Below are 115,091 nucleotides of genomic sequence, written 5' to 3' on the forward strand. Positions count from 1 at the left end.
ACGAACTGCACGCGCGCGTGGAGGCCGTTCTGGCGGGCGGTATCGCCCCGGACCGCATCGTCGTCGACCCGGGCCTCGGCTTCTCCAAGGAGGCCGAGCACGACCTCGCCCTCCTCGCCCGCCTCGACCGGCTGGCCTCCCTCGGGCACCCGCTGCTGGTCGCCGCCTCCCGCAAGCGGTTCCTCGGCCGGGTCCTCGCCGGGCCGCAGGGGGCGCCCCCGCCGGCCCGGGAGCGCGACGCGGCCACGGCAGCCGTCTCCGCGCTCGCCGCGCACGCCGGCGCGTGGGCGGTGCGCGTGCACGAGGTGCGCGCCACGGCGGACGCGGTCCGGGTCGCCCGGGCCGTGGAGGAGGCGCGCGGCGCGGCGAGCGCGCCCGGCACCGGCGGCGAGCACGGGGCGGAAGGAGAGCGGTGAGCGCCCCCCACACCGATGTCGAGCAGGTGGAGGCCGCCAACACCGCCTTCTACGAGGCACTCGAACGCGGCGACTTCGAGGAGGTCTCCTCCCTCTGGCTGACCCCCGCCGACCTGGGCGTGGACGAGACGTACCACGACCCCGCGGACAGCGGGGTCATCTCCTGCGTCCACCCCGGCTGGCCGGTGCTCACCGGCCGCGGCGAGGTCCTCAGGTCGTACGCGCTGATCATGGCCAACACCGACTACATCCAGTTCTTCCTCACCGATGTGCATGTCTCCGTCACCGGCGACACCGCGCTCGTGACCTGCACGGAGAACATCCTCAGCGGCGGCCCCGCCCCCGAGGAGGGCGCGGAGCTCGGCCCGCTGGTCGGCCAGCTCGTCGTCGCCACGAACGTGTTCCGGCGCACTCCCTCCGGCTGGAAGCTCTGGTCGCACCACGCCTCCCCCGTGCTGGCCGAGACCGACGAGGACGACGACAACCAGGTGAACGGCGTGAACCCGGACGACGAACCCCTGGCCTGACCCGAAGAAGTGGTTGGAATCACCTACCTCGGGGTAGGAGCGGCTACCAGCCCATGACAGGGCCGGGTTCCCATGGGGAAACGGCCGGTGAACCCTGCGGACACCGGCCCGTGCCCACGCCCCCGCGGCCCGGCTTTGTCAGTGCCCGCAGGTAGATTCGTCTGAGGCCGGTGTGCCGCCCGCACGCGGCACGGGCCGGTCGTTCCCGACGATTGCAGGAGTGATTCGCGTGGATCGTGTCGCGCTGCGCGGCCTCAAGGCCCGCGGGCACCACGGTGTGTTCCCCAAGGAGCGCGAGGAGGGCCAGACCTTCATCGTGGACCTGGTCCTCGGCCTGGACACCCGGCCGGCCGCGGCCGACGACGACCTGACGAAGACCGTGCACTACGGCATCGTGGCCGAGGAGGTCGTGGCCGTGGTCGAGGGCGAGCCGGTGAACCTCATCGAGACCCTCGCCGAGCGGATCGCCCGGACCTGCCTGAAGCACGAAGGGGTCGAGCAGGTCGAGGTCTGCGTCCACAAGCCGGACGCCCCGATCACCGTCCCCTTCGACGACGTGACCGTCACCATCACCCGGAGCCGAGTATGACCCGACCTTTCCACCAGGGTCACAGCGACCCGACCGTCCAGCCGGTGCCCGCCTCGGTCGTCGAGCAGGTCGACGCCGCCGACACGACGCTGAGCAACCCGAAGTGGGCCGTGATCTCCATCGGCTCCAACCTCGGCAACCGCCTGGAGACCCTCCAGGGCGCCGTCGACGCCCTGGAGGACACCCCGGGAGTCCGGGTGAAGGCCGTCTCCCCGGTGTACGAGACCGAGCCGTGGGGCGTGGAGCCGGGCAGCCAGCCGTCGTACTTCAACGCGGTCGTGGTCCTCAAGACGACGCTGCCCCCGTCGTCCCTGCTGGAGCGGGCGCACGCCGTGGAGGAGGCCTTCCACCGCGTCCGGGACGAGCGCTGGGGCTCGCGCACGCTGGACGTCGACATCGTCGCCTACGCCGGCGTCACCTCGGACGACCCGCGGCTCACCCTGCCCCACCCGCGCGCCCACGAGCGCGCCTTCGTGCTCGCGCCCTGGCACGACGTCGACCCGCAGGCACAGCTCCCCGGCCGCGGCACGGTGGCCGATCTGCTGTCCGCCGTCACCCGGGAGGGTGTCGCGCCCCGCGCGGACCTGGAACTCCGGCTGCCCGAGTAGTCGTTAAGGTCGAGACGGGTCAAGACCAAGACGACCACCGTCCGGGATGGTCCGGGGGAACTGAAGGGACACCGTGAGAGAGCTGCGCATCAGGGTGCTGGCGGGCGTGTTCGTCGTGGCAGGCGTCCTGTCCTGGGCGGGCGCCCGCCTCTGGAACTCGATCGGGACCCTCCCCAGCGTCCCCCTGGCCGCCCCCGTCGTCCTCGCGCTGATCGCGGTGGTCCTGCTCTCGACGGCACTGTCGCTGCGCGCCCGTCTCCGGGCCCAGCGCGAGCGCCGGCCCGGCGCCAAGGGCGTCGACCCGCTGATGGCCGCCCGGGCGGTCGTCTTCGGCCAGGCCAGCGCCCTGGTGGCCGCGCTCGTCGCCGGCATGTACGGCGGCACGGGCGTCTTCCTGCTGGAGCTGCTGGACATCCCGGCCCGCCGCGACCAGGCGATCTACGCCGGTTTCTCGGTCCTGGCCGGCATCGGTGTGATAGCCGCCGCCATCTTCCTGGAGCGGGTCTGCAAGCTCCCCGAGGACGACGACCAGAACCACCAGGGCGCGGAGCCGGTGGCCTGACCCCCGGCCCCGCGCCCCGGCACGTACAGCGGCTCGCTCAGCGCGCCATGATGAGGCTCATCGCCTCGTTCCGCGTCGCCGCGTCCCGCAGCTGACCGCGGACCGCGGACGTTATGGTCTTCGCGCCCGGCTTGCGGATGCCCCGCATGGACATGCACATGTGCTCGCACTCGATGACCACGATGACGCCCCGCGGCTCCAGGATGTTCATCAGGGAGTCCGCGATCTGTGTGGTGAGGCGCTCCTGCACCTGCGGCCGGCGGGCGTAGACGTCGACCAGGCGGGCCAGCTTGGACAGGCCGGTGATCTTGCCGGTCTCGGAGGGGATGTAGCCGACGTGGGCGACACCCCGGAACGGCACCAGATGATGCTCGCAGGTCGAGTACACCTCGATGTCCTTCACCAGGACCATCTCGTCGTGCCCCAGGTCGAACGTCGTCGTCAGGACGTCCTCCGGCTTCTGCCACAGACCGGCGAAGATCTCCTTGTAGGCACGCGCGACCCTGGCCGGCGTCTCCCGCAGGCCCTCACGGTCCGGGTCCTCGCCGACCGCGATCAGCAGTTCGCGTACGGCGTTCTCGGCGCGCTTCTCGTCGAACTCGCCGATGGGGCCCTCGCCGTCCAGCGTCACCGGGTCGGTCATCTGGTTCCTCGTTCCTGTGCCTTGCACGCGGGTGTGCCTCGCGTTCCGTCTGCGGACAACCGAAATGCCGCGCCCCCAGGCTAAAACCTGGGGGACGCGGCATTCATTCCAGCCCTCGTGGCCGTTGCGCGGTCAGCTCTCGGAGCGGTCCTCCGGGGTCTGCTCCGTCACCGGGGCGGACTCCGCGGCGGTGGACTTCGCCGTGCTGATCGCCGCCGTCGCGCCGTTCGCACCGTTGGTCAGTGCCAGCTCCTTCGGGGAGAGCACCGGCGGGCGGGTGGACGGGGTGCGGCGGGAGGAACCGGTCCAGGCGGGCCGCGGCGGGCGCTTGACGATCGGGGCGAAGATCTCGGCGATCTCCTCCTTGCCCAGGGTCTCCTTCTCCAGCAGCTGGAGCACGAGGTTGTCGAGCACGTCGCGGTTCTCGACCAGGATCTCCCAGGCCTCGTTGTGCGCGGTCTCGATCAGCTTCTTGACCTCTTCGTCCACCAGCGCGGCGACCTCTTCCGAGTAATCGCGCTGGTGCGCCATCTCACGGCCCAGGAACGGCTCGGAGTTGTCGCCTCCGAACTTGATCGCGCCGAGGCGCTCGGTCATGCCGTACTGGGTGACCATCGCGCGGGCCAGGTTGGTGGCCTTCTCGATGTCGTTCGCGGCGCCCGTGGTCGGGTCGTGGAAGACCAGTTCCTCGGCCGCCCGGCCGCCCAGCATGTAGGCGAGCTGGTCGAGCATCTCGTTGCGCGTGGTCGAGTACTTGTCCTCGTCCGGCAGGACCATCGTGTAACCGAGGGCACGGCCACGGGACAGGATCGTGATCTTGTGGACCGGGTCGGAGTTCGGCGAGGCCGCCGCGACCAGGGCGTGGCCGCCCTCGTGGTACGCGGTGATCTTCTTCTCCTTGTCCGACATGATCCGGGTCCGCTTCTGCGGGCCCGCGACCACACGGTCGATCGCCTCGTCCAGCGCCTTGTTGTCGATCAGCTTCTGGTCGCCGCGGGCGGTGAGCAGCGCGGCCTCGTTCAGCACGTTGGCGAGGTCGGCACCGGTCATGCCCGGGGTGCGGCGGGCCACGGCGGACAGGTCGACGTCGGGCGCGACCGGCTTGCCCTTCTGGTGGACCTTGAGGATCTCCAGGCGGCCCTGGAGGTCCGGCGGGTCGACCGCGATCTGCCGGTCGAAGCGGCCGGGGCGCAGCAGCGCCGGGTCGAGGATGTCCGGGCGGTTCGTGGCGGCGATCAGGATCACACCGCCCTTGACGTCGAAGCCGTCCATCTCGACGAGCAGCTGGTTCAGCGTCTGCTCGCGCTCGTCGTGACCGCCGCCGAGACCGGCGCCGCGGTGACGGCCGACCGCGTCGATCTCGTCCACGAAGACGATCGCCGGGGCGTTCGCCTTGGCCTGCTCGAACAGGTCACGGACCCGGGAGGCACCGACACCGACGAACATCTCGACGAAGTCGGAACCGGAGATCGAGTAGAAGGGGACGCCCGCCTCGCCGGCGACGGCGCGCGCGAGCAGGGTCTTGCCGGTACCCGGGCGGCCGTAGAGCAGCACGCCCTTGGGGATCTTGGCGCCGACGGCCTGGAACTTGGCCGGCTCCTGGAGGAACTCCTTGATCTCCTGGAGCTCCTCGACGGCCTCGTCGCAGCCCGCGACGTCGGAGAAGGTCGTCTTCGGGGTGTCCTTGGTGATGAGCTTCGCCTTGGACTTGCCGAAGTTCATGACCCGGGAGCCGCCGCCCTGCATCTGATTCATCAGGAACAGGAAGACGACCACGATCAGGACGAAGGGCAGCAGCGAGAGCAGGACGCCGACGAACGGGTTCTGCTTGGACGGCGAGACCGTGTAGCCGTCCGGAATCTGCTTGTCCTGGTACTTGGTCTGCAGCGTGCCGGCGACGGTCACACCCTGGTCGCCGATGTAGCTCGCCTGGATCTTCGAGCTGCCCTCGACCTTGTAGCCGTCCTTGAGCGTGACCTTGATGCTCTGCTCGTCACCGGTGGTGAGCTTGGCCGACTCGACCTTGTTGTCGTTGATCGCCGCCACGACCTGGCCGGTGTCCACCGTCTTGTAGCCGCCGGACGAGCCGACGACCTGCATCAACACGACCACGGCAAGGACGGCCAGCACGATCCACATGACCGGCCCACGGAAGTATCGCTTCACGTCCATCCATACGGAGCGGTGTCGCCCCGTCCCTCCTGCCATAGTGAGTTTGATAAGACAGTTCTTCTGACGGTACCCCAGCATTGTTGCCCGAAGCCGCACGGAGCCGTTTCGACGGCTGGGAAACCCGTCTCTGCACCGTTCAACGGCGTGGAACCCGCTGGGGTTCCCGATCGTCCTACCGGGCTTGGGCCGACTGGCTCAGCCGCCGTAGACGTGAGGCGCGAGCGTACCGACGAACGGCAGGTTGCGGTACTTCTCGGCGTAGTCGAGGCCGTAGCCCACGACGAACTCGTTCGGGATGTCGAAGCCGACCCACTCCACCTCGATGGCGACCTTGGCGGCGTCCGGCTTGCGCAGCAGCGTGCACACCTTCAGGGAGGCGGGCTCGCGGGAGCCGAGGTTGTTGATCAGCCAGGACAGGGTCAGGCCGGAGTCGATGATGTCCTCGACGATCAGGACGTGCCTGCCCTTGATGTCGGTGTCGAGGTCCTTGAGGATCCGCACGACACCGGAGGACTGGGTGCCCGCGCCGTAGGAGGACACGGCCATCCAGTCCATGGTGACGGGGGTGGACAGCGCCCGGGCGAGGTCCGCCATGACCATCACCGCGCCCTTGAGGACGCCGACGATGAGCAGGTCCTTGCCCGCGTACTCCGCGTCGATCTTCGCGGCCAGCTCGGCCAGCTTCGCGTCGATCTCTTCCTTGGTGATGAGCACCTGCTGGAGGTCGGCACCCATGTCTTTCGCGTCCACCCGCATCACTTTCGGTCGTCCCGCACTTACGGCCGCGTGCGCGGCCACCGGCTCCGGCCGCACGCACGGCCTCCGGCTGCCCGGCCCGCCGGAGGGTCGCTCCGGGAGGGTGGGGATTCAGCCTTGCCGAATCACCAGTCTGCCACCCTGCCGCTGCGCGACGACTTTGCCCGGGAGATTGATGGCTCCCTGGCCGCGCCAGCCGGTGATCAGGCGGTCGACTTCCTCGATGTGGCGGGCGAACAGCGCACCGGCCGGGGCACCGGCCTCGATGGCGGCGCGGCGCAGGATCCGGCGGCGCACGGCGGGCGGGAGGGCGTACAGCTTGGCGCACTCCAGCAGGCCGGTGGCGTCCCGTACGGAGGCCTCGGCCTGCCGCGCCCAGGCGTCCAGGGCGTCGGCGTCGTCACGGGAGAGCTGGGCGGTGCGGGCGAGCGCCTCCACGACGCCCTTGCCGAGGGCCTTCTCCAGGGCGGGCAGGCCCTCGTGCCGGAGCCGGGAGCGGGTGTAGGCGGGGTCGGCGTTGTGCGGGTCGTCCCAGACGGGCAGCGACTGGACCATGCAGGCCTTGCGGGCGGTCTGCCGGTCGAGTTGCAGGAAGGGCCGCCGGTAACGGCCGCCGGCCCCCGAGACCGCGGCCATGCCGGACAGGGAGCGGATGCCGGAGCCGCGGGCGAGGCCCAGCAGGACGGTTTCGGCCTGGTCGTCCCGGGTGTGGCCGAGCAGGACCGCGGCGGCGCCGTGGCGTTCGGCGGCGGCGTCCAGGGCGGCGTAGCGGGCGTCGCGGGCGGCGGCTTCGGGGCCGCCCGCGCGACCGACGGTCACGGCGACGGACTCGACCGGATCGAGTCCGAGTCCGCGCAGCCGCAGGACGACCTCGTCGGCGCGGAGGTCGGAGCCGGGCTGGAGGCCGTGGTCGACGGTGACCCCGCCGGCCCGGACGCCGAGCTTGGGTGCCTCGAAGGCGAGGGCGGAGGCGAGGGCCATGGAGTCGGCGCCGCCGGAGCACGCGACGAGGACGAGCGGGGAGGGGGGCCGCTCGGCCGTCCGGTCCGGGCGCGCGCCGTCCGGCTGCGCGGGAAGGCCCTGGTGGTCGTTCAGGATGTCGTGGAGGACGCGGCGAACCGCCAGGCGTATCGCCGCGACCGCAGGATGGGGACCCATGTCCGGTTCCCTTCATGAAGTTTTCGGGGGGTGAACCCGGGACGGTCACTCAGAGTGTGTAGATGGTGACAGAAGCGGGCCGTTCCCCGAGCATTGCACGCCTACGCATGGCTCACGGTCCCTCGGACGGGTGATTGGAGGGGCGTTCGCCTGCCGTCAGCCGGATTCCTTTCACGACGTCCCCATGCCGTTCACGACTCGGCCTTGCGGTGCACCCGCGCGACCCAGTCCGCCGGTTTGGCGATCTCCGCCTTGGTGGGAAGGGTGTTGGGCGAGGTCCAGACGCGGTTGAAACCGTCGACGCCGACCTGTTCGACCACGGCGCGTACGAACCGTTCGCCGTCCCGGTACTGCCTCAGCTTGGCGTCCAGACCGAGCAGCTTGCGCAGGGCCATGTCCAGGCGGGAGGCACCCTTCGCGCGGCGCTGCTGGAACTTCTCGCGGATCTCCGCGACGGTCGGTACGACGCTCGGGCCGACGCCGTCCATGACGTAGTCGGCGTGCCCCTCCAGCAGCGACATCACGGCGGTGAGCCGGCCGAGGATCTCCCGCTGGGCGGGGGTCTGCACCAGTTCCACGAAGGAGCGTCCGCCGTCCTCCTCCTCGCCCTCGGGCCGGCCGCCGGCCAGGGACTGCGCGGCGTCCCGGATGCGCTCCAGGAAGGTCATCGGGTCGACGTCGGTCTCGGCCAAGAACGACTGGATCTCGCCCTCCAGGTGGTCCCGCAGCCAGGGCACGGCGGTGAACTGCGTGCGGTGGGTCTCCTCGTGCAGGCACACCCACAGGCGGAAGTCGTGCGGCTCGACGTCGAGTTCGCGTTCGACGTGGACGATGTTGGGCGCGACGAGCAGCAGCCGGCCGCCGCCGTTCTCGCCGGCCGGGAGGTCGCGGGTGGCGGGGGCGAAGGTCTCGTACTGGCCGAGGACGCGGGAGGACAGGAACGACAGGAGCATGCCGAGTTCGACGCCGGTGACCTTGCCGCCGACGGCGCCGAGGACCGCGCTGCCCGGGTTGCTGCCGCGCCGTTCCTGCATCTTCTCCAGGAGCGGGCGGAGGATCTCGCGGAAGCCGGCGACGTTGGCGCGGACCCAGCCGGGGCGGTCGACGACGAGGACGGGGGTGTCGTGGGTCTCCTCGGTGCCCATACGGGTGAAGCCCCGGACGTGTCCCTCCGAGGCCTTCGCATGCCGGCGCAGCTCCGCGACGACGGCCCTGGCCTCGTCCCGGCTGACATCGGGGCCGGGACGTACGAGGCGGGTCGCGGTCGCCACCGCGAGGTTCCAGTCGACCATCCCGGGAGATGCGGTGCCACCGAAGCCAGTCATGTTGTCAACCGTACGTGAGCGGCCCCATTTCGGGCAGGCCGTGGGGATACCGACAGGCCCGACCGTGCTTTCCGGTCACCCGGCGCGGGCGGCCGTGCCGGGGGCCGACCGTGCTTTCCGCCCCACCTGTGTGAGCCCGGCCCGCACGGTCGGGCCCGCGGCGGCGGGTGGCTCTCGGCGGTCAGCGCGTCAGGGCTGTCGCCGCCGTGTCCAGGGCCGACTGGGCCTCCATGGGATTGGTCGTGCCCGAGGCCAGGAAGGCGAAGGCCAGGAGGTGGCCGGTCTTGTCGACGACCGTGCCCGCGAGGGTGTTCACGCCGGTCAGCGTGCCCGTCTTGGCGCGTACGAGGCCGGCCGCGCCGTCGGTGTAGCGCGTGCTCAGGGTGCCGGTGAAGCCGGCCACGGGGAGGCCGGTGAGGACCGGGCGCAGGCCGGGGCGGCCGGGGTCGCCCGCCTTGACCAGGAGGGCGGTGAGGAGGTCGGCCGTGAGCCGGTCGTCGCGGTTCAGGCCGCTGCCGTCGTGGAAGGCGGCGCCGGCCATCGGCAGGCCGAGCTTGCGCAGCTGGGTGGCGATGGCCTTCGCGCCGCCGTCGAAGCCGGCGGGCTGCCCGCTCGCCAGGGCGGTGTGCCGCGCCAGGGCCTCCGCGATGTCGTTGTCGCTGTTGGTGAGCATCCGTTCGACCAGCTCCGACAGCGGCGGCGAGGAGACGCGGGCGAGGGTCTCCGCGCGCGTGCTGGCCTTGGAGGGGCCGGGGGCCGTGGTGGTGATGCCGGCGTCCTTCAGGAAGGCCGCGAACCGGGTGGCCGCGTCCGCCGCCGGATCGGCCACGCGGGGCGCCGGGCCGTCGGTGGAGGCGTCGGTGCGGCCCTCGTCGACGGTGAGGGCGCTGATCGGGGCGAGGTTGTCGTTGACGCCGATGGGGTGCAGGGCGGGGCCGGTGAAGAGGGTGGTGTCGTACGAGAGGGTGATCTTGTGGATGCCGCGCTTGTCGAGTGATTTCGCGGTGTCCGACGCCAGGGCCCGCAGGCCGGCCCAGCCGCCGGCCTTGGCGTGCGCGGTGAGGGTGGGGTCGCCGCCGCCGACCAGGACGAGTTCCCGGGTGTCGGGTTCCAGGGCGGTGCGGGTGGTGAGGCGGTGGTCGGGGCCGAGGGCGGACAGCGCGGCGACGGCGGTGGCGATCTTGGTGGTGGAGGCCGGCGTGAGGGCCTTGCCGGCGTCGGCGTCGTAGAGGCGTTCACCGGTCGTGACGTCGACGACGGCCGCCGCGTGGCTGCTGCCGAGCGCGGGCCCCTCCAGGAGGGGGTCCAGGACGCCCGAGAGCGCGTTCGCGTCCGGAGGGGTCTTCTTGGTGCCGACGGCGGCGCCCGTGGCGCCGCCGAGGCCCGTCAGCACGGGCGCGGCGCTCGGCGCGGGCCGCGGCGCCCCGGCGGCCTTGCCGGAGCCGCCGTGATCTGCGCCACCTGACCGCTCCAGTGCGGCGGCGCGGTCCCGCTCGGCCGTACGCTGACCGTTGGCGTCCCAGGGACCGGCCACGGTCACCACGCCGGCGGCCAGCGCCAGGCCGGCGGTGGCGGCGCCCGCGGTGTAGTGCCAGGTCCTGACGGTCCGCGGACGGGGGAGGTGCACAGGCCTGACACGGACGGCTTCCGTCAGCCGCGCGATCCGCGGCCGGGCGGCCGTCACGGCGCGCGCCAGACCCGGTCGTACGGCGGTCACGATCCGCGCCACGCGCGGTCTCGCGGCTCGCCAAGGCCTCAGCTCAGGCACGACCACCAGCCCCTTTCGCGATCACACACCTGCGTGAGGGACACTTAACCACCAGAACTATGTGCTGATCATGGAGGAGCCACCGGTGGAGTTCGACGTCACGATCGAGATCCCGAAGGGTTCGCGGAACAAGTACGAGGTGGACCACGAGACCGGTCGGATCCGCCTGGACCGTCGTCTCTTCACCTCGACCGCCTACCCGACCGACTACGGCTTCGTCGAGAACACCCTCGGCGAGGACGGCGACCCGCTCGACGCGCTGGTCATCCTGGACGAGCCGACCTTCCCGGGCTGCCTCATCCGCTGCCGCGCGATCGGCATGTTCCGCATGACGGACGAGGCCGGCGGCGACGACAAGCTGCTGTGCGTCCCGGCCACCGACCCGCGCGTGGAGCACCTGCGCGACATCCACCACGTGTCGGAGTTCGACCGCCTGGAGATCCAGCACTTCTTCGAGGTCTACAAGGACCTGGAGCCCGGCAAGTCGGTCGAGGGCGCCAACTGGGTCGGCCGGTCGGACGCCGAGGCGGAGATCGAGCGGTCCTACAAGCGCTTCAAGGAGCAGGGCGGCCACTGAGCGCCCGCTCGCGCGAACGGGCCGCACGCGTGCGCGTGCGGCCCGTTTCGCATGTCCGCACACTTACGGCCCGTGCGGGTACGTGTGCGCATACTGATGCTTACGGCAAGTGCGGTACAGGGAGCGGTGCGAGGTGACGGAGGCGGAAGAGCGCAAGCCCCGGTCGGACGAGGCGCGGTACGACCCGGAGATCACGTCCGAGTTCGCCATTCCCGAGGGTCTCGACGTCCCGAGGGGCGGTGAGTCGGAGACGACCTCCGAGTTTGCGGTGCCGGAGGGGCTGGAGACGCCACAGCCGCCGAGTGCCGAGCCGGAGGGTTCGGCGTTCGGCACGCCGAGCACCTACAGCGCGCAGACCGCGCCGGCCGCGTTCACCCCGGCCACCGGCGTGCCGCTGGTCAGCCTGATCAAGGACGCGCCCTGGCAGGACCGGATGCGCACGATGCTGCGCATGCCGGTGGCGGACCGGCCGGCGCCGGAGCCGGTGCAGCGCGTGGAGGAGGGCGGTCCGGCCGTCCCGCGCGTGCTGGACCTGACCCTGCGTATCGGGGAGCTGCTGCTGGCCGGCGGTGAGGGCGCGGAGGACGTGGAGGCCGCGATGTTCGCGGTGTGCCGGTCCTACGGCCTGGACCGGTGCGAACCGACCGTCACCTTCACGCTGCTGTCCATCTCGCACCAGCCGTCCCTGGTGGAGGACCCGGTGACGGCGTCCCGGACGGTCCGGCGGCGGGGCACCGACTACACGCGGCTGGCGGCCGTCTTCCGGCTGGTGGACGACCTGACCGACCCGGAGACCCATGTCTCCCTGGAGGAGGCCTACCGGCGGCTGGCGGAGATCCGCCGCAACCGGCACCCGTACCCCGGCTGGGCGCTGACCCTGGCGAGCGGGCTGCTGGCCGGTGCGGCCTCCGTGCTGGTCGGCGGTGACCCGGTCGTGTTCCTGGCGGCGGCCGTCGGCGCGATGCTCGGCGACCGGCTGGCGTGGCTGTGCGCGGGGCGCGGACTGCCGGAGTTCTACCAGTTCACGGTGGCCGCGATGCCGCCCGCGGCGATCGGGGTGGCGCTGACGCTGGCGCGCGTGGACGTGAAGGCGTCCGCGGTGATCACCGGTGGGCTGTTCGCGCTGCTGCCCGGGCGGGCGCTCGTGGCGGGGGTGCAGGACGGGCTGACGGGCTTCTACATCACCGCCTCGGCCCGGCTGCTGGAGGTCATGTACTTCTTCGTCGGCATCGTCACCGGGGTGCTGACCGTCCTGTACTTCGGTGTGAAGATCGGCGGCAAGCTCAATCCGGACGCGCAGTTGGGCATCTCCGACCGGCCGCTGATCCAGATCGCGGCCTCGATGCTGCTGTCGCTGACCTTCGCGGTGCTGCTCCAGCAGGAACGGTCCACCGTGCTCTGGGTGACCCTCAACGGCGGGGTGGCCTGGTCGGTGTACGGCGCGATGCGCTACGCGGGCGACATCTCGCCGGTGGCGTCCACGGCCGTGGCGGCGGGGCTCGTGGGGCTGTTCGGGCAGTTGCTGTCCCGGTACCGGTTCGCCTCTGCGCTGCCGTACACGACGGCGGCGATCGGGCCGCTGCTGCCCGGTTCGGCGACGTACTTCGGGCTGCTGTCCATGGCGCAGAACGACGTGGACAAGGGGCTGGTGTCGCTGGCCAAGGCCGCGTCGCTGGCGATGGCCATCGCCATCGGGGTCAACCTGGGGTCGGAGATCTCCCGGCTGTTCCTGCGGGTCGGCTCCGCCGGTAAGCGCCGGGCCGCCAAGCGGACGCGCGGGTTCTGAGCCTCCCCGTCCCCCGCGCCCCCGGTCAGTGGCCGCGGTTGTCGTACGGCGGGTACTGGTTGGGGTCGTACTGCTGTTGCGGGTACTGCTGCTGCGGGTACTGCTGCCGGCCGTAGGACTGGCTGGTGTCGTACCCCTGGTCGTCGTACCCCTGGTTGTCGTAGCCCTGGTGGCCGTGGCCGTAGCCCTGGTTGTCGTAGCCCTGGTTGTCGTAGCCCTGGTTGTCGTAGCCCTGGTTCCAGTCCTGCTGCTGGGGCTGCTGGTACGGCTGCTCGTACTGCGGGGTGTACGGCTGCTCGGGCTCGACGCGCCGCAGGCGGGTCGTGGCGTCGTCCATGACCGGGGGGTGCTGGTACTGCGGCTGCTGGTAGGCGGGCTGCTGCGGGGGCTCCGGGGCGGTCTGCCCGGCCTTCTTGCTCTTGCCGCGCGCCCGCAGGTACTCGATCGCGATCGGGATCACCGAGACGAGGACGATCAGGATCAGGATCGCCTCGATGTTCTTCTTGACGAAGCCGATGTTGCCGAGCCAGGAGCCGAGCAGGGTGACGCCCGCGCCCCACAGGACGCCACCGATGACGTTGAAGGTCAGGAACGAGCGGTACTTCATGCCGCTGACGCCCGCGATGATCGGCGTGAACGTGCGCACGACCGGCACGAAGCGGGCCAGGACCAGGGACTTCGGGCCGTACTTCTCGAAGAACTCGTGCGCCTTGGTGACGTTCTCCTGCTTGAACAGGCGGGAGTCCGGGCGGTTGAACAGGGAGGGGCCGACCTTCCTGCCGAACATGTAGCCCGCCTGGTCGCCGAGGACCGCGGCGAGGCAGATCAGCGCGATGGCGGCCCACAGCGGGAAGTCGAGGTCCCCGGAGGTGATCAGCAGGCCGCAGGTGAACAGCAGCGAGTCACCCGGCAGGAAGAAGCCGATGAGCAGGCCGGACTCGGCGAAGACGATGAGCAGCAGACCCCAGATGCTGTACGTGTCGAGCAGATAGTTGGGATCCAGCCAGCTCGGGCCGAGGGCGAATGTCATCACGGGTCCGGGCTCCCTGGGGGGTGAAGGCGGCTACGGCGACTGAGACGTCGATGGGGCGCCGTACAAAAGTATCAACGTAAGGGGACCACCCCGGGTTCCACCGCGTGCCGGGTGAGGCCCGGGCCGGGGACCGGCCCGGGCCCGGACGTCAGGGGGTGGTGTGCCGGTCCGCGTTGGCGAGGATCGCGTCGCGCAGGTGTTCGGCGAGGCCGGGGCGCATGGAGTCGTAGAACGCCTTGAAGCGCTCGTCGGAGACGTACATCTCCGCGAAGCACCGGTGCATCTCGTACGGGACCTCGAAGTAGTACCGGCCGATGTGCCGCCGGTGTTCCTCGGCCAGGTCCATGGCCGCCTCGCCGGCCGGCTGCTCGCCGGCGGCGACCAGGGCGGCGTAGCGCTCGCCCCAGTCGTCGACCTCGGCCTGGATGCGCTTCCAGTCCTCCTTGGTGTAGGTCGCGGCGCGGCGCTGCGACTCGGCGTACGCCTCGGTGCCGCCCCAGCGCTGCTCCGCCTCCTCGGCGTACTGCTCGGGGTCCTTGTCCCCGAAGACCTCGAACCGCTCCTCCGGCGTCAGGTTGATGCCCATCGTGCGTGCCTCCAAGGCGTGCTCCACGGCCGCGGCCATCTTCTGCAGCTTCTCGATCCGGGCGGTCAGCAGGTCGTGCTGGCGGCGCAGGTGTGTGCGCGGGTCCGCGTCCGGGTCGTCGAGCAGGGCCGCGACCTCGTCGAGCGGGAAGCCGAGCTCCCGGTAGAACAGGATCTGCTGGAGCCGGTCGAGGTCGGTGTCGCTGTAGCGCCGGTGGCCGGCGTACGTCCGCTCGCTGGGCACGAGCAGGCCGATCTCGTCGTAGTGGTGCAGGGTGCGCACCGTGACGCCGGCGAACCCCGCGACCTGTCCCACGGAGTAGCTCACTTTCCGCTCCTTGTCGTCGGTACGCCTCCACGCTGCGGCCTCACGTCACGTGAGGTGCAAGCCGGCGGCACGCTCCGGATGCTGTGGTACGAGATGCTGCCGTTCCGGATGTTGCGCATGTTTCGTCCGCTTATGGTGAGCCCGTGGCCCAGGAGACGACGCAGCAGGCGCCCCCGAGCGCCCCGGCACGGGCTCTGCTGCCGTTCATCCTGCCCGCCGTTCTCGTGGGCGTGGCCGCGAGTCTCCTCTTCGTCGGGGTGAGCACGGCGGGGGAGGAACTCCAGCGCCTGCTGTGGGGGACGCTGCCGGACGCCCTCGGTGTGGGCCGCTTCAGCGTGCTGTGGATGTTCGTCGTGCTCGTGGCGACCGGGATCGCCGTCGGGCTGGTGGTGTGGAAGGTTCCCGGGCACGCCGGTCCCGACCCGGCCACCGTCGGGCTGGACGCGCCGGTGCTGCCGCCGGCCGTCCTGCCGGGCCTGGTGCTGGCCACCACGCTCATGCTGGCCGGCGGTCCGAGCCTCGGCCCGGAGAACCCGCTCATCGCGGTGAACGTGGGCCTCGCGGCCTGGCTCGGCGCGCGCTTCCTGCCCCGGACGCCGGGCACGCTGTGGCCGGTGCTGGCGGAGGCGGCGACGATCGGCGCGCTGTTCGGCACGCCGGTGGCGGCGGCGCTGGTGATCTCCGAGGCGCTGGCGGGACGGCCGATGCCGGGCCGGCTGTGGGACAACGTGTTCGCGCCGCTGACCGCGGGCACGTGCGGGGCGCTCACGACGGCCCTGGTGGCCCGTCCGACCTTCGACCTGGGCCTGCCGCCCATGGGCCACCCGCACGCGAGGGACCTGCCGGCGGCCCTGGTGGTCGCCTCGGTCGCCGCGCTGCTCGGCATGTGCGCCGTCCACGCCTTCCCGTACGCCCACGCGGCCTTCCGGCGGCTGCGGCACCCGATGCTCATGCTTCCGGCCGGCGGGGTCGTACTGGGGGCGCTCGCGGCCCTGGGCGGCCGGCTCACGCTGTTCAAGGGCGTGACGGAGATCGGGCGGCTGGCCCACGACCCGGAGGGCTGGTCGGCGGGGCAGTTCGCCACGATGGCGGTCGTGAAGCTGGCCGCGCTGCTCGTCGCGGCCACCTGCGGCTTCCGGGGCGGCCGGATCTTCCCCGCCGTCTTCGTCGGCACCGCCCTGGGCCTGTGCGCCCACGCGCTGGTGCCGGCCGTGCATCTCTCGCTGGGCGTGGCCAGCGGCGTCCTGGGCATGCTCCTGGCGATCACCCGGCAGGCCTGGATGAGCCTGTTCACCGCCGCCGTCCTGGTCGGCTCGCCCGGCACCCTCACCCTGCTGTGCGTCGCCTCGCTGCCGGCCTGGCTGCTGGTGACGGGCCGCCCGCAGATGCAGTTGCGCGAGGACGGCACCCCGGTCCGATGACCTTCCCAACCGACTCCCCCCACTCACTCCCGACCCCCGTTTCATTGGAGGCACAGCCCGATGGCCCTGCACAAAGGTCCCGAGAAGCACGAGGAGCGGACGCTGTCGGTCAACCCGTTCTTCGGGGAGGCCAACCCCGTCGGCGGCATGACCGAGGCCCCGCCCACGCACCGGCTCCCGGACGCCGCGCTGCCGCCGTCCACGGCGTACCAGCTGGTGCACGACGAGCTGATGCTGGACGGCAACTCCCGGCTGAACCTGGCCACCTTCGTCACCACCTGGATGGAACCGCAGGCCGGGGTGCTCATGGGCGAGTGCCGGGACAAGAACATGATCGACAAGGACGAGTACCCGCGCACGGCCGAGCTGGAGCGGCGCTGTGTGGCGATGCTCGCGGACCTGTGGAACGCGCCGGACCCGTCGGCGGTCGTCGGCTGTTCGACGACCGGGTCGAGCGAGGCCTGCATGCTCGCCGGGATGGCGCTGAAGCGGCGCTGGGCGAAGCGGAACGCCGACCGCTATCCGGGCGCGCGGCCCAATCTGGTCATGGGCGTCAACGTCCAGGTGTGCTGGGAGAAGTTCTGCACCTTCTGGGAGGTGGAGGCCCGGACGGTCCCGATGGAGGGCGACCGCTTCCATCTGGACCCGCAGGCCGCCGCCGAACTGTGCGACGAGAACACCATCGGGGTCGTCGGCATCCTCGGCTCGACCTTCGACGGCTCCTACGAGCCGGTCGCCGACCTGTGCGCCGCCCTGGACGCCCTCCAGGAGCGGACCGGGCTCGACATCCCGGTGCACGTGGACGGCGCGTCCGGCGGGATGGTGGCGCCCTTCCTGGACGAGGACCTGGAGTGGGACTTCCGCCTGCCGCGCGTGGCGTCGATCAACACCTCCGGGCACAAGTACGGGCTGGTGTACCCCGGTGTCGGCTGGGCGCTGTGGCGGGACAGGGAGGCGCTGCCCGAGGAACTCGTCTTCCGGGTCAACTACCTGGGCGGCGACATGCCGACCTTCGCGCTGAACTTCTCCCGGCCCGGTGCCCAGGTGGTGGCGCAGTACTACACGTTCCTGCGGCTGGGCCGTGAGGGTTACCGGGCGGTGCAGCAGTCGACGCGGGACGTGGCGACCTCGCTCGCCTCCCGGATCGAGGCGCTCGGCGACTTCCGGCTGCTCACGCGCGGGGACCAGCTCCCCGTGTTCGCGCTGACCACCGCCGACCACGTCACCTCGTACGACGTCTTCGACGTCTCGCGGCGGCTGCGCGAGAGCGGCTGGCTCGTGCCCGCCTACACCTTCCCCGCCAACCGTGAGGACCTGTCCGTGCTGCGGATCGTGTGCCGCAACGGCTTCTCGCACGACCTGGCCGACCTGTTCCTGGACGACCTGGCCCGCCTGCTGCCGGAGCTGCGCCGCCAGCCACACCCCCTGACCCACGACAAGGAGGCGGCCACCGGCTTCCACCACTAGGTCCTGTCCGCGGGGGCGGGAGGAGCGCCGCCGGAGCCGGCCGGAGCCGCCCCGGTGCGCCGCCGGGCCTCAGCGGTCGTCCTCCGGATGCCGCTCCCCTGTCGCGTACGGGTTCTCCTGCCCCTCCGTGAGCACGCCCACGAACGGCTCGCCCTCCCCCGCGAAGGTGTACGCGCCCGCCTCCAGACGGTCGATGAGCCCCTGGGTCCAGGCCGCGTCGGAGTCGGCCGTGTGGACCCAGAGGTTCATGATCTCCCCGATGTGGCCGAGCCGCTCCGGGCCGTCCTCGGGGACGTAGTGCTCGGTGACGGCGGTCCGCCACTGCCCGATCCGGTGGATCCGCTCCCGCAGCAGCTCCAGGGCCTCGGCGCGGGGCAGTTCGACCAGGAAGCCGATGGCCGCGGACTGGAGGTCCATCTTCTGGTCGTAGGCGACCAGGGACTCGCGCAGCAGCCGGAAGAACTCGTCCTCGCCCCGGTCCGTGATCTCGTACTCCACCCGCGGCGGCCCGCCGGCCGTGGACGGCGCGATCTCGTGCGCGTGCAGCAGCCCTTGCTTGGCCATCTGCTTCAGGGCGTGGTAGATCGACCCCGGCTTGGCGTTGGACCACTCGTGCGCGCCCCAGTACTCCAGGTCGTTGCGGACCTGGTAACCGTGGGCCCGCCCGTGCTGGCGGACCGCGCCCAGCACGAGGAGACGGATCGCTGACATGGGGTCCAGGTTAGGACCCCGCGATCACCCCCAGGAGCCACCCTGCTCCAGCGCCACCAGCTCGAACGCGGTCTTCCCGTCCAGGGACTCGCGGATGATGTCGGCGTGGCCGGCGTGCCGGGCCGTCTCGCGGATCAGGTGCAGACACAGCCAGCGCAGCGACACACGGCCCTCCGGCGGGAACCAGGGGTCGGGCGGCAGCGGGAAGGTGTCGTCCAGACTGGGCGCGGAGCGGATGAACTTCTCCGTCCCGGCGGCCACCTGCTCCCAGTACGCCAGCTGCGAGGCGACCGTCTCGTCGCCGACTAGCTGGAAGGTCTCGTGCCAGTTCGACTCGTCGCGCCGCACCGCCGGCGGCTCCTGCTTCGCCCGGGCGATCCAGCTCTGCTCCACCTCGGCGACGTGCTTGAGCAGACCGCCCAGGGACAGCTCGCTGACGCTGGGGCGGGTACGGGCCTGCTCCTCGGTCAGCCCGAGCAGTGCCCGGCGGATGCCTCCGCGCTGTTCCTCGATGAACGCGAGCAGTGCCCCGCGCTCGTCGCCGTTCGCCTCCGCCGCAACGTGCGTGACCATGGCGTACCGCCTTTCGTCGGACCGGTGCGCCGGGGACCGTTCTCCCCGGCACCGACGACGCTAGGGGCCATTGCGGTCAGATGCTGTCCGCAATGGCCCGCGCACCGAAAGGGCGCCGAAAAAGTCGGCTGCGGGACGACGGGGGCACGACGGCAGGGGGAGGCGACGACGCAAGGTCCCGACTAGAACGGGAACGCGCTGCGCCCGTGCTGCACCGAGATCCACTTGACCGTGGTGAACGCCTCCAGCGTGGTCTCGCCGTTGAGACGGCCGAGGCCGGAGTGCTTCTCGCCGCCGAAGGGCACGATCGGCTCGTCGTGGACCGTGCCGTCGTTCACATGGAACATGCCGGTTTCGGTCCGCTTGGCGAAGGCCACGCCCCGCTCGATGTCGGCCGTGTGGACGGCGCCGCTGAGGCCGTACGGGGTGTCGTTGACGAGCCGGAGCGCCTCCTCCTCGCCGTCGAAGGTGAGGAGGAAGACAACGGGGCCGAAGACCTCCTGCTGGAGCAGCGGGGAACCGGCCGGGACGCCGGTCAGCACGGTCGGCTCGACCAGGTTGTTGGTCGTGGTGCCGCGCACCAGGGCGGTGGCGCCCTCGGCGAGCGCCTGCTCCACGGTGCCGGAGACGGCGCCCGCCTGCGCGGAGTTGATCACCGGGCCGATCACGGTCTGCGGGTCGCGCGGGTCGCCGACCTTGAGACCGCGGACCTTGGCGACGAACTTCTCGGTGAACTCGTCGGCCACCGACGCGTCCACGAGGACCCGGTTGGCGGCCATGCAGACCTGGCCCTGGTGCACGAACCGGCTGAAGACCGCCGCGTCCACCGCGTAGTCGATGTCGGCGTCGTCCAGCACCACCAGGGCGCTGTTGCCGCCCAGTTCGAGGACGGCGCGCTTGAAGTTCCTGGCGCAGACGGTGGCGACGTGCCGGCCGACCTTGTCCGAACCGGTGAAGGAGATGACCTTCGGGACGGGGTGCTCAAGGAACGCGTCACCGATCTCGGCGATGTCGGTGACGACGACGTTGAGCAGGCCGCCGGGCAGCCCGGCGTCCTCGAAGATCTTCGCGAGCAGGGTGCCGCCGGCGATCGGGGTGTTCTGGTGCGGCTTGAGCACCACGGCGTTGCCGAGCGCGAGGGCCGGCGCGACCGACTTCAGCGACAGCAGGAACGGGAAGTTGAAGGGGCTGATGACTCCCACGACACCGACCGGCACGCGGTAGACGCGGTTCTCCTTGCCCTCGCCCGGGGAGGGCAGGATCCGGCCCTCGGGGCGCAGTGCGAGGTGGACCGACTCGCGCAGGAACTCCTTGGCGAGGTGCAGCTCGAAAGCGGCCTTGACGCGTGTGCCGCCCAGCTCCGCGATGATCAGGTCGGCTATCTCCTGCTCGCGGTCCTCTATCAGCCTGAGGGCCCGCTCGAAGACCGCGCGCCGGGTGTAGGGGCTGGTCTCGGCCCACTTCTTCTGGGCGCGGGCGGCGGCCTGGTAGGCCTCGTCCACCTCGTCGACCGTGGCCACCGTGATCGAGGCCAGCTTCTCGTCGTCGTAGGGGTTGAAGTCGATGACGTCCCAGGAGCCGGTGCCCGGCCGCCACTCGCCGTCGATGTACTGCTGGGCCAGGTCGGTGAAGTAGGACGACATGTGATCCCTCAATCGCTAGCGGCCACAGATCCACGCCAGGTCTGATCGCACGTCATCCTACTTGCGAGTCAAGGAAGTTGGGGCCGGTCAGGACAGTTGCAGCAGACCGCGCAGGAGGTCGCGGCTCTCGTCCGGACCGGGGCTGTCCTGCTGGAGTTCCTTCAGGGCCTGCTCGTACTGGGCGACGTCCTCGCGCTTGTCCAGGTAGAGGGCGCTGGTCAGCTGCTCCAGGTAGACCACGTCGGACAGGTCCGACTCGGGGAAGCTGAGGATGGTGAAGGCGCCGCTCTCGCCGGAGTGCCCACCGAGGCTGAAGGGCATGACCTGGAGCCGTACGTTGGGCCGCTCGGAGATGTCGATCAGGTGCTGGAGCTGGCCGCGCATCACCTCGCGGTCCCCGTAGGGGCGGCGCAGGGCGGCCTCGTCCAGGACGATGTGGAACTCGGGGGCGTTCTCGGCGAGCAGGTACTTCTGCCGCTCCAGGCGCAGCGCGACCCGGCGTTCGACGTCGGCGACGCTCGCGCCCTTCATGCCGCGCCGGACCACCGCGCGGGCGTACTCCTCGGTCTGCAACAGGCCGTGCACGAACTGCACCTCGTAGGCGCGGATCAGCGAGGCGGCGCCCTCCAGGCCCACATAGGTGGGGAACCAGCTGGGCAGGACGTCGGTGTAGCTGTGCCACCAGCCCGCCACGTTGGCCTCCCGAGCGAGGGAGAGCAGCGACTCGCGCTCCGCCTCGTCCGTGATGCCGTACAGCGTCAACAGGTCCTCGACGTCCCTCGTCTTGAAGCTCACCCGGCCCAGCTCCATCCGGCTGATCTTCGACTCCGAGGCACGGATCGAGTACCCCGCCGCCTCACGCGTGATCCCCCGCGCTTCCCGCAGTCGCCTGAGTTGCGAGCCGAGCAGCATCCGCCGCACCACCGATCCGGGCTCTCCCGCGCTCACTTTCGCCAGCCTCCCCAACCGTCTTCAGGGGCCGAAGTCTGCCACTAAATCACTTCGAGCAGTACTCGTCCGGTTACGGAAACGGAAAGAGCGCGCCCGTTTCCACCGGGTGCGGGCCGGGAAAAGGTCCGGACCTCTGGCGGGAACATCGTGAAGATGGCAGAAAAAATGACCAAGAAGCGGTACGGGGGGTGCCATTTCGGTCGCGTGCACGTGCATCTGCCCTTGCATCTGCTGTGCGCATCCGAAACCATGGTGCCGCGCCACCGCTGCATCGCAACGACCGCGAATTCCCGGGAGTGCCTCGCATGGGAACGAATGGATCGACCATGCTCAAGCCGCTACGGCAGGGCCTTCCGCCGCTCGATCCCGCGGCCGTGTCCGAGGCTGCCTGCTGCGCCCTGCCCGCCCGGTTCGAGGCGGTGCGCGAGGCCCGGCGCTTCACCCGGCGCACCCTGGAGCAGTGGGACGTCGGTGACCGCTTCGACGACATCTGTCTCGTCGTCTCCGAACTCGTCACCAACGCGCTGCGCCACGCGGTGCCGGCCGCGCCGCGCGGGGGCGAGGAGCACCCGTCCGTGCGGCTGCACCTGATGCGCTGGACCGAGCGGCTGGTGTGCGCGGTGCGCGACCCGAGCCACGAGAGCCCGGTCCCACGGGACTCGGACGACTTCTCGGCCGAGTCGGGCCGGGGGCTGTTCCTCGTCGATTCATTCGCCGACAGCTGGGGCTGGCACCCGCTCGTGGGCGCGCTCGACGGCAAGGTGGTCTGGGCGCTGTTCCGGCTGCACACGGCCGGCTGATCCGGTACGGCACCGGCGGACACGCGGGCTCAGCCGGTTCTACGCGCGTCCACCGCTCCGCGTCGGTCCGCACGGCCGACATCGTTGCCAGCGGCGCGGCACGAGCGGAGGGCCGGCGTCAGCCGGCTATCAGATGATCGAACTCGCCGTCCTTGACGCCCAGGAGCATCGCCTCGATCTCCGCGCGCGTGTAGACGAGCGCCGGCCCGTCCGGGAACCGCGAGTTCCGTACGGCGACCTCACCCCCCGGCAGCCGCGCGAACTCCACGCAGGAGCCCTGCGAGTTGCTGTGCCTGCTCTTCTGCCAGGCCACTCCGTCCAGCTGCGTGGCAGCCATGCCGTTGTACACGTCGTACCCCCCGTACACGCCGTCAACGTCGCGGTCCACAGGTCGCTCCCCGAGTGGTGCACTGGCTGGTGAGGCCATAGATGCTGTAGTCAACTGACTCGGATCATAGCTCTGTTCACGTGCAGGTGCATGAGCAAATGCACGTGCACGGGGAGTGGTGCCGCGGTTACAGTCTTGACGTCCGCTTTACCGAAGCCGTTCCAGCGTCTGCCCCAGAGCAGGCAGGACATGCCCCCTCCAGCCCCCGCCCATGATCTTCCGAGCCATCAGCTGGGCGGGGTCGTCCGGATCGAACCCCTCGTGCACTAGGAAGAGACGCGTACCGCGCCCCTCATGTTCCAGGGTCCAGGTGATCGTCCAGTCGACCGGGTTGGCCGGATCGGCATCCGCCCAGCGGAGGGACAGCATCCGCTCGGTGTCGTAGGCCAGCACCTCCACCTCTACGACACCCGAGAAGCGGGCGTTGGGACGGGGGACGGAGGTCATCCGGTACCGGTGTCCGACCCGGAGCCGGAAGTCCTCGGCACCGGGCATCTGCCAGCGGGCCAGCAGGTCGGGGTCGGTCAGGGCGCGCCAGACCTTGGCGGGCTCGTGCGGGAAGAACTGATCGACGCGGATCGTGGTCAGGTCGTCCGCGTCAGGTCCGGGTGCTGCGTTCATGACCGTTCATCGTCGGGCATGCGGTCGAGGAGATCGCCGAGGCCCTTCAGCCGCTCGCGCCAGAACCGCTCGTACGGATGGAGCCAGTCCTGCACATCGGCGAGCGGAGCCGCCTCCAGGCGGTAGACGCGCTGCCGTCCGGAACGCCGCTCGGAGACGAGGCCGGCCTTGCGGAGCACCTTGAGGTGCTCCGAGAGGCTCGGGCGGCGCATGTCGAAGTGGTCGGCCAGGGCCTGCACGGGCTGCGGTCCGCGCTCGCGCAGCAGCCGCAGCACCTCGCGGCGGGTGGCGTTGGCGAGCGCGGCGAAGACGCGGTCCTCGGCGGCGGTACCCGTCCCGTTCATCGAGCGGTCAGAAGCCTTCCTTCTCCGTCAGCAGCATCAGACCGTTGCCGTCGGCGTCGGCGAAGGAGGCCATCCGCCCCCAGGGGACGTCGTCCGGCCCCTGCACCTGGACGCCGGCCGCGGCCAGCCGGGCGCAGTCGGCGTCGACATCGGTCGTGACCAACATGATCCCCCGCGCGGAACCGGGCTCGAAACCGCCCATGCCGGGCCCCGAGAGCGTGAAGACGGTCTGGGCGCCCTCGGGGGCCACCTGGAGCCAGCGGCCCTGGGGCGTCTCCCGGTCGACGGCGACCTCGAAACCGAGCACGTCGCGGTAGAAACGCAGGGCGCGGTCCTGGTCGGCGACGGGGAGGGTGACGAAGGAGGCGTGCGTGATGGTCATGCCGGCAACGATAGGTAGGGGTTTCCCTACCAGTCAAGCGTAGGGAGTTTCCTACGGACGGGGGGAACTGGACGGGCAGCCGTGGGACGTTTCCCGTTCCCGCCGCCCACGTTCGCGTTCGCGACCGCGACCGGGCTGACGGCCGCCCACCGGGGGTTCCCGCCCGGCCTGCGGAAGTCCTCCTGGTCACTGCTGGTAGCTTGCGCTGCGGGCCGGCCGGCGAGGGCGGCCGGCCGCTATCGCTGAGGGAGCTTCCGGTGACTGGTGCGACTGCGAGAGTGCGGGCTACCGCGCGGGGGCGGGGCGTGGCCCTGGCCGCGGGGCTGGCGGGCGCGCTGGCGCTCACGGCGTGCAGCGGCGGCGGTTCCGGGGGCGGGGACGGCACCTCGGCGTCACCCTCGACGAGCGCGACCGCGGCCCCGTCGCCGGGCGCGGACTCCCCCGCCGGTGCCTCCACCCGGCTCCAGGGCAGCTGGATCACCACCGCCGGCGGCAAGATCGTGGCCCTGGTGGTCACCGGGAAGAAGGCCGGGATCTTCGCGACCGGCGGGACCGTGTGCAGCGGGACGGCGGGCGCCGAGGACGGCATGCAGATGATCCACCTGACCTGCGCCGGCGGGGACAAGGACCGCACCACCGGCATGGTCGACTCGGTGGACGGTACGACGCTGAAGGTGACGTGGTCGGGCAAGGCCGGGCAGGAGACGTACACCAAGGCGGAGGGCGGGAAGCTGCCGTCGGGGCTGCCGACGGTGCCGGTGCGGCGGTGACGCTTTCGCGGCCTCCGCGCCGTTGAGCACCATCTGAAGTGGTGAATCGGGCCGGGGTGCGTGATCGCGTCCCGACCGCAGGGGCCATGATGCGGGGGAGACCGTCACCACCTCGATGGGAACCTGCTCATGCGCGCCATTCCGCTCACCGTCACCGCTCTCGCCGCCGCTCTGCTGCTGACCGCCTGCAACGACAGCGGCGGGAACAAGAGCGGCAAGAGCGGCTCCGCCTGCGAGATCGGCGGGGTCTCGCTGGAGATCGGGGCGGCCAGCGTGGCCCCCGCCGCCGGGGACACCGGCGAGATCCCGGTCAGCATCACCAACCAGAGCGCCCCCTGCACCCTGGACGACTTCCCGGACATCGAGCTGAACGGGGGCGGCTCCAAGGCCCGGGTACCCGTGCTCAAGGGCGCGAAGGCCCAGAAGCTGAAGCTCGCCAAGGGCGACTCCGCGTCCTTCTCGATCAGCTATGTACGGGGTGCGGAGGGCGCCAAGAACGCCGTCGCGGCGCAGACCGTGAAGATCACCCTGCCCGGCTCGGACACCAGCCGGACCTTCCCGTGGAAGTACGGCCCGGTCGCGGGCAAGGCCGACGGAAGCGGCCCGGACGCGTCCGTGAGCGCCTTCCAGCAGGTGGGCGACTGAGCGGGGCGAGGCGGGAGCGGAGCGGGGCGAGGCGGAGCGGGGCTGGCGACTGAGCGCGGCGGCGAGCGGGCGGGTCGGCACGGGAGCGGTCGGCGGCTGGGCCGGCCGGCACGGGAGCGGTCGGCGACCGGGCGCGGCGAGCGAGTGGGTCGGTGGCTGGGCGGGGCGGGGCGGCGCGGGGGCGGGACTGGCGACTGGGCAGAGCGGCGAGCAAGCGGGTTGCCGACCGGGCCGGTCGGCACGCGAGCAAGGTCGGCGAGCGGGCCGGTCGGCAGCCGGGCCGGTCGGTGACTGGCCGTCAGCCCAGGCGCGGGCGGGCTCTGACCTGTGCCTGGTCCGCCGCGCGTGCGCCCTCCGTCCAGCCCGCCGCGTCGCTGACCCCCCGCAGCCGGGTCGTCGTGGTCTCCGGGAACATGTGCTCCAGCCGGCCGGTGACGGCCGTCTCGCGTGTGGCCAGCACCGGCAGCAGGTCCTGGGTCACCTGGGTCTCGGCGGCTGCCGCGAGCCGGTCGCCGACGCGGTGCGCGTAGGCCGCGAGGAACGACTGCCGGAAGGTCTTGGTCCGCTTGCGCCCGCCGGCTCTCTGGGCGGCCTCCGCCTTCGTCATCGCGTGCGTGGCCTGCACCAGCAACGAGGTGTAGAGCAGCTCGACCGCCTCCAGGTCCGCCTCGAACCCGACGACCGTGGAGAAGCCCAGCGGTTCGTTCCACACCGCGCGGCAGTGGTTCGCCGTGGCCACCGCGTCCAGCAGGACCGCCTTGGCCTGTTCGTACGGCGGCTCGACCCCGATGCGGCAGGCGCCGGGCGCGTCCGGCGCGGGCGCTTCGGCGGCGAGCAGCGCCTCGTCGACGCTGTGCCGGGCCATCAGCTCCTGTGCCTTGGCGCTGAGCGCCTCGGCCTCCTCCGGGTAGCCGGTGGCCTCGGCCTTGGCGAGCAGCGCGCGGATGCGGGTGAGCATGCGGGAGGCGGCCGGACCGGGGGCACGCCGGGGCTCCTCGTCCAGCGGCTCCAGCGAGGGCAGGCGAAGCAGCAGGCGGTACAGCTCCAGGACCGCCGTGGCGTGCGAGAAGCGGTCGGCGGTGCGGTCGGGGCCGGCGGGCAGCGCCGCGAGCTGGTCGGTCCAGCGGCGCCCGCGCGGGCGGTCCCGCCCGGCCTGCGCCCGGATCAAGGCGGCGGCCAGGCGGACGTGCGCGTCGTCCAGCTCGCGCCGCACCAGCCGTACGACGTCGGCGGGCTGCCAGCCGCGCCTCCAGGCCCCGGCCACGAAGTCCTCGCCCCTCCGCGTGAGTTCGGCGTCGGCGCCCGGGTCGGCGGCGAGCAGGGAGGCGCCCGTGTCGAGGCCGGTGTCGGTGTCGTCGTAGAGGGCGGCCCGGAAGGCCCGTTCGACGGTGCTGGCAGTGCTGGTCACGTTGTCGATCGTGCCACGCCCCACCGACAGCACCCGATCGTTGTCCACAGGCTGTGGAAAACGCGCCGAAGCCGGGAGGGAGAGACTCCCGGAGGGGTGACCGAGAAGTGTCAACCATCAGTTGACAGCCGGGAGAGCGCAACCTACGGTTGACACTATGGCGACCAACGCGAACATCACGGCATCCGTGCGCCTCGACGACCTCATCGAGGCGATCAAGAAGGTGCACAGCGAACCCCTGGAGCAGCTCCAAGACGCGGTGATCGCCGCCGATCACCTCGGTGACGTGGCCGACCACCTGATCGGGCACTTCGTCGACCAGGCCCGCCGCTCGGGCGCCTCCTGGACCGACATCGGACGCAGCATGGGCGTGACCCGGCAGGCGGCCCAGAAACGGTTCGTGCCCAAGGAGTCCACCGACCTCGACCTCAGCCAGGGCTTCAGCCGCTACACCCCCCGCGCGCGGAACGTGGTCATGGCCGCGCACAACGAGGCGGTGGCCGCCCGCAACGCCGAGGGCCGCCCCGAGCACCTGCTCCTCGGGCTGCTGGCCGAGCCCGAGGGCCTGGCCGCGAAGGCGATCACCGCGCAGGGCGTCCCGCTGGACGCCGTACGCCAGGCCGCCACCGCCGCGCTCGCACCCGCCTCGGACGACGTCCCCGACCTCGTCCCCTACGGACCCGAGGCGAAGAAGGTCCTGGAACTCACCTTCCGCGAGGCCCTCCGGCTCGGCCACAACTACATCGGCACCGAGCACCTCCTGCTCGCCCTGCTGGAGCACGAGAACGGCCAGGGCGTCCTCACCGGCCTCGGCATCACCAAGGCGGGCACCGAGGAGTACGTCGGCAAGGTGCTGTCACTGCTGCTGGAACAGAAGAAGGAGGCCGCCGCGGCAGCCGAGTCGGCGACCGGAGCCACGGAGCCCGGCCAGGACTGACGAGGGCCGAACCCGCAGGCCGGGGCCGTTGTCAGACCCCCCTGCCACACTCGCAGTCATGACCGACCGGTGGGCGCTCGCACCGGCCGAGGACGAAGGCGTGGACGTCGCCCCCCTCGGCCCGGACGGGCTGCCCGCCGGACCGGTGCGGCGGGAAAGCGATCTCGCCGCGGCGGTGCGGAGCCGCCCGGAGGTGACGCGCTGGGTGTGGCGGTCGACCCCCGAGGTCTACCCGCGCCTGCTCGCCACGGGGGTGCGAGTGGAGCGGTGCTACGACATCGAGGACGCCGAGACCCTCCTGCTCGGCCACGAGGGGCGGTACGGCGACCCGCGCTCGGCCGCCGCCGCCCTGGCCCGCCTCCGCGGCGGCCCCGTCCCGCCCGACCCGCCGCAGCGGGCGGCCGATCCGAGCGCCCAGTCCCCGCTCTTCGAGCCCGTCGGCAACCGCCTGCCCCTGCCGGACCTGCTCGCGGTCTACGCCGACCAGGTGCGGCGGCACGAGAAGACAGCCCACCCCGACCGCATGCGGCTGCTGACCGCCGCCGAGTCGGCCGGGATGCTGGTCGCCGCCGAGATGAACCACGCGGGTCTGCCCTGGAGCGCCGAGGTCCACCGCGAAGTGCTGCACGACCTGCTCGGCGAGCGGTACGCGGGCGGCGGCGAGCCGCGCCGCCTCGCCGAGCTGGCCGACGAGGTGTCCGCCGCCTTCGGCCGCCGGGTGCGGCCCGATCTGCCCGCCGATGTGATCAAGTCCTTCGCGCAGGCCGGGATCAAGGTGAAGTCCACCCGCCGCTGGGAGATCCAGTCCGTCGACCACCCGGCCGTCGAGCCCCTGCTGGAGTACAAGAAGCTGTACCGCATCTGGGTGGCCCACGGCTGGTCCTGGCTCCAGGACTGGGTGCGCGACGGCCGCTTCCGCCCCGAGTTCCTCGCCGGCGGCACGGTCACCGGGCGCTGGGTGACCAACGGCGGGGGCGCGCTGCAGATCCCCAAGGTGATCCGCCGGGCCGTCGTCGCCGACCCCGGCTGGCGGCTGGTGGTGGCCGACGCCGACCAGATGGAGCCGCGCGTGCTGGCCGCGATCTCCCGCGACCCGGGCCTGATGGAGGTGGCCGGCCGCGAGAGCGACCTCTACCAGTCCGTCTCCGACCGCGCCTTCTCCGGCGACCGGAACCAGGCCAAACTCGCCGTGCTCGGCGCGATCTACGGCCAGACCTCCGGGGACGGCCTGAAGAACCTCGCCGCGCTCCGCCGCCGCTTCCCCAAGGCCGTCGCCTACGTCGACGAGGCGGCCCGCGCGGGCGAGGAGGGCCGGCTGGTGCGCACCTGGCTGGGCCGCACCTGCCCCCCGGTCGCCCGGGCGGGCGAGGACGCGGCGGAGGAGGCCGGCATCCCGATCGGCGAGGAAGGACCGGAAGGCCAGACCGGCTGGGGCCCCGGATACGCGTCGACCGACTCCCGCGCGCGGGGCCGCTTCGCACGGAACTTCGTCGTGCAGGGCAGCGCCGCCGACTGGGCCCTGCTGCTGCTCGCCGCGCTGCGCCGGGCCTGCGCGGAGCTGAAGGCCGAGCTGGTCTTCTTCCAGCACGACGAGGTGATCGTGCACTGCCCCGCCGAGGAGGCCGACGCCGTCGTCCAGGCCATCCGCGAGTCCGCCGCCCTCGCCGGCCGGCTGACCTTCGGCGACACACCGGTGCGGTTCCCGTTCACGACGGCGGTGGTGCGGTGCTATGCCGACGCCAAGTAGCGCCTGTCACCCTCTGGGTGCACAGCGGATCACCACGCGGCCGGGCCGCCGCTCAACAGCTCCCGCAGCTCCGCCAGGATCGCCTGCTCGTCGGTGCCGTCCAGCGCCTCGCGGGCCGCGCGCCAGGCGTCGTACGCCTCCGCCCGCCGCCCCCGCTCGCGCAGCAGGAACCCGTGCTGGTGCAGGGCCAGTCCGCCCATGTACCGGTCGGCGCGGGCGTCGGCCCGGCGCAGCAGCTCGGCGCACTCGTCCGCCGCCCGCTCGGTGTGCCCCAGCCGCCGCAGCGCGCGGACCAGGCCGAGCCGGGTCTGGGACTCCCCGTGCCAGTCGCCGTGACCGCCGAGGATGCGCAGGCTCTCCTCGAAGTGCCGGGCGGCGGCGGCCGGTTCGCCGAGGGTCAGATGGGCGTAGCCGATGTTGCAGTGCGCCGAGTGCTGCACGATGACGGCGCCGATCTCGTCCCCGATGGCCAGCGAGCGCCGGTGCTGCTCGATGGCGGCGCGCGGGTCGGTGTGCTCGTAGAGGTTGCCCAGGTGGCTGCGGGTGACGGCCTCGCCGTAGGGGTCGTTCAGCAGCCGCGAGTAGGTGAGGCTCTGCCGCAGCGCCTCCCCCGACTCGGCGAAGCGCCCCAGTCCCTCCAGCAGCAGCCCTCGGTTGTTCAGGCAGCGCCGGATCCGGGAGGCCGTGCCCAGTCGCCCCCAGACCTCCAGGGCCTGGTCGGTGAGGGCGAGGGCGTCGTTCTGCCGGCCGGTCAGGAAGTGCAGGCCCGCGAGGTCGCCCAGCGCGTACGCCTCGGCCTCCGGGTCCCCGAGCCGCCGCGCGGCACCGAGCGCGGCCCGCCCCAGCACCTCCATCTCGGCGACCCGGCCGCTGCGCTGCACGTAGGGGAACAGCAGCCGTACGAGCGCCGAGAGGAGGGCGGCCGTGCGCGGATCGTCGGTGCCGGCGTTGCGTGCCACCAGCGTGACGACGTTCTCCAGCTCCAGCTCACCCCAGGCGAACGCCTCCTCGGCCGACTCGAAGGGCGCCAGGGCCGCCACGTCCGCCGCGTGCTCCGCCGGCTGCGCGGAGGTCGGCCGCCGCCGGTCGTCCTGATCGAGCCCGGGCTCCACGACCGCCGTCAGTACCCGCTCGGCCATGGCGGCGTACCACCGGAGGGCGGCCAGGTCGGGGACGGCGGGGGCGCCTTCGGGATGGGGGGTGCGGTCGGGGACGGCGGGGACGCCTTCTGGACGGGGGGTGCGGTCGGGGACGGCGGGGACGCCTTCTGAACGGGAGGTGCGGTCGGGGACGGCGGGTGCGGGTCCGGGGACGGGACCGGGTGTGCGGTCGGGGATGGGAGAGGCGGGTCCGGGACCGGGTGTGCCGTCGGGGATGGCAGAGGCCGGTTCGGGACCGGGTGCGTCGTCGGAGACGGCAGAGGCCGGTTCGGGACCGGGTGCGTCGTCGGAGACGGCAGAGGCCGGTTCGGGACCGGGTGCGTCGTCGGAGACGGCGAGGTCGGTGGTTCCGGCGCTGCCATCGGCGTCGGTGGTGCCGGCGCTGCCATCGGCGTCGGTGGTGCCGGCGCTGCCATCGGCGTCGGTGGTGCCGGACGCGCCGTTGCCAGCCGTGCCGGGGGTCTCCGCGGAGGACTCGTTGCCGGCCGACGCGGGAGCCCCGCCGAAGGCATCCGTACCTGCCGCGTCGGCGGCCGGGCGCGCGGTGGGCCTCGGGGCGGCGTCGGCCAGTTCGCGGGCGAAGTCGCGGACCAGGTCGTGGGGCGCGTAGCGGCCGTACGCCGTCTCCTCCAGGAGGGCGACGTCCACCAGGCGGTCCAGGGCGGCCTCGGCGCGGCGCTCGTCCGTGCCGGTGAGGCGCGCGATCAGCGGGGCGCCGTAGGTGGGCAGGTCGAGCGCGCCGATGTGGCGCAGGGCGAGGGCCGCGTCCCGGTCGGCCTCGCGCTCGGCGGCGGCGAGCGCGTCGTGGGCGACGGCCAGGGAACGGCGGACGCTCAGGTCGTCGTACTCCAGGTGGCGCAAGCGCCCGCCGGTCTCAGCGAGTTGGCCGGCCAGGACGTCCGGGGTCAGGGCGCGGCGGGCCGCGAGCCGGGCGGCGACCACGCGCAGCGCCAGCGGGAGCCGGCCGGTCAGCTCGACCAGCGCGTGGCCGGCGTCCAGTCCCGCGCGCCCGCTCACCGTGCGCAGCAGGGCCGCGCTGTCCTCACCGGTCAGCGGGGAGAGCGGGAAGCGACGGGCGCCGTCGAGCGCGGTGAGCGGTGAGCGGCTGGTGACGATCACCGCGCAGCCGGGCCCGGCCGGCAGCAGGGGCCGTACCTGTGCCGCGTTCGCCGCGTCGTCCAGCACCAGCAGGATGCGCGCGGGCGCGAGCAGCGAGCGGAGCAACGCGGAGGCCGCATCCGGGTGTTCCGGGATGTTCCGGGGCGTCGCACCGAGGTCGCGCAGCAGCGCGGCGAGCGCCTGCGTGGCGGTGAGCGGGGTCATGCCGGGGGTGGCGCCGTGCAGGTTGACGTAGAGCTGACCGTCGGTGAAACGTTCCCTCAACTCATGGGCCACGTGCAGGGCCAGCGCGCTCTTGCCGACGCCGGCCATTCCGCTGACCACCGCGACGGCGGGGGCCGGAGCGGACGGCTCGGCCAGCGTGCGGCGCAGCTCGCGGCGCACGTCGGCACGGCCGGTGAAGTGGGCCGGCGGGGCGGGCAACTGGGCCGGACGGGGGGTCTGCCGTACGACGGGTCCGTCACCTTCGCGTGAGGACGCGGAGGGCGCGGGGGGCACGGAGGGCGCGGAGGGTGACGCGGGGGGTGCTTGCGGCGCCGGGGACGCGGCATCACCCACGGTGCGGCTGGGGGTGCCGGTACCAGTACGGTCGTCGTTGCCGTTGCCGGCGCCGGCGGCCGAGTCGTCCTCCCGGCGCGGCTGTCCGCCCTGCCCGGCCGGCCGCGCGGAGCCGCCGTACTCCACGTCCCGCCGCCGCTGCTCACCGCTCCCCCGCAGCACCTCGACATGCGCCTCGCGGACGGTCGGGCCGGGTTCGATGCCGAGCTCCTCGACCAGGCGGGCACGCAGATCACGGTGGACGGCGAGGGCCTCGGCCTGGCGGCCGGTGCGGTGCAGGGCGAGCATCAGCTGACGGTGGTACGCCTCACGCAGCGGATGTTCGGCGACCAGGGCCGCGAGCTCGGGGACGAGCGCGGCCAGGCGGGCGCCGCCGAGGGCCAGCTCGGCGTCGTAGCGCAGCTCCAGCAGGAGCAGCCGCGCCTCAGTCAGGCGCTGCACGAGGGCGTAGCCGCCGATGTCGGCGGGGAGTCCGCTGAGCGGCGTGCCACGCCACAGCGCGAGCGCGGAGGCGCAGGCGCGTACGACGCCCGGCCAGTCGCGCCGGGCGTGCGCGGCGCGCGCCTCGGCGACCCGGGCGTCGAAGACGTGCACGTCCAGTTCGCCGTGGTCGACCCGCAGCACATAGCCGGGCGGTACGGCCCTGAGCCGTTCGGGGTCGTCCAGGAGCCGGCGCAGCCGGGTGACGTGGTTGTGCAGGGAAGCCTGCGCGGAGACGGGAGGGGCGCCGCCCCACAGCGCGTCCTTCAGCGCCTCGACCGACACGACCCGGCCGGGTTCCAGCAGCAGCGCGGCGAGCAGGGCGCGGACCTTGGGGCTGCCGATGGCTCGGATGCCGTGGTCGGGGGCGTCGTGGCCGGCCTTCTCGGCGGGACGACGGGCGGTGGGGGGACCGGAGGATCGGGGTGCGGCACCGGCGGCTCGGGGAGCGGTGCCGGAGGTTTCCGGAGAGGTGGCGCAAGAGCTGTCGTACGAGATTCCGTAGGGCGGTCGGTCGTAGAGGACCGGCGGTCCCAGCAGTCCGAAGTGCAGCTCGCACCGCCGCATCACGCCGCTCCACTGCCTTCCCGCGCGGTCGGATCCGACCGCGCTCCGCGGCGGGTGTGTACCCGCCGTCACCTGGCGGAATTCCGCCCTGTCCACAGCGGTTTCCCGCCACCTTCATCCTGTCGGCCAACCGTCGGCCGACCCACCGGCCCTCCGCCATCCGGCAGTTGAATCCGCCCACCCGAAGGCGAAGTTCCCGCTGCCACCGGAGGACTTCCGGCCAACCGCTCCTCGGTCCACTGACGAACCGTTGGCCACATGTTAGCGATCCGTTGGCGCATCCTGATGTGATCATTCCATCGGATTCGGCCCGACGGCGCGCGCGTAGCACGCGTAACTCGGGGGAGTGTCGCCGCAGGCTGGATCCGGGGACGACAAGGGCCCCGGCCGGCGGAGGTGAACGACCGGGGCCCCGTCCCGTTCCCCTCCCCAGGCCTCTTCGGCTCCCTTGCTCAGATCACCGGCGGCCGTCCCAGCCGGGTGAGCCTCCACACCGTCCGCCAGCGCATCGGCCGCCGTTCACCGGCCTGCTCCCGCAGCCCCTCCGCGAACCCGCCGAACCAGGCATTGAGCCCCGCCGTGGAACGGGTGCGGGCGAGGGTGAGGAGCGTCCACACCCCGAGGTGCACCGGGACGAGCGGCAGTGGCAGCCGGCGCCGGACGAGCCAGACGCGGTTGCGGGCGTTGACCCGGTAGTAGATGGCGTGCCGGGCCGGTGAGGTTTTGGGGTGCTGGAGGAGCAGTTCCGGGGCGTACAGGATCTTCCAGCCGGCGTCGGCGGCCCGCCAGGCCAGGTCGGTCTCCTCGTGCGCGAAGAAGAACTCGGCGGGCCAGTCCCCGGTCTCGGCCAGCATGTCCATGCGCAGGGCGTGTCCGCCGCCGAGGAAGCCGGTGACGTAGCCGCCGCGCAGCGGGTCGGACTTGCCGATCCTCGGCACATGCCGCTGCTGGGTCTCGCCCCGCTCGTCGGCGATGCGGAAGCCGACGATGCCGAGGCGCGGATCGGCGGCGTACAGGTCACGCACCCGGCGCAGCACGTCGGGGTCGACGAGCAGCCCGTCGTCGTCCAGTTCCACGACGACGTCGACGTCCCCGAACTCCCGCAGCCGGGCGAGGGCGACGTTCCGGCCGCCCGGGCAGCCGAGGTTCTCCTCGACGTCGATGGTCGTGACCTCGCCGGGCAGGGAGAGCCGGTGGGCGAACTCGGGTAGCCGGCAGCCGTTGCCGACGATCACGATGCGGGCGGGGGCGAGGTCCTGCTTGGCCACGGACTCCAGCAGGGCGTCGACCTCGGCGGGCCGGTTGCCCATGGTCACCACGGCGACGGCGATCCTCGGCTCCACCACGTCCCTCACCCCATCCGGCCGACAGCGGCACCGCGTCCCGAACGCGCGCTGCCCGCCCTTCACCAAGATGTTGCCTCAGGTCCGCGGGTTCACCGGACGCCGGTTCACTTTGCCGCGTCTTTGTTCCGGTTTTGTCACTTGAGGGCACCTCCGCCCCCGTCGCCATCCTGGACCGCCATGAGGACGCGAACAGGAAGACCAGGCGGAAGCAGAAGAAGCCGCACCGCAACCGCTTCCGCGGCTAGTCGCGGTTCCGGCGGCGGTACATGCGGTAGAGACGCACAGCCATCAGCGGGGCGCCGACGACGACGATGACGATCGTGGCCCAGGTGGGCAGTACGGGACCGGGAACGTCAGCAGCGGACAGAGGGATCACGGGACACCGAACCTCGCAGCCGTCGAGTCGGGCAGGCCACCGCCTGGGAGCGGCTCGCCGTCGACGAGACGGAGGCGAGCCGAGCGGGCGCGGCGCCGCCGTCACGTCCACGGAACGAGAAACCCCGGCCAGGAGCGTCCTGGCCGGGGTTTCCAGTGGAGCCGCTTTCGGGATTCGAACCCGAGACCTACGCATTACGAGTGCGTTGCTCTGGCCATCTGAGCTAAAGCGGCGTGCTGCCCGCACCAGGGTGCGATCGGCAACGTCGGTAAGTCTACACAGTTTCCCGGGGTGGTTCGTACCCACCCCGGAGTGGGTGGTTCCGGGGTGGGCGGCAGGGGCTATGAGCAGCGCTTCCCGGCGGCCGGCGGGGTGCCGCGGAGGAGGTAGGTGTCGATCGCCGTGTCGATGCAGGCGCTGCCCCGGCCGTACGCCGTGTGGCCGTCGCCGTCGTAGGTCAGCAGGCGGGACGAGGAGAGCTGGCGGGCCAGGGACCGGGCCCAGCGGTACGGGGTGGCCGGGTCGCGGACCGTGCCGACCACCACGATCGGCGCCGCCCCCTTCGCCTCGATGCGGTGCGGCTCACCCGTCGCCCGCACCGGCCAGTACGCGCAGTTCAGCGAGGCCCACGCCAGGCCCGGGCCGAAGACGGGGGACGCCTTCTCGAACTCGGGCAGCGCCTTCTCGACGTCCTCGGGACCGGAGAAGGCCGGCGGCAGGTCCAGGCAGTTCACGGCGGCGTTGGCCATCATCAGATTGCTGTAGTGGCCTTTCGCGTCCCGCTCGTAGTAGCTGTCGGCGAGGGCCAGCAGGCCGGCGCCGTCGTTCTCCCTCATCGCCGAGGTCAGCGCCTCGCGCAGTTGCTCCCAGGACGCCTCGTCGTACATCGACGCGATCACCCCGGTCGTGGCCAGCGGCTCCCCCAGCTTGCGGCCGTCCGCGTCGCCCGCCGGGATGGGGTGGGTGTCCAGCTTGCGGAAGAACGCCTTCATGTTGGCGCCGACCCGCGCCGGCGTCGTGCCCCTCCCGCCGAGCGGGCAGTCGGACTGCCGTACGCAGTCCTTCGCGAACGCCTGGAACGCCGTCTCGAAGCCCGCCGTCTGGTCCAGGTTCAGCCTGCGGGCGTCCAGGGTCGGGTCCATCGCGCCGTCCAGGACCATCCGGCCGACCTGCCGGGGGAACAGTCCGGCGTACGTCGCCCCGAGGAACGTGCCGTACGACGCCCCGACGTAGTTGAGTTTCCGGTCGCCGAGCGCCGCCCGCAGGATGTCCATGTCCCGTGCCGCCTCGACGGTGGAGACATGCCGCAGCAGCCGTGCCGAGCGGGCCCCGCAGCTCTCCGCGAACTTCCGGTCCGCCGCGACCAGCGCGTCCCGTTCCCGCTGGTCGTCGGGGGTGGTGTCCGTCTGCGTGTACGCGTCCATCTGTCGCCCGTCGAGGCATTGGACGGGCTCGCTGCGGGCGACTCCCCGTGGGTCCACCGCGACCATGTCGTAGCGGGCCCGGACCTGAGCCGGGTAGCCGATGCCCGCGTACTGCTGGAGGTATCCGACCGCCGAACCCCCCGGTCCACCCGGGTTGACCAGCAGGGAGCCGAGCGGCTTGCCCTTGCCGGTGGCCTTCTTGCGGGCCACGGCGAGCCGTACGGTGCCCGCGTCGGGCCTTGCGTAGTCCAGCGGCGCCTTCATCGTCGCGCACTGGAATCCGGGCACACCGCAGTCGCGCCAGCTCAGCCGCTGGCCGTAGTACGGCGTCAGCGCCGACGGCGTCGCATGCGGCAGCGCGGCCAGCGCCGCCTGCACCGTCCCGCCCGCGGATGATGTGGTCGAGCTCCCGGAGGAGCAGGCGGACACGAGCAGTGCGGCGGCCGTGAGGAGCGTCGCCGTGCGGCGGGCCGTCGTCCGGGCGCGGGTGCCCCGGGTCCGGCGGGTGCGGGGAGATGGCCTGGTGTACATCCGGCGAGCCTAACCGTGTGCGACGGCGCGTGTGCGGTGCGTGGGCATTGTGGCTCGTACGAGGGACACGGTGACCTCCTCCCCCCTCAGCCGGCCGCCCTGACGGGCAGAACCCCGCCCGGCCGGTCGCCCTCACGGGCTGGGCGCCTCACCCCGCGCGCAGCGCCATCGTCATCGCCTCCACCGCCAGCAGCGGAGCCACATTGCGGTCCAGGGCCTCGCGGCACGCGGAGATCGCCTCGATACGGCGGAGGGTGGACTCCGGGGTGCCGACCCGGGCCAGCCGCTCCAGGGCGTCCTCCGCGTCGGCGTTGGCGAGCGCCACGCGCGTGCCGAGTTGCAGGGCGAGGACGTCGCGGTAGAAGGCGGTGAGGTCGCCGAGGGCGACGTCCAGGCTGTCGCGCTGCGTGCGGGTTCTGCGGCGCTTCTGCATGTCCTCCAGCTCCTTCATCACCCCCGCCGTGCCGCGCGGCATGCGGCCGCCCTGGGCCGCGCCGAGCGCCGCCTTCAGCTCCTCGGTCTCCTTGCCGTCCATCTCCTCGGCGAGCTGCTTGGCGTCCTCGGCAGCCGCGTCGACCAGTTCCTGGGCCGCCCTCAGGCAGGCGCCGACCTCGTCCAGCCGCAGCGGGAGCTTCAGCACGGCGGCCCGGCGCTCGCGGGCCGCCGGGTCGGTGGCCAGGCGGCGGGCCCGGTCGACGTGCCCCTGGGTGGCGCGGGCGGCGGACGCGGCGACCTCCGGCTCGATGCCGTCGCGCCGCATGAGCATGTCGGCGACCGCCTCGACGGACGGCGTGCGCAGGTTCAGGTGGCGGCAGCGGGAGCGGATGGTCGGCAGGACGTCCTCGATGGAGGGGGCGCACAGCAGCCAGACCGTGCGCGGGGCGGGCTCCTCCACCGCCTTGAGGACCGCGTTGGCCGACTTCTCGTTCAGCCGCTCGGCGTCCTCGACCAGGATGATCTGCCAGCGGCCGTTCGCCGGGGAGGTGAACGACTTGCGGACCGTGTCCCGCATGTCCTTGACCAGGATCTCGGAGCCGACCGCGGCGACCGACGTGACGTCCGCGTGGGTGCCGAGCAGGGCGGTGTGGCAGCCGTCGCAGAAGCCGCAGCCGGGGGAGCCGCCGAGCGCGCGGTCGGGGCTCACGCACTGCAAGGCGGCGGCGAAGGCCCTGGCCGCCTGGTTCCGGCCCGCGCCGGGCGGGCCGGTGAAGAGCCAGGCGTGGGTCATCTTCGACGTCTCGGGCAGCGGCTGGTCCGCCGCGGCGGCCGTGACGAGGGCGTCGGCGTCCCGCGCGGCGGCGTCCAGCACCGCGCTCACCTTCTCCTGCCCGACGAGGTCGTCCCACACGGTCATGGGTCACGCCGCCCTTCCGTCACACTCCGCGTTCCGCCCTCCATTGTGCGGGTGGGCACTGACAACCGGGGCGGACGGAGGTCGCGGAGGCGGTGGCACCGGTGGACTGCGTGTCTGCCCTGAGGCGGGGACTACGCCTGCCCGGAGGCACCCGCCGGTGGCTTACGCCCGTCCGCAGGCGGTGGCTACGCCTGTCCAACCAGGGCTACGCCTGCCCAGCGGGGGCTGCGCCTGCCCAGTAGGGGCCATGCCTGTCCAGAGGGCTACGCCTGTCCGGTGGCGGAGGCCACGGCCGGCGCCGACGCCCGCACCTGACCGGCAACGACGGCAACCGCACACGCCGACACCCAGGTCCGCACCCGAGCACCGGCCGACACCCGCGCCCCGCCGACGGCGAGAGACCGCGGCACCGACACACCTTGCCGTCGGCCACGGGCTGCCGCCGTCCCCCACGCCTTGCCAACGGCCAAGGGCGGCGGCCATCGCCGACACCGTGCCTCCACCCGGAGCCGCAGCCGGCACCGACACCCGGAAGCACCGCCCGCCGATGTCCCAGGCGCCGGCCCTCACCAGCGCCCGGACACCCGGCCCTCACCAGCGTGCGGCTCAGCCGCGGCGGCCCCGGCCGCGCCCCTTGCGGCCCTGTTCCCCGCCGTCGCCCTGGTCGCCGTACTGCCCCTCGTCGTACGAACCCAGCAGCTCGTCGGCCAGCGTGGGCAGGTCGTCCAGCGGGGTCTCCTCGGCCCAGTCGGGGCGCGGGCGGCGGCGGGGCGTGCCGTCGGCGTCGATCTGGGGCATCTCGCGCGTGCGCGGCTCGGAGCCGTCGGGGCCCGCGGCGGGCCGCTCCTCCCGGAAGAAGCCGGGCGGCACCCGGTCGGCCGGGTCGCCGTCCCGTACGGGCGGCAGCACCGCGGTCTCGTCCGCCGCACCCGGAGCCACCCTGGGCAGCTCGGCCGTCTCGTCGGCGGACACCGGCGGCAGCACGGCCGTCTCGTCCGCCGCGCCCGCCGGCACCTGCGGCAGCACCGCGGTCTCGTCGGCCGGCCCGGCGACGGCCGGCGGCTGCGGCAGCTCGGCGGTCACTTCGGAGTCGGGGTGGACACCCCGGGTGTCGCGGGCGGCGCGCTCCTCGCGCACCGGACGCAGCACGGTCGTCTCGTCGTCGGTGCCCCGCGTGTCCGTCCCGCGCGCGGCCTCTTCCGGCGACACCACGGGCGTCGGGACCGTGGCCGCGTCAGAAACCACCCGCGGTGCCGTCGGCAGAGGCGTGCTGGGCCTGCGGGCCGCGGCGTCGGCCGCCGACGCGGCCTCGGCAGCCTGCCGGCGGGCCTCCTCCGCCCGCAGCAGCGCCTCCTCGGCCTTGCGCTGGGCCTCCAGGCGCCGGGCCTCCTCCTCGGCGCGCAGCCGGGCCTCCTCCTCGGCCTGCTTGCGGCGTCGCTCCTCCTCGGCCCTGCGGCGGGCCTCCTCCTCCGCGCGTGCCTTCTCCTCGGCGAGCAGCCGCTGCCGCTCCTCCTCCGCGCGCCGACGGGCCTCCTCGGCCCGCTGCCGGGCCTCCTCCGCCTGCCGTTCGGCCTCGCGCCGCTGCGCCTCCTCCAGCTCGCGCCGCTTGCGCTCCTCCTCCTCGGCACGCAGCTTGGCCAGCTGCTCCTGGCGCTCGCGCTCCAGGCGCTCCTCCTCGGCCTTGCGGGCGGCCTCTTCCTCGGCCTTGCGGCGGGCCTCCTCCTCGGCCTTCCTGCGGGCCTCCTCCTGGGCCTTGATCTCGGCCTCGGACAGCGGCAGCACGACATCCAGCCGGTGCCGGATCACGGTGGTGACGGCCTCGGGCTCCTGCCCGGCGTCCACGACCAGGTAGCGCCCGGGGTCGGAGGCGGCCAGCGTGAGGAAACCGGCCCGCACGCGCGCGTGGAACTCCGCGGGCTCCGACTCCAGCCGGTCCGGTGCCTCGGTGAACCGCTCGCGGGCGGTCTCCGGGGCGACGTCCAGCAGGACGGTCAGGTGCGGGACGAGACCGTTGGTGGCCCAGCGGTTGATGCGGGCGATCTCGGTCGGGGACAGGTCGCGGCCGGCGCCCTGGTAGGCGACGGAGGAGTCGATGTAGCGGTCGGTGATCACCACCGCGCCGCGTTCCAGGGCGGGTCGTACGACGGTGTCGACGTGCTCGGCGCGGTCGGCGGCGTACAGCAGCGCCTCCGCGCGGTGGGACAGGCCCGCCGACGAGACGTCCAGCAGGATCGAGCGCAGCCGCTTGCCCACGGGGGTGGCGCCGGGCTCGCGGGTGAGCACGACCTCGTGGCCCTTGGCGCGGATCCACTCGGCGAGCGCCTCGGCCTGGGTGGACTTGCCGGCGCCGTCGCCGCCCTCCAGGGCGATGAAGAAGCCGTTGGCCGCCGGAGCGGTGACCGGGTCGTCGCCGCCCAGCAGGGCGTCCTTGAGGTCCTGCCGCAGCGGCACGCCGGAGCGGTCGTCGACCTTGGCGAGCACCAGTGCGGCCACCGGCAGCAGCAGCGCGCCGACCAGCATGAAGGTGAAGGCGGCGCCGCCGTGCGCGAAGACGAACTTGCCGTTCTCCAGCCGGTGCGGGCCGATCAGGGCCGCGACCAGGGGCGCGATCAGTGCGCCGAGCGCTATGAAGACGCGGCTCATGGCGTGCAGGTGTTCGGTGGTGCGCGCCCGGCGGGAGTCCTCGGTCTCCTGGTCGAGCAGGGTGTGCCCGGTGTTGGCGGCCACGCCCGCGCCGACGCCTGCCAGCGTGACGATCAGCAGGACCGTGGTGACGTCCGGGACCAGCCCGGCGGCCAGCAGGGCGATGCCGGTGACGGCGATGGCCAGGGCCAGCAGACGGCGGCGGGAGAGTGAGGGCAGCAGCGCGGGGGCGGTGCGGATGCCGACGGCGACACCGCCGGTCAGGCCCAGCACCAGCAGGCCGTACAGCACGGGGCCGCCGCCCAGGTCCTTGGCGTGCAGCACGCTCACCGAGACGGCCGCCGCGATGGCGCCGGCGACTCCGGCGCAGGCCGGGACGAGCAGCGGAATGGCGCCCGTACGGCCCTTGTCGACGCCGGTGCCGGTGCGCGGGCGGCGCAGGCCCTCCAGCGGTGACCGCGCGCGCGGGGTGCGCGTGGCGGGCAGCTCCAGATAGGTCAGCACGGACAGCGAGGCGGCGAACAGGCCCGCCGCCACATACGACCCGAGGGCCGCCTGGTGCTGGTCGAACCAGGCCACGCCGGTCCCCAGCAGGTTGTTCAACAGGGCGGCGACGACCAGGGCGGCGGCGGCCAGCGGCACCGCCAGGAAGGTCGTCCGCAGCGACAGGCGGCGCAGGGCGTCCAGGTGGTCCGGCAGCGGTCGTACCGTCGCGCCCTCCGGCGGCGGGGCCGGCAGCAGGGCCGGAGCGGCGCTCTCCCGGCAGACGGTCCACAGCCGTTCGGCGACACCGGTGACGAAGGCGGTGACCAGCAGGACGGCCAGCGCGTTGTCCGGCGTCCAGTCGATCCACAGCGGCGCGACGATCATCAGCGCCGCGCGCAGGCCGTCGGCGCCGACCATGGTCCAGCGGCGGTCGAGCGGGCCCTCCTGGGCGGTGAGCGAGGTCAGCGGGCCGAGGAGGACGGCGCCGAAGAGCAGCGCGGCGAGGACCCGCGCGGCGAAGACCGTCGCCACTGCGAACGCCACGCCCCGGTAGCCGCCGCCGAAGGCCCCCTCGGCGATCGCCGATTGGAGGACCAGGAGGACGAGGACGAGGAGGGACAGGGTGTCGCCGACACCGCTCACCAACTGCGCGCTCCACAGGCGCTTCAGTTGCGGTCGGCGCAGCAGGGAACGGACGGCGCGCTCGCGGGAGTCCGCGACCAGGGCGTCGTCCGGTGCTGTGGTGTGGGCCGTCGGCTGCTCGGCTCGCGTCATGCGTTCAGCCTATCCGCAGCCGCTGACACCACACCTCACGTGTCCGGGCATGCGCGCGCCCCGGCACCGAGGGGGTGCCGGGGCGTTCGTCGTGCGCACCGGAAGAGGAGACCGCCGGTCCCGCGGAGTGTCAGTCCTCCGCGCCGGAAGCCGTCGCCCTGGAAGCCGTCGCCTTCTTGGCGGTCGTCTTCTTCGCCGCGGCCGTCGTCTTCTTCGCGGCCGTCTTCTTGGCGGCGGTCTTCTTCGCCGGGGCGGTCTTCTTCGCCGCCGCCTTCTTCGCGGTCTTCTTGGCGGGCGCCTTCGCGCGCTTCTCGGCGAGCAGCTCGAAACCACGCTCAGGAGTGATCGTTTCGACGCTGTCGCCGGAGCGCAGGGTCGCGTTGGTCTCGCCGTCGGTGACGTACGGACCGAAGCGGCCGTCCTTGACCACGACCGGCTTGCCGGAGACCGGGTCCTCGCCCAGCTCCTTCAGCGGCGGCTTGGCCGCCGCTCGGCCGCGCTGCTTCGGCTGGGCGTAGATCGCCTGCGCCTCCTCCAGCGTGATCGTGAAGAGCTGGTCCTCGGACTGGAGCGAGCGCGAGTCCGTGCCCTTCTTCAGGTACGGGCCGTAGCGGCCGTTCTGCGCGGTGATCTCCTGGCCGTCCGCGTCGGTGCCGACGACACGCGGCAGCGACATCAGCTTCAGCGCGTCGTCCAGCGTCACCGTGTCGAGCGACATGGACTTGAAGAGCGAGGCCGTGCGCGGCTTGACCGCGTTCTTGCCGGTCTTCGGGGTGCCCTCGGGGAGGACTTCCGTGACGTACGGGCCGTAGCGGCCGGCCTTGGCGACGATCGCGTGGCCGGTGGCCGGGTCGGTGCCCAGCTCGAAGTCGCCGCTGGGCTTGGCCAGCAGTTCCTCGGCCAGCTCGACGGTCAGCTCGTCCGGTGCCAGGTCGTCCGGGATGTCGGCGCGCTGGTGCTGTTCGGTGTCCTTCTCGCCGCGCTCGATGTACGGGCCGTAGCGGCCGACGCGGAGCACGATGTCGTTGCCGACCGGGAACGACGACACCTCGCGCGCGTCGATCGCGCCCAGGTCGGTCACCAGCTCCTTGAGGCCGCCGAGGTGGTCGCCGTCGCCGTTGCCGGCGTCGGCCGCGCCGCCCGTGGCCGTCCCCTCGCCGAAGTAGAAACGCTTCAGCCACGGCACGGCCTTGGCCTCACCCGCCGCGATGCGGTCGAGGTCGTCCTCCATCTTGGCCGTGAAGTCGTAGTCGACGAGCCGCCCGAAGTGCTTCTCCAGGAGGTTCACCACGGCGAACGACAGGAACGACGGCACCAGGGCCGTGCCCTTCTTGAAGACGTAGCCGCGGTCCAGGATCGTGCCGATGATCGACGCGTACGTCGACGGGCGGCCGATCTCGCGCTCTTCCAGCTCCTTGACCAGGGAGGCCTCGGTGTAGCGGGCCGGGGGCTTGGTGGCGTGGCCGTCGACCGTGATCTCCTCGGCGGACAGCGCGTCGCCCTCGGCGACCTGCGGCAGCCGGCGCTCGCGGTCGTCCAGCTCGGCGTTCGGGTCGTCGGCACCCTCGACGTAGGCCTTCAGGAAGCCGTGGAAGGTGATCGTCTTGCCGGAGGCGCTGAACTCGACGTCCCGGCCGTCGGCGGCGGTGCCGCCGATCTTCACCGTGACGCTGTTGCCGGTCGCGTCCTTCATCTGGGAGGCGACGGTCCGCTTCCAGATGAGCTCGTACAGCTTGAACTGGTCACCGGTCAGGCCGGTCTCCGCGGGCGTGCGGAAACGATCACCCGACGGGCGGATCGCCTCGTGCGCCTCCTGGGCGTTCTTGACCTTGGCGGCGTAGGTGCGCGGCTGCGGCGGCAGGTAGCCGGCGCCGTACAGCTGCGTGACCTGGGCGCGGGCAGCGGAGATCGCCGTGTCGCTCAGCGTCGTGGAGTCCGTACGCATGTACGTGATGTAGCCGTTCTCGTACAGCTTCTGGGCGACCTGCATGGTCGCCTTCGCGCCGAAGCCGAGCTTGCGGCTGGCCTCCTGCTGGAGCGTCGTCGTACGGAACGGGGCGTACGGCGAGCGGCGGTACGGCTTGGACTCGACGGACCGCACGGAGAAGCGGGTGTCCTCCAGGGCGGCGGCGAGGGCGCGGGCGGTCGCCTGGTCGAGGTGGAGCGTGTTCTCGCTCTTGAGCTGTCCCAGGGAGTCGAAGTCGCGGCCCTGCGCGACCCGCCGGCCGTCGACGGTCTGGAGGCGGGCGACCAGCGACGACGGGTCCGATGGGTCCCCCGCGCGGCCGGTCGCGAAGGTGCCCGTCAGGTCCCAGTACTCAGCGGAACGGAAAGCGATGCGCTCGCGTTCCCGCTCCACGACGAGCCGTGTGGCGACGGACTGCACGCGGCCGGCCGACAGCCGGGGCATGACCTTCTTCCAGAGCACCGGGGAGACCTCGTAGCCGTAGAGGCGGTCGAGGATGCGGCGGGTCTCCTGGGCGTCGACCAGCTTCTGGTTGAGCTGGCGCGGGTTGGCGACGGCCTCGCGGATCGCGTCCTTGGTGATCTCGTGGAACACCATGCGCTTGACCGGGATCTTCGGCTTCAGGACCTCCTGGAGGTGCCAGGCGATCGCCTCGCCCTCCCGGTCCTCGTCAGTGGCGAGGAACAGCTCGTCGGAGTCCTTCAGGAGGTCCTTGAGCTTCTTGACCTGGGCCTTCTTGTCCGCGTTGATCACATAGATCGGCTGGAAGTCATGGTCGACGTCCACACCGAGGCGACGGACCTCGCCGGTGTACTTCTCGGGCACCTCCGCGGCGCCGTTGGGAAGGTCGCGGATGTGCCCGACGCTCGCTTCGACGACGTATCCGGGGCCGAGGTAGCCCTTGATCGTCTTCGCCTTGGCAGGCGACTCGACGATGACGAGTCGGCGGCCGCCCTGTGCGGTCTCGCTGGTCGGGGACAACTTCGCTCTTCTCTCCGGTCGACGCTGGGGCCTCCCCAGGCCTTGGTCCCGGGGTCGCGGCGTACTGCTGGCACGTGTGACGCTGCGGAGTGTGACGCTACATCCCGCCCCCGTGTCAAACGGGAAAAGCCCACAACGGCCACTCGAACGGTAACCCGACTACCGCCATTCCTGCCGCCCGGACTGACCGGTCACCCCCGCGATCCTGTCCGGAGCGTGATGTTCCCCTTACCCGCCGGACACGGCGGGTACCCGTCTCAGAGCCGGGTCAGGCAGTACACGGCGAGGCCCAGCGCGATCGTCCCGGCCAGGCTCGCGACGGCGGCGGATGCGACCCGACTCACACCGGCGGCCACCGGTTCCCGGCGCCGCAGACGGGTGCCGGTCCACGCCAGCAGACCGGCCCCGAACAGGGCGAACACCACTCCCGCGAAGATCGCCGGCCCGCTCTCCATCGCCCGAGCACCCCTTCCCTGCCGTCGGCTCTGCCCAGCGCCGGGAGGGTGGCACGCGCGGGAGGCGGGAGGGCGACATCGGGGTGAACGGAAGACCCCTCAGTGCTCGAACATACACTCGAACCAAACGGGCTCACACCTGCTGCCGATATTTTTTTCCGGCCGTTTTCGCGAAACGGTCCGGCGCCGCCCCCGCTCGGCAATCCCACCGGGCCCGTGCCCCCGGCATACGACGACGCGCGCGACGCGATCGGAAGAGGATCCGACCGCGCCTACGACGGCACGGGCACCCGGCGTACGGCACCTGCCCGGCACCGCTCCTCCCGGGGCCTCTCACCCGGCGCCGCGACACCGCTCAGAGCGGCGCTTCCCGCCCCGCGCGCCCGCTCAGCCCGCCGGCTCCAGGAAGCCCTGCTCCACCAGCAGCCGGATCTGCGCGGGCGTGCGGTCGCGGAGCACCACCGGGTCCTCGCCGACGAGCTGCGCGATGGCGTCCAGGATGCGGCCCGCGCTCAGCGTGCCGTCGCACACCCCCGCGAACCCGGCACCCACCGTGTCCACCTTCGTCGCCCGGCGCATCCCGCGGTGCTGGCGCAGCACCACATGCTCCGGGTCCTCGGCGCCGGGCAGCCCGACCTGCTCCTGGACCACCTCGGGGACGAGCTTGAAGCGGCTGTCCAGCAGCGCCGCGTCGTCGTGCTCCCGGAGATAGTCGAGCCGCTCGAAGTGCGCCCGGATCGTCTCCCCGAGCGGCTGTTCGACCGGGTGCGGCCACTCCTCCACGGTGACGACGGGCTCGGCGGACCCGGTCCTGCGCAGGGTGATCCAGCCGAAGCCGACCGCCCTGACCTTGCGCGCCTCGAACTCGTCGAGCCAGGCGTCGTACCGCGCCTGGTACTCCGCCGGGTCCCCACGGTGGTCACCGGCGTCCCTCAGCCACAGCTCGGCGTACTGCGTGACGTCCTGCACCTCGCGCTGCACGATCCAGGCATCGCACCCGCGCGGCACCCACGACCTGAGTCTGTCCTGCCAGTCCTCCCCCGCCACGTGCTGCCAGTTCGCGAGGAACTGCGCGAACCCGCCCTCGTTCAGCCGTTCCCCCGCTTCCTGAACGAGCGAGCGGCACAGATCGTCCCCGCCCATGCCACCGTCCCGGTACGTCAGCCGGGCGCGCGGGGAGATCACGAACGGCGGGTTGGAGACGATCAGGTCGAACGTCTCGTCGTCCCGGACCGGTTCGAACAGCGAGCCCTCGCGCAGGTCGGCGGCGGGCGCCCCGGAGAGCGCCAGCGTGAGCGCCGTGATGTGCAGCGCGCGCGGGTTGAGGTCGGTCGCCGTGACGCGTGTGGCGTGCTGCGCGGCGTGCAGCGCCTGGATGCCGGACCCGGTGCCCAGGTCCAGGGCGGCGGCGACGGGGGTGCGGACGGTGATACCGGCGAGGGTCGTCGAGGCGCCGCCGACGCCCAGGACGACACCCTCGTCGCGCTGTCCGATGCCGCCGGCTCCGCCGACCGCGCAGCCGAGGTCGGAGACGATGAACCAGTCCTCGCCGCCGGGGCCGCCGTACGGCCGCACGTCCACGGTCGCGGCCACCTCGTCACCGCCCACGCGCCTGAGCCAGCCGGCCTCCACCGCCTCCTCGACCGGCAGAACGGCCGCCACGCGCGCGTGGGGCACCGGTTGCTGGAGCAGGAACAGCCGTACGAGCGTCTCCAGTGGCGAGTCGCCACGGGTCGCCCGGAGAGCGGGCACGGTCTCGCTGCGGGCCAGCGCCGCGTACGCGGGCGCGCCGAGCAGGTCGAGCAGCCCGTCGGCGGTGAAGGAGGCGGCCAGCAGCGCGTCCCTCAGGCGCGCGGCGATGTCGGGCCGGTCGGAAGCGGGCAGGGGAGCGGGTCCGGAGTCAGTCACGCCCCCATTGTGGCCCGCGACAGCCGCCCGGGGCCGACTCGCGGCGGCTGCCCCGCGCCGACTTCGCGCGGGCCGTCAGCCGACGTCGGCCGGGTGTCGCGGTCGTCAGCGAGCCGTCGCCGACGTCAGCGGATCACCCACGGACGCCAGCCGGCCACTCGCCGACCTCAGTCGCGTACCCGCAGACGTGAGCCGGCCACCCGGCGACGTGAGCCGACCACCCCGCGACCCCAGCCGCCCGGACGTCAGCCCCGGACGTCAGCCGGCTGTCGTCGACGCCGTCGGCTGCGCGGAGCCGGACGGTGTGACCTTGCAGCTGGGCTGCTCGGCCATCGCCTCCTTGACGTCGCCCTGCTCCAGCCGCTTCAGCGCCTCCGTGCCGTTGTCGCTCTGCTTGCCGACCTCCTTGGTCTGCAGGGCGACCTCCTTCAGGCCCTTGGCGAACTTGCCCTGGTCCTTGGTGTTGAGCCCGTCGACCTTCTTCTTCAGGTCGGCGTACGACGTGGAGAGGCCGGCGAGGTTCTTGGCCGCGTCCTGCTGGAGTCTTGCGCCGCCGTCGATCCCGGGAGGCGCACCGGCGCTGTCGAGGGCATCGGCGAGCGCCTTGTAGCCCTCGGCCATGTCCCGGAACGCCTCCGCGTACGTCTTCTGGGCGTCCTTGGGCGGGAGGTTGGTGTCCGTGGCGATGGCCGCGATCGAAGCGTTGGCCGACCTGATCTTCGCGTCCTGCGCGGGCACCGCGTCGCACACCGTCTTGGCCCAGGACACCAGCTTGGGGTCGGGCCCCTTGTCACCGCCGTCGCTGCACCCGGACACCGCCACCACCAGTACCGCACCGCCGGACAGTGCGGCCGCGAGCTTCTTGTTCACCGGATTGGTCCCTTCCATGGCTCTCGGCCCCCGGAATCTACACGGCGAACGCACTCCCTCCCCTTGCCGGGGGAGGCATAAGTCAGGTTTTGTGATCTTTCACGCCCTGGGAGAGAAGGCTCACGACGTGGGCGAGCCCACAGACGACAAGCGGGTGGGCGGGCGGCGTCAGCACACGCCGCCCGCCCACCTGTGAGCAGGGATTTCTTGCCGCGATCTACGAAACCACCGCGGCGTCCGGCGGGTTGGCGACCCGCCCGGCGCTGTCGTCGTCGCCGACGGCGATCCCCCGCCGCTTGGAGATGTACACGGCAACGACGATCACCAGCAGCGCGAGGATGGCGACACCGATCCGCACCCCGAGGTTCTTGTCGTCGCCGTAGGAAAACTTGATCACTGCCGGTGCGATGAGCAGCGAGACCAGGTTCATGACCTTCAGCAGCGGGTTGATCGCGGGTCCGGCGGTGTCCTTGAACGGGTCGCCGACCGTGTCCCCGATCACCGTGGCCGCGTGGGCCTCGCTGCCCTTGCCGCCGTGGTGGCCGTCCTCCACCAGCTTCTTGGCGTTGTCCCAGGCGCCGCCGGAGTTGGCGAGGAACACCGCCATCAGCGTGCCCGCGCCGATCGCGCCGGCGAGGTAGGAGCCGAGCGCGCCGACACCGAGCGTGAACCCGATGAAGATCGGCGCCATGACGGCGAGCAGACCGGGCGTGGCCAGCTCCCGCAGGGCGTCCTTGGTGCAGATGTCGACGACCTTGCCGTACTCGGGCTTCTCGCTGAAGTCCATGATCCCGGGCTTCTCACGGAACTGCCGCCGCACCTCGAACACCACCGAACCCGCCGACCGCGACACCGCGTTGATGGCCAGTCCGGAGAAGAGGAAGACGACCGCGGCGCCGGCGATGAGGCCGACGAGGTTGTTGGGCTGCGAGATGTCCAGGGACAGGCTGAGCGGCGCCCCCGGCCCGGTGAGCTTCGCGCCGACGTCCTGCACGTTGGTGGTGATCGCGTCGCGGTACGACCCGAACAGCGCCGACGCGGCGAGGACGGCGGTGGCGATGGCGATGCCCTTGGTGATGGCCTTGGTGGTGTTGCCGACCGCGTCCAGGTTGGTGAGCACCTGCGCGCCCGCGCCCTCCACGTCGCCGGACATCTCGGCGATGCCCTGCGCGTTGTCGGAGACCGGCCCGAAGGTGTCCATGGCGACGATCACGCCGACCGTGGTGAGCAGCCCGGTGCCGGCCAGCGCGACCGCGAACAACGCCAGCATGATCGACGTGCCGCCGAGCAGGAACGCGCCGTACACCCCGAGCCCGATGAGCAGCGCGGTGTAGACGGCGGACTCCAGGCCCACCGAGATGCCGGAGAGGACGACGGTGGCCGGGCCGGTGAGGGAGGTCTTGCCGATGTCCCGCACCGGACGGCGGTTGGTCTCGGTGAAGTAGCCGGTCAGCTGCTGGATGACGGCGGCGAGCAGGATGCCGATGGCCACCGCGACCAGCGCGAGGACGCGCGGATCGCCGTCCTTGCCCTTGATCGCCGCGTCGGTGACGCCGTCGAGGGCGGAGTACTTCGACGGCAGGTAGACGAAGACCGCGATCGCGACCAGCGCCAGTGAGATCACCGCGGAGATGAAGAAACCGCGGTTGATCGCCGACATGCCACTGCGGTCGGCCCGGCGCGGGGCGACCGCGAAGATGCCGATCATCGCCGTGATCACACCGATGGCGGGCACCAGCAGCGGGAACGCCAGCCCGGAGTCGCCGAAGGCCGCCTTGCCGAGGATCAGCGCGGCCACCAGGGTCACGGCGTACGACTCGAACAGGTCGGCCGCCATGCCCGCGCAGTCCCCGACGTTGTCGCCCACGTTGTCGGCGATGGTCGCGGCGTTGCGCGGGTCGTCCTCCGGAATGCCCTGTTCGACCTTGCCGACCAGGTCGGCGCCGACGTCGGCGGCCTTGGTGAAGATGCCGCCGCCCACCCGCATGAACATCGCGATCAGGGCGGCGCCGAGGCCGAAGCCCTCCAGCACCTTCGGCGCGTCGGCCGCGTACACCAGCACCACACAGGAGGCGCCCAGCAGGCCGAGCCCCACCGTGAACATGCCGACGACGCCGCCCGTGCGAAATGCGATCTTCATCGCCGTGTGCGAGACGGTGGTGAGATCCTTTTCCGGCTCGCCTTCCGCCGGAGTCGCTTCCCGGGCCGCCGCGGCGACCCGCACATTGCTGCGCACGGCGAGCCACATGCCGATATAGCCGGTGGCCGCCGAGAACGCCGCTCCGATCAGGAAGAACACCGAGCGGCCGGCCCGCTGATTCCAGTCGTCCGCGGGCAGCAGCATGAGCAGGAAGAAGACGACTACGGCGAATACGCCGAGCGTGCGCAACTGCCGGGCGAGATACGCCTTGGCACCTTCCTGGACCGCCTCGGCGATCTTCTTCATGCTGTCGGTGCCCTCGCCGGCCGCCAGCACCTGGCGGACCAGGATTCCCGCGACCACCAGCGCGGCCAGGGCGACCGCCGCGATGACGGCCACGATGATCCTGTTGTCGTCGGTCAGGACCGCGGCTGCGAGGGGTGTGAGGTGATCCGACTGAGGAGTGGAAAGCCCCGCCATTCGTCCTCCTTGACGCTTGGGCTGAGCTCAAGATGTGGACGGATTGTAGGTACCGCCGAGTGAGTCTAAACAGGGGACGGTAAACGGAATTGGCCTGCGTGTACATACAGCAAACTCAATCAACGTAATGCCCTAAAGCCATTGTCGGCCACCCGGGCGCTTGATCAAATTATCACGGTTTTGATCGTGAATTCGTTCACGAATTCCCCGTGGTGGCCGCACAAACACGACAGGGGCCCTGCTCGGCAGGGCCCCTGTGCGCTTGTCGGGTGGTTTTCGGCGGCTACGGCCAGTCGAGTGAGACCGGTCGGCCGGACCAGGTGAGCGAGACCAGACGGGCGAGATCAGACGGGCTGGAACAGGCGGGCGGGATCAGACGGGCGAGATCAGGCGAGCGCCGCGGCCGACGGCGCGGTCGGCCAGGTCATGCGGATCAGGCCACCGTTCTGCCCGGTGGTGACCTCCACGTCGTCGACGAGACCGCTGATGACCGCGAGGCCCATCTCGTCCTCCTCGGCCTCCGCCTCGGCTTCCTGCCCGGCGCCCGGCGTGTCGCCGCCCGGGGCGGCATGCGGAGCCTCGTCGCCGACCTCGATGGAGAACTGTTTCTCCTCTTCGATCAGCGCCACCTTCACCGGTGCCGTGACGCCACTGCTCTGGTGGAGTCCGACTGCGCGGGAGCATGCCTCTCCCACGGCCAGCCGCACCTCGTCCAGGACGGCCTCGTCCACTCCGGCCCGGCGCGCCACCGCTGCCGCCACCAACCGGGCGGTCCTGACGTGCTCGGGCAGCGCGCTGAAGCGGAGTTCGACGGTGGCCATGCATCCCCCTCGCGACTACGGGCGTGCGGTCGGGGGCGGGGCCGCCGAGCGCCCACACCCCCCGGTGTACATCTGTATTCCGGGCCGCCACATCAGGATCGGCCCAGGACGGGACCGGCCGACGACCGGGCCCCGGCAGGAGCCCGACGCCGGCGACCGGTCCGGGATCGGTCGGCGACCGATCAGTCGGTGGCCGCCACCGCTTCCTCGACCGTGGTGTGGATCGGGAACACCTTGGTGAGGCCGGTGATGCGGAAGATCTTCAGAATGCGCTCCTGGTTGCAGACCAGACGCAGCGAGCCCTCGTGGGCACGAACCCTCTTCAGGCCGCCGACCAGCACGCCGAGCCCGGTGGAGTCGAGGAAGTCCACGCCTTCCATGTCGACGACGAGGTGGAAATTCCCGTCGTTCACCAGCTCGACCAGCTGCTCACGCAGCTTGGGCGCGGTATATACGTCGATTTCGCCACCGACCTCGACGACCGTACGATCGCCGACGGTACGGGTCGACAGGGACAGGTCCACGGATCCTCCAGCACCTTGCTATCGAGCGGTCGCCCCTCGGGCACCTCGCTTGCGGCCCCCGGGACGTTTCGCCAGCCGCGATGGCATTCAATCACTTACCGGCAGGCGTGCACGACGCCTTGGCTCCATTGTCCGTCACGCCAGTGACACACTCGGTGCCGATGGCCAAGAATCACCGATCCGATCGACCCCAGGCCCGCCCGGCCTCCCGCCCGTCTCCGGGCACGGTTCTGGACCGGCTCACCGCCGGGCCGAGCCGGGCTGCGCGCATCACTCATACGGAGCACTTGCCCCCGCGCGCGGGCCGCCATGCCGTCTGGCCTGACCGGATTCGGCCCGAAGTGATCGCCGCCGTCCAGGCGTGCGGCATCGAGCACCCCTGGGCGCACCAGGCGCTGGCCGCCGAGCACGCCCTGGACGGCGACTCGGTGGTGGTCGCCACCGGTACAGCCTCCGGCAAGTCCCTCGCCTACCTCGTGCCCGTCCTGTCCACCCTCCTGGACGGCGCGGAAGCCCCGAACGGCCGTGGTGCCACCGCCCTTTACCTGTCCCCCACCAAGGCGCTCGCGGCGGACCAGTGCCGGTCGGTGAAGGAACTTTCACAACCCCTCGGCACATCGGTACGACCGGCCGTGTACGACGGCGACACCCCGTTCGAGGAACGGGAGTGGATCCGCCAGTACGCCAACTACGTCCTCACCAACCCGGACATGCTGCACCGCGGGATACTCCCCTCCCACCCCCGCTGGTCCTCCTTCCTGAGATCGCTCAAGTACGTCGTCATCGACGAGTGCCACACCTACCGGGGCGTCTTCGGCTCGCACGTCGCCCAGGTGCTGCGCCGGCTGCGCCGCCTGTGCGCCCGCTACGGCTCCTCCCCCGTGTTCCTGCTGGCCTCGGCGACCGCCGCCGAGCCCGCGGTCGCTGCCCGCCGGCTGACCGGCCTGCCGGTCGTCGAGGTCGCCGACGACGCCTCCCCGCGCGGAGAGCTGGTGTTCGCCCTCTGGGAGCCCCCGCTCACCGAACTGCACGGCGAGAGGGGCGCACCCGTACGGCGTACCGCCACCGCCGAGACCGCCGACCTGCTGACCGACCTCACCGTGCAGGGTGTGCGCTCGGTCGCCTTCGTACGCTCCCGGCGCGGCGCCGAGTTGATCGCGGTCATCGCCCAGGAGAGACTCGCCGAGGTCGACCGCTCCCTGGCCCGGCGTGTCGCGGCGTACCGCGGCGGCTACCTCCCCGAGGAGCGCCGCGCCCTGGAACGCGCACTGCACTCCGGCGAACTCCTCGGCCTCGCCGCCACGACCGCCCTGGAACTGGGCGTGGACGTCTCCGGCCTGGACGCGGTGGTGATCTCCGGCTACCCGGGCACCCGCGCCTCCCTGTGGCAGCAGGCGGGCCGCGCGGGCCGCTCCGGCCAGGGCGCCCTCGCGGTTCTCGTCGCCCGCGACGACCCGCTGGACACCTTCCTCGTCCATCACCCCGAGGCCCTGTTCGACCAGCCGGTGGAATCCACGGTCCTCGACCCCGACAACCCCTACGTCCTCGCCCCGCACCTGTGCGCCGCCGCCGCGGAGCTGCCGCTGACCGAGGAGGACCTGGACCTCTTCGGCCCCGCCTGCGCGGACGTCCTGCCGCAGCTGGAGGCCGCGAAGCTGCTCCGCCGGCGCACCAGGGCCTGGCACTGGACCCGCCGGGAGCGGGCCGCCGACCTCACCGACATCCGCGGCGCCGGCGGCCGTCCGGTGCAGGTCGTCGAGGCCGGCACGGGCCGCCTGCTCGGCACGGTCGACGCGGGCGCCGCGCACTCCGCCGTCCACGAAGGCGCCGTCCACCTGCACCAGGGCCGCACCTATCTGGTGCGCTCCCTGGACCTGGAGGACTCCGTCGCCCTGGTCGAGCAGGCGGACCCGCCGTACTCGACGGTCGCCCGCGACACCACGTCCATCGCCGTCCTGGAGACGGACACCGAGATCCCGTGGGGCGCCGGCCGCCTGTGCTACGGCTCGGTGGAGGTCACCAACCAGGTGGTCTCCTACCTCCGCCGCCGCCTCATCACCGGCGAAGTGCTGGGCGAGACGAAGCTCGACCTCCCTCCTCGTACGCTGCGCACACGCGCGGTGTGGTGGACGGTCACCGAGGACCAGTTGGACGAGGCCCGGATCACCCCGGAGATCCTCGGCGGCTCCCTGCACGCCGCCGAACACGCCTCCATCGGCATGCTGCCCCTCTTCGCGACCTGCGACCGCTGGGACATCGGCGGCGTGTCCGTGCCCCTGCACCTCGACACCCTCCTCCCCACGGTCTTCGTCTACGACGGCCACCCCGGCGGCGCCGGATTCGCCGAGCGCGCCTTCCACACCGCCCGCGCCTGGCTCACCGCCACCCGCGAGGCCATCGCCTCCTGCGAGTGCGAGGCCGGCTGCCCGTCCTGCATCCAGTCCCCCAAGTGCGGCAACGGCAACGACCCACTGCACAAGAGAGGCGCGGTACGACTGCTCACGGTGCTGCTGCGAGGGGCGCCGGAGGGGACGGGCGCGGGGGAATCGGGGGGAGAGCAGGCGCGGGGCTAGCGACACGGCTCGGGAGCGCGGGCACGCCGGGCCACCGGGCCAACAGGCGGTGGTTGCCGGGCCAACAGGCGGTGGTTGCCGGGCCAACAGGCGGTGGGCCACCGAAACGCCAGGCGGTGGAGCCGCCTGGGTACCGCTCAGGGCAGACGGCATGACCTGGAAGCCGTCCGGGACATCGGGCGGTGTGGCCCGGCAGGGCCTGGGAGCCGCGGTCAGGCGGCAGGGTTCAGGGCCTGTCCGGCACGGCACCGGAATCGCCCCGGACACCTGGCGGCACAGCCCGCAAGCCGTCCGGGACGCCGGGCGGCCCACCCAGAGAGCCACCCGTGGCGCCAGGCGGCCCAACCGCTGAGCCACCCGTGGCGCCGGAAATCGCGGCCCCGTCAGACACGCCGGGCGGTACGGGAGCTGCCGGTCCCGCTCTCGCTCTGACCTCCGCCGTGAACGGCCCCCTTCCTGCGGCCGCCGTCACCTCGGACGTGTCGCCCACGATCGCGCACCGCACCAGCCGTACTCCCTGGGCCGCCGCCAGCCGTTCGGCCCGGGCGCAGGCCGCCGTGCCGCCCTCGGCCCAGTGGTCCGCCGCCGCGAGCGCGGCCAGGTCGGCGCCGCCGGCCGCCCGGTGCCGTACGACAACGGCCTGCCCGAGAGCGAGCACGGCGCCGAACACCACACACAGCACGGCGATCGCCCCCAGGCTCCAGACGGTGGCGGACCCCCGGTCGGAGCCCGACGGCCGGTCCGGCTGCGTGTTCCCACCGCGCCACGACCCCTCGCGCTCCTCGCCCCCGGTCCCCCATCGACCGCCGGCCCGCACCCGTTCGCCGGTCAGCCCGCACCGGCGTCTCATGGCCCCTCCTCCCTCGGTCCCACCGTGTCCTCGGCGAGGGCCACGGCCTCCTCCCGGACCTCGAACGGCAACCCGCTCAGCACCGGCGGCTTGGCCGCCACCGTCACCCGGACCCGGTCGCCCTCGCGTGCGACGGTCACCCGCGCTCCCCTCGGCGCCGCTTCCCGGGTCACCGTCACCACCGCCTCGGCCGGGTCCTGCCGGGCGGCGGCCCGGGCACCCGCACGGGCCGCGTCCACGCACTCGATCCGCGCCGCCACCACAAGCAGCCCCCAGACCAGCGCCATCGTGAACGCCACCAGCACGGACAGCACCACGGCCGCCTCCGCGGTCACGAACCCACCGTCCCCACCTCGCTCACATCCGCGCACTGAGGGCCCTCTTCACGATGGCTTGCAACTCCGCCTGGACCTGGCCGCTGGTGACGACCTTGTAGAGCAGCAAGGCGAACCCGACGGCCGCGATGATCCCCATGGCGTACTCGGACGTCACCATTCCGCCGTCCTGACGGCAGGCCCCACGCACCCGGACCGCCACTTTCCTGATCTTCTCGAACATTTCAACCCCCGTGAGGCTTCTGGTCTTTGTCGCTAGTTGTCGTTGGTTCTCGTTCGTCGTCGCCAGTTGCCGCTCGTCGTCATTCGTCGCGCTTACCTGACGTCCGCGTACCGGCCCGCTCTCATCGCCCTCACCTCCCTCCCATCACCCCACCCGCCAGCCCGATCACGACCGGCAGCACGCCGACCGCGATGAACGCGGGCAAGAAGCACAGGCCGACCGGCGCCGAGATCAGTACGCCCGCCCTGCGCGCCCGGACCGTCGCCGCACGGGCCCACTCCGCACGCGCGTCCGACGCGAGCCGGGCGACCGGGCCGGCCGTGGGCAACCCGGACTCGTCGGCCCGCTCCAGCAGCCGCGCCAGCGCACCGGCACCGGGCAGCGCCGCCAAGCTCCGCCAGGCGTCCGCCGGTACGCCGCCGAGCCGGACCTCCGCCGCGCCCCGCGCCAGTGCCTGCCCGACGGGTCCGCCAAGGGCCTCCCCCACCGCCTGGGCGGCGATCACCGGACCGGCACCGGCCGCGATGCAGGCGGCCAGCAGATCGGCGGCCAGCGGAAGTTGGCGCGCGGCCCCGGCCGCATCGACCACCTCTTGCCGTCCGGCTGCCGCCTGACGGCCCCGCCACCGCCAGAGCACCGCGCCCACGCCCAGCCCCAGCACCACACCGACGACCCCGCCGACCAGCACCCAGACACCACACACCGCACCGGCCGTCGGCACCCATCGCCGCCGAACGATGTCCGGAATCGCCAACCGGGCCGTGCGAGCAGGCACTTCGAAGCCCAGCAGCTCGGCCACCCGGCGCCGCGCCCGATGCCGCCGTCGCGCCAGCTCCAGCCGCCGGACACCCCAGCCGAGGATCAGTACCACGACCACCGCCGTCCCCAGCCTGTGGATGACTTCCCCGCTCATGCCGCACACCCCTTCCCCACCACTCGGCCGTTCGGCCACTCGGCCATTCGGTCTTCGGTCTTCGGTCTTCGGCCATTCGGTCTTCGGTCGGTCATTCGGTCACTCGGGCTGTTCGCCACATACACATGGCGCGCCTCACCCGGGCTCCGCCCCCCGCACGATCCGCATCGCCCACCACATCCCGGCCGTCTCGAACACCGCACCGGCCGTCAGGCAGCCGAGACCCGCACCGCTGTGCAGCAGCACACGCAGCGGGTCCGCCCCCATGGCCGTGCCGAGGAGCAGCCCGAGGGCGGGCAGTGCGGCGAGCAGCACCGCGGTGGCCCGGGCGCCCGACAACTGAGCGCGTACGTCGGATCGCTGATCCCGTTCGGCGCGCAGGGCCCCGTCCAGCCGGTCCAGGCCGGTGGCGAGTCCGGCGCCCTGGTCCACGGCCACCCGCCAGCACGCGGCGAGTCCGAGCAGGCCCTCCGCCCCCGGCTGCCGAGCGGCCACGGCGAGCGCGCCGGGCACGTCTCCGCCGAACCGGGCCGCGGCCACCACGGCGGCCTGTGCGTCGCCGAGTCCGCCGGAGTCCCGCGCGGCCCGCAACAGCGCCTCCCCCGGCTGCCGTCCCGCCCGCACCTCCCCGGCGAGCCCACCGCACAGGGCGATCACCGCGTCGGCCCGCCGCTCCCGGGTCAGCCGGGCCTGCCGGACCAGCCGCATCCGGCGCAGGACGGGCACCCCGGCGGCCCCCGCGACCACCGGAATCACCGAGGCACCCAGCAGGGCGATCCCCAGACCGGCGACGAGCGCCCACCACTCGGCTCCCCATCGGCCGTGCTGCCGACGCAGTTCCGCGCGGAACCGCTCCCAGACAGGCGGTCCCGTCGTCACCACCCCGCCCCCGGCCAGCAGCAGCCGTGCCCGCCGCATCCCGTAGTGCCGCCCGCCCAGCAGCCACACCAGCGCGCCGAGACAGACCAGCGCGGCCCCCATGGACGTCTCACCGATCACTTCCGTCACTCCTCTCATCACTGCCGACCTCGACCGATCCGCCGAAGCTCACTGACCCGCCCCTCGTCCGCCGAACGAACTGACCTGCCGAACGCCCCCGACCGCACCGTCCCCGCCCGCAGACACCGCCCTCGCCCGAACACACTCGACCCACCGATCCCCCCTAGCCGGACCAAACGGGCCCCCACCCCCCATACGCCGCCCGCCCGCCGTGCCGCCCCTCAGTCGTCCCCGAGCTCCCCCGCGTCCCCCAGCAGGTGCCGCAACCGCTCCCACCCCCGCTCCCGCACGAACGCCCGCTCGCCCCAGCGCAGGGCCGGTACCGTCCGCACCAGCCCGGTGGTGTCCCGTTCCAGCACGTGCACCTCGGCGATCCGGCGGCGCCCGGACCGGTCCCGTACGAGATGCACCACCACGGACAGGGCCGCCGCCAACTGGCTGTGGAGCGCGGCCCGGTCCAGCCCGGCGGCCGTGGCCAGCGCCTCCAGCCGGGCCGGCACATCCGCCGCCGCGTTGGCATGGACCGTGCAGCAGCCGCCTTCATGACCGGTGTTGAGGGCCGCGAGCAGATGCACGACCTCGGGGCCGCGCACCTCGCCGACGACCAGCCGGTCCGGCCGCATCCGCAGCGCCTGCCGCACCAGGTCCTGCAGAGTGACCAGACCGGCGCCCTCCTGGTTGGCGGGCCGGGTCTCCAGCCGGACGACGTGCGGGTGGTCCGGCCTCAGCTCGGCCGAGTCCTCGGCGAGCACGAGCCGCTCGCCGGGTCCGACGAGCCCGAGCAGTGCGCTGAGCAGGGTCGTCTTGCCGCAGCCGGTGCCGCCGCTGACGAGGAAGGACAGCCGGGCGTCGAGCAGCGCCCTCAGGATCCGGTCGCCGCCGGGTGGCACCGTGCCGGCCGCGACGAGTTCTTCCAGGGTGAAGGCCCGGGGCCGTACCACCCGCAGGGCGAGGCAGGTGCAGCCGACGGCGACCGGGGGCAGCACCGCGTGCAGCCGGGTGCCGTCGGGCAGCCGGGCGTCCGCCCAGGGCCGGGCGTCGTCCAGTCTGCGTCCGGCCACGGCGGCCAGCCGCTGCGCGAGGCGTCGTACGGCAGCCGCGTCGGGGAAGGTCACCGGGGTCAGCTCCAGGCCGCCGCCGCGGTCCACCCAGACCCGGTCCGGGGCGGAGACCAGGACGTCGGTGACGTCGGGGTCGGCGAGGAGGGGTTCCAGGGGGCCGGTGCCGACGAGTTCGGACCGCAGGTGCGCGGCGGCGCCGAGGACTTCCGCGTCACCGAGCACCCGGCCCTGTTCGCGCAGGGCCTGGGCCACGCGCGCGGGCGTGGGTTCGGCGCCGCTCTCGGCGAGTCGGCGGCGGACGCCGTCGAGCAGGGCCGCGCCGTCGGCCCGGTCGAGTCCGGGCAGCGTCACCGGATGCCTCCCGTCTCGACCAGTGCCCGCTCCCAGAAGTGCGTGCAGAAACGGGCGAGCGGTCCGCGTCCGGTCGCGCCCGGCGGTTTCGCGCCACCCCGTGGGCGCAGCAGCGCCGGTTCGACGGGCACCTCGCCGGCCAGCGGCAGGCCGAGCAGCCGGGCCACCTCGTGGTCGTCCAGGCCGGGTGCGTACGGCCCGCGGACCGCGACCCGCAGGTCCCGCACGACCATTCCGACGGCGGAGGCGACACGGCCGGCGGCTGCGACGGCCCGCAGTTCGGCCGGGACGACGAGCAGGGCCATGTCGAGCTGGGCGAGGGCCTCGGCGACCCCGTCGTCGAGGCGTCGGGGCAGGTCGACGACGACCGTGCCGCCGCGCCGCCGGGCGGCTGCCAGCACCGCACGGACCGCGGGCGGCGGAACGGCGACGCAGTCGCCGCGGTCCCAGCTGAGCACGCGGAGGGAGTGCAGCTCGGGCAGTGACTCCTCCAGGGCGCCGCCGCCGACCCGGCCCCGGGAGGCGGCGAAAGCGGGCCAGCGCAGCCCTTCGGCGCTCTCGCCGCCGAGGAGTACGTCGAGCCCGCCGCCCAGCGGATCGGCGTCCACCAGGAGGGTGCGCAGTCCCTCGCGCGCGGAGGTGACGGCGAGCGCGCAGGCGAGCGTGGACGCGCCGGCCCCGCCCCGGCCGCCGATCACCCCGACGGTGAGGGCCGGGCGGCCGATTCCCTCGGCGACGTCGGCGATGCGGTCGACCAGCCAGGGTTCGCCGTCGGGGAGGATCAGGACGTGGTCGGCGCCGATCCGGACGGCTCGTTTCCACACCCCCGGGTCGTCCTGGTCGCGGCCCACCAGCACCACTCCCGGCCGGCGCGCGGCGCCGCACATCCGGTGGGCGGCGTCGTCGCCGACGAGTACGAGCGGGGCGACCGCCCAGCCGTCGCCGGACTCCGGTACGCCGTGGTGGACCTCGGGTGTGGCGCCCGCCGCCGCGCACAGGCGCAGCAGATCATCCAGGAGGACGGCGTCCTCGGTGACGATGAGCGGCTGTCCGGGCCGGTCTGCGGGGCCGGGCGGCGGGTCGTGGGTGACGGTTCCGGTCACGGGTGTTCCCCTTCGCTGCGTGGGCCGCGCAGCCCCTGCGACCACGCGATTCCCAAAGGTGTGAAGAACCGGCAAGCGGCCTCCATATGAACGGCCGATAGGAACCGGCCATACGCACTCCGGCAATCGGACCCGGCGATGAACTCGCCCGGGCCGGAGTGCGCTGGAATCACGGTGCAGTGATCCGCGAAATAATGTGGATCTTGGTCGATAACTGTGGACAACCCGGACCCTGTGAATATCTCCGTCACCCATACCGGTGACCCCCGCGCCGGCGCGTGTGCGATATCCACAGAGCAGCCTGGCGATTACCCTCCGTCACCGATCATGGGCATGCCAAGAGCGCAGCCCACGGCGGAGCGATACCTGCCGTACGGCCGCGTCGAGGAAGGGGAGGAGGGAGAAAACCCATCCGGACATGCGACGACCCCCGCCGGGGGGGAGAGCGGGGGTCGTCCCCACGGCCGACTCGGGGGGGGAGGAGTCGGACCGGGTTAGCACGGTCGCGAACGATCCGTGACTTCCATGGTGTACCCGAGAGCCCTCTCAGGCAAACCCACACGCCCCACCTTACGCCGAATGGTGGGCGCCTATGCTCAGGGGCGTGGAAAACCACTCCTCGCCCCGCGCAGCGGCCTTCTTTGACCTGGACAAGACGGTCATTGCGAAGTCCAGCACCCTCACCTTCAGCAAGTCCTTCTACCAAGGCGGGCTGATCAACCGCAGGGCCGCGTTGCGTACCGCATATGCCCAGTTCGTCTTCCTGGCCGGCGGTCTGGACCACGACCAGATGGAGCGCATGCGCGAGTATCTCTCCGCACTGTGCCGCGGCTGGAACGTCCAGCAGGTGCGGGAGATCGTCGCCGAGACCCTGCACGAGCTGATCGACCCGATCATCTACGACGAGGCCGCCTCCCTCATCGAGGAGCATCACGCGGCCGGCCGGGACGTGGTGATCGTGTCCACCTCGGGCGCCGAGGTGGTCGAGCCGATCGGGGAACTGCTGGGCGCGGACCGAGTGGTCGCCACCCGCATGATCGTCGGTGACGACGGCTGTTTCACCGGAGAGGTGGAGTACTACGCCTACGGCCCGACGAAGGCCGAGGCCATCAGGGAGCTGGCCGCGTCCGAGGGCTACGACCTCGACCGCTGCTACGCCTACAGCGATTCGGCGACCGACCTGCCGATGCTCCAGGCCGTCGGGCACCCGCACGCCGTGAACCCGGACCGCGCGCTGCGCCGCGAGGCCTTCGCGCGCGGGTGGCCGATTCTGGAGTTCCGCCACCCGGTCCGCCTCAAGAAGCGGCTGCCCGCGTTCTCCGTCCCGTCCCGCCCGGCACTGGTCGCCGCGGCGGCCATAGGGGCGGCAGCGGCCACCGCCGGCCTCGTCTGGTACACGAACCGGCGCCGCGGCACGGCCTGAACCAGCGCCCGTTTCACCCTGTTTGAACCTGAAAGTAAAGAAGTGCAGGCAGGGGTTCCGCTTCCTCCCGGCTCGCGGTACAAAGAACCTAGGCCCGCGAGACCAAAGGACATCCGAGAGGATCCCCTACCACTACGCATTGGCCCCACGGACCCAGCATGAAACCGGGCACCCACGCGACGTCGACCCGTCGATTACGGGCCAGCCGCACCAGGTGACGGGCAAAGATCCCGACCTGATGGGCGACACATCGAGGACGCTTGGTAACCCGGTGAACATGCCGGCGGCGGTACGAGCACCTCGTACCGCCGCAACCCTTGTCGGGACGCCCCGCCGCGCCGTCCCGGGCCTGCGCTGTCCGCGCCCCCGCCCTCCGGGGTTTCCCTACGGCGGCTACTCCGAGAAGCCGCCGCCATGTCGTACGCGAACGAGTTCAGCCGCGGCCGGTCGTGACGATCGCTGGCCGAGAAGATCGTCGTCGACGACCTGCGCTGTCCGCGCCCCCGCCCTCCGGGGTTTCCCCGCCCTCCAGGGTTTCCGCGGCCCGGAGCTTGCTCGCCGAGGCGGTCAGGCCGCGCCGCGCTGGAGTGCCTCGCACACCGCCGTCGACTCGCGTACGCCCAGTTCGACCGCCCGGCCACAGTGGGCGATCCAGCCGGCCATGCCCTCGGGGGTGCCGGAGACGTACCCGTCCAGGGCGGCCAGGTAGGAGGCCCGGCCCAGTTCGGCGTGGCCCATCTCGGCCGGGCACACCGCCTTCGGGTCCAGCCCGCTGCCGATCAGCACGATCCGCTCGGCCGCGCGCGCGACCAGGCCGTTGTGAGAGGTGAAGGGGCGCAGCGCGAGCAGTTCGCCGTGCACCACGGCGGCCGTGACGAGCGCGGGCGCGGAGGTACCGGCGATGATCAGGTCAGCCAGCCCCTCCAGCCGGCCCGAGACCTCCTCGGCGTCCGGCAGCGGCAGCTCGACCAGCGGCTCGTCGACCGGCTCGCCGGCCAGACGCGGCCTGCCGACCTGGTCCTCGCCGCTCGCCGCGGCCACCAGGTGCAGCCGGGCCAGCACCCGCAGGGGCGACTGGCGCCAGATGGACAGCAGCTGCCCCGCCTCCGCGGTGAGCCGCAGGGCCGCGCCCATGACGCGGGCCTCGGCGTCGACACCGAAGTCGGTGCGGCGGCGCACCTCCTCCAGGGCCCAGTCCGCGCCGGACAGCGCCGCCGAGCCGCGGGCGCCGCGCAGGGCCGCCTCGGAGGTGATCTCGTTGCTGCGACGTCGCATGATCCGGTGCCCGTAGACCCGGTCCACGGCCTTGCGCACGGACTCAACGGACTCGGCCACACCGGGCAGCGAGCCCAGGGCCGCGAGCGGATCGGCGGTCGCGCCTGTCGTACTCATGAGTACGACACTACGCACCCCATCGACCCACCCCACGAAGGAGTGGTCTTCTTCACTGCCACGTGACACATACAGCTATCGCACGACTACTCTTGGTGAACATGAAAATTGCTTTCGTCGGGAAGGGCGGCAGCGGCAAGACCACGCTCTCTTCCCTCTTCATCCGCCATCTCGTCGCCTCCGGCGCCCCGGTGGTCGCCATCGACGCGGACATCAACCAGCACCTCGGCCCCGCGCTCGGCCTCGGCGAGGAGGAGGCGGCGGCACTGCCCGCCATGGGCGAACAGCTCTCGCTGATCAAGGACTACCTGCGCGGCACCAACCCGCGCATCGCCTCGGCAGCGACGATGATCAAGACGACCCCGCCCGGCGAGGGCTCGCGGCTGGTCGGGGTGCGCGAGCCCAACCCGGTCTACGACGCCTGCGCGCGCCCGGTGGAACTCGACGGCGGCGCCGCCCGTTTGATGGTCACGGGCCCCTTCACGGACGCCGACCTGGGGGTCGCCTGCTACCACTCCAAGACGGGAGCGGTGGAGCTGTTCCTGAACCACCTCGTCGACGGCCCCGACGAGTACGTCGTGGTCGACATGACGGCCGGTTCGGACTCCTTCGCCTCCGGCATGTTCACCCGCTTCGACATGACGTTCCTCGTCGCGGAGCCGACCCGGAAGGGGGTCTCCGTCTACCGCCAGTACAAGGAGTACGCCCGTGACTTCGGCGTCGCTCTCAAGGTCGTCGGCAACAAGACCCAGGACCCGGACGACCTCGACTTCCTGCGCGAAGAGGTCGGGGACGACCTCCTCGTGACGGTCGGGCGCTCGGACTGGGTGCGCGCCATGGAGAAGGGCCGCCCGCCCCGGTTCACCCTCCTGGAGGAGGCCAACGCCCGCGCCCTGGACCTGCTCAAGGCCACCGTCGACGCCACCTACGAGCAGCGCGACTGGGAGCGCTACACCCGCCAGATGGTGCACTTCCACCTGAAGAACGCCGAGTCCTGGGGCAACGAACGCACCGGGGCCGACCTGGCGGCGCAGGTCGACCCCCACTTCGTGCTCGGCGAGAGTGTGGCGACTGCGGCCTGACGTCTACGACTCGTCCGCCGGCGCCCCAGGCACGCCCTTGGGCGCCGGAGCCGGGTGGCCGGACAGGAAGGACGCCCAGCCCTGCCGTGGGGCCTCGCCCACCTTCAGGGTGCGCAGTTTGGCCAGGGTCCCCGGGTCCTGGGCGTCGAGCCAGTCGGCCAGCTGATGGAAGGAGACACAGCGCACCTCGGGCTTGGTGCACACCGCCTTGACCACGTCTTCGACGGCGCGCATGTAGGTGCCGCCGTTCCAGGACTCGAAGTGATTGCCGATGATCAGGGGCGCGCGGTTGCCGTCGTAGGCGCGGTAGAAGCCCTTGACGAGTCCGTCCCGCATCTGGGCACCCCAGTAGTCGAACTTGCCGGGGTCGCCCTGGGTCTTGGTGCCGGACTGGTTGACCATGAAGTTGTAGTCCATGGTCAGCTGCTCATAGGTGTGGCCCGGGAAGGGCACCAGCTGCATCGACAGGTCCCACAAGCCCTCCTTCTTCTTCTTGGGCCAGACCTGGTCGTTGACTCCGCTGGAGTCGTAGCGGAAGCCCAGCTGGCGGGCGGCCTTGACGAAGTTCTTCCGGCCTTCCAGGCAGGGGGTGCGGGCGCCGATCAGCTCCTTGTCGTAGTCGAAGGGCAGCGGAGCCGCCCGCTTCATGCCGGTGTTGGTCCGCCAGGACTTCACGAAGTTCTTGGCCTGGGCGATCTCACTCTTCCACTCCTCCACCGACCAGGTGCCGACCCCGCCCTCAGGCCCGCAGAAGTGACCGTTGAAGTGGGTGCCGATCTCGTTGCCCTCCAGCCAGGCCAGCCGCACCTGCTTGAGGGTGTCGGTGATGCCCTGCTCGTCGTTGAAGCCGATGTCGGAGCGGCCCGGCGAGTGCTGCGGGGGCTTGTACAGGTCACGCTTCTCCTCCGGCAGCAAGTACACGCCGCTGAGGAAGTACGTCATGGTCGCGTTGTTCTCCTTGGCGACCTCGCGGAAGTGCGAGAACAGCTTCTGGCTGTCCTCGCCCGCGCCGTCCCAGGAGAACACCACGAATTGGGGGGGCTTCTGACCGGGGCTCAGCCGCTCGGGCCGGGGCAGATACGGCTGGGATCCGGTGTAGGCGGTGGAACCGTCGCCGATCAGCCTGAGCACACTGCCCGGCGCCGGCGCCCCCTGCCCCGGGCCGGGCGCCCCTTCCTTGGTGCCGCTGGAGTCGGTCGCGCAACCGGCGAACGACGCCGCACAGGCCGCGGCGACCATGGCGCCGACGGCGATCCTCTGGGTGGCGGCCATGTTCCGCCCACCTTCTTCCTTCTCTCAGGCACCCCCTGACGAGGGCCGTTTTCGAGTGATGTGCCGTTCGCACCGGCAGCGCCGCCAAGGTCGCACGGGACCGAGAAGGAGTTAGTACGACAAGCCGATCAAATGCTCACTTCACTCAAGTGGGCGATCTTCCACCCCTTTCGCCCCAAAAAACTATGCTTTGGCTTTACTCGGCATTACGGTTCTTTTACCGAGCGTTGATTCATCCCGCCGCTGCACGCCGTGACCCACGGCCGCGACCGAGCCCGCCCATCGCCGCGGCTCCCACCCAGTCCGCGACCGCGCCGCCCCGGAGGAGACGGGAACATGTCCGCCTGCGCACCCCCTCACACCCCGCACCCCCACCCGCCGCACAACCCCGCACCGACCCGCCGCCGCTTCCCTGTCGCGGGCGCCGATCTGTCCGCGGCCGTCGCGGTCTTCCTGATCGCCCTGCCGCTCTCCCTCGGCATCGCCCTGGCCACCGGCGCCCCGCTCCAGGCCGGACTCGTCGCCGCCGCGGTCGGCGGAATCGTCGTCGGGCGGCTGGGCGGCTGCCCCCTCCAGGTCAGTGGTCCCGCCGCCGGACTCACCGTGGTCACCGCCGACCTGATCCACCGTTACGGCTGGCGGGTCACCTGCGGCATCACCGTCCTCGCCGGTCTCGCCCAGCTCGGTCTCGGCTGCCTGCGGGTGGCGCGCGGGGCGCTCGCGGTCAGCCCGGCCGTGGTGCACGGCATGCTGGCCGGCATCGGCATCACCATCGCCGTCGCCCAGCTGCACATCGTCCTCGGCGGCAACCCGGACAGCTCCGTCCTCGCCAACCTGGGCGCCCTGCCCGCCCAGTTGGCCGACCTGCACCCGGCCGCCGTGTCGATGAGCGTGCTGACCCTGGCCCTGCTGCTGGCCTGGCCCCGCCTGCCCGGCCGCGCCGGACGACTGCTGCGCAGGGTGCCGGCCGCCCTCGTCGCCGTCACCGGAGCCGCCGCGACCGCCGCCCTCACCGGCCTGAGCCTCCCCCGGGTCGAGCTGCCGTCCTGGCACAGCCACGCCTTGGCCGGACTGCCCGAGGGCCCGGCGCTCGGCCTGGTGGCCGCCGTGCTCACCACCACCCTGGTGTGCAGCGTGCAATCGCTGCTCGGCGCGGTGGCCGTCGACAAGCTGGTCACCGCCCGCACCGGCCCGCAGTCCCGCATCGGCCGCTCGGACCTGGACCGGGAGCTGCTCGGCCAGGGCGCCGCCAACATCATCTCCGGAGCTCTCGGCGGGCTGCCGATCGCGGGCGTGGCGGTGCGCAGTACCGCGAATGTCAATTCAGGTGCCGTCAGCCGGAACTCCACGATGGTGCACGGCGTTCTCGTAGTAGTCGCCGCGCTGCTGATGGTCCCGGTCCTGGAGGAGATCCCGCTCGCCTCCCTCGCCGCCCTGGTGATGGCCGTCGGCATCCAGATGGTGTCCCTGCACCACATCCGCACGGTGACGCGCCACCGCGAAGTGCCGGTCTACGCCGCGACCACACTCGGCGTGGTGGCCCTCGGCGTCCTCCAGGGCGTGTTCCTCGGGGTCGCCGTGGCGGTCGCCGTCGCCCTCCATCGCCTCGCCCGCACCCGCATCACCCACCACGAGAAGGAAGGAGTCCATCACGTACGCGTCCGAGGTCAGCTGACCTTCCTCGCGGTGCCCCGGCTCAGCCGGACCCTGCATCTCGTACCCCAAGGCGCCCACGCCGTCGTGGAGTTGGACGGTTCGTTCATGGACCACGCGGCGTACGAGTCGTTGCAGGACTGGCGCAGCTCCCACACCGCGCGGGGAGGCACGGCCGAGCTCGCCGGCCGGCGCGACGGAATCCGGACCGCCGAGCAGGCCCCGGCCACCGAGTGCCGGTGCCGCCCCTGGACCCCCTGGCGCAACCACCAGGCCTGTTTCGCCGCAGCCCCGGCCGTCCGGGAAGGGCAGGGGGCCGGCCGGGAACTGGCCCGTGGCATCAGCTCGTTCCAGCGGAACACCGCCCCGCTGGTGCGGGACGAGTTGGCGCGGCTCGCCCGGGAGGGCCAGCGGCCCTCCCAGCTCTTCCTGACCTGCGCCGACTCCCGGCTCGTCACGTCGATGATCACCGCCAGTGGTCCCGGCGACCTGTTCGTCGTCCGCAACGTCGGCAACCTGGTGCCGCCGCCGGGCGAGGAGCACGGCGACGACTCGGTGGCCGCCGCCATCGAGTACGCGGTGGACGTGCTCGGGGTGCGCTCGATCACGGTGTGCGGGCACTCCGGGTGCGGGGCGATGCAGGCGCTGCTGACCACGGGGGCCGGCCGGGGGGACGGCACCCCGCTCCAGCGGTGGCTGCGGCACGGGCTGCCGAGCCTGGCGCGGACGGCCGGCGATCCTCCCGGGCGGCCCCGGCTGGCCGGGCGAGAGCCCGCGGACACGGTGGAGCTGCTGTGCCTGACCAACGTGGTCCAGCAGCTGGCGCACCTGAGGGAGCACGCACCGGTGGCCCGGGCGCTGGCCGAAGGGGCGCTGGAACTGCACGGCATGTACTTCCACGTGGGCGAGGCGCAGGCCTACCTGCTCGCGGGGACGGAGGAGGGAGTGGTGTTCGAGGACGTCGCGGGAGGCATCGGCGGAGGTGAGGAGGCACGCGAAGGGGTGTGGGTCACGAGTCCCGGACAGGTCTAAACCAATTTTCCGTCGACCCTTGTCATCGGACCCCCGTGTCTGATGAGCTGTGGCCTGGGACACAACGGACACCCTTCGAGAGGGAGATGTCGTGAGCAACGAGAGCCTGGCCAACCTGCTCAAGGAAGAACGCAGGTTCGCGCCCCCGGCCGACCTGGCAGCACACGCCAACGTCACCGCGGAGGCGTATGAACAGGCCAAGGCTGACAGGCTCGGCTTCTGGGCCGAGCAGGCCCGTCGGCTGACCTGGGCCAAGGAACCGACCGAGACGCTGGACTGGTCGAACCCGCCGTTCGCGAAGTGGTTCAAGGACGGCGAGCTGAACGTCGCCTACAACTGCGTGGACCGGCATGTGGAGGCCGGGCACGGGGACCGCGTCGCCATCCACTTCGAGGGCGAGCCCGGTGACAGCCGGGCGATCACCTACGCGGAGCTGAAGGACGAGGTCTCCCGGGCCGCCAACGCCCTGCTGGAGCTGGGCGTGCGCAAGGGCGACCGCGTCGCCATCTACATGCCGATGATCCCGGAGACCGCGATCGCGATGCTGGCCTCCGCCCGGATCGGCGCCGCGCACTCGGTCGTCTTCGGCGGCTTCTCGGCGGACGCGCTCGCGACCCGGATCCAGGACGCGGACGCCAAGGTGATCATCACCGCCGACGGCGGCTACCGGCGCGGCAAGCCGACCGCGCTCAAGCCCGCGGTGGACGAGGCGATCGGCAAGGTGGACAACGTCGAGCACGTGCTCGTGGTCCGCCGCACCGGCCAGGAGGTGGCCTGGACCGAGGGCCGGGACGTGTGGTGGGACGACATCGTCGCCCGTCAGTCGGCCGAGCACACCCCCGAGGCGTTCGAGGCCGAGCACCCGCTGTTCATCCTCTACACCTCCGGCACCACGGGGAAGCCGAAGGGCATCCTGCACACCTCCGGTGGCTACCTCACCCAGACGGCCTACACCCACTGGGCGGTCTTCGACCTCAAGCCGGAGACGGACGTGTACTGGTGCACGGCCGACGTCGGCTGGGTGACCGGGCACTCGTACATTGTGTACGGCCCGCTGGCCAACGGTGCGACGCAGGTGATGTACGAGGGCACGCCGGACACCCCGCACCAGGGCCGGTTCTGGGAGATCGTGCAGAAGTACAAGGTCACGATCCTCTACACGGCGCCGACCGCGATCCGGACGTTCATGAAGTGGGGCGACGACATCCCCGCCAAGTTCGACCTGTCCTCCCTCCGCGTCCTCGGCTCGGTGGGCGAGCCCATCAATCCCGAGGCGTGGATCTGGTACCGCAAGCACATCGGTGCCGACAGGACGCCGGTCGTGGACACCTGGTGGCAGACCGAGACCGGCGCCATGATGATCTCGCCGCTGCCCGGCGTCACCGAGGCCAAGCCCGGCTCCGCGCAGCGTCCGCTGCCCGGCATCAGCGCGACCGTCGTCGACGACGAGGCGAACGAGGTGCCCGACGGCGGCGGCGGCTACCTGGTGCTGACCGAACCGTGGCCGTCGATGCTGCGCACCATCTGGGGCGACGACCAGCGGTTCATCGACACCTACTGGTCCCGCTTCGAGGGCAGGTACTTCGCCGGTGACGGCGCGAAGAAGGACGAGGACGGGGACATCTGGCTGCTGGGCCGGGTGGACGACGTGATGCTCGTATCCGGGCACAACATCTCCACCACCGAGGTGGAGTCGGCGCTCGTCTCGCACCCGTCGGTCGCCGAGGCCGCCGTCGTGGGCGCCGCGGACGAGACCACCGGCCAGGCCATCGTGGCGTTCGTCATCCTGCGCGGCACGGCCTCGGAGAACGAGGCGCTCGTCGGGGAGCTGCGCGACCACGTCGGCGCCACGCTCGGCCCGATCGCCAAGCCCAAGCGGATCCTGCCGGTGGCGGAGCTGCCGAAGACCCGCTCCGGCAAGATCATGCGCCGTCTGCTGCGGGACGTCGCCGAGAACCGCCAGCTCGGTGACGTGACCACGCTGACGGACTCCACCGTCATGGACCTCATCCAGGCCAAGCTGCCCGCATCGCCCAGCGAGGACTGAACGGAACGGGAGGACTGAGCGGCACCCCGAGGGGCACCCGGCCGGCGAACGTGCCGGGTGCCCCTCGGGCGTCCACGGTGGAGATCGCCGGACCCGGGCGTACGGCACGTTAGGTAAAGTAAACAAAGTGCCGTACGGAGCGGCACGCCAGGTGCGCCGGGAAGTCTGGTCGGCATGTGAGTCCCGCCTGCCCCGGAGGTCTCCCGTGACCGCGCACCGCCCCCGCACCCGCACCGTCCCCCGCAAGGTCCTCGGCCGCCTGTCGCTGCCCGAGCGCTCCTTCGTCGCGGACGCGCTGCGCACCGAGACCGTCGGCGGTGTGCTGCTGCTGCTCGCCGCCGTGGCCGCGCTGGTCTGGGCGAACGTCCCCGGCATCCGCCACGGCTACCAGACGGTCAGCGACTTCCACGCCGGCCCCGGAGCCCTCGGCCTGCACCTCTCCCTCGCCCACTGGGCCGCCGACGGCCTGCTCGCCGTGTTCTTCTTCGTCGCCGGCATCGAGCTCAAGCGCGAGCTGGTCGCCGGTGACCTGCGCGACCCCAAAGCGGCCGTGCTGCCCGTGGTGGCGGCGCTGTGCGGGATGGCCGCACCGGCGCTCGTGTACACCCTCACCAACGTCGCCGGGCACGGCTCCACGCAGGGCTGGGCGGTGCCCACCGCCACCGACATCGCCTTCGCGCTCGCCGTCCTCGCGGTCATCGGCACCTCACTGCCCAGCGCCCTGCGCGCCTTCCTGCTCACGCTCGCGGTCGTCGACGACCTCTTCGCCATCCTGATCATCGCGGTCTTCTTCACCGACCGGCTGAACTTCGCCGCCCTCGGCGGGGCCGCCGCCGGACTCGCGGCCTTCTGGCTGCTGCTGCGCAAGGGGGTACACGGCTGGTACGTGTACGTGCCGCTCGGCGTCGTCGTCTGGGCACTGATGTACAACAGCGGCGTGCACGCCACCATCGCCGGCGTGGCGATGGGCCTGATGCTGCGCTGCACCACCCGGGAGGGTGAGGAGCGCTCGCCTGCCGAGCGTATCGAGCATCTGGTGCGGCCCCTGTCCGCTGGGCTCGCCGTACCGCTGTTCGCGCTGTTCAGCGCCGGTGTGTCGATATCCGGCGGAGCACTCGGGGACGTGTTCACGAGACCCGAGACGCTCGGCGTGGTGCTCGGCCTGGTCGTGGGCAAGGCGGTCGGCATCTTCGGCGGCACCTGGCTGACGGTCCGCTTCACCCGCGCGCAGCTCAGCGAGGACCTGGCGTGGGCCGACGTCTTCGCGGTGGCGACGCTCGCCGGGATCGGGTTCACGGTCTCGCTGCTCATCGGCGAGCTGGCCTTCGAGGGCGACGCGGTCCTGACCGACGAGGTGAAGGCGGCCGTCCTCACCGGGTCGCTGATCGCGACGGCGTGCGCGACGGTGCTGCTGAAGCTGCGCAACGCCAAGTACCGCAGGCTGTGCGAGGAGGAGGAGCGCGACGAGGACCTCGACGGCATCCCGGACGTCTACGAGCAGGACGACCCGGCGTACCACCTCCGGATGGCCGAGATCCACGAGCGCAAGGCCGCCGAACACCGCCGGCTGGCCGCCGAAGCGCGCCACGGGCTTCGGGAAGTGCCGGGCGGGGCAGGCGAGGAGGACGGCCGTCCGGCATGATCTGACGAGACGGTACAAATCAAGACGGTACGCAAGACGGCATTGCAAGACCCAACGGTACGTAAGACCCACGAGAGACCTCTGAGGGAGAACGCGATGAGCGCACCCGACGGCAGCCCGGTCGGCGCCGAACGCAGCATCGGCCAGCTGTTCGCCTCGGCGACGACCGAATTGTCGGCGCTGGTGCACGACGAGATCGCGCTGGCCAAGGCTCAGCTCAAGCAGGACGTGAAGCGCGGCGCGGTCAGCGGCGGCGCCTTCTCGATGGCGGGCGCGGTACTGGTGTTCTCCCTGCCGATGCTCAACTTCGCCCTGGCCTACGGCATTCGCACCTGGAGCCACTGGAACCTGGCGATCTGCTTCGTGCTGTCCTTCGCGGCCAACGTGCTGGTGGCCGGCCTCCTCGCGCTCATCGGCACGGTGTTCGCGAAGAAGGCCAAGAAGAGCCAGGGCCCGCAGAAGGTGGCGGCCTCGATGAAGCAGTCGGCGGGCGTCCTGCAGAACGCCAAGCCGCACCCGCGCCCGGAGCTGCCCGAGGACCGGGCTCCCGCGGCCATCGAGGCTGTGGCACGCTCGTCGTCATGACGGACCCCGCCGCTCCCTCGGCCGTACGGATCGAAGGTCCCTGGAGTCACAGGGACGTCGCCGCGAACGGCGCGCGCTTCCACATCGCCGAGCTCGGCGACGGCCCGCTGGTCCTGCTGCTGCACGGCTTCCCGCAGTTCTGGTGGACGTGGCGGCACCAGCTGACCGCGCTCGCGGACGCGGGCTACCGGGCGGTCGCGATGGACCTGCGGGGCGTCGGCGGCAGCGACCGCACGCCCCGCGGGTACGACCCCGCCAACCTCGCGCTGGACGTCACCGGGGTAATCCGGTCCCTCGGCGAGCCGGACGCCGCGCTGGTCGGCCACGACCTCGGCGGCTACCTGGCGTGGACGGCTGCGGCCATGCGGCCCAAGCTCGTGCGGCGCCTGGCGGTGGCGTCCATGCCGCATCCGCGGCGCTGGCGCGCGGCGATGCTGCGGGACGCCCGGCAGACGGCCGCCAACTCCTACATCTGGGGGTTCCAGCGGCCCTGGATCCCCGAGCGCCAACTGACCGCCGACGGGGGCGCGCTGGCGGGCCGGCTGATCCGGGACTGGTCCGGGCCGCGGCTGCCGCAGGACACGGCCCTGGAGACGTACCAGCGGGCCATGTGCATCCCGTCCACCGCGCACTGCGCGATCGAGCCGTACCGCTGGCTGGTGCGTTCGCTGGCCCGGCCGGACGGCGTGCAGTTCTACCGCCGGATGAAGCGGCCCGTACGGGTGCCGACGCTGCATCTGCACGGCTCGCTGGACCCGGTGACCCGGACGCGCAGCGCGGCAGGTTCGGGCGAGTACGTCGAAGCGCCGTACCGCTGGCGGCTGTTCGACGGGCTCGGCCACTTCCCGCACGAGGAGGACCCGGCGGCGTTCTCCACCGAACTGATCAACTGGCTCAAGGACCCCGAGCCCGACCGATGAGGCGTCAGGCGCCCGTTCGGTGACCGTGCGGTGAAGGTTCGATGCGTGGAGTATCCGATTTCCTGAACAGTTGTCCCCCGAACGGCCACATGCCTGCCGCATAGGCCAATTGGGGGGCGCACAAGCGGTTATCGACCTTGGGGCGGGGGCACACGTCGGGGTATGGGCTGGACGCACGACTACAGTGACGCACCCCGCAACCGCCGCTCGGCCACGGGCCTGAGCACGCCTCAGCGAGGCACCCCGCAACTCGCGGAAGCGGACCTCCGGGTGGGGATCCCGCGCATCCTGCGCCGCCGGGCCCGCTGGGTCTCGGTGCGCCTGCGTCACCCGCGGGGCTGAACGCGCCGCGTCGCCCTACAGGGCGCAGCTGTCCGTACCCACCTGCTCGTTCGCCGTACGCCCCCGCTCGATGTCGGCCTGGATCTCGTCCGCCGTCAGGGCGTAGCCGGTGTCCGCGTCGTCGAGGGACTTGGCGAACACCACGCCGTACACCTTGCCGTCCGGGGTGAGCAGCGGGCCGCCGGAGTTGCCCTGGCGGACGGTGGCGTAGAGGGAGTAGACGTCGCGGCGGACCGTGCCGCGGTGGTAGATGTCGGGGCCGTTGGCCGTGATGCGCCCGCGCACGCGCGCGGCGCGCACGTCGTACGAGCCGTTCTCCGGGAAGCCCGCGACGATCGCGCCGTCGCTCCAGGCCGCGTCCTGCGAGGTGAACCGCAGGGCGGTCGCCTTCAGGTCCGGTACGTCGAGTACGGCGATGTCGCGCTTCCAGTCGTACAGGACGACCTTCGCGTCGTACCTGCGGCCCTCTCCGCCTATCTGCACGCGCGGCGCGTCGACCCCGCCGACGACGTGCGCGTTGGTCATCACGCGGCGGTCGGCGAAGACGAACCCGCTGCCCTCCAGGACCTTGCCGCAGCTCTGGGCGGTGCCGGTGACCTTGACGATGGAGCGCTGGGCGTGGAAGGCGACCGGGCTGCTCTCCAGGGCCGGGTCGGGCGGCTGTACGTCCTTGATCGGCTCGTTGGCGAACGGGCTGAAGACCTGCGGGAAGCCGTTCTGCGCGAGCACGGAGGAGAAGTCCGCGAACCAGGTGTCGGCCTGCGCGGGCAGCGCCCGGGAGACCCCGAGGAGCACCTTGGAGCCGCGTACCTCCCTGCCGAGCGTCGGCAGGGTCGTACCGGCCAGGGCGGAACCGATCAGCCAGGCGACCAGGAGCATCGCGACGACGTTGACGAGGGCGCCGCCGGTGGCGTCCAGGGCGCGCGCGGGGGACCAGACGATGTGCCGGCGCAGCTTGTTGCCGAGGTGGGTGGTCAGGGCCTGGCCCACGGAGGCGCAGACGATCACGACGACCACGGCGACGACGGCGGCGGTGGCGCCGACCTTCGCCTTGCCGGTCACGGCGTCCCAGAGGACGGGCAGCGTGTACACGGCGACCAGGCCGCCGCCCAGGAACCCGATCACCGACAGGATGCCGACGACGAAGCCCTGGCGGTAGCCCACCACCGCGAACCACACGGCCGCGACCAGCAGCAGGATGTCCAGCACGTTCACGGGATCACCCTGTCATGCGTGCCAGTCGAGCGGGACCTGCTTGCCGCGGTCCCAGGGGCGCTCCCAGCCCGCGAAGTGCAGCAGGCGGTCGATCACTCCGGCCGTGAAACCCCACACCAGGGCCGATTCGACCAGGAATGCCGGGCCGCTGTGGCCACGGGGATGGACGGCCGTGGCGCGGTGGGCGGGGTCCGTGAGATCCGCCACGGGGACGGTGAAGACCCGCGCGGTCTCGTTCGGGTCGACGACGCCGACCGGGCTGGGCTTGCGCCACCAGCCCAGCACGGGGGTGACGACGAAGCCGCTGACCGGGATGTACAGCCTCGGCAGCACGCCGAAGAGCTGCACGCCGGACGGGTCCAGCCCGGTCTCCTCCTCGGCCTCGCGCAGCGCGGCCCGCAGGGGGCCCTCCTCCTGCGGATCGCCGTCCTCCGGATCCAGCGCGCCGCCCGGGAACGACGGCTGTCCGGCGTGGGAGCGCAGCGAGCCCGCGCGCTCCATGAGCAGCAGCTCCGGGCCGCGCTCCCCCTCGCCGAACAGGATCAGCACGGCCGACTGCCGCCCCGAGCCGTTCTCCGGCGGCAGGAACCGGCTCAGCTGGAGCGGCTGGATCGTCTCGGCGGCGCGCACGACGGGCTCCAGCCAGTCCGGCAGCCCTTCCTTGCTGAGCGTCACCGGACCGCCTTGTGTGTCACTTGCCCTCGTCATCGCCACCCCCGTCGCTCTGCACTCTCCAACGCCCGAGGGCCCCGAGATCGTTCCGTCACGCGGCCCCCAGCGGCGGCGCCGGCCTGCCGCCCGCGTCGAGGTAGGCCTGCGGGGGCTTGAGCCGCTGTCCCGGGAAGCCGCCCTTCTCGTACTTCAGCAGCTTCTTCGCCTTCTCCGGGTCGGTCTCGCCCTCGCCGTAGGCCGGGCAGAGCGGGGCGATGGGACAGGCGCCGCAGGCGGGTTTGCGGGCGTGGCAGATACGGCGGCCGTGCCAGATCACGTGGTGGGACAGGTCGGTCCAGTCGCTCTTGGGGAAGAGCGCGCCGACGGCGGCCTCGATCTTGTCGGGGTCGGTCTCGTCGGTCCACTGCCAGCGCCGGACCAGCCGCTGGAAGTGGGTGTCCACGGTGATCCCGGGCCGGCCGAAGGCGTTGCCGAGGACGACGAAGGCGGTCTTGCGGCCCACGCCTGGCAGCGTGACCAGCTCCTCCAGCGTGCCGGGCACCTCGCCGCCGAAGTTCTCGACGAGCGCCTTGGAGAGCCCTATGACCGACTTGGTCTTGGCGCGGAAGAAGCCGCAGGGGCGCAGGATCTCCTCGACCTCCTCCGGGTTGGCGACGGCGAGGTCCTCGGGGGTGGGGTGCTTGGCGAAGAGCGCCGGGGTGGTCTGGTTGACGCGCAGGTCGGTGGTCTGGGCCGACAGCACGGTGGCGACCAGCAGCTGGAAGGGATTCTCGAAGTCCAGTTCCGGGTGGGCGTACGGGTACACCTCGGCCAGCTCGCGGTTGATCCGGCGGGCGCGGCGGACCAGGGCGGTGGGGGACTCGCCGGACGGGGGCGTGACGGCGATCTTCTTGACGGGGGCGGCCTTCCTGGCGGGCTTCTCGACGGACGCGGCCTTCTTCACGACGGCGGTCTTCTTCACGACGGCGTTCTTTTTCATGATCTTCGCGGCGGGGGTCTTCTCGGCCGCAGGCGCCTTCTTCGCGGCGGGGGTCTTCTTCACGGCAGCGGCAGCCTTTTTGACCGATTTGCCTGTTTTATTACTTCCACCGGGATCCTGTTCGCCCACAGCGGAATCATGACGCGCAACCACCCGCCCAGCCCCCTTGCCCTGTGCTCTCACCGGCGATTTGGACACCCGGCCAGCCTAAAGCCCGGCACCGACATCCGCGCCGGAGCCCGCTGAGCGGCCCCCGATCGGACCCCTGACACTTACCCCGGGACACCTGTGCGGCATCCTTGTGACAGATCACACTGTTTGGACCGTCCGGCAAAATGGGGAACACGGACCCCTGGCACACAGGGGAGCAAGATCCCCTGAGCAGGTCGACAAGGAGAGAACTCGTGGACGACGTTCTGCGGCGCAACCCGCTCTTCGCGGCTCTCGACGACGAGCAGGCCGCGGAGCTTCGCGCCTCCATGAGTGAGGTGACCCTCGCACGCGGCGACTCCCTGTTCCACGAGGGCGACCCCGGGGACCGGCTGTACGTCGTCACCGAGGGCAAGGTCAAGCTGCACCGCACCTCCCCGGACGGCCGCGAGAACATGCTCGCCGTCGTCGGCCCCGGCGAGCTGATCGGCGAGCTGTCGCTGTTCGACCCGGGCCCCCGCACGGCCACCGCGACCGCGCTGACCGAGGTCAAGCTCCTCGGTCTCGGCCACGGTGACCTCCAGCCCTGGCTGAACGCCCGGCCCGAGGTCGCCGGCGCCCTGCTGCGCGCCGTCGCCCGCCGCCTGCGCAAGACCAACGACGCGATGTCCGACCTGGTCTTCTCGGACGTCCCCGGCCGCGTGGCGCGCGCCCTGCTGGACCTCTCCCGCCGCTTCGGCGTGCAGTCCGAGGAGGGCATCCACGTCGTCCACGACCTCACCCAGGAGGAGCTGGCCCAGCTGGTCGGCGCCTCCCGCGAGACCGTGAACAAGGCGCTGGCGGACTTCGCCCAGCGCGGCTGGCTCCGCCTGGAGGCGCGGGCCGTGATCCTGCTGGACGTGGAGAGGCTGGCGAAGCGGTCGCGCTGACGCGGGGCCCGGCCGCCGGAAAACCCGGCTGCCCGGGGCGTGGGCGGACGGCACAGTAGGTCCATGACCGTGCTCCCCGCCCCCGGTGGCGTCGACGCCCAGGGCCGCTTCGTCCGCGAAGGTTCCCTCGCGCGCGTGCGGCCCGCCTTCCGCCCGGTCGTGGCCGCCGCCCGGGACCGGCTGCCGGCCGTCTTCGGCACCCGCCTGCACAGCGCCTACCTCTACGGGTCGGTCCCGCGCGGCACCGCACGCGTGGGGCGCAGCGACCTGGACCTCCTGGTCGCCCTGCGCGAGGAGCCGACCGACGCCGACCGGGACGCCGTACGCGTCCTCGGGGAGGCGATCGACCGGGAGTTCCCGCAGATCGACGGCGTCGGCACGCTGCTCTACGGCCGGGAGCGGCTGCTGAGCGACCTGGAGCGCCATGACATGGGCTGGTTCGTCGCCTGCCTGTGCACCCCGCTGCTCGGCGACGACCTCGCCGCGCACCTGCCCCGCTACCGCCCCGACTCCCTGCTGGCCCGCGAGACCAACGGCGACCTCGCCCGTTGGCTGCCGCGCTGGCGGGAACGGATCGCGGGGGCGGAGGACACCGAGGAGGCCCGCCGGCCGCTCGTGCGCTTCATGTCCCGGCATCTCGTCCGCACCGCCTTCACGCTCGTCATGCCCCGCTGGCAGGGCTGGACCAGCGATCTGTGCGAGATGGCCGAGGTGTCCGGCGCGTACTACCCGCGGCGGGCCGCACAGCTGCGTACGGCGGCCGAGTACGGCTGTGAACCGGTCGGCGACCCGGACGTCCTGCGGGCGTACGTCGACGACCTGGGCCCCTGGCTCGCGACGGAGTACACGCGCGTGCACGGCGTGAAGGCCCCGCGGCCGGACTACTAGCCCCTGCCGTTCCCGGCGTCGCCCTAGATCAGCCCGTGCTCGCTGAGGTAGTCCAGCTGGGCCCGGACCGAGAGTTCCGCCGCCGGCCACAGCGAGCGGTCGACGTCGGCGTACACATGGGCGACGACCTGGGCCGGGGTCCGGTAGCCGTTCTCGACCGCGGTCTCCACCTGGGCGAGCCGGTGGGCGCGGTGGGCGAGGTAGAACTCGACGGCGCCCTGGGCGTCGTCGAGGACCGGTCCGTGGCCCGGCAGGACGGTGTGCACGCCGTCGTCCACCGTCAGGGACCGCAGGCGGCGCAGGGAGTCCAGGTAATCGCCGAGCCGGCCGTCGGGGTGCGCCACGACCGTCGTGCCGCGCCCGAGGACGGTGTCGCCGGTCAGCACCGCCCGGTCGGCCGGGAGGTGGAAGGACAGCGAGTCCGCGGTGTGCCCGGGGGTCGGTACGACCCTCAGCTCCAGGCCGCCGACGGTGATGACGTCTCCGGCGGCCAGCCCCTCGTCGCCCAGCCGCAGGCCCGGATCGAGGGCACGCACGCGCGTGGCGGTCAGTTCGGCGAAGCGGACGGCGCCCTCGGCGTGGTCGGGGTGGCCGTGGGTGAGCAGGGTCAGGGCTATGCGCTTGCCGGCCTTCTCGGCCGTGTCCACGACGTTGCGCAGGTGACCGTCGTCCAGCGGCCCGGGGTCGATCACCACGGCCAGGTCGGAGTCGGGCTCGGCGACGATCCAGGTGTTGGTGCCGTCCAGGGTCATCGCGGAGGCGTTGGGCGCCAGCACGTTGACGGCCCGTTCGGTGGCCGGGCCCGAGAGCACTCCGCCCCGGGGCTGGCCCGGCAGGGCTGCTGCGTCGGTCATGCGGGGCCTCCACCGGTCGTCTCAGCGGTCGTCTCAGCGGGCGTATCAGCGGGCGTCGGAGCGGTCGGGACGTGCTTGGTGAACTCGTCGTGCCCGGGCCAGGAGAGGACGATCTCGCCGTCCTGGAGGCGGGCCCGGGCCAGCACCGGGGTCATGTCGCGCCCGGGAGCGGCGGCCAGCGCCTCGGCGGCGCTGCCGTACGGGAGCAGCTGGCGCAGGGTGGCGACGGTGGGCGGCATCATCAACAGCTCGCCCTTGTCGTACCCGGCGGCGGCCTCCTCGGGGCGGATCCACACCGTGCGGTCGGCCTCCGTGGAGGCGTTCCGGGTGCGCTGCCCCTCGGGGAGGGCGGCCACGAAGAACCAGGTGTCGTAGCGGCGGGCCTCGAACTCCGGGGTGATCCACCGGGTCCAGGCGCCCAGCAGGTCCGAGCGCAGCACCAGGCCGCGCCGGTCGAGGAACTCGGCGAAGGACAGCTCGCGCGCGACCAGGGCGGCGCGGTCGGCCTCCCAGTCGTCGCCGGTGGTGTCGCCGACGACCGAGTCCGGGTCGGGTCCGGCCAGGAGGACGCCGGCCTCCTCGTAGGTCTCCCGCACGGCCGCGCAGACGATCGCCTGGGCGCCCGCCGCGTCGACGCCGAGCCGTTCGGCCCACCACGCGCGCGTGGGGCCCGCCCAGCGGATCTGACGGTCGTCGTCCCGCGGGTCGACGCCACCCCCGGGATACGCGTACGCGCCTCCGGCGAAGGCCATGGAGGCGCGTCTGCGCAGCATGTGGACGACCGGCCCGTCCGGGGTGTCCTTCAGGAGCAGCACCGTGGCCGCGCGCCTCGGGGTCACCGGGGTGAGGGTGCCGTCCGCGAGCGCGCGGATGCGGTCGGGCCACTCCGGGGGGTACCACTGACCGTTCGCCATGGCCGGAGGCTATCCCGTGTAGGGCGAATGTTCGAGAGGTAGCCGAGGTCAGCGGGCCTGCCGGGGGTCTACCGGTCCAGCTCGACCTGGATCTCCACCTCGACGGGCGCGTCCAGCGGGAGCACCGCGACGCCGACCGCGCTGCGGGCGTGCACGCCCTTGTCGCCGAGCACCTCACCGAGCAGTTCGCTGGCGCCGTTGACGACACCGGGCTGCCCGGTGAAGTCGGCCGCCGAGGCGACGAAGCCGACGACCTTCACCACGCGCGCGATGCGGTCCAGGTCGCCGACGACGGACTTCACGGCGGCGAGGGCGTTCAGCGCGCAGGTGCGGGCCAGCTCCTTGGCCTCCTCCGCGGTGACCTCGGCGCCCACCTTGCCGGTGACCGGCAGCTTGCCCTCGACCATCGGCAGCTGGCCGGCGGTGTAGACGTACACCCCCGACCGCACGGCCGGCTGGTACGCGGCCAGCGGCGGTACGACCTCCGGCAGGGTCAGACCCAGTTCGGCCAGCTTGGCCTCGACCGCGCTCACGCGTCCGCCTCCGGCTTCTCCCGCTTCAGGTACGCCACGAGCGACTCCGGGTTGGGACCGGGCACGACCTGGACGAGTTCGTAGCCCTGGTCGCCCCAGCTGTCCAGGATCTGCTTCGTGGCGTGGATCAGCAGCGGCACGGTCTGGTATTCCCACTTCTTGGTCATGGGGGCGACTGTAGCCGCTGTGACCGGAGGGTCCGGCGGCCCACCACGGCCCCCGTTATCCACAGCCTCCCGCGTGAGTGTCGCCCGGACTGGTTAGTCTCGAAGATGTGAGCAGGCTCCAGGTCGTCAGCGGCAAGGGCGGGACCGGAAAGACGACGGTCGCCGCCGCACTCGCGCTGGCCCTCGCGACCGAGGGGAAGCGGACGCTTCTCGTGGAGGTCGAGGGCCGGCAGGGCATCGCGCAGCTCTTCGAGACGGAGGCACTTCCGTACGAGGAGCGGAAGATCGCGGTCGCCCCGGGTGGCGGCGAGGTGTACGCCCTCGCCATCGATCCGGAACTGGCCCTTCTGGACTATCTCCAGATGTTCTACAAGCTCGGCGGCGCGGGCCGGGCGCTGAAGAAGCTGGGCGCGATCGACTTCGCCACCACCATCGCGCCCGGCCTCAGGGACGTCCTGCTGACCGGCAAGGCGTGCGAGGCGGTGCGCCGCAAGGACAGGTCGGGGAGGTTCGCCTACGACTACGTCGTCATGGACGCCCCGCCGACCGGCCGCATCACCCGCTTCCTGAACGTCAACGACGAGGTGGCGGGCCTCGCGAAGATCGGCCCTATACACAATCAGGCGCAGGCGGTCATGCGGGTGCTGAAGTCGCCGGAGACGGCCGTGCACCTGGTGACCCTGCTGGAGGAGATGCCGGTCCAGGAGACCGCCGACGGCATCGCGGAGCTGCGCGCGGCGCGGCTGCCGGTGGGCCGGGTCATCGTGAACATGGTCCGGCCGGAGGTGTTGGACGCCGCCGATCTGGAACTCGTACGGACCGTGGAGCGTTCATCGGTCGCACAGGCGCTCTCGGCGGCCGGTCTGGGCGGGGCCCGGCGCGGCGGGAACGCCGAGAAGCTGGTGGACCCGCTGCTGGATCAGGCCGCGGAGTACGCCGAGCGGTACGCGCTGGAGCAGGAGCAGCGCACGGTCCTCGGCGAGCTGGACCTGCCGCTGCACGAACTGCCGCTGCTCGCCGAGGGCATGGACCTCGCGGGCCTGTACGAACTCGCCACCGAGCTGCGGAAGCAGGGGTTGTCATGAGTGCGGACCCGGCCGAGGCGCAGAACGCCGCCCCCCACCAGGACGCGGCACGCCCGCGGCTCTCCCCCGCGCGCGTGCTGGACGTCGATCCGCTGCTCGACGACCCGAAGACGCGGATCGTGGTGTGCTGCGGCGCGGGCGGGGTCGGCAAGACGACGACCGCGGCCGCCCTCGGGCTCCGGGCGGCCGAACGGGGCCGCAAGGTGGTCGTGCTGACCATCGACCCGGCCAAGCGGCTGGCCCAGTCGATGGGCATCGACTCCCTCGACAACGTGCCGCGCAGGGTGAAGGGCACGGAGGGCGACGGCGAGCTGCACGCCATGATGCTCGACATGAAGCGCACCTTCGACGAGGTCGTGGAGGCGCACGCGGACCGGGAGCGGGCCGCCGCGATCCTGGCGAACCCCTTCTACCAGTCGCTCTCGGCGGGCTTCGCGGGCACGCAGGAGTACATGGCGATGGAGAAGCTCGGCCAGCTGCGGGCGAAGGACGAGTGGGACCTGATCGTGGTCGACACCCCGCCCTCCCGCTCGGCGCTGGACTTCCTGGACGCGCCCAAGCGGCTCGGCTCCTTCCTGGACGGCCGGCTCATCCGGCTGCTGACCGCCCCCGCCAAGCTGGGCGGTCGCGCGGGGATGGCCTTCCTCAACGTCGGCATGTCGATGATGACCGGCACGCTGGGCAAGCTGCTGGGCGGTCAGCTGCTGAAGGACGTGCAGACGTTCGTGGCCGCGATGGACACCACCTTCGGCGGCTTCCGCACGCGCGCGGACGCCACCTACAAGCTGCTCCAGGCGCCCGGCACGGCGTTCCTGGTGGTGGCGGCGCCGGAGCGGGACGCCCTGCGCGAAGCCGCGTACTTCGTGGAGCGGCTGGCCGCGGAAGACATGCCGCTGATGGGCCTGGTGCTCAACCGGGTCCATGGCAGCGGCGCCGGACGGCTGTCGGCCGAGCGGGCGCTCGCCGCCGCGGAAAATCTTGAGGACCCCCGCATTGTGGATCAGGGGGACGGGAAAGCTGGACTTCGTAACTCTCCCGACACGTACGGCAGTTCAGGAACACACGCGGCTGAGGAACCGGCACGACCCGCGACCGAGACCGCGGCACAACCCACAGCCGAGACCACAGCCGAGGCCGAGGCACCATCCGCAGCCGAGACCGCAGCCACCGCTTCCGCAGAAGGCTCCCCCGCCGACACGGAGCGCTCCGTCGACCGGCTCACCGCGGGACTGCTGAGGCTGCACGCCGACCGCATGCAACTGCTCTCGCGCGAGCAGCGCACGCGTGGCCGTTTCACCGCCCGCCACCCCGAGGTGGCGGTGGTCGAGGTACCCGCGCTGCCCGGCGACGTCCATGACCTCGTGGGCCTGCGCGACATCGGTGACCGCCTGGCGGCCGGGCGGCCGGAACACACGTAGGCCGAACGCACAGAGGCCGAGCACACGTAGACCAGGGGGCAGGTGGGCGGGACCACAGGTACACGGCGGACCAGAGGACGCGGCAGACCACAGCAACGGCGGTCGCGCGCCGTCACACGCGCCAGGCTCCGCACACACGCGCACGGAAGAGGCACGCGGGGCCACGCGAGCGGCTGCTGAAGCGGTCCTCCCGAACCATGCGCCCGTGGGGCATATACCCATGGGGCATGCACCCGCCGCCGGACCATGCGCCCGCGATGTGCTCCAGGAGCGTGCCCTGGGAGTTTGCCCGAACGGGATGCCCGAGCGGGATGCCCGAGGGGGATGGCCCCAGGTGGATGGCCCCAGGCGATGCCCTCAGCTCACCGCCGCGTAGTTCTCGTACACCTCGTCGTTGTCGAGGGGGACGATTCCCGCGCCCCGCTCGTACTCCGAGCGTGCGGTTTCCAGCAGCCTCCGCCAGGAGGTCACGGTGGGCCGCCGGCGCAGCAGTGCGCGGCGCTCACGCTCCGTCATGCCTCCCCACACGCCGAACTCGACGCGGTTGTCCAGCGCGTCTGCCAGGCACTCCGTGCGTACCGGACATCCGGTGCACACCGCCTTGGCCCTGTTCTGCGCTGCTCCCTGAACGAACAGTTCATCCGGATCGGTAGTGCGGCAGGCAGCCTGCGCACTCCAGTCGGTTACCCAGCCCATACCGGCGCCGTCCTCTCCCGAATCGAGGCTCCCCCACGGCGGCAGCGGCATATTCACCGCCGCCAGTTGAGGACGTTACGGAAGGTGGGGACAGCGCAACACCCCCTGCGGGCCCAATCTTGAATGGCCCGAACGGACTATGGGTAAGCGGCAGATCACCCGCGGGAGTGAGCTGGCGACATGCGTGACCATCCCGGCAAACCGGGACAGCGCGGTACGTCACACCGGACGTCAGATGACACACGAGGCGGAATCGGGCTCGGCCCTCTCAGGAAACGGGCCCGTCCCTGGGAAGTTCGGGCTACGTCCGGAACGATTCGGGTCGGCCGGACGTATAGCTAGGTGACCGCTCAGCTGTGACAGTTGAGAGCAGCTTAGGCCAAGGCCTGCGCGCGTGTCCGGCGAATGGGAACGCAGACCCCCCGCTTTGCCGTGGCGTGATGCGGTCGCTCCTTAGGAACGCTCAACAGTACGGATTAGGCTGCCCCCATGCCAAAGAAGCGCCCGGGCGGCGGTCTGTCGCCCATGCAGCAGGCCGCCAAGTTCCTCGGTGTCAGTGTGCTCGCCGGAGCCGTGATGGCGGGCATCGCGCTGCCCGCTGCCGGCGCGCTCGGTCTCGCGGCCAAGGGCTCGGTCCAGGGCTTCGACGAGATCCCGGCCAATCTGAAGAGCCCCCAGCTGAGCCAGCGCACGACGATCCTGGACAACCAGGGCAAACAGATCGCGACCGTCTACTCCCGCGACCGTACGGTGGTCGACCTCAAGGACATCTCGCCGTACATGCAGAAGGCGATCGTCGCGATCGAGGACTCGCGCTTCTACAAGCACGGCGCCGTCGACCTCAAGGGCGTACTGCGCGCCCTGAACAAGAACGCGCAGGAGGGCGGGGTCGCCCAGGGCGCCTCCACGCTCACCCAGCAGCTGGTGAAGAACTACTTCATCGAGGAGGCCGGCGACGACCCGACGAAGGTCGCCGAGGCCACCCAGCAGACCCTGGGCCGCAAGATCCGCGAGCTGAAGTACGCGATCCAGATCGAGGACAAGCTCGGCAAGAAGAAGATCCTTGAGAACTACCTGAACATCACCTTCTTCGGCGAGCAGGCCTACGGCGTCGAGGCCGCCTCCCAGCGCTACTTCTCCAAGCACGCCAAGGACCTGAACCTCCAGGAGTCGGCCCTGCTGGCCGGCATCGTGCAGTCCCCGAGCCGCTACGACCCGGTGAACGACGAGGCGGAGGCCACCAAGCGGCGCAACACCGTCCTGCAACGCATGGCGGAGGTCGGCGACATCTCCCAGAAGGAGGCCGACCAGGCCAAGGGGAAGCCGCTCGGCCTGCACACCAGCCGCCCCAAGAACGGCTGCATCACCGCGGTGAAGGAAGCCGGCTTCTTCTGTGACTACGTCCGCCAGGTCGTCCTCACCGACCCGGTCTTCGGCAAGACCAAGGAGGCCCGGGCCAAGCTCTGGAACCGGGGCGGCCTGACGATCCGTACGACGCTCGACCCGCAGGCCCAGCAGTCCGCGCAGGCGTCCATCAAGGACCACGTCTACAAGAGCGACGCGGTGGCGACCGCCGCGACCATCGTCGAGCCCGGCACCGGCAAGATCCTCGCCATGGGCCAGTCCCGCCCGTACGGCGTCAACGTCAAGAACGACGAGACGACGATCAACCTGTCGGTCAACGGGGACATGGGCGGCGGCGCCGGCTACCAGCCCGGTTCCACGTTCAAGCCGATCGTCGCCGCGGCGGCCATCGAGGGGGGCAAGCCCCCGACGCAGGAGTACTCGTCGCCGTACGAGATGACGTATCCGAGCCCGGTCTCGGCGTGCGACGGCAAGACCTGGCGCGACGACCCGAACAGGCCCACCAAGCTGACCAACGAGAACGAGTCCGAGCGCGGTCCGTACGCCATGAAGGAGGCGACCGCCAAGTCGGTCAACACCTACTACGTGCAGCTGATCAGCGACATCGGCATCTGCCCGGTCATCGACATGGCCAAGCAGATGGGCGTGCAGCGCGCGGACGGCCGCAAGATCACGCAGGCCCCGTCCATCGCGCTCGGCACCCAGGAGATGTCCCCGCTGACGATGGCGAACGCGTACGCCACCTTCGCGTCGCGCGGGATGTACTGCACGCCGATCGCCATCGAGTCGGTCACCAAGAAGGTCGGCAGCGAGCGGAAGTCCCTGCCGGTGCCGAAGTCGACCTGCTCGCGGGCGATGTCGGAGAAGACCGCCGACACGGTCAGCACGCTCCTGAAGGGCGTGGTCGAGGACGGCACGGGTCAGGAGGCCGGTCTCGGCAGCCGCCCGAGCGCGGGCAAGACGGGTACCACGGACGAGCGCTTCGCCGCCTGGTTCGTCGGCTACACCCCGAACATGGCGGGCGCGGTCTGGGTCGGCGACCCGCAGCACAAGCGGAAGATGACCAACATCACCATCGGCGGCGTCCCGCACGACAAGGTCTACGGCGGTGAGGTCCCGGGCCCGATCTGGCGCGACATGATGAGCGGCGCGCTGGAGAACAAGCCCGTCGAAGACTTCCACCTGGTCGACATCCCCGACGGCACCCACGAGGGTGATGATCCGGGAAAAGGCGACGGGGGGACGGAGGACGGCAACAACGGGGACACGACGGGACGGCTGACCGGCGGACTGATCGGCGGCCCGACGGACGGGGGAGCGACGGACGGCAGCACCGGTGACGCGACCGGCGGCACCCTCGGCGGCACGTTCCCGACGCCGACCATCTCCATCCCCGGGAACTTCATCCAGGGCCAGGTGAACGGCGGGAACCACGGGGGTGGGAACGGGGGCGGGCGAAGGTAGCCACCGTCACCGGTCTGCCGTACGACGTACGACAGCGGGGCCGCACCTGTGTGTCGGGTGCGGCCCCGCTGACGTGAAGCGGCCTCTCAGCGCCGAAGCGGCCTCTCAGCGCTGAACCAGTCGCCCAGCGCTGAACCAGTCGCCCAGCCCCGAACCAGTCGCCCAGCCCCGAACCAGTTGCTCGGCGCTGAACCAGTCGCCCAACCCCGAACCAGTTGCTCGGCGCTGAACCAGTCGCTCAGCCCTGAAGGAGCTTCTTCACCGCGGCGGCGACCCGGCCGCCCTCGGCCTGGCCGGCCACCTTCGGGTTCACGATCTTCATGACGGCGCCCATGGCCCGCGGCCCCTCGGCACCGGCCGCCTTCGCCTCCTCCACGGCCTGGGCGACGATCGCGTTCAGCTCCTCGTCGGACAGCTGCTTGGGCAGGTACCCGGCGAGCACCTCGCCCTCCGCCTTCTCCCGCTCGGCCTGCTCGGCACGGCCGCCCTGCGCGAAGGCGTCGGCGGCCTCACGGCGCTTCTTGGCCTCGCGGGTGATCACCTTCAGCACCTCGTCGTCGGAGAGCTCACGCTTCTCCTTGCCCGCGACCTCCTCCTTGGTGATCGCGGCGAGCGTCAGCCGGAGGGTCGAGGAGCGGAGCTCGTCGCGCGCCTTGATCGCGGCGTTGAGGTCGTCGTGCAGCTTCGACTTGAGCGTGGTGGTCATGGCCCGATTGTCGCAGGTGTACCGCCCGGCACGCCCGCCGATTTACCGGGCGGCCGGTCTCACCACGGTCAACGCGTCTGACACGATGGGCACATGCGCGCGCGATACGGAATCCCCCTGGGAATCGTGGCGGCCGGCGCCGCCGGCCTGGTCTATGCGGCGGGCTTCGAGGCCCGTTCCTTCCGCCTCCGACGGGTCACCGTCCCCGTCCTCCCCCCGGGCATGCGCCCGCTGCGCGTGCTTCAGGTCTCCGACATCCACATGGTGAGCGGGCAGCGCAAGAAACAGCGCTGGCTGCGGTCGCTGGCCGGGCTGCGCCCCGACTTCGTGATCAACACGGGCGACAACCTGTCGGACCCCGAGGGCGTCCCCGAGGTCATGGACGCCCTGGGCCCGCTGATGGAGTTCCCGGGCGCGTACGTCTTCGGCTCCAACGACTACTACGGCCCCAGGCCCCGCAACCCCGCCCGCTACCTGCTGGAGAAGACGAACGGCCGGCACGGCCTGAACGGCAACCCGCCGGTGGTCGGCGCGATCCACAACCCGTGGCAGGACCTGCGGGACGGCTTCGACGAGGCGGGCTGGCTGAACCTGACGAACACGCGGGGCGTCCTGAAGGTCGAGGGCGTCTCGATCGAGCTGACGGGCCTGGACGACCCGCACATCAAGCGCGACCGCTACGCCCAGGTGGCCGGCGGCCCCTCCGGGTCGTACGACTTCTCACTCGGCGTGGTCCACGCGCCGTACCTGCGGGTCCTGGACGCGTTCACGGCGGACGCCTACCCCCTGATCCTGGCCGGCCACACCCACGGCGGCCAGCTGTGCATCCCCTTCTACGGCGCCCTGGTCACCAACTGCGACCTGGACACGGACCGCGTGAAGGGCCTCTCCACGCACACGGCGGAGGGCCACACCTCCTACCTCCACGTCTCGGCGGGCTGCGGCACAAGCCGCTACACCCCGGTCCGCTTCGCCTGCCCACCGGAGGCGACGCTGCTGACGTTGGTGGGGAGGGAGTAAGGGAGCAACGGGGCAAGGGGGCAAGGGGGCAAGGAACGAGGAGCAAGGGGAGAGGCAGGGGCAAGGGGCAAGGTGCACCGCACGACACCCCGAGACACTCGCCCCCTGCACACCCCCTCCCCGCCCTCCCCCATACGGACGCGTCCACATGGCCGCCCCCCTCCCCCACTCCTAGCGTGAGGGCATGACCGCCCCGATACCCAGGGAGATCCCGGACCTGCCCGCGGTCCCGGCTCCACCCTTGCTGCTGCCCGCCCCGGTGCCGGCCACGGCGGTGGTGGCCCCGGTCCGCCGCCCCCGGGCCGCGGTGTTCCGCCTGGTGACCGCTGTGGCGGCGGCCGGCGGCGTCGCGCTGGAACTCCTGCTGGGCCCCCCGGCCGACATCCTGAGCTACTTCAGCGTCCAGGCCGGCATCCTGCTGACCGTGGTGACGCTCCTGTCCGCGTCGAGGGCCTGGAGGGCCCGCCGCCCGCTCCCGTCGGCCGTGACAGGCGCCACACTCCTCTACGTCCTGACCTCGGCCCTGGCCTACCACCTGCTCCTGGCCCACACGACGCCCCCGTTCTCCATGACCGGAGCGACGGCACCCCCGGAGCGCTGGCACGCCCAGTGGGCAGCCCTCCAGGTCCTCCACCTCCTGGTCCCGGTGGCGGCCCTGCTGGACTGGCTCCTCCTGACCCCCGCGGCCCGCCTGCACCTCCGCCAGACCGCGGCCTGGCTCCTCTACCCCCTGGCCTACCTGGTCTTCTCCCTCACGAGGCCCGCGTTCCTGCCGCCGACCAGCCCGTCCCGGTACCTCTATCCCTTCCTGGACGTGGCGACCCACGGCTACCGCGACACCCTGGCCAACGCCCTCCTCATCGGCCTCGCGATCTACGCCCTGGCCGTCCTCCTGGTGGCCCTCGACCACACCCGCCCGACCCCGGTCCGCCACCCCGCCTAAACCGGATTTCGTCTACAGCCACCGGTGGGCTAAAGTAAACGTCGTCGCCGCGAGAGCAGCGACACCGGGGTGTAGCGCAGCTTGGCAGCGCGCTTCGTTCGGGACGAAGAGGTCGTGGGTTCAAATCCCGCCACCCCGACAGCCAAGTAGCAGGTCAGAGGGCCCTTACCGATTCGGTGAGGGCCCTCTGACTTTGCTGCGTGTCTATCTGCGTGACTATCGATTCCCGAGTGTCTACGAGCGTCGCGGGTCGGCGCCGAAGATCCCGTCCATGACCACGGCACCGGTCTGGATCACGGGCCGGATCTGCTTCCGGTAGACCTCCTCCGTCACGGCGGTCCCGGAGTGGCCGACGAGCCGGGAGATCTCTTCCAGCGGGACTCCCCGGTCGGAGAGCAGGGATACGAAGCTGTGCCGTAGCTCCCTCGGAGTCCACTCGTCGGCGTTGATCCCGTCGATGCCCCTGAGCGCCTGGCGGAAGGCACGGCGGACATTGGCAGCGTCGAGAGGCTTGCCCACGGCCGACGAGAAGACAAGACCGTGTTCCTCCCACTTGTCCTCAGCTGCGAGCCGATCCCAGCCCTGATCTTCGAACTGCTGCCAAAGGGCCTCGACGCAGCGCGCCGGCAGAGCGAGCGTGCGCCGGGACTTCTTGGTCTTGGTGTCTCCGCTCCGCCGTACCGAGCGCCAGACGGCGATGTGCGGAGGCTGCGGCGGGTCGAGATCCGGGCGGCCCTTCAGGAAGACGTGGTCCCAGGTGAGGGCCCGGAGTTCTTCCGTACGGGCACCGGTCAGAAGCGCGACGACGATGTACGCGTACATCGAAGTCCCCTCGGCACCCTTGAGCACGGCCTCAGCCTGGGCGAAAGTGAGCGCCTTGGACGGGCGCCCGGCCTGCCCCTGCGGCACTGAGCACAACTCGACGACATTCCGCTTCACCTTGTCCCGCGCCATGGCCCGCTTGACCGCGCGGTTGAGGCAGGAGTGGATTCCCTGGAGCGTGCGCGTGCTGAGCGTCTTCGCTTTGGTGGCCAGCCAGCGATCTACGTCCTCCGCGCTCAGATCGCGAAGCTTTCGCGCGCCGAGCGACGGAATCACGTGCTTCTGACTCAGAAGCGTGACGGTCTCAACGGTGCGGGGGTCGAGGCCCGCCAACCCGTACTCCAGCCAGTCCGTCACGGCGTCCTTGACCGTGTAGTTGGTGGGCGCGATGGCGAGGCCGTCTTCGTGGTCCCGCAGCACTTCCTTGAGCTTGTTCTTGGCTTCCGTCTTGGTCTTGCCACTCCCCCGCTTCACGATCCGCTTGCCGCTCGGATCAAAGCCCAGGTTCGCCGTAGCGATCCACCGTTGCCGCTTCTCGTCCCAGTGCAGGCCGCCGTCACCGCGGCTCCGACGCTTGGTCATCAGGCCGCACGCTCCATCTGTCCGGCGATGAAGGCGCCCAGGGCGGATGCCGGGATGCGCCGGCATCGGCCGATGGTGACCGAGGGCAGGCGCCGCGTGCGGATCAGGTCGTACACCTTGGAACGGCCGAGCCGTAGACGGGCCATCACCTCGGCAACGGTCAGGAGTTCGTCATCGTGCACGGTCGGGTCTCCTTGTGCGTCAAGAACGGTTGATCGAGAGGGCGAGAAGACGGCTTCCGCGTCTGTCAGTCCGGTTCCGGCGAAGCGCCAGTGGGAGAGGACAAGGACGGTGTCCGGGTCGGGCAGCGGGTGGCCCGCCTCGGCGGCGCGTGCGCGGGCCAAGGCTTCGTTGTGGTCAGCGCGTTCCTGGCGGAGGGCGCCGAGGGTCACGGAGTAGGCCCGGGACTTGGTGGAGAAGTGGCCGCGGAAGCCGAGCATGTGGGCCCACTTGCGCAGACGCAGGGCTTCGAGTTCGGGGAGCCCACCGAGGTGCCAGCAGGTGAGGATCATCCGCCGGGCGTGGTCGGTGACGCCGGAGCCGATCAGGTCCGTGATCGGGTTGCGGACGGGACGGTCCAGGGTGCCGGCGGTCTCGGCGCCCTTGGTGGCGTACTTGGCGATGTAGGCAGCCACGGCCCGACTGGAGAGCTCCGAGCCGCCTGCAAAGTCGGCGGAGCGGATGGGGCGGATGTCGAGCTGAGCACCGAAGCGGAAGGCGTACGTGCGACCGTCGAGGACGGGGCCGGGTGCCTCGGCGAGGCGGACCGCCGAGCGGATCGCGTCGTTGAGAAGTTCGGTCGTGGCCCAGGTCGGTGGGGTGGACTCGGCACCGTCCGGGCCGTCGAGGCGGATGACGGCGTGGAAGTGGACGGCGCCGCGCCGCTGGTACTCGGCGACCTTGGCGTACGACACCTTGAGGCAGTCACGCAGTGCGGTCCGGGTGACGCCCGCGCGGGAGGCGAGCTGCTGGCGCAGGTAGGTGGTGAAGCGGGCCCACAGGGCACCGGCGTGGGCGTTCCAGAGGACGGCTGCCCGGTAGTCGTACCGCTCCGCGTTCAGCGGTGTGCCCAGGGCGGGGTCGTCCTCCGGGTGGGGGCGTCCGCAGCGGCAGCGGCCACCGGTGTGGCGGTTGTGGACGGGGCCGAAGGAGGGGGCGGTGAAGGTGGCGAAGACGCGCGGGTGTTGGGCGACGGCCGGACCGATGCCCTTGCCGCCGCTCAGTCCGGCCGTGACCAGGTGGAAGGTGTCCTTGCGGTACGTCTCGGCGCAGGTGGCGCACCGGGTCGCGCGACGGTTGTTGCAGCGGATGAGGAGCTGTCCGGCAGGCAGGTCGCGGTCGATGACTTCTCGGACGATTTCGCCCGTGGCGGCGTGGACGTCCAGCCGGTGGCCCTCCATTCGTACGGGCCGCTCGCAGCCGCCGAGGCGCTGGATCTGCCGGGCGTAAGCACTCACGTCGCCATGCCGGGCGAGGGCGGCCAGGTGACGGATGGCTTTCATGGGAGCCGGCGGGCGCATGTGCGGGTTCCTCCTTGAGGGGGCACGTGTTGGGGTGACCGCCCGGCCCGCCTGTCCAGGGGGCTAGACAGCAAGGGCAAGCCGGGCGGGAAGGGGCCTTGAATCAGCGGCGGGTGAGCAGGGAGCGGGTGACGACGGCGCAGACGGCGACCGAGGTGGCGGTCAGGGCGACGGCGAGGAGCATGGAGACGAGGACGGCACCGACGACCAGGACCACGGCGGTGCCGCCGCCGACGAGGGCGAGAACGGTTCCGGGGGTGAGCTGGACGACCGGGCGGGATGCGGCAGGAGCCGGGGAGGCCGGCGGCGGGACCGAGGGTGCCGGGGTGACCGTGGTCGGCTCGATGAGGGTGGGAGGGGTGACCAGGCTGGTCGGCTGCGGCATGGTCGGGATCTTCGGCCGGAACATGAAAGGTCGCCTTTCGCGGGTTACTTGACGAGGGAGTTGATGACAGGAGCCAGCAAGCTGTCGGCGAGGAGGTAGCCGCCCAGGAGAATTACGGCGATGAGCCACCAGGGCGGGCGGATGAGCTTGACGCCGAGGACGCCGACGACGAGCAGGGCGAGCCAGAGCGGAACGTCCATGGGGTGGTCTCCTGTCAGGCCGAGCAGCGGTGGGTGCGGGCGGCGAGTTCGGCAGCGGCGCGGGAGTCGTACTCGGCCGAGAAGTCGCAGCGCGGCGCGGTGCAGGCGGCCAGGTGGCGGTTCCTGCCCCGGTCGACGTAGGAGGCGACGTTCACGGGGCCGATGCGGCGGACGTTGCGGAAACGGCGGTGCATGGCGGTGCTCCTCTCAGAGGTGGGCGGCGACGGACGCGGTCATGGACGGGGGCAGGCCGAGCCGGGCGCGTACGGCGTCGGGGTCGGCGGGGCGGCCGGTGGCCGAGCGGTGTTCGTCGGCCAGGGCCCGGACACGGTTGATGAGGACGGGAGGCAGCGCGACGGCGGGGCCGGGTGGCGGAGCGGGGACGGTTTCCGGCTCGGCGGTGGTGAGCTCGGGAACCGGTGCCGGTAGCGCGTCCGGGGCGGGAGCGTCGACGGCGGCCGGTGTGGTGGTCTCTTCCTCAGGCGGGTCGGCGGCCGGCGGTTCCGGGGCCGCCGGCATGTCGGGGCCGTGCGGTGTGTGGGCCAGGAGAGTGCCGCCGAAGAAGGCGACGGCGGGCCAGCCCGCGACGATGACGCGGAGCGAGGCGGGGACGTGGTCCAGGTCGAGGAGTCCGGCGGTGGCGACGTTGGCGCCGAGGGATGCGGCCAGGGCCACCAGGAACCACAGCCGCGGGCTCCCGGCCGCCTGCCCTGCTCGCTGCTGCTGCCTCATCCGGCGCCAGGCGGCGACGAGCAGCAGGTCGACGCTCACGGGGTAGGCCCACGCCTTCCAGCCGCCCTGTCCGGCTGCCGAGGCGAGGTCGTGCAGGTGGGAGAAGGACAGGGCACCCGCGATGACGGCTTGGACGATCACGGCGTCCACGCGGACCAGGTGGGCACGCATCAGCTCGGGTTACCTTCCATGCGGTCAGCCGGCGGACTTGAGCGCATCGGCGCGCTCACGGGCGAGGCGGGCCACCTCGGCGGCCTCGGCGTCGCCGGGCGTGTGAGCCGCGATGCGCTCCAGCAGGTCCGCCTTCCGCTCCATCAGCGCGGCGTATTCGGCGGAGGTGCGGTTCTGGCGGAGCGCGGACAGGTTGGCGATGAGCGCGCTCACCTCGGCGATGGAGGGGCGTGACATGGGGTTTCCTTCCGGTTTCTGGCATGGGCGGGGTAGGGATGTGGCGCGAGGCGGTCACGCCGGCCGTGGAGAGAAGGGGTGCGGCTACTCGGCCACCGGGCGAGCGGTGGGTACACCAGCGGTGGACGAGGCCGGCCCGGCCGATTCGACGGCGACGACGGGCCGGAAGGAGTCGAGCCGGGGCAGTTCCGGCACCAGGGCGGCAGTGTCTCGGCAAACGGCAGCCGCCTCTTCGAGGGTGAGACGGGGCGAGCGGACGCGGGACCAGCCGCCGGAGGAGTCGCCGACGACCGCGACACCAGGCCGTTCGGCGGGGATGGAGGTGGCGGCCAGCGCGGCCTCAGGTGAGATGTCGGCCAGCGCCATGTTCGCCGACGCTTCGTCGTTGACGCGGTGGCAGACTCGGCCTGTCAGCTGAGCGCGCAGCATGGTCGCGCCCTTGCCGAGTTCGGCACCGAAGCGCTGCCCGCAGATTTCAAGGTAGATGCCGGCCGCGCGGCCGAGCTGGGCGAGGCGGATGAGCTTGGTGACCATGGCGTCCCGCCGCTTCTCGTCGTCCTTGTTCGCGGCGAGGAAGAGTTCCGCCACCTCGTCCACGACGACCACGACCGGCACCGGCCGCACCGTTTCCGGCAGCCCCCACACGTCCGAGGTGAGGGTGGCATCCGGACCGGTCCCGCCACTGAGACCGATGAGCCGGAACCGCGCCTCCATCTCTTCCACCAACACGTCCAGGAGTTCGTTCGCACGGTCCGGGTCGTCGGCGAGCGCCGACAGCCGGGGTGCGAACGGGGCCAGTTCGACGCCCCACTTGCAGTCGATCCCGACGAGCACGACCCGTTGCCGGGCCAGGCCACACAGGAGGTTGCGCAGGTAGACGGACTTGCCGGACTGTGTGGCGCCCAGGATCAGTTCGTGCGGCACGGTGCGGAAGTCCCGTACGTGCCAACGGCCGTCCTCTCGTAGGGCCAAGGGCAGACAGAGGGGGCCGGTCGAAACCCGACGACGGGCGGGGCGTACTTCGGCGAGCACGTCCCAGCCGACCAGCCGCAGTTCGAGCCACCCCGGTTTCGTGGGGCGCACGTACACGGCGTGGGCTCCCCAGGCGTGCCGCAGTCGGTCGGCCGAGGCGGTGAAATCCTCGGGTGCCTGTCCGGTCGCCATACGCAGCCGCATCACGAGGCCGGATCCGGTCGGCAGCGGGAAAGTCCGCCGGGGCGGTACGGGCGCCGCCTGCCGCCCCATCATCCGGGCAGTGGCCCGGCGGACGGCCGAAGCCGGAACCGTCAGGCCACACGCGTCCATCGTCGCCCGGTACGAGATGAGCAAGCGGAGCGCGACCACGGGATACCCGACCAGCCACCAGAGCACCACCGGCGTGCGGCGACGCACCACCAGGAGCACGACCAGGACCAGCAGGACCGGTAACAGCACTCGCACTGTATCGACCACGGCGATCAGCCCTGCGCCGCGACCGGAGCGTCGACCATGACGGCATCGGCCCGGTAGGCGATGCCGTGACGGGCCCGCCCGCCGAACTCGCTTTCCCAGGGGCGGGCCACCAGTCCCGACAGGATGACCGGTGCTCCCATGGCGAGACCGTCTCCGATGCCCTGCTCCGGAACAGTGACCTTGATCATGTCCGAACCGCCGGCCGCGATGAACACCACCTCCAGGGTCATGAGCCGCTGGTTGGTCACGGGGTCCACGGCGACCTCACCGGTCTGCCGGTCCCTGACCTTCACCTCGGGCAGCTTGGTGACGAGCAGCGTTGCGGCCGAGGTGTCCACGGGGATGACTCGCATCAGTACCTCACTGAGTTGTCGGCGCCTTCGGTGATCGGCGCCACTCGAACTGGATACCCCCCTAGACAGCACAGGGAGGCGACCACCTAACTGTCTAGGGGGGTCGACAGCAAACGTAACCGACGCCCCGTCAACTGTCTAGGGGGGTATACGAGTGTGGGTGAGTCGCCCGCCTCAACCTCTGGCGAACCCGCTACGCCAGGGACCAGTGAAGGACGGTCGCATCGTCGTGTGCCTTGCCACGGGGCCAACGTCGACCGTCAGGGTCGCCGGCCTCAGCCTCACGTACGCGGCGGATCAGCTCATCAGGTCCCGACGAGTTGAGGAGCGCCAGGGTCTCTTTCCAGTCGGCCAGCTCGAAGCTGTCGACGAGTCGTGTCGCACCATCACTCAGCAGTGTCACGGAGGCGAGCGAGTCCACAGGCACCGTCCCGGCCAAGGCGTGATCGGCCGCCTCTGGCGTGGGTCCGGCGATCCAGAACCCGCCCGGCCGGTTGCGGAGCCCGGTCAGAGCGTCCCGGTATTCCGCGAGCGCGGCGGAGTGTTCTGATGAACCGGTGGGCAGTGTGTCGACCGGTCCGCGCAGCCGCTTGCCGACTTCGTCCAGGCGCTGGTCGGTGATGGCGGTGGCGCTCCCGTCGGTCCCGGCGAGGAGCAGTGTGGAGTCTCCCAGGACGAGATAGTCCAGAACTCCCGCGTGGGCCCGGACAGCGACGACCGTGCTGGTGGGACTGGCCCGGTAGGTCAGGTCGCACGTGTCTTCGTGCAAGGAGCGCACGGCCCGGATCGAGTCGGCGAGACAGTCGGTGAGCGGCCGGGCGGGGACCGCCGCGATGGTGCTCAGCAGCAGTCCGCCCAGCGTCGAGGAGAACCATGCGATGCCGTGGACACATCCGGTCTCCGCACCGGCCACGCCGGCGCCGTCGAGGAGAACGGCCGCACCGAGACCGGCAGCGGCGAAGTCCTCGTTCGCCCGCGCCGGTTCGGCCGGTTGCGACCCCAGGGCGACAATCACGCCGTTGCCTCCTCTTCGTGCAGGTAGAGGGGGCAGAGCAGTTCGACGGATTGCGGTTCGTCGGTCTCGGGGTCGTATTCGACACTCACCAGCGTGGAGAAGTGACGTTCCCCCACCTGCCCCCAGAGTGTGTTCAGGTCCGAGGTCAGCAGGTGGACCACACCAAGGGAGCCTGCGGTGTGGATTCCGGCGATGGCGAGTACCGAGCCGTTACCGTCCGGCCGTGGCAGTCGGCCGAGGTATCCGACGTCATGCGGACGACGAGGCTCGATGTCGGCTCCCGCGTTGTACCTCGCGCCGGTCCGCCGGTCCACCAGAGCCCATGGTTCACCTTCCGGGTGTTCCCAGCCGAGTACCGGGTCCTGGGCGTACAGGTCTTTCATCGCCTCGGACATACCGGGCCCGCAGACGACGATCAGACCGTCACGATTGAGATCGACCTCGCCACTCACGAGAACGTGACCGGAGCTGACTGCGAGCCCGTAGGACTTGGCCAACTCCTCCAGCCGCTTGCCCGAGTTCATGTCGGCCATGGCGACGACCGGCCGCTTCTTCTCGGCGTCCCATCGCAGCGGAGTCACAACAGTGACGGCGCCCATACCGAGGAAGGCCCCCTCTGGCGCCGGCCCGGTGTGCCGGATCTGATGAATCCTTCCCCGGCTCAGGCCAGCCTTCTCTGCGATCTGCGCATAGGACAGCCCTTGCGCGTGGAGGTCCTGTACCACACGGCGACGGAGCCGGGCGAGTTCGGTCACCTCTTGCTGCGCGTCAGCCAGCCTCTTCGTGACCTCACGCAGAAGCAGATACGGATCATCGATCGCGGTGATCCGTTGCAACTCGTCCGACATGGTTGCACCTCCTGGAAGTACCCAGGAGTCTAGGGCCCTAGACGGAATGGGCGGGAGGCGCCGCCCTGTATGAACGCCGATCACGAAGAACCGGGACCTCCGGCGAGGGACACCCCGCGGGCTCACTCATCACCGCCAGCGACGGGGGCCCGAAGAGACATCGCACTCGACGCGCTCACGCACTCGCTCGCGCCAGTTCAGCCCACACCGAGCGCCCGTCGCGCCAGACCGTGTAGCCCCAGTTCTTCGCGAAGGCTGCGATCAGCCGGAGTCCACGGCCACCCTCTTCCCGGTCGGTGGCATGGCAAAGGTGCGGCACCAGCTCACCGCCTTGGTCGACCACCTCGATCCGCACGACATCGTCGCCGAGGCCGACGATCACGAAGAAGCGGCCACCGTCCGAGCCGCTCAGCGTGTGCCGCAAGGCGTTGGTCGCAAGCTCACTCACGACCAGGACGGCATCATCCACCGGCCCGCGATCGGCCAGCAGGGATGCGACGAAGTGACGAGCATGGGGCACCTCTTCTGGCAGGCCTTGGAAAGCACGGCACCACTTGGTGAGCACGGGGACTCCTCCGTACGTCTAGGGGGCTAGACAGCGCAGCGGCAGAGTATTCCCATGGGCACACGGTACGCCAGGCATTCAGAGGAATTATTCCTCTAAGGGGTGAGGGAGTCTCCGAGGTCGCGGAACTCCTTCATCACGAGCAACAGCAGTTCTCGCACCTCAGAACCGAAGACCGCAGCACGCTCGAAGTGAGCAAAAGTCTCCTGGTAGGCAGCCAACTCCTCAGTGTCAGTGGACACCCGCTCGCTGTCGAACGTCTCCACCACGACCGCCCGCTGGTCGCACAAGGTGAAGCCATGACGCGGCAGCACCGGCACCGGCCGGCGCCAGGGGATTACCCCGAGCTGTACCGTGCTCAGGCTCTCGACGGCCAGGAGCCGGTCAAGCTGAGCAAGCATCAGCGCGGGAGTTCCCGGCCAGGTCCGCAACACGGCCTCCGTGAGAACGAACACCGACTCACGCCCCGGCTCGTACAACACGCTCTGCCGGTCCACACGGGCAGCAACAGCCCGACCGACAGCCTCGGGCGTCGACCGGGGCGCACTCTCGAAGACGTGCCGGGCGTACTCCGCACTCTGCAACATGGCCGGCAGAACGACGCACTGGAAGGAGCGCACCAACCGCGCGGACCGGACCGCTTCATCTACCGCCGCGCCGGCCCCCGTTGAGTCGTCCGCGGCCGAGCCAGAGTCGGTGGCGGCCATCACGGCGGCCAGGAGGTCGCGTAGCTCGCGGCTGGTCGACTCGTCCAGGTCGAGGGCCCGCGAGAGCCTGTCGAGCACGTCCGGGCTGGGGACCATACGGCCGGTCTCGACCTTGGACACGGTCGGTTGTCCCACGCCAGCACGCTGCGCCAGCACAGCACCGGTCAGGCCAGCCTGTGTACGAAGCACTCGAAGACGCGCTCCCAGCGCCTTCATCAGCTCCCGCCGCTCAGTCCCCATGCCCAGGGTTCTACACCACGAGACAGCAGGCGCCGGTACTGCCAACCACAACGATCAGCAGCCCGAGCATGATTCAAACTTTCTCTACTGGTTCAAGGCGGCTCGCTCCGCTCCCCGCGCGCGGCCCGGCCCCCGGCCGGGCCTGCGCTCCTGTCTCCGCCCCGCTCCAGCCCGGCCGGCCCCCGTACCGCGCGGACAGCAATCAGCCGCTTGCCGTAAAAAGTCATTTCACTGGTCGGTCTACAGCCCCGGACGCTACGATCTGCGCATGACTGGACAGGTTCCGAGTAAGTCGTCCTCCATCGCGGCATACGCCAGCCGTGATGACCTTCAGCAGTACGGCGACAATGGTCTGATTCTTTTCGCTCTTCAGCTTAGCCTCGGAATCGAGGACATCCAGTCCGTTGCCGCCACCGCTCTCACGGACGGCAGCAATGACAAGAAGTGCGATCTGGTTTTTGTGGACACTGACCGTGAGCGCGTAGTAGTTGGGCAAGCGTACTATTCCGGCAAGGAGAAGCAGGAAGCACCGGCCAATAAGGCAAGCGACCTCAATACGGCGGTCACCTGGCTTCTCAAAGGGCCCTTGGACGGCTTGCCCGAGAATCTCCGGTACGCGGCAGAGGAGGTAAGGGAAGCCTTTCAATCCGATAAGGTTCGTGAATTCGATATCTGGTATTGTCACAACCTTCCGGAATCCCTCAACGTCCGCTCGGAGCTTGACCAGGTGGCTCATACCGCCAAGGCATTGATTTCTTCCGAGTTCCCTAAGGCGCGAACCACTTCTATCGCCTCTTCAGAGATCGGCCTCAATCGCCTAGAGGAGTTCTACACCAGGACGAAGAATCCGATTTCGGTAACGGACTCCTTCACTATCCCGATCCAAGGTGGCTTTGAAGCCAACGGGGCCAAATGGCGCTCTTTCTGCACATCAGTTCGCGCCTCTTGGCTGCGGGATCTATGGAAGATTCATGAATCCGATCTGATGTCTCCGAATGTTCGGGATTATCTAGGGATCGTCCGCTCTGAACGTAACATCAATTACGGGATAAAAAATACCGCTCGCGACACTCCCGATAACTTCTGGGTCTACAACAATGGGCTAACCATCCTAGTTAATTCCTTCTCTCACACGCCTGCGACAACTGGAAGTGAGGCAACCCTAGAGATCTCAGGGCTTGGGATCATCAACGGCGCACAGACCACCGGGTCGATTGGCACACTAACAGATAGCGAAGCCAGCAACCTTGATGAGACCTGGGTTATGGCCCGGTTAAATGCGACGATCCAGAGGTACTAGGCGAGATCGTCAGGTATAACAACACCCAAAATAAGGTAGAGGCGTCAGACTTCCGCAGCAAGGACGCCGTCCAAGAGCGATTGCGCCAGGAATTCTCCACCATCCCCGACGCTGACTACAAGGGGGGCCGCCGGGGAGGTACTCGGGATGCTATCGAGCGATCAAGGAATCTGTTGCCAGATTCGACAGTCGCACAGGCTCTTGCAGACTTCCACGGAAAGCCGAACATCGCCTACAACGACACCCGCCGCATCTGGGATGAAGATGGCGTTTACGCCCAGTTTTACAACGACAAAACCTCCGCGCGCCACGTATTGTTTGCCTACTCGCTTCTGCGAGCCATCGAGGCGGCAAAGCTAGAAATCACACAAATCTCTGAAAATGGCAGGACTGCGGCTCAAAATCGCCACATGACGTTCTTCAGGCAGCGCGGCGCTATTCATCTGATGGTGTCCGCTATCGCGGAATGTCTTGAGACCGTATTGGGATCCGCAATCCCTGATCGCTTTTCGCTCCGCTTCAAGGACTCAATCAGTCCGAAAGTCGCCGAGGAGAAATGGCGTCCCATCGTGGCCGCCTGTTTGCCGTTCGCCCATCAACTGAATGAAGCCGTTTCTGGCGGGTTGAAGAACGCGGACCGCGTAGCACTAGCAATCACCAATTTCCAAGCCATGGTGGAAGCTACAGCGTCTTCGAACGAAGATAACTTCAGAAGTTTCTCAAGCGCGGTGGAATTCTCTTAATCGAGCGCCGTTGGAGGTTGCAATGGCAGGCAGACCGCCGCGAAACTCTTAGAATTCCCAGGAGGCGAGAACACCCCAGGTCAGTGGTCGGACCGCCCTGATAGTCACAGCGGGCTGCGGGCTCGGGCACCGTCGTCACGGAGCGGCCGTCGCGACTCACTCTGGTCGACGACAGCAGCAACGTGGCGAAGGTCGGTGGGGGTACTGAAACACACGCGCGCCTGGTCGGTCGGCGCGCCCGCCATCGTGGCTGACTGTCGTCGGCTGAGGTTCGTGCCACAACCGTGCCAGATGCAGGGGACAGCCACGGGCAACGCCGGTGCCTCACGGTCAAGTACCCGCCCCCTTCCTCGGCCGGCGAAGCCGCAGCTCAGCCCGCAGATCACCCCTCCTCTCCCCTAAAGCGGTGGTCGGAACCGTGTTAGCCGGTTTCAGCGGTTGCTCAGATCGGAGTTGGAGCTAAAGCCCGTGTCGCCTGACGCCCGCGGCAGTAGGGTGAAGCATGCTTGAGACGCTAACAGAAGACGCACTGCCTGCGCTCTTGCCTTCCCAGGAAGAGTATTTGCAACGTCTGTCTCTAATCTTCCCTGCCACTTCTGCCGGCGCACCGCATGGCGCGAGTCCGGGAGCCGCAGCTGTGGTCTTCGTAGCCCTCTATGTGGGTTCGATCGACGGCGTGCGGCCAATCAACATCGTGACCGTCACCGCGATGAGCGACTCAATCGCTGCTCGACGCAGTGACATGGACCGCCGAGCCTACTACGAGGCGGTAACGGGGCCAGGACGCGCGAGCGAGGTCCAACGGCTGTGTGAGCAAGCTGGCTATCCCCGCGGCACTCCCTGGTATAGGGACAACGCGCGCGAGTACCTGCGTACAGGTCCGGTTGCGGCGCTACGAACGACAGGTGCCTTGCTAAGCGCAAGCTTGCCCACAACCTCCGCGCGCCCCAGATATTCCCTCGACTCTTCCTTTGCGGCTCTCTTCGCACCAGAATTGTCAGGCGACTCCCTGACCCTGGCTATTAAAAAGTGGCAGACCAGCGTCCACCAAGTTACGCCTCCACCCGTAACAGAGAGTCGTTTTACACTACCCCAAGCCTACTCGGCAATTGTTTCTGGTAACCCAGGAGCATTGCTGGGGCGTAAAGAGTGCAGTTGGCTTGACGTTAAGAGTCAACCTTACAAGCTGGGGAATCCAGCAGCTGAGGAAGAATTCTGCAAAGATGTGGCCGCGTTCGCCAATTTACACGGAGGACTGCTAGTCATTGGATTTTCAACAGCGGCGAAACAGGATGGCGAAATCATTGAAGCCATCACCCCAATTCGAACTGCAGAGATCAATAGAGAACAATATCGAAAGATCCTGCGCAGTCGAGTCAAGCCATACATTCGCGGCCTTGAAGTTGAATGGCATCCTATTGATTCCGAGGCTGGCATTCTGGTGATCTATATCCCGCAGCAACCCGACGCTCACAAACCGTTCATTCTGTCCAGTAAGCGAGATCCAGCAGCCGTTAAGTGCCCGATCAGGGACGCTGATGGAACGCACTGGCTGAGTGCCGAAGAGCTGGCAAGATACCTATCCCTCGGCTGGAATACAACACGGTAGCAGGAGCGTTACACCCGCATGCCGACCACGCCAAATGATCGAAACCCCAGTCTCCGATAGAGGGTGCGGGGCGAGCAGGACGTGCCATAACCGTGCCAGATCAAGCGGGGAACCACGGGGAACGGCGGGGAACTCAGCCGACAGCCAAATGGGCCACGCCGCCGCTCTGTCGCAGGTCAGCTGAGCAATCGCCCGTGGAGAACCCAAGCTTCCCAGGGCGAGAGCCTTGATCCGTCGAGGCCCACGGCAGTGTGGTTCCCGACCATGGCGCGAGGGTAGTGACGTCGACGTGAGCGATGACCACAGGGAAGACCTACGCAGTCTCGTCAGCCACTTGGGCGGCGATATCCGTGACGCGCACTACCGCCCCGCGTACGACGCAGCCGCGAACGTCTGCTCGGGCATCTTCGACGCGATCCCCGTAGACCTTCATGACGTCGTACATGAGGCAATCATGGCCGGATATGCAGCCGCACTGAGCGATCTGGAAGAAGGCAAGTTGGACGATCAAGTTCGAGAGCGGTCCGAGATCATCGAGTGAGGCTCTTTCCTCGACGTACTCACCCGCGTACGCCCGGTTCACTCGATGCCGACGGCTATGCGCCCTGCCCTGTGTAGGCAAGGTGACTCAGGCTGGATGCACGGATCCCAGGCGGACCAACGGGAGGGGGAAGGACCGTGGCTGAGTGGAAGCAGGGGAAGTGCGGTTGGCCGACGGACCGAGGTAGCTGCCGCAACAAGACGATGAAAGGCACGTCGCGTTGCTACCGCCACCAAGGTGACTGGACGAAGCGCGGCCAGGCTGAGCTGAAAAAGAAGGCGAGCAAGCGCCGCAAGAAGTAGGCCGGACTCGCGGGGCGAGTGTCTAACTGCGTGACAACGCCGTCGAACATCGGCGGACGAGCGCGGACGGTGGCGGACCATCAGCGCAGGTGAGCCGCGGGTCAGCCCAAGGCCAAGGCTGCTTCCAATTTGCTTCGGGACGAAGAGGTCGTGGGTTCAAATCCCGCCACCCCGACAGCCGTAGCAGCAGGTGATCACCTACGAACGTTCGTAGGTGATCATCTGTTTCTGTGTGCGTGGCTATCCGTGCAATCACCACGGCACCGACATGGGTCACGGGCCGTGCCTGGTCAAAGGCCTCGGTGATATCTTCCGGCATGGCGGGGTAGGGCTTGGCTGGCCGTGGTCGCAGCCGGCGTTTCCGGTGAACGACATCACGTGGTCTCGCTGCCCCGCTGCCACGGTCGCGTGTATGACGCTCTCGGTCTCCGCGAGTCAGGCAGTCGACCTGTTGACGAGGTTCTGGGCCGCGTCGCGCGGTATCTGCGGGTGCTCTTCCTCCCGGATACGGCGGTACGCAAGCGCCAGTCCGTGGGAGCCCGGACAGACCGCGAGACCTGGGTCCGCATCGAGCGACGCCTGCTCGGAGAGATCACCGATCAAGGATGGAACGGCGCGGAGTGCGCCGCCCGCTTGGATGGGGTCGCCCAGCCGGCATGGCGGGGTGCCTCGTCTGGCGCGACGCGAACGAACCGGTGATGTGGCGGGCCGACGAAACTGACCTCCTGCCCGCCGCGCCGGCCGGAAACGCCATCCTGAGTGAGGCCCCGGAACTCTCGGACGAGTGGTGGGATGGGTTGAACGCCTCTCTGGAGGCGCTGGCAGCGCATCGGGCGAGGCGGGTCGCCACCCCTGACTTCGAGATCACCACCCAGGCGTCGGTCACCGAGTCCATTCGCGCTGTTTTTCCGTCGACTTCGATACGACCGTCCAGCGTTGGGTGCCGGCCCACGCCGACCTGACATGGGCCAATGTGACGGCCCCGGAGTTCGGTCTCTTCAACTGGAAGGACTGGGGGAACGCCCCACAAGGACTGGACTCCGCTTCCCTGTGGGGGAGCTCGCTCGCCGTCCCGTCTCTGGCCGATCGTGTACGGCAAGAGCGTCGGCGGGACTTCGAGAGCCGGGACGGCAAGCTGATGACGCTGTTCGTCTGCTCGAAGATCCTCGAACCGTACGCACATCCGGAGGATCCTCGGTTGGAGCCCGCGCGGCGCATGGCCGAGCAGGTCATTGAGAAGCTTCAGGCGGACTGATCACGGGGGCGGTTGCGGAGTAGCCTGCCGTACTCCTGGACGGTCCGCTCCTCAACCTGGCCTGCCAGGGCCCGGCCACGTCACGGGGTCACGGGAGCGCACGCGCGAGTGAGGTGCGGCACGGCCGGCCAAGGACCTCTGAGCGGGCGACGATCCCGGTCACCCCTCAACTCGCGTCCCCCACACGGCGTGCAGGTCCTCGCAGCGCACGGTGATCGACGCTTCGGTGAGCGCGATCTCGTGCACGCAGCCGCCGTCCTCGTCGGGGACGATCTCGTCGAGGAGCACGGTGTCGACGAGCATCCAGTCGACGGCATGCGCATAATTGATGGAGAAGTGTGTCACGCCTGAGTAGCTGATGCGCAGGCCGGAACCGTGCTTGAACTCGTAGGGCGCGAAGTCCAGGATCAGCCGTCCGCTCTTGTCGGTCGCCGGACGGATCGCGGCCAGTTCCAGGTCCTTGACGCACCGGTCGGCGCGGGGCATGTCGTAGTGCCCTGGGTCGGAGGCGAAGGCCCAGGCGCCCGGCGGGAGTACGCCACGCAGGCGCGGAAGCTCGGCCAGGTAGGCGGACGGGTCCAGGAAGAAGCCGGAGCCGTGCCAGTGGGTCTCAACGAACCTCAAGCCGGGGTCCTCTCCGGCTCACCGCACCGTCACGGTGACGAGGCCGGGATCCGGGAGTTCCGTCGGAGCGGTGTCGCCGTACCACGAGAACTCCAGGGCCGAGAGCCTGCCGTCGCTCACCCAGACCAGCAGTTCGCCGAACAATTCGCCGGAGTCGTCCGTGACCGTACCGGTGGCCGGAATGATGCCGTCCTCGATTCCCGCTTCCGAGACACCGGGGGGCACGTCCAGATCGACGCTCGGGGACTCGCTCCCCCAGGGACGGGTGACACGGGTGTGCGCCAGCTGGCTCCTCAGCTCCCGCGCGCCCGGGAACTCTGCCGAGAGGAGCTTGACGAGGACGCGCTGTTCGAGGGGGGAGAGCGGTCTGGTGGCAGGGCGGTCCGTCATGGTGTCTTTCCTGGGAACTTGTCTTGGATGAACGCGGTTCCGACGCGGGGTATCCCGTTGACCATGGCGCCGCGAATGGTGACCGTTTCTCCGTCGATTGTACGGTCGACGACGAAACCACCGGATTCCGGTAGGTCGTCGCTCTCCCCGAGGCTGTTGACGATGCGCCGGAACGCTTCGGAACGTCCTCCCGAATTCTTCACGATCTCCTCGAAGCCGTGCTTCGGGGGATCGATGACGTGTTCGAGCTTCCGCGGCGTATTGTCCATCTCGAAGGCCTTGTCGAGTGCCTCCTGAGCGCACTTCACCAATCCCGTCGGGTCGATCCACCGGAAGGGGTTCAGCAGGTACGCGTGATGGTTCGGCGCGGGATCAAGACCGAGTGGGTCGGGCGAAAGATAGCGTGCGGTTTCCGGATCGTAGAAGCGGAAGTAGTTGTAGTGCAGCCCGGTTTCGACATCGTGGTACTGGCCGGGGAAGCGCAGGGGGCAGTCCACGGAGCCGGTCTCCACCCCGGTGCCGATCGGCGTCCCCCACAGCGAGGTACGCCGCCGCCACGCCACGGCACCGTCCGCCGTGACCAGCTCGGTCGGTGTGCCTGCCGCGTCGGTGACGACGGCGTGGAAGCGAGGCGCGTGACCGGCGGCGGTCTCCTCCGCCAGCCGGGCCAGGAAGGAGGTCTCCGCGGCGCCTCCGGAGGGCCGGTGGTCGGTCTGGGCCAGCGGGCGGTGTGTGCCGGGGGCGTATTCCCAGGTGGTCGTCGTGCCGTCGGGTGCGGTCTGCTCGGCCAGGCAGGTGTCGTCCCAGGTGAACTCCGTGCGCTCGACGGGGGAACCGTTCTCCGCCAACCGGTACTTGGCAATGCGCCGGCCCAAGGGATCGTAGGAGTAGCGCCAGCGGCTGCCGTCCGGCGTGACGACCTCCGTCAGGCGGTCCTCGGCGTTCCAGGCGTACGTCCAGGTCCGTCGCTCCCCGTTCAGGAGCCGGCGGGTCTTGGCGACGAGCCGCCCCTGGCCGTCGTGGTCGTACGTCGTGCCGCCCGAGCGGCGGATGACCGTGCCGGTGAACTCCCTGTCACCCGGACTCTCGTGCGCGGGCGCGGCGGCGTGCGACACGTTCCCCACCGTGTCGTAGGCGTAGGTCTCGGTCCAGCCCAGCGCCCGTACGCCGGTGACGCGGCCCGTGGCGTCGAGGTCGAAGCTCCGTGTCCCGGCCGTGAGTTCCCGGATCTCGGTGAGGTAGCCGTCGGCCCGGTAGGCGTACTCCCGATACTCCAGGAGGCGGCGGGCCTCGCCCGCGACCGGTGCCGACGTCAGCGACTGGACGGCGAGACGACCGGCCGCGTCCCAGCTCTGGGCGAGGGTCACGTCGGCACCGAGACGGCGCTCCGTCTCACGGCCGGCGGCATCGTAGGCGAAGGACAGGCTCCCCGCGAAGGAGTCCAGCGCGGTCGGACGCCCCGCCGCGTCGTACGTCCAGCGAGAGGTCAGGCCGGAAGGGGTGGTGCGGCGAATCCGCCGTCCCAGGGCATCGTAGGCGTGTGTCGTCGTCCGGCCGTTCATGGTCTCCGACAGCACCCTGCCGAGCGCGTCCCGCCCGTACACCAGCTCCGCCTCCGGGCCGGCGGCGCGCGTGAGATGACCGGTGGGGGCGTACGCGTACGTCGTGACGTCCGCTGTGCCGCTCCGCTGTTCCAGGATCCTGCCGAGGGCGTCGCGGGTGAAGGCCGTGGTCTCTCCCGCACCGTTGGTCCGTGACAGCAGGCCGCCCACGGCGTTGTGCGTATACGTGACGGTGCGGCCGTTGAAGTCCGTCTCGGCCACGAGGCGACCGGCCTCGTCGTAGGTGTACGACCAGGTGTGACCCAGCGGGTTGCGGACGGCCGTCAGGCGGAGTTCCGTGTCATAGGTGAACTCGTAGTGCGCCCCGTTCGGGTCGGTCCTGGTGGCGGGCACGTCGAAGTGGTGCGGGGTGTGCCGGGTGGTGTTGCCGGCGGCGTCCGTGTGGGAGAGCAGGTTGCCCTCCCCGTCCCAGGACCAGGTCTCCCGGGCCCTGTCGGGATGTTCGCGCCAGGCGGGTTTGCCCTCCGTCGTCCAGCCCAGGCGGGTCTGGCTCCCGAGCGGGTCCGTCACCTCGACCACCCGGCCGAAGGAATCCCGGCGGACGGTCGTCGTGTGGCCGAGTTCGTCCGTGAGGGAGATGGACAGACCTGCCGCGTCGTAGGCGACCGTGCGGGTGTGGCCGAGGGCATTGGTGATCTGCGTCGGCCGGCCCGTCGTGTCGTACGTGTAACGGGTCTCCGCGCCGAGCGGGTCGATGGTCGTCAGCAGGTTGCCCCGCTCGTCGTACGTGTGCCGCCAGACCGCGCCGCCCGGCTCGATCACCTCGGTCGGCAGCCCGAGCAGGTTGTACGTGGCCCGTGCGACCGATCCGTCCGCCAGGGAGAGTTGGACCAGGTGCCCGGCGTCGTCGTAGGTGTACCGGGTCGTGTGGCCCAGCGGATCGGTCACCGCGACCGGATGGGCGCCGTACTCGTCCCACTCCGTGCGGGTGACATGCCCAAGTGGGTCGGTCTCCTCCACCACCAGGCCCTCGGCGTTGTACCGGTGGACCGAGGTGTGGCCCTGGGAGTCGGTGTACGTCGTGGTGCGTTCTTCGTCGTCGTACGTCAGTGTCCCGGAGAGGATGCCGTCGACGCCCTCGGTGCGGACCACCCGGCCCCGCTCGTCGTAGACGTACGAGAACCAGGTGCCGTTGCGGTCGGTCCAGCGGGTGACGCGGCCCTCGGTGTCGTAGGTGAAGCGCAGGGGCTCGTCGCTGGAGTTGATGATCTCGGTGAGGTTGCCGGCGGTGTCGTAGGCGTAGCGCATGACGACCGTGCCCTCGTCGGGCGCGGCGGACGGGCGGTAACGGGAGGGCGGCTCGTCCAGCAGGCGCAGGGCCGTGATGCGCGGGCCCTGGGTGTCGACGGCGACGTAGTAGCCGCCGGAGTGGCGGATTCCGAACGGGATGCCGTCGTCGTCGCGTTCGACGTCGATGCGGTTGCCGTTGCGGTCGCTCCAGGAGTCCAGCGCCAGGTGGAAGACGCCGAAGGACGGGGAGGGGACGGGGGCGGCGAAGGTGCGGGTCACGCCCGTCGAGGGGTCGGTGACCGTCATCGCGCCGTCCGGTTTGCCGTCCCATTCCAGGGGCCAGCGCGGGCCCTTGGCCGGCATCGTGGGCACGCCGGGCTGCGGCACCGGGTAGACCAGGCGCATGCCGTCGGCCGCGGCGAAGACAACACCCTCGCCGTCGATCTGGAGGCACTCGTCCAGGGTGGAGATCCAGGTCGGGCCGAAGCAGACGCCACCTCGGTAGGAGGAGAGGTGGGTGCGGGTGAACTCCAGCGGCAGACTGCCCGGCAGGGTGAGATCGGTCTGCGTCATCAGCATGGCGCCGGTCGCCACGTCGATCGGCTCGCCCACACACGGGGTGCGCTCGGCGTTGCGGGCGGCCGGGCCCAGCTCCACCAGGTCGGGGCGGAGGGACGGCGGGCGCAGCAGCAGGGGCGTGGTGTCGGCCAGCCCGCCCTCCATGCTCGCCTTCAACAGGCCGCCGCCCGCGCCCAGCGCGCCGCCGAAGATCATGCCGTCCTTGGCGGCCTGGTTGACCTCGTCCAGGCTGAAGCCGTGCTGCAGACCGGTCGCCATCTTCAGCGGCTGGGCCACGGCGAGGTCGACGGCGACCGATTCGACCCCGCCGAACGCGGCGGCGACCAGGGTGCCGGCGGCGATCTCGGCCACCGTCGTGGTGACCGCGATGCCCATGGTGGCGCCGAACTCGATGACCGCGTCCGCCGCCGCGACCGCGGCCCCGGAGGCCAGGCCCGCGGTGAAGAAGGCCAGCGTCACCCCGCCCGCGATCACGGCGGCGTCGATGCCGATCTGCGTCCAGAGCTTGTTGATCGCGTCGTCGATGGCGTCGGCGAACTTCTCCAGCGCCTTGGCCATCTCCCGCGACGACTTCGCGAGGTCGCTCAGCCAGCCGCCGTCCTGGTCCTTGGCGTAGCGGCCCCAGAACTTCTCGAACGCCTCGATCGACTCACCGGTGTTGTTGTGGATGATCGAGGACGCGCTGCGGTGCACGGGAGCGCGCACGTCGTCCACCGAATCGGCGAAGGTACGCCAGGCCTTCGCGGCGTCCCTCAGCTTGCCGGAGTCGGCCTCGGGCCACCACAGACCCAGCTTCAGAAGGATGTGGCGGGCCTTGTCCTCAACGCTCACCGGCACCGTCGCTCTGCTTGCCGGTCTTCACTTGCGTGAACATGCCGGCGATCAGCTGGTCGTTGTCCACGTGCCCGTCCGACAGGTCCACCATGGCCTCGTGGATGCTCGTCAGGCCGAGCACCAGGATGCCCGCCGCGCTCTCGATCTTCTTCTGCTGTGGCTTGTAGGCGTTGCCGAACTTGTCGCCCTGCTCGTCGTGGCCCCAGGGCTCCCCCAGGCCGTCCAGCGTCTGGATCAGCGTGGTCAGCGCCTTGCTCAGATCGATGGCCCCTTGCTGGAAGGCCGGTGCCGCCGCCTTGATGTCGGCGGTCTTGATGTCCAGCACCTTGCCGGGCACCTTGCCGTCCCCCGTCACTGTCGCCTCCCCCGGTTCGCAGCTGCGGCTTCCGACCATAGGGCAGACGGGTAAAGGAAGTGTCAGGTCGACAGCCTGCGCGCGTAATGGTGCGCGATGGTGCGCGTCGAGTATTCGTCGTCTCCGACTCCTCCTAAAGCAACCGCCGACCGACGTCTGAATCCGCGACCGTAACCAACCTCCGGTGGCCACTCAGCCGAGGAGTAAAGACGTTCGGCTTCCGGGTGAATCAAGCCGTTCGGTGAGTGGCGACCCGCGTGGCAGCGGGTAGGCCATGGTGCTGTCGGACAAGCAGCGGACGGGAGCAGCCCTATGCCGAAGTTCCTCATCCAGGCCACCTACACGCCAGAGGGCACGAAGGGGCTGCTCAAGGAAGGCGCCAGCGGCCGGCGCGACGCCGTCGACCGAGTCGTCGCCGACCTCGGCGGGACGGTCGAGGCCATGTACTTCGCCTTCGGGGAGGACGACCTCGTGTGCATCATCGACCTGCCCGACCCGGTGTCGATGGCCGCCGTCAGCCTCACCGTCAAGGCCAGCGGCGCCCTGTGCACCCGGGCCACTCCCCTCCTCACACTCGAAGAGATCGACCAGGCCGCCCGCCGAGAGGTCGCCTTCCGCGCTCCGGGCGCGTAGGCCGGAAACGGCCTGGCGGGGGGCGTGCCAGACCGTGCGAGTAATCATGGGGGACATCGGGGGACCATCAGGCTCGCGCCCAGAGCAGCCGGGGTCCCGGCACTTCGGGCGCCTCAGCCTGGCACTCACCCCAGCCTTCCAGTCGGAGGCGGACCGGGTCTTCCGGGGGAGGGCGGGACCCAGGTCCTCTGCCGTGTGCAGCACGGCGGAGGCGAGCCGCGGCGCCGTCGTCCGTGCGACGGTGCCGTTCCTGTCGGCGACCGTCAGGCAGTCTTCGGTCCGTCGCACGGCAAGGCCGAAGGAGGTGCCGGCACTGGTGAAGCTCAGCACGCGGGTCTCGCCCCGGAGGAACGCACGACCGCTACGGCTCCGGCCGTGAAGTCGAGTGATTGTGGGCCCTACGCCGGCGCTGTACGTTCCCGCTCACGGATCGACGGAGCTCAGACGCAGTTCAGGGGGCGGGATGTCTCGATACGGCCGCGCGGACAGTGAGTGGGACGAGCTGACGGATGCCGGGCGGGGCTTTCTTGTCGAGCGGGCGAAGCTGGGCCGGCTCACCTCGTACACCGAGCTCAACGTGACCCTCGCCCGGCGGACGGGCTGCCGGCCCTTCGACTTCGAGCGGGCTGACGAGCGGGCCGCGATGGGGTACCTGCTCGGACTGATCGTGGAACGGGACCAGGAGCTCGCCCCCTCGGACCCACCTCTCATGCTGTCGGCCCTGGTGAACTACTTGGGTGCCAACGATGCCGGTGCCGGCTTCTATCAGTTGGCCAAGGAACTCCGGTTGCTCCCCATGAGCGCGTCGGCGGACGAGAAGCTCGGCTTCTGGGCCGAGCAGGTGAAGCGGATCCACGCACGGCATGGGGCTGGTCCGACCGGGGCGTGAAACCACCGTCTCGGGCTCTTCCTCCCGCGAGAGCGGTGGGTGGCTAGTCTTCAGGCGTGACGACCGAGTTGGCTCTGCTGTCCGAAGTCGCCTGTCGTGGGCGGGAGATCACCGCTCCCCGGCTCCGTGGGCTGGTGGCGTTGCTCGCCGGGGATCTGCGGGCCGGGTGCAGCACGGGGCGGCTGGTGGAGGGGCTGTGGCCGGACGGGCTGCCGGAGCGGCCCGGCAAGGCGGTGCAGGTGCTGGTGTCGCGGCTCAGGGCGCAGCTGGGTGGTGAACTGGTCGTCAGTACGCCGACGGGGTACCGGCTGGCGCTGGAGGAGGCGCAGGTCGACAGCTCCGCGCTGCTGCTGTACGAGGCGGGGAGCGCCGAGCGGGCGCGGGCGGGGGATCACGCGGGTGCCCTGGCGCAGGCCGAGGCGGGCTTGGCCCTGTGGGACGGGAGCGTGGGGGCCGGGGCGGGAGAGGACCTGCACGATCCGGTGGTGGCGCTCCGTACCGACCGGCTCCGGGCGCACCGCTCGCTCGTTCGTTCCCGTGCGCTCGCGCTCGCCCGGCTGGGGCGGCGGGAGGAGGCCGCGGTGCCGCTGGCCGAGCTCGCCCGGGAGCTGCCCCGGGACGAGGAGGTGCTGGCGGAGCTGCTGCGGTGCGAGGCGGACACCGTGGGCCGGGCCGCCGCGCTGACCCGGTACGACGCTTATCGGCGGCGGTTGCGCGAGGAGCTGGGGACCGATCCGGGTCCCGGGCTCAGGTCCCTCTGTCAGGAGTTGTTGAGCGCGGACGCGCCTCGGATCCGGCAGGGAGTGCCGCACGAGCCGAACCCGCTGCTGGGGCGGGACGCCGACATCTCCGCCGTGGCGGGGCTGCTGCGCGCGGCCCGGGTCGTCACCGTCGTGGGACCCGGCGGGCTGGGCAAGACCCGGCTGTCCCATGCGGTGAGCCGGGCTGCCGAGCAGCCCGTGGTGCACTTCGTCCCCCTGGCCGGTGTCACCGCCGACGACGACGTCGCCGCCGAGGTGGCCTCGGCGGTGGGCGCCGGCGAGGGCCGGCAGTTCGCCGGGGGCGGCGACGCGGTCGGCGGCATCGCCGGCGCGCTGGGTACGGGGCCCACGCTGCTGGTGCTGGACAACTGCGAGCAGGTGATCGCCGGCGTGGCCGACCTCGTCCGGGCGCTGGTGTCGCGATCGAAGGAGCTGCGGGTCCTGGCGACCAGCCGGGCCCCGCTGGGGCTGACCTCGGAGTCCGTGTACGCCCTGCCGGAGCTGTCCCTCGCCACCGCGGTCGAGCTCTTCGAGCAGCGGGCGCGCGCGGCCCGGCCCGGCGTGGACCTGCCCGCCGACCGGGTCGCCGAGATCTGCCGCCACCTGGACGGGCTGCCGCTCGCCGTGGAACTGGCCGCGGCCCGGGTACGGGTGCTCTCCGTGGCCGACATCGCACGCCGCCTCCGGGACCGTTTCGCGCTGCTGCGCGGCGGCGCCCGTGACGCGCCCGAGCGGCACCGCACGCTGCACGCCGTGGTCGAGTGGAGCTGGAACCTGCTGGAGCCCGACGGCCAGGCTGCGCTGCGCGCGCTGTCGGTGTTCCCGGGCGGCTTCGCCGAGGACGCGGCGGAGTACCTGCTCGGCGGGACGGGGGACGCGCTGTTCCTGCTGGAGCAGCTCGCCGGTCAGTCCCTGGTCAAGGTGGACGACAGCCCCTCCGGGACGCGCTTTCGCATGCTGGAGACCCTGCGGGAGTTCGGCGCCGCCCGGCGGGCCGAGGCGGGCGAGGAGGAGGTGGTGACCGACCGGTTCCTGGACTGGGCCCGGGACTTCGGCCGCGAGCACCACGATGTGCTGTTCAGCAGCGACCCGGCGCCCTCCTGGAACCGCATACGGGCCGAGCAGGACAACCTCGTGCTCGTGCTGCGGCACGCGCTGGCCCGGTCCGACGGGCCCACCACCGCCGCCCTCACCG

101 protein-coding genes, 2 tRNA genes and 2 pseudogenes (2 of these 105 running past the window's edge) are annotated in these 115,091 nt (G+C 71.1%); 39 read left to right on the forward strand and 66 right to left on the reverse strand.

Going from position 1 to position 115,091, the window contains the following annotated elements:
• The 5 genes from folP to IE273_RS21535 all read left to right on the forward strand — a co-directional run.
• A protein-coding gene (folP, locus tag IE273_RS21515; protein ID WP_189816811.1) for a dihydropteroate synthase crosses the window boundary here: on the forward strand, positions 1-416 show its 3' portion. The gene continues 499 nt to the left of window position 1, outside the view; only the last 416 of its 915 coding nucleotides appear in the window; its start codon lies beyond the left edge, outside the window; it ends in the stop codon at positions 414-416.
• Positions 413-943: a nuclear transport factor 2 family protein gene (locus tag IE273_RS21520; RefSeq protein WP_189816812.1), complete on the forward strand. Its 531-nt coding sequence runs from the start codon at positions 413-415 to the stop codon at positions 941-943. Before folP ends, IE273_RS21520 begins: the two co-directional genes overlap by 4 nt.
• Before the next feature lie 229 nt (positions 944-1,172).
• Positions 1,173-1,532, forward strand: a complete 360-nt coding sequence (gene folB, locus IE273_RS21525) for a dihydroneopterin aldolase (protein ID WP_189816813.1) — start codon at positions 1,173-1,175, stop codon at positions 1,530-1,532.
• A complete protein-coding gene (gene folK, locus IE273_RS21530; protein WP_189816814.1) occupies positions 1,529-2,140 on the forward strand; it encodes a 2-amino-4-hydroxy-6-hydroxymethyldihydropteridine diphosphokinase in 612 nt (203 codons plus the stop codon). The genes folB and folK overlap by 4 nt, the downstream gene beginning before the upstream one ends.
• Before the next feature lie 73 nt (positions 2,141-2,213).
• Positions 2,214-2,702 carry a DUF3180 domain-containing protein gene (locus tag IE273_RS21535; RefSeq protein ID WP_058081406.1) on the forward strand — a complete coding sequence of 163 codons (489 nt, stop codon included), beginning with the start codon at positions 2,214-2,216 and terminating at the stop codon, positions 2,700-2,702.
• A gap of 37 nt (positions 2,703-2,739) precedes the next feature.
• Here IE273_RS21535 and folE read toward each other — a convergent pair whose 3' ends face one another.
• The 6 genes from folE to dacB all read right to left on the reverse strand — a co-directional run bounded on the left by folE (position 2,740) and on the right by dacB (position 10,485).
• On the reverse strand, positions 2,740-3,345 hold the full coding sequence (gene folE, locus IE273_RS21540) for a GTP cyclohydrolase I FolE (RefSeq protein ID WP_189816815.1): 606 nt from the start codon (positions 3,343-3,345) through the stop codon (positions 2,740-2,742).
• Positions 3,346-3,477: 132 nt separating this feature from the next.
• On the reverse strand, positions 3,478-5,517 hold the full coding sequence (ftsH, locus tag IE273_RS21545) for an ATP-dependent zinc metalloprotease FtsH (RefSeq protein ID WP_189816816.1): 2,040 nt from the start codon (positions 5,515-5,517) through the stop codon (positions 3,478-3,480).
• Positions 5,518-5,712: 195 nt separating this feature from the next.
• Positions 5,713-6,273 carry a hypoxanthine phosphoribosyltransferase gene (hpt, locus tag IE273_RS21550; RefSeq protein WP_189816817.1) on the reverse strand — a complete coding sequence of 187 codons (561 nt, stop codon included), beginning with the start codon at positions 6,271-6,273 and terminating at the stop codon, positions 5,713-5,715.
• 111 nt (positions 6,274-6,384) lie between these two features.
• On the reverse strand, positions 6,385-7,431 hold the full coding sequence (gene tilS / locus IE273_RS21555; protein WP_189816818.1) for a tRNA lysidine(34) synthetase TilS: 1,047 nt from the start codon (positions 7,429-7,431) through the stop codon (positions 6,385-6,387).
• A 191-nt stretch (positions 7,432-7,622) separates the two neighbouring features.
• Positions 7,623-8,723, reverse strand: coding sequence for an Rv3626c family coenzyme F420 biosynthesis-associated protein (locus IE273_RS21560; protein WP_189816969.1), 1,101 nt, complete (start codon positions 8,721-8,723; stop codon positions 7,623-7,625).
• A gap of 214 nt (positions 8,724-8,937) precedes the next feature.
• Positions 8,938-10,485 carry a D-alanyl-D-alanine carboxypeptidase/D-alanyl-D-alanine endopeptidase gene (gene dacB / locus IE273_RS21565; protein ID WP_189816819.1) on the reverse strand — a complete coding sequence of 516 codons (1,548 nt, stop codon included), beginning with the start codon at positions 10,483-10,485 and terminating at the stop codon, positions 8,938-8,940.
• A gap of 124 nt (positions 10,486-10,609) precedes the next feature.
• On the opposite strand from dacB, the gene IE273_RS21570 reads away from it, so the two are divergent.
• Together IE273_RS21570 and IE273_RS21575 are read left to right on the forward strand one after the other, a co-directional pair.
• On the forward strand, positions 10,610-11,101 hold the full coding sequence (locus IE273_RS21570; RefSeq protein ID WP_014674108.1) for an inorganic diphosphatase: 492 nt from the start codon (positions 10,610-10,612) through the stop codon (positions 11,099-11,101).
• A 133-nt stretch (positions 11,102-11,234) separates the two neighbouring features.
• On the forward strand, positions 11,235-12,887 hold the full coding sequence (locus IE273_RS21575) for a threonine/serine exporter family protein (protein ID WP_189816820.1): 1,653 nt from the start codon (positions 11,235-11,237) through the stop codon (positions 12,885-12,887).
• Between the two features lie 25 nt (positions 12,888-12,912).
• Here the strand turns inward: IE273_RS21575 and IE273_RS21580 are convergent, their stop codons facing one another.
• Together IE273_RS21580 and IE273_RS21585 are read right to left on the reverse strand one after the other, a co-directional pair.
• Complete coding sequence (locus tag IE273_RS21580) at positions 12,913-13,920, reverse strand: DedA family protein (protein WP_189816821.1); 1,008 nt, start codon at positions 13,918-13,920, stop codon at positions 12,913-12,915.
• 148 nt (positions 13,921-14,068) lie between these two features.
• Complete coding sequence (locus IE273_RS21585) at positions 14,069-14,833, reverse strand: MerR family transcriptional regulator (protein WP_189816822.1); 765 nt, start codon at positions 14,831-14,833, stop codon at positions 14,069-14,071.
• A 143-nt stretch (positions 14,834-14,976) separates the two neighbouring features.
• On the opposite strand from IE273_RS21585, the gene IE273_RS21590 reads away from it, so the two are divergent.
• Together IE273_RS21590 and gad are read left to right on the forward strand one after the other, a co-directional pair.
• Positions 14,977-16,254, forward strand: coding sequence for an ion channel protein (locus tag IE273_RS21590; RefSeq protein ID WP_189816823.1), 1,278 nt, complete (start codon positions 14,977-14,979; stop codon positions 16,252-16,254).
• Between the two features lie 60 nt (positions 16,255-16,314).
• A complete protein-coding gene (gad, locus tag IE273_RS21595) occupies positions 16,315-17,721 on the forward strand; it encodes a glutamate decarboxylase (RefSeq protein ID WP_189816824.1) in 1,407 nt (468 codons plus the stop codon).
• Between the two features lie 69 nt (positions 17,722-17,790).
• On the opposite strand, the gene IE273_RS21600 is transcribed toward gad, so the two are convergent.
• From IE273_RS21600 to IE273_RS21615, 4 genes are all read right to left on the reverse strand, one after another.
• Positions 17,791-18,432 carry a PadR family transcriptional regulator gene (locus IE273_RS21600; RefSeq protein ID WP_189816825.1) on the reverse strand — a complete coding sequence of 214 codons (642 nt, stop codon included), beginning with the start codon at positions 18,430-18,432 and terminating at the stop codon, positions 17,791-17,793.
• Between the two features lie 24 nt (positions 18,433-18,456).
• A complete protein-coding gene (locus tag IE273_RS21605; RefSeq protein WP_189816826.1) occupies positions 18,457-19,005 on the reverse strand; it encodes a DinB family protein in 549 nt (182 codons plus the stop codon).
• Positions 19,006-19,187: 182 nt separating this feature from the next.
• Positions 19,188-20,648 carry an aldehyde dehydrogenase family protein gene (locus IE273_RS21610; protein ID WP_189816827.1) on the reverse strand — a complete coding sequence of 487 codons (1,461 nt, stop codon included), beginning with the start codon at positions 20,646-20,648 and terminating at the stop codon, positions 19,188-19,190.
• 87 nt (positions 20,649-20,735) lie between these two features.
• A complete protein-coding gene (locus IE273_RS21615; protein ID WP_506005260.1) occupies positions 20,736-21,572 on the reverse strand; it encodes a helix-turn-helix domain-containing protein in 837 nt (278 codons plus the stop codon).
• Between the two features lie 332 nt (positions 21,573-21,904).
• Here IE273_RS21615 and IE273_RS21620 point away from each other — a divergent pair, with 332 nt between their 5' ends.
• Positions 21,905-22,399 (forward strand): ATP-binding protein, encoded by a 495-nt coding sequence (locus tag IE273_RS21620; protein WP_189816828.1) that lies wholly within the window; start codon positions 21,905-21,907, stop codon positions 22,397-22,399.
• A gap of 118 nt (positions 22,400-22,517) precedes the next feature.
• Here the strand turns inward: IE273_RS21620 and IE273_RS21625 are convergent, their stop codons facing one another.
• The 4 genes from IE273_RS21625 to IE273_RS21640 form a co-directional block, all read right to left on the reverse strand.
• The gene (locus IE273_RS21625) at positions 22,518-22,787 is read right to left on the reverse strand and encodes a DUF397 domain-containing protein (protein ID WP_014674096.1); all 270 of its coding nucleotides are present in this window, start codon (positions 22,785-22,787) and stop codon (positions 22,518-22,520) included.
• 147 nt (positions 22,788-22,934) lie between these two features.
• A complete protein-coding gene (locus IE273_RS21630; protein ID WP_189816829.1) occupies positions 22,935-23,408 on the reverse strand; it encodes an SRPBCC family protein in 474 nt (157 codons plus the stop codon).
• On the reverse strand, positions 23,405-23,752 hold the full coding sequence (locus IE273_RS21635) for an ArsR/SmtB family transcription factor (protein WP_189816830.1): 348 nt from the start codon (positions 23,750-23,752) through the stop codon (positions 23,405-23,407). Before IE273_RS21635 ends, IE273_RS21630 begins: the two co-directional genes overlap by 4 nt.
• A gap of 7 nt (positions 23,753-23,759) precedes the next feature.
• Entirely contained in the window at positions 23,760-24,134 is a 375-nt protein-coding gene (locus IE273_RS21640; RefSeq protein ID WP_189816831.1) for a VOC family protein, read from the reverse strand.
• Positions 24,135-24,391: 257 nt separating this feature from the next.
• Between IE273_RS21640 and IE273_RS21645 the strand changes: the two genes are divergently transcribed.
• On the forward strand, positions 24,392-24,904 hold the full coding sequence (locus IE273_RS21645; RefSeq protein ID WP_373309376.1) for a hypothetical protein: 513 nt from the start codon (positions 24,392-24,394) through the stop codon (positions 24,902-24,904).
• A 129-nt stretch (positions 24,905-25,033) separates the two neighbouring features.
• Positions 25,034-25,549, forward strand: a complete 516-nt coding sequence (locus IE273_RS21650) for a DUF4232 domain-containing protein (RefSeq protein ID WP_189816832.1) — start codon at positions 25,034-25,036, stop codon at positions 25,547-25,549.
• 298 nt (positions 25,550-25,847) lie between these two features.
• Here IE273_RS21650 and IE273_RS21655 read toward each other — a convergent pair whose 3' ends face one another.
• Entirely contained in the window at positions 25,848-26,957 is a 1,110-nt protein-coding gene (locus IE273_RS21655; protein WP_189816833.1) for a DUF2786 domain-containing protein, read from the reverse strand.
• Between the two features lie 157 nt (positions 26,958-27,114).
• On the opposite strand from IE273_RS21655, the gene IE273_RS21660 reads away from it, so the two are divergent.
• A complete protein-coding gene (locus IE273_RS21660; RefSeq protein WP_189816834.1) occupies positions 27,115-27,894 on the forward strand; it encodes a Clp protease N-terminal domain-containing protein in 780 nt (259 codons plus the stop codon).
• Positions 27,895-27,952: 58 nt separating this feature from the next.
• On the forward strand, positions 27,953-29,641 hold the full coding sequence (locus IE273_RS21665; RefSeq protein WP_189816835.1) for a bifunctional 3'-5' exonuclease/DNA polymerase: 1,689 nt from the start codon (positions 27,953-27,955) through the stop codon (positions 29,639-29,641).
• A 29-nt stretch (positions 29,642-29,670) separates the two neighbouring features.
• Here IE273_RS21665 and IE273_RS21670 read toward each other — a convergent pair whose 3' ends face one another.
• The 14 genes from IE273_RS21670 to bldG form a co-directional block, all read right to left on the reverse strand.
• A complete protein-coding gene (locus IE273_RS21670; protein ID WP_189816836.1) occupies positions 29,671-33,525 on the reverse strand; it encodes a BTAD domain-containing putative transcriptional regulator in 3,855 nt (1,284 codons plus the stop codon).
• A 452-nt stretch (positions 33,526-33,977) separates the two neighbouring features.
• The gene (locus tag IE273_RS21675) at positions 33,978-34,871 is read right to left on the reverse strand and encodes a glycosyltransferase family 2 protein (protein ID WP_189816837.1); all 894 of its coding nucleotides are present in this window, start codon (positions 34,869-34,871) and stop codon (positions 33,978-33,980) included.
• Between the two features lie 241 nt (positions 34,872-35,112).
• The gene (locus IE273_RS44715) at positions 35,113-35,247 is read right to left on the reverse strand and encodes a hypothetical protein (RefSeq protein WP_268257511.1); all 135 of its coding nucleotides are present in this window, start codon (positions 35,245-35,247) and stop codon (positions 35,113-35,115) included.
• A gap of 156 nt (positions 35,248-35,403) precedes the next feature.
• Positions 35,404-35,480 (reverse strand) — tRNA-Thr (locus IE273_RS21680).
• A gap of 108 nt (positions 35,481-35,588) precedes the next feature.
• Complete coding sequence (locus IE273_RS21685) at positions 35,589-37,202, reverse strand: alpha/beta hydrolase (RefSeq protein WP_189816838.1); 1,614 nt, start codon at positions 37,200-37,202, stop codon at positions 35,589-35,591.
• A gap of 148 nt (positions 37,203-37,350) precedes the next feature.
• Positions 37,351-38,556, reverse strand: a complete 1,206-nt coding sequence (locus tag IE273_RS21690) for a DNA polymerase III subunit delta' (protein ID WP_189816839.1) — start codon at positions 38,554-38,556, stop codon at positions 37,351-37,353.
• Positions 38,557-39,162: 606 nt separating this feature from the next.
• Positions 39,163-42,459: a dTMP kinase gene (gene tmk, locus IE273_RS21695; protein ID WP_189816840.1), complete on the reverse strand. Its 3,297-nt coding sequence runs from the start codon at positions 42,457-42,459 to the stop codon at positions 39,163-39,165.
• A gap of 130 nt (positions 42,460-42,589) precedes the next feature.
• Positions 42,590-45,406 (reverse strand): type I DNA topoisomerase, encoded by a 2,817-nt coding sequence (topA, locus tag IE273_RS21700; protein WP_189816841.1) that lies wholly within the window; start codon positions 45,404-45,406, stop codon positions 42,590-42,592.
• Positions 45,407-45,663: 257 nt separating this feature from the next.
• Positions 45,664-45,861 carry a hypothetical protein gene (locus IE273_RS21705; RefSeq protein WP_189816842.1) on the reverse strand — a complete coding sequence of 66 codons (198 nt, stop codon included), beginning with the start codon at positions 45,859-45,861 and terminating at the stop codon, positions 45,664-45,666.
• A 387-nt stretch (positions 45,862-46,248) separates the two neighbouring features.
• Positions 46,249-47,769 carry a DUF7059 domain-containing protein gene (locus IE273_RS21710; RefSeq protein ID WP_189816843.1) on the reverse strand — a complete coding sequence of 507 codons (1,521 nt, stop codon included), beginning with the start codon at positions 47,767-47,769 and terminating at the stop codon, positions 46,249-46,251.
• Positions 47,770-48,027: 258 nt separating this feature from the next.
• A complete protein-coding gene (locus tag IE273_RS21715; protein WP_189816844.1) occupies positions 48,028-48,639 on the reverse strand; it encodes a small secreted protein in 612 nt (203 codons plus the stop codon).
• A 217-nt stretch (positions 48,640-48,856) separates the two neighbouring features.
• Positions 48,857-51,259, reverse strand: coding sequence for a sodium-translocating pyrophosphatase (locus IE273_RS21720; protein ID WP_189816845.1), 2,403 nt, complete (start codon positions 51,257-51,259; stop codon positions 48,857-48,859).
• A 386-nt stretch (positions 51,260-51,645) separates the two neighbouring features.
• Positions 51,646-52,080, reverse strand: a complete 435-nt coding sequence (locus IE273_RS21725; protein WP_189816846.1) for an ATP-binding protein — start codon at positions 52,078-52,080, stop codon at positions 51,646-51,648.
• A gap of 182 nt (positions 52,081-52,262) precedes the next feature.
• Positions 52,263-52,604: an anti-sigma factor antagonist BldG gene (bldG, locus tag IE273_RS21730; protein WP_014674042.1), complete on the reverse strand. Its 342-nt coding sequence runs from the start codon at positions 52,602-52,604 to the stop codon at positions 52,263-52,265.
• Between the two features lie 80 nt (positions 52,605-52,684).
• On the opposite strand from bldG, the gene sftH reads away from it, so the two are divergent.
• Positions 52,685-55,177 (forward strand): DEAD/DEAH box helicase, encoded by a 2,493-nt coding sequence (gene sftH, locus IE273_RS21735; RefSeq protein ID WP_189816847.1) that lies wholly within the window; start codon positions 52,685-52,687, stop codon positions 55,175-55,177.
• Positions 55,178-55,573: 396 nt separating this feature from the next.
• On the opposite strand, the pseudogene IE273_RS45195 reads toward sftH, so the two are convergent.
• The 7 genes and pseudogenes from IE273_RS45195 to ssd all read right to left on the reverse strand — a co-directional run.
• Positions 55,574-55,874 (reverse strand): annotated as a pseudogene (locus IE273_RS45195) (Rv3654c family TadE-like protein); the annotation flags it as partial.
• A gap of 149 nt (positions 55,875-56,023) precedes the next feature.
• Positions 56,024-56,362 carry a TadE family type IV pilus minor pilin gene (locus IE273_RS21745; protein WP_189816849.1) on the reverse strand — a complete coding sequence of 113 codons (339 nt, stop codon included), beginning with the start codon at positions 56,360-56,362 and terminating at the stop codon, positions 56,024-56,026.
• Between the two features lie 22 nt (positions 56,363-56,384).
• Positions 56,385-56,585 (reverse strand): DUF4244 domain-containing protein, encoded by a 201-nt coding sequence (locus IE273_RS21750; RefSeq protein ID WP_189816850.1) that lies wholly within the window; start codon positions 56,583-56,585, stop codon positions 56,385-56,387.
• A 130-nt stretch (positions 56,586-56,715) separates the two neighbouring features.
• Complete coding sequence (locus IE273_RS21755; RefSeq protein ID WP_189816851.1) at positions 56,716-57,498, reverse strand: type II secretion system F family protein; 783 nt, start codon at positions 57,496-57,498, stop codon at positions 56,716-56,718.
• Between the two features lie 135 nt (positions 57,499-57,633).
• The gene (locus IE273_RS21760) at positions 57,634-58,515 is read right to left on the reverse strand and encodes a type II secretion system F family protein (protein WP_373309377.1); all 882 of its coding nucleotides are present in this window, start codon (positions 58,513-58,515) and stop codon (positions 57,634-57,636) included.
• Between the two features lie 203 nt (positions 58,516-58,718).
• Positions 58,719-59,909: a TadA family conjugal transfer-associated ATPase gene (locus tag IE273_RS21765; protein ID WP_189816852.1), complete on the reverse strand. Its 1,191-nt coding sequence runs from the start codon at positions 59,907-59,909 to the stop codon at positions 58,719-58,721.
• Positions 59,906-61,012 carry a septum site-determining protein Ssd gene (ssd, locus tag IE273_RS21770; protein ID WP_189816853.1) on the reverse strand — a complete coding sequence of 369 codons (1,107 nt, stop codon included), beginning with the start codon at positions 61,010-61,012 and terminating at the stop codon, positions 59,906-59,908. Before ssd ends, IE273_RS21765 begins: the two co-directional genes overlap by 4 nt.
• 592 nt (positions 61,013-61,604) lie before the next feature.
• Here ssd and IE273_RS21775 point away from each other — a divergent pair.
• On the forward strand, positions 61,605-62,435 hold the full coding sequence (locus IE273_RS21775) for an HAD family hydrolase (protein WP_189816854.1): 831 nt from the start codon (positions 61,605-61,607) through the stop codon (positions 62,433-62,435).
• 567 nt (positions 62,436-63,002) lie between these two features.
• Here IE273_RS21775 and IE273_RS21780 read toward each other — a convergent pair.
• On the reverse strand, positions 63,003-63,827 hold the full coding sequence (locus IE273_RS21780; RefSeq protein ID WP_189816855.1) for a Fic family protein: 825 nt from the start codon (positions 63,825-63,827) through the stop codon (positions 63,003-63,005).
• Positions 63,828-63,928: 101 nt separating this feature from the next.
• Here IE273_RS21780 and IE273_RS21785 point away from each other — a divergent pair, with 101 nt between their 5' ends.
• Positions 63,929-64,909: an ATP-binding protein gene (locus tag IE273_RS21785; RefSeq protein WP_189816856.1), complete on the forward strand. Its 981-nt coding sequence runs from the start codon at positions 63,929-63,931 to the stop codon at positions 64,907-64,909.
• Between the two features lie 3 nt (positions 64,910-64,912).
• On the opposite strand, the gene IE273_RS21790 is transcribed toward IE273_RS21785, so the two are convergent.
• Positions 64,913-66,181, reverse strand: a complete 1,269-nt coding sequence (locus tag IE273_RS21790; protein ID WP_189816857.1) for a polysaccharide deacetylase family protein — start codon at positions 66,179-66,181, stop codon at positions 64,913-64,915.
• A 336-nt stretch (positions 66,182-66,517) separates the two neighbouring features.
• On the opposite strand from IE273_RS21790, the gene IE273_RS21795 reads away from it, so the two are divergent.
• The 6 genes from IE273_RS21795 (at position 66,518) to IE273_RS43625 (ending at position 74,402) form a co-directional block, all read left to right on the forward strand.
• Positions 66,518-68,866, forward strand: a complete 2,349-nt coding sequence (locus tag IE273_RS21795; RefSeq protein WP_189816858.1) for a SulP family inorganic anion transporter — start codon at positions 66,518-66,520, stop codon at positions 68,864-68,866.
• A 91-nt stretch (positions 68,867-68,957) separates the two neighbouring features.
• Positions 68,958-70,913: an acetate--CoA ligase gene (gene acs / locus IE273_RS21800; RefSeq protein WP_189816859.1), complete on the forward strand. Its 1,956-nt coding sequence runs from the start codon at positions 68,958-68,960 to the stop codon at positions 70,911-70,913.
• Between the two features lie 205 nt (positions 70,914-71,118).
• A complete protein-coding gene (nhaA, locus tag IE273_RS21805) occupies positions 71,119-72,555 on the forward strand; it encodes a Na+/H+ antiporter NhaA (RefSeq protein WP_189816860.1) in 1,437 nt (478 codons plus the stop codon).
• A gap of 96 nt (positions 72,556-72,651) precedes the next feature.
• Complete coding sequence (locus tag IE273_RS21810) at positions 72,652-73,140, forward strand: phage holin family protein (RefSeq protein ID WP_014674027.1); 489 nt, start codon at positions 72,652-72,654, stop codon at positions 73,138-73,140.
• Positions 73,137-74,060 carry an alpha/beta fold hydrolase gene (locus IE273_RS21815; protein WP_189816861.1) on the forward strand — a complete coding sequence of 308 codons (924 nt, stop codon included), beginning with the start codon at positions 73,137-73,139 and terminating at the stop codon, positions 74,058-74,060. The genes IE273_RS21810 and IE273_RS21815 overlap by 4 nt, the downstream gene beginning before the upstream one ends.
• A gap of 162 nt (positions 74,061-74,222) precedes the next feature.
• The gene (locus IE273_RS43625; protein ID WP_078629584.1) at positions 74,223-74,402 is read left to right on the forward strand and encodes a hypothetical protein; all 180 of its coding nucleotides are present in this window, start codon (positions 74,223-74,225) and stop codon (positions 74,400-74,402) included.
• A 15-nt stretch (positions 74,403-74,417) separates the two neighbouring features.
• Here the strand turns inward: IE273_RS43625 and IE273_RS21820 are convergent, their stop codons facing one another.
• From IE273_RS21820 to nth, 3 genes are read right to left on the reverse strand one after another with little or no spacing between them, the layout of a single operon-like run.
• A complete protein-coding gene (locus tag IE273_RS21820; RefSeq protein ID WP_189816862.1) occupies positions 74,418-75,617 on the reverse strand; it encodes a MarP family serine protease in 1,200 nt (399 codons plus the stop codon).
• 12 nt (positions 75,618-75,629) lie between these two features.
• Positions 75,630-76,325, reverse strand: coding sequence for an NUDIX hydrolase (locus IE273_RS21825; RefSeq protein ID WP_189816863.1), 696 nt, complete (start codon positions 76,323-76,325; stop codon positions 75,630-75,632).
• A gap of 55 nt (positions 76,326-76,380) precedes the next feature.
• On the reverse strand, positions 76,381-77,268 hold the full coding sequence (gene nth, locus IE273_RS21830; RefSeq protein ID WP_229887341.1) for an endonuclease III: 888 nt from the start codon (positions 77,266-77,268) through the stop codon (positions 76,381-76,383).
• Positions 77,269-77,672: 404 nt separating this feature from the next.
• Between nth and IE273_RS21835 the strand changes: the two genes are divergently transcribed.
• Positions 77,673-78,347, forward strand: coding sequence for a Crp/Fnr family transcriptional regulator (locus IE273_RS21835; protein ID WP_014674022.1), 675 nt, complete (start codon positions 77,673-77,675; stop codon positions 78,345-78,347).
• 63 nt (positions 78,348-78,410) lie between these two features.
• Positions 78,411-79,235: a nucleotidyltransferase domain-containing protein gene (locus IE273_RS21840; RefSeq protein ID WP_189816865.1), complete on the forward strand. Its 825-nt coding sequence runs from the start codon at positions 78,411-78,413 to the stop codon at positions 79,233-79,235.
• A 23-nt stretch (positions 79,236-79,258) separates the two neighbouring features.
• Here IE273_RS21840 and IE273_RS21845 read toward each other — a convergent pair whose 3' ends face one another.
• From IE273_RS21845 to sp36, 4 genes are all read right to left on the reverse strand, one after another.
• Complete coding sequence (locus tag IE273_RS21845) at positions 79,259-80,089, reverse strand: MBL fold metallo-hydrolase (RefSeq protein ID WP_189816866.1); 831 nt, start codon at positions 80,087-80,089, stop codon at positions 79,259-79,261.
• Positions 80,086-81,003 carry an NUDIX hydrolase gene (locus IE273_RS21850; RefSeq protein WP_189816867.1) on the reverse strand — a complete coding sequence of 306 codons (918 nt, stop codon included), beginning with the start codon at positions 81,001-81,003 and terminating at the stop codon, positions 80,086-80,088. The genes IE273_RS21845 and IE273_RS21850 overlap by 4 nt, the downstream gene beginning before the upstream one ends.
• A gap of 68 nt (positions 81,004-81,071) precedes the next feature.
• Positions 81,072-81,536: a RidA family protein gene (locus IE273_RS21855; protein ID WP_189816868.1), complete on the reverse strand. Its 465-nt coding sequence runs from the start codon at positions 81,534-81,536 to the stop codon at positions 81,072-81,074.
• Positions 81,533-81,703: a Sp36 family protein gene (gene sp36, locus IE273_RS21860; RefSeq protein ID WP_014674017.1), complete on the reverse strand. Its 171-nt coding sequence runs from the start codon at positions 81,701-81,703 to the stop codon at positions 81,533-81,535. Before sp36 ends, IE273_RS21855 begins: the two co-directional genes overlap by 4 nt.
• Before the next feature lie 107 nt (positions 81,704-81,810).
• Here sp36 and bagA point away from each other — a divergent pair, with 107 nt between their 5' ends.
• Positions 81,811-82,788: an ATPase BagA gene (gene bagA / locus IE273_RS21865; protein ID WP_189816869.1), complete on the forward strand. Its 978-nt coding sequence runs from the start codon at positions 81,811-81,813 to the stop codon at positions 82,786-82,788.
• Positions 82,785-84,206 carry an ATPase BagB gene (gene bagB / locus IE273_RS21870; protein WP_189816870.1) on the forward strand — a complete coding sequence of 474 codons (1,422 nt, stop codon included), beginning with the start codon at positions 82,785-82,787 and terminating at the stop codon, positions 84,204-84,206. The genes bagA and bagB overlap by 4 nt, the downstream gene beginning before the upstream one ends.
• A 357-nt stretch (positions 84,207-84,563) precedes the next feature.
• Here bagB and wblA read toward each other — a convergent pair whose 3' ends face one another.
• The gene (gene wblA, locus IE273_RS21875; protein ID WP_018547931.1) at positions 84,564-84,902 is read right to left on the reverse strand and encodes a transcriptional regulator WblA; all 339 of its coding nucleotides are present in this window, start codon (positions 84,900-84,902) and stop codon (positions 84,564-84,566) included.
• A 489-nt stretch (positions 84,903-85,391) separates the two neighbouring features.
• Between wblA and IE273_RS21880 the strand changes: the two genes are divergently transcribed.
• A complete protein-coding gene (locus IE273_RS21880) occupies positions 85,392-87,731 on the forward strand; it encodes a transglycosylase domain-containing protein (protein ID WP_189816871.1) in 2,340 nt (779 codons plus the stop codon).
• 238 nt (positions 87,732-87,969) lie between these two features.
• Here the strand turns inward: IE273_RS21880 and IE273_RS21885 are convergent, their stop codons facing one another.
• The gene (locus IE273_RS21885; protein ID WP_103814669.1) at positions 87,970-88,437 is read right to left on the reverse strand and encodes a GatB/YqeY domain-containing protein; all 468 of its coding nucleotides are present in this window, start codon (positions 88,435-88,437) and stop codon (positions 87,970-87,972) included.
• Between the two features lie 93 nt (positions 88,438-88,530).
• Between IE273_RS21885 and IE273_RS21890 the strand changes: the two genes are divergently transcribed.
• The 3 genes from IE273_RS21890 (at position 88,531) to IE273_RS21900 (ending at position 90,539) form a co-directional block, all read left to right on the forward strand.
• On the forward strand, positions 88,531-89,457 hold the full coding sequence (locus tag IE273_RS21890; RefSeq protein ID WP_189816872.1) for a metallophosphoesterase: 927 nt from the start codon (positions 88,531-88,533) through the stop codon (positions 89,455-89,457).
• A 184-nt stretch (positions 89,458-89,641) separates the two neighbouring features.
• The gene (locus tag IE273_RS21895) at positions 89,642-90,400 is read left to right on the forward strand and encodes a Pr6Pr family membrane protein (RefSeq protein WP_189816873.1); all 759 of its coding nucleotides are present in this window, start codon (positions 89,642-89,644) and stop codon (positions 90,398-90,400) included.
• 65 nt (positions 90,401-90,465) lie between these two features.
• Positions 90,466-90,539 (forward strand) — tRNA-Pro (locus tag IE273_RS21900).
• 95 nt (positions 90,540-90,634) lie between these two features.
• Here the strand turns inward: IE273_RS21900 and IE273_RS21905 are convergent.
• The 13 genes from IE273_RS21905 to IE273_RS21965 all read right to left on the reverse strand — a co-directional run bounded on the left by IE273_RS21905 (position 90,635) and on the right by IE273_RS21965 (position 100,229).
• Entirely contained in the window at positions 90,635-91,804 is a 1,170-nt protein-coding gene (locus IE273_RS21905) for a site-specific integrase (protein WP_189816874.1), read from the reverse strand.
• Positions 91,804-93,324, reverse strand: coding sequence for a helix-turn-helix domain-containing protein (locus IE273_RS21910; protein ID WP_189816875.1), 1,521 nt, complete (start codon positions 93,322-93,324; stop codon positions 91,804-91,806). The genes IE273_RS21905 and IE273_RS21910 overlap by 1 nt, the downstream gene beginning before the upstream one ends.
• 103 nt (positions 93,325-93,427) lie before the next feature.
• Positions 93,428-93,733: a SpdD-like protein gene (locus IE273_RS21915; protein WP_189816876.1), complete on the reverse strand. Its 306-nt coding sequence runs from the start codon at positions 93,731-93,733 to the stop codon at positions 93,428-93,430.
• A gap of 20 nt (positions 93,734-93,753) precedes the next feature.
• Positions 93,754-93,909, reverse strand: a complete 156-nt coding sequence (locus IE273_RS21920) for a hypothetical protein (RefSeq protein WP_132788645.1) — start codon at positions 93,907-93,909, stop codon at positions 93,754-93,756.
• Between the two features lie 14 nt (positions 93,910-93,923).
• Positions 93,924-94,103: a mobile element transfer protein gene (locus tag IE273_RS21925; RefSeq protein WP_030339219.1), complete on the reverse strand. Its 180-nt coding sequence runs from the start codon at positions 94,101-94,103 to the stop codon at positions 93,924-93,926.
• 13 nt (positions 94,104-94,116) lie between these two features.
• Complete coding sequence (locus IE273_RS21930) at positions 94,117-94,812, reverse strand: DUF2637 domain-containing protein (RefSeq protein ID WP_189816877.1); 696 nt, start codon at positions 94,810-94,812, stop codon at positions 94,117-94,119.
• A gap of 24 nt (positions 94,813-94,836) precedes the next feature.
• Positions 94,837-95,049, reverse strand: coding sequence for a hypothetical protein (locus IE273_RS21935; RefSeq protein WP_189816878.1), 213 nt, complete (start codon positions 95,047-95,049; stop codon positions 94,837-94,839).
• 84 nt (positions 95,050-95,133) lie between these two features.
• A complete protein-coding gene (locus tag IE273_RS21940) occupies positions 95,134-96,483 on the reverse strand; it encodes an FtsK/SpoIIIE domain-containing protein (protein ID WP_373309380.1) in 1,350 nt (449 codons plus the stop codon).
• A 23-nt stretch (positions 96,484-96,506) separates the two neighbouring features.
• On the reverse strand, positions 96,507-96,854 hold the full coding sequence (locus tag IE273_RS21945) for an SCO3933 family regulatory protein (protein WP_189816880.1): 348 nt from the start codon (positions 96,852-96,854) through the stop codon (positions 96,507-96,509).
• A 193-nt stretch (positions 96,855-97,047) separates the two neighbouring features.
• Positions 97,048-97,869, reverse strand: coding sequence for an integrase (locus IE273_RS21950; RefSeq protein WP_189816881.1), 822 nt, complete (start codon positions 97,867-97,869; stop codon positions 97,048-97,050).
• Positions 97,866-98,717, reverse strand: coding sequence for a sigma factor-like helix-turn-helix DNA-binding protein (locus tag IE273_RS21955; RefSeq protein ID WP_189816882.1), 852 nt, complete (start codon positions 98,715-98,717; stop codon positions 97,866-97,868). Before IE273_RS21955 ends, IE273_RS21950 begins: the two co-directional genes overlap by 4 nt.
• A gap of 175 nt (positions 98,718-98,892) precedes the next feature.
• On the reverse strand, positions 98,893-99,282 hold the full coding sequence (locus IE273_RS21960) for an ATP-binding protein (protein ID WP_058081312.1): 390 nt from the start codon (positions 99,280-99,282) through the stop codon (positions 98,893-98,895).
• Between the two features lie 95 nt (positions 99,283-99,377).
• Entirely contained in the window at positions 99,378-100,229 is an 852-nt protein-coding gene (locus IE273_RS21965) for a helix-turn-helix domain-containing protein (protein WP_189816883.1), read from the reverse strand.
• A gap of 268 nt (positions 100,230-100,497) precedes the next feature.
• On the opposite strand from IE273_RS21965, the gene IE273_RS45535 reads away from it, so the two are divergent.
• The 5 genes and pseudogenes from IE273_RS45535 (at position 100,498) to IE273_RS21990 (ending at position 105,979) form a co-directional block, all read left to right on the forward strand.
• Positions 100,498-101,529 carry an AIPR family protein gene (locus IE273_RS45535; protein ID WP_189816884.1) on the forward strand — a complete coding sequence of 344 codons (1,032 nt, stop codon included), beginning with the start codon at positions 100,498-100,500 and terminating at the stop codon, positions 101,527-101,529.
• A 5-nt stretch (positions 101,530-101,534) separates the two neighbouring features.
• Positions 101,535-102,272: a hypothetical protein gene (locus IE273_RS21975; protein ID WP_506005261.1), complete on the forward strand. Its 738-nt coding sequence runs from the start codon at positions 101,535-101,537 to the stop codon at positions 102,270-102,272.
• Positions 102,273-102,774: 502 nt separating this feature from the next.
• A complete protein-coding gene (locus tag IE273_RS21980) occupies positions 102,775-103,881 on the forward strand; it encodes an RNA-binding domain-containing protein (protein ID WP_189816885.1) in 1,107 nt (368 codons plus the stop codon).
• Between the two features lie 289 nt (positions 103,882-104,170).
• On the forward strand, positions 104,171-104,422 hold the full coding sequence (locus IE273_RS21985) for a hypothetical protein (RefSeq protein WP_189816886.1): 252 nt from the start codon (positions 104,171-104,173) through the stop codon (positions 104,420-104,422).
• A 710-nt stretch (positions 104,423-105,132) separates the two neighbouring features.
• A pseudogene (locus IE273_RS21990) lies at positions 105,133-105,979 on the forward strand (hypothetical protein).
• Positions 105,980-106,138: 159 nt separating this feature from the next.
• Here the strand turns inward: IE273_RS21990 and IE273_RS21995 are convergent.
• From IE273_RS21995 to IE273_RS22010, 4 genes are read right to left on the reverse strand one after another with little or no spacing between them, the layout of a single operon-like run.
• Positions 106,139-106,603, reverse strand: a complete 465-nt coding sequence (locus IE273_RS21995; protein ID WP_189816887.1) for a hypothetical protein — start codon at positions 106,601-106,603, stop codon at positions 106,139-106,141.
• A gap of 18 nt (positions 106,604-106,621) precedes the next feature.
• Positions 106,622-106,993 (reverse strand): hypothetical protein, encoded by a 372-nt coding sequence (locus IE273_RS22000; RefSeq protein ID WP_189816888.1) that lies wholly within the window; start codon positions 106,991-106,993, stop codon positions 106,622-106,624.
• Positions 106,990-111,255 (reverse strand): DUF6531 domain-containing protein, encoded by a 4,266-nt coding sequence (locus tag IE273_RS22005; RefSeq protein WP_189816889.1) that lies wholly within the window; start codon positions 111,253-111,255, stop codon positions 106,990-106,992. Before IE273_RS22005 ends, IE273_RS22000 begins: the two co-directional genes overlap by 4 nt.
• Entirely contained in the window at positions 111,245-111,613 is a 369-nt protein-coding gene (locus IE273_RS22010; RefSeq protein WP_229887321.1) for a hypothetical protein, read from the reverse strand. Before IE273_RS22010 ends, IE273_RS22005 begins: the two co-directional genes overlap by 11 nt.
• A 312-nt stretch (positions 111,614-111,925) precedes the next feature.
• Between IE273_RS22010 and IE273_RS22015 the strand changes: the two genes are divergently transcribed.
• From IE273_RS22015 to IE273_RS22025, 3 genes are all read left to right on the forward strand, one after another.
• Complete coding sequence (locus tag IE273_RS22015; RefSeq protein WP_014674007.1) at positions 111,926-112,246, forward strand: GYD domain-containing protein; 321 nt, start codon at positions 111,926-111,928, stop codon at positions 112,244-112,246.
• A gap of 463 nt (positions 112,247-112,709) precedes the next feature.
• A complete protein-coding gene (locus IE273_RS22020) occupies positions 112,710-113,135 on the forward strand; it encodes a hypothetical protein (protein WP_189816891.1) in 426 nt (141 codons plus the stop codon).
• Between the two features lie 56 nt (positions 113,136-113,191).
• Positions 113,192-115,091, forward strand: partial view of an ATP-binding protein gene (locus IE273_RS22025; RefSeq protein ID WP_189816892.1) — the 5' portion only. The gene runs 1,337 nt beyond the window's last position; 1,900 of the gene's 3,237 nt are visible here — the first part of the coding sequence; it begins with the start codon at positions 113,192-113,194; its stop codon lies beyond the right edge, outside the window.

The organism is Streptomyces olivaceoviridis (genome assembly GCF_014650115.1).
Classification (GTDB): Bacteria; Actinomycetota; Actinomycetes; order Streptomycetales; family Streptomycetaceae; genus Streptomyces; species Streptomyces olivaceoviridis.

Excerpts from the sequence above, each read along its gene's own strand:
- IE273_RS21880 (WP_189816871.1), top strand. The coding sequence starts at position 85,392 with ATGCCAAAGAAGCGCCCGGGCGGCGGTCTGTCGCCCATGCAGCAGGCC.
- IE273_RS22020 (WP_189816891.1), top strand. The coding sequence starts at position 112,710 with ATGTCTCGATACGGCCGCGCGGACAGTGAGTGGGACGAGCTGACGGAT.
- IE273_RS21635 (WP_189816830.1), bottom strand. The coding sequence starts at position 23,752 with ATGAACGGGACGGGTACCGCCGCCGAGGACCGCGTCTTCGCCGCGCTC.
- IE273_RS21955 (WP_189816882.1), bottom strand. The coding sequence starts at position 98,717 with ATGTCGGACGAGTTGCAACGGATCACCGCGATCGATGATCCGTATCTG.
- IE273_RS21930 (WP_189816877.1), bottom strand. The coding sequence starts at position 94,812 with ATGCGTGCCCACCTGGTCCGCGTGGACGCCGTGATCGTCCAAGCCGTC.
- IE273_RS21850 (WP_189816867.1), bottom strand. The coding sequence starts at position 81,003 with ATGGCGAACGGTCAGTGGTACCCCCCGGAGTGGCCCGACCGCATCCGC.
- IE273_RS21790 (WP_189816857.1), bottom strand. The coding sequence starts at position 66,181 with ATGGCCGCCACCCAGAGGATCGCCGTCGGCGCCATGGTCGCCGCGGCC.
- IE273_RS21610 (WP_189816827.1), bottom strand. The coding sequence starts at position 20,648 with ATGTCGTCCTACTTCACCGACCTGGCCCAGCAGTACATCGACGGCGAG.
- IE273_RS21915 (WP_189816876.1), bottom strand. The coding sequence starts at position 93,733 with ATGTTCCGGCCGAAGATCCCGACCATGCCGCAGCCGACCAGCCTGGTC.
- IE273_RS21825 (WP_189816863.1), bottom strand. The coding sequence starts at position 76,325 with ATGACGAGGGCAAGTGACACACAAGGCGGTCCGGTGACGCTCAGCAAG.
- IE273_RS21605 (WP_189816826.1), bottom strand. The coding sequence starts at position 19,005 with ATGGTCACGCACGTTGCGGCGGAGGCGAACGGCGACGAGCGCGGGGCA.
- IE273_RS21560 (WP_189816969.1), bottom strand. The coding sequence starts at position 8,723 with ATGGTCGACTGGAACCTCGCGGTGGCGACCGCGACCCGCCTCGTACGT.
- IE273_RS21885 (WP_103814669.1), bottom strand. The coding sequence starts at position 88,437 with ATGACCACCACGCTCAAGTCGAAGCTGCACGACGACCTCAACGCCGCG.
- folK (WP_189816814.1), top strand. The coding sequence starts at position 1,529 with ATGACCCGACCTTTCCACCAGGGTCACAGCGACCCGACCGTCCAGCCG.
- IE273_RS22015 (WP_014674007.1), top strand. The coding sequence starts at position 111,926 with ATGCCGAAGTTCCTCATCCAGGCCACCTACACGCCAGAGGGCACGAAG.
- IE273_RS21600 (WP_189816825.1), bottom strand. The coding sequence starts at position 18,432 with ATGTCAGCGATCCGTCTCCTCGTGCTGGGCGCGGTCCGCCAGCACGGG.
- folE (WP_189816815.1), bottom strand. The coding sequence starts at position 3,345 with ATGACCGACCCGGTGACGCTGGACGGCGAGGGCCCCATCGGCGAGTTC.
- IE273_RS21810 (WP_014674027.1), top strand. The coding sequence starts at position 72,652 with ATGAGCGCACCCGACGGCAGCCCGGTCGGCGCCGAACGCAGCATCGGC.
- IE273_RS21895 (WP_189816873.1), top strand. The coding sequence starts at position 89,642 with ATGACCGCCCCGATACCCAGGGAGATCCCGGACCTGCCCGCGGTCCCG.
- IE273_RS21640 (WP_189816831.1), bottom strand. The coding sequence starts at position 24,134 with ATGACCATCACGCACGCCTCCTTCGTCACCCTCCCCGTCGCCGACCAG.
- IE273_RS21795 (WP_189816858.1), top strand. The coding sequence starts at position 66,518 with ATGTCCGCCTGCGCACCCCCTCACACCCCGCACCCCCACCCGCCGCAC.
- IE273_RS21910 (WP_189816875.1), bottom strand. The coding sequence starts at position 93,324 with ATGCGCCCGCCGGCTCCCATGAAAGCCATCCGTCACCTGGCCGCCCTC.
- hpt (WP_189816817.1), bottom strand. The coding sequence starts at position 6,273 with ATGCGGGTGGACGCGAAAGACATGGGTGCCGACCTCCAGCAGGTGCTC.
- IE273_RS21760 (WP_373309377.1), bottom strand. The coding sequence starts at position 58,515 with ATGAGAGGAGTGACGGAAGTGATCGGTGAGACGTCCATGGGGGCCGCG.
- IE273_RS21925 (WP_030339219.1), bottom strand. The coding sequence starts at position 94,103 with ATGCACCGCCGTTTCCGCAACGTCCGCCGCATCGGCCCCGTGAACGTC.
- IE273_RS21725 (WP_189816846.1), bottom strand. The coding sequence starts at position 52,080 with ATGGCCACCGTCGAACTCCGCTTCAGCGCGCTGCCCGAGCACGTCAGG.
- IE273_RS21890 (WP_189816872.1), top strand. The coding sequence starts at position 88,531 with ATGCGCGCGCGATACGGAATCCCCCTGGGAATCGTGGCGGCCGGCGCC.
- IE273_RS21815 (WP_189816861.1), top strand. The coding sequence starts at position 73,137 with ATGACGGACCCCGCCGCTCCCTCGGCCGTACGGATCGAAGGTCCCTGG.
- IE273_RS21685 (WP_189816838.1), bottom strand. The coding sequence starts at position 37,202 with ATGTACACCAGGCCATCTCCCCGCACCCGCCGGACCCGGGGCACCCGC.
- IE273_RS21650 (WP_189816832.1), top strand. The coding sequence starts at position 25,034 with ATGCGCGCCATTCCGCTCACCGTCACCGCTCTCGCCGCCGCTCTGCTG.
- sp36 (WP_014674017.1), bottom strand. The coding sequence starts at position 81,703 with ATGACCAAGAAGTGGGAATACCAGACCGTGCCGCTGCTGATCCACGCC.
- IE273_RS21840 (WP_189816865.1), top strand. The coding sequence starts at position 78,411 with ATGACCGTGCTCCCCGCCCCCGGTGGCGTCGACGCCCAGGGCCGCTTC.
- IE273_RS21935 (WP_189816878.1), bottom strand. The coding sequence starts at position 95,049 with ATGTCACGCCCCTCCATCGCCGAGGTGAGCGCGCTCATCGCCAACCTG.
- tmk (WP_189816840.1), bottom strand. The coding sequence starts at position 42,459 with ATGACGCGAGCCGAGCAGCCGACGGCCCACACCACAGCACCGGACGAC.
- IE273_RS21775 (WP_189816854.1), top strand. The coding sequence starts at position 61,605 with ATGCTCAGGGGCGTGGAAAACCACTCCTCGCCCCGCGCAGCGGCCTTC.
- bagB (WP_189816870.1), top strand. The coding sequence starts at position 82,785 with ATGAGTGCGGACCCGGCCGAGGCGCAGAACGCCGCCCCCCACCAGGAC.
- IE273_RS21980 (WP_189816885.1), top strand. The coding sequence starts at position 102,775 with ATGCTTGAGACGCTAACAGAAGACGCACTGCCTGCGCTCTTGCCTTCC.
- IE273_RS21780 (WP_189816855.1), bottom strand. The coding sequence starts at position 63,827 with ATGAGTACGACAGGCGCGACCGCCGATCCGCTCGCGGCCCTGGGCTCG.
- IE273_RS21670 (WP_189816836.1), bottom strand. The coding sequence starts at position 33,525 with ATGCGGCGGTGCGAGCTGCACTTCGGACTGCTGGGACCGCCGGTCCTC.
- IE273_RS21845 (WP_189816866.1), bottom strand. The coding sequence starts at position 80,089 with ATGACCGACGCAGCAGCCCTGCCGGGCCAGCCCCGGGGCGGAGTGCTC.
- IE273_RS21750 (WP_189816850.1), bottom strand. The coding sequence starts at position 56,585 with ATGTTCGAGAAGATCAGGAAAGTGGCGGTCCGGGTGCGTGGGGCCTGC.
- IE273_RS21660 (WP_189816834.1), top strand. The coding sequence starts at position 27,115 with ATGGCGACCAACGCGAACATCACGGCATCCGTGCGCCTCGACGACCTC.
- ftsH (WP_189816816.1), bottom strand. The coding sequence starts at position 5,517 with ATGGACGTGAAGCGATACTTCCGTGGGCCGGTCATGTGGATCGTGCTG.
- IE273_RS21755 (WP_189816851.1), bottom strand. The coding sequence starts at position 57,498 with ATGAGCGGGGAAGTCATCCACAGGCTGGGGACGGCGGTGGTCGTGGTA.
- IE273_RS21720 (WP_189816845.1), bottom strand. The coding sequence starts at position 51,259 with ATGGCGGGGCTTTCCACTCCTCAGTCGGATCACCTCACACCCCTCGCA.
- tilS (WP_189816818.1), bottom strand. The coding sequence starts at position 7,431 with ATGGGTCCCCATCCTGCGGTCGCGGCGATACGCCTGGCGGTTCGCCGC.
- IE273_RS21785 (WP_189816856.1), top strand. The coding sequence starts at position 63,929 with ATGAAAATTGCTTTCGTCGGGAAGGGCGGCAGCGGCAAGACCACGCTC.
- IE273_RS21630 (WP_189816829.1), bottom strand. The coding sequence starts at position 23,408 with ATGAACGCAGCACCCGGACCTGACGCGGACGACCTGACCACGATCCGC.
- IE273_RS21965 (WP_189816883.1), bottom strand. The coding sequence starts at position 100,229 with ATGGGGACTGAGCGGCGGGAGCTGATGAAGGCGCTGGGAGCGCGTCTT.
- IE273_RS21620 (WP_189816828.1), top strand. The coding sequence starts at position 21,905 with ATGGGAACGAATGGATCGACCATGCTCAAGCCGCTACGGCAGGGCCTT.
- IE273_RS21690 (WP_189816839.1), bottom strand. The coding sequence starts at position 38,556 with ATGACCGTGTGGGACGACCTCGTCGGGCAGGAGAAGGTGAGCGCGGTG.
- IE273_RS22000 (WP_189816888.1), bottom strand. The coding sequence starts at position 106,993 with ATGACGGACCGCCCTGCCACCAGACCGCTCTCCCCCCTCGAACAGCGC.
- IE273_RS21945 (WP_189816880.1), bottom strand. The coding sequence starts at position 96,854 with ATGCGAGTCATCCCCGTGGACACCTCGGCCGCAACGCTGCTCGTCACC.
- gad (WP_189816824.1), top strand. The coding sequence starts at position 16,315 with ATGGCCCTGCACAAAGGTCCCGAGAAGCACGAGGAGCGGACGCTGTCG.
- nth (WP_229887341.1), bottom strand. The coding sequence starts at position 77,268 with ATGAAAAAGAACGCCGTCGTGAAGAAGACCGCCGTCGTGAAGAAGGCC.
- IE273_RS21920 (WP_132788645.1), bottom strand. The coding sequence starts at position 93,909 with ATGGACGTTCCGCTCTGGCTCGCCCTGCTCGTCGTCGGCGTCCTCGGC.
- IE273_RS45535 (WP_189816884.1), top strand. The coding sequence starts at position 100,498 with ATGACTGGACAGGTTCCGAGTAAGTCGTCCTCCATCGCGGCATACGCC.
- IE273_RS21905 (WP_189816874.1), bottom strand. The coding sequence starts at position 91,804 with ATGACCAAGCGTCGGAGCCGCGGTGACGGCGGCCTGCACTGGGACGAG.
- sftH (WP_189816847.1), top strand. The coding sequence starts at position 52,685 with ATGGCATTCAATCACTTACCGGCAGGCGTGCACGACGCCTTGGCTCCA.
- IE273_RS21705 (WP_189816842.1), bottom strand. The coding sequence starts at position 45,861 with ATGGAGAGCGGGCCGGCGATCTTCGCGGGAGTGGTGTTCGCCCTGTTC.
- IE273_RS43625 (WP_078629584.1), top strand. The coding sequence starts at position 74,223 with ATGGGCTGGACGCACGACTACAGTGACGCACCCCGCAACCGCCGCTCG.
- IE273_RS21665 (WP_189816835.1), top strand. The coding sequence starts at position 27,953 with ATGACCGACCGGTGGGCGCTCGCACCGGCCGAGGACGAAGGCGTGGAC.
- wblA (WP_018547931.1), bottom strand. The coding sequence starts at position 84,902 with ATGGGCTGGGTAACCGACTGGAGTGCGCAGGCTGCCTGCCGCACTACC.